This window comes from Paracoccus niistensis (assembly GCF_042432925.1).
Lineage (GTDB): Bacteria > Pseudomonadota > Alphaproteobacteria > Rhodobacterales > Rhodobacteraceae > Paracoccus > Paracoccus niistensis.
Genome location: NZ_JBHLWE010000038.1, coordinates 165,997 through 278,686, shown reverse-complemented (window position 1 = coordinate 278,686; position 112,690 = coordinate 165,997). Strand labels below are relative to the sequence as shown.

The window sequence follows — 112,690 nt, the reverse complement described above, 5'->3', positions numbered from 1 at the left end:
GTTCCGCTTGTCCATCTCAACGAAACCGGGGGCGGCATCACCCAGAAAGAACTGGCCGGCCTTGTCGGCGTCGATGGCTCCAGCCTCGTGCGCGTTCTGGATATCCTGGAACGCGAAGGGCTGATCGAGCGGCGCCGGGATGAAAGCGACGGCCGGGCGCGCCTGATCCATCTCACGCCCCAGGGCGAGCGCCGCGTCGGCCTGATCCGCGAGGAGTTGGCACGCGCCGAAGAGGCAGTCCTGTGCGATCTTTCGGACGAAGATATCGCTCGGATGCTGGACTGCCTGGACAGGATCGATCACCGCATGACTGCCCTTGCCGCGGAGGACAAGGCGGGGACGTCCGATGAGGTCTGACCGATTGGGCAGCAGGTTGGACACGGCTCGGGCTAGGCGCCGCGATGCCGCGCGCCAACTTCTGCATCCTGACCAGCTGCGGGACAGCGCGGCGCTGGCGCGGCAGCCCTCGCTGCGCAACTCGGCGCTGGCAGGACTGCAGGCCGCGATCACCTCGGCGATCGCCCTGCCGCTGTTCCATCTCTCGCCCTGGTCGCATCTGATCGGCTTTGCCTCGCTGGGGGCGCTGGTGGCGCTGTTCGGGCGCTTTGCGCCTGCCCGCAGGCGGAACCGGATCGTGCTTCTGTGCGGCATCTGGCAGGTGCTTGCGGTGCTGGTCATGTCGGGCGCGGCCTGGATGGGCGCCCCTGTCGCCCTGCAACTGCTGCTGCTGGCGGTCTCCTGCGGGGTTTTCCTGTTCGTGGCGGTCACGGGCGGGTTCGGCGCGCCGGGTCCGCTGATCTTCGTCTTCGCCGCCGGCGCCTCGATGTCCGCCGGAGGACTGACGGGCCCGGAGGTGGTCGAGCGGGTCCTGGCGACGGCCATCGTCGCGGCCCTGGCCCTGCTGGTCTGCGCCGTGACCGAGGCCTTCCGCCATCATCCGGCACCGGACCGCCCCCTTCCTGCCGAGCCGGTCCGTCCCCTGAGCCACCGCCTGGCCGCAGCCGCCCGCAGCAGCGTCGGCGCGGGGATCGCCGTCTTCCTCAGCCATGTCCTCGGGGCCGATCATCCGGCCTGGGCAGCGATGGGTGCCCTGGCGGTGATGCAGGGGGCGCATCTGCACATCACCATGAACCGCGCACTGCAGCGTATGGCGGGAACGGTTGTCGGCGCGCTGCTGGCCTGGGTGCTGCTGGTGCAGGATCCTTCCGTCTGGACCCTGATCGCGGCCCTGATCCTGCTTCAGGTTGCCACCGAGATGGTGATCGGCATCAACTATGCCTTCGGCCAGATCCTCGTCACGCCCATGGCGCTGCTGATGACCCATCTGGCCGCGCCCCAGGCGGCCGGCCCTGCGATGGCCCCCGAGCGTGTCCTGGACACTCTTCTGGGCGCAGGCGCGGGCATCGTGATCGCGGTCCTGCTGTCCACGATGGACGACCGTCGGCACCTGGCAGAGCTGCGGAAGGAAGCAGCAGACACATAGCCCCGGCCCGGGGCGCACGGCAGCGCAGGATCGCAAGGGGGCCAGAACGGCCGGGGTTTTCCCCTTTTGCTGAATCCGGCAATGATGGGGCAGGGGGTTCTGGCAGCGGGTCGAGGAAACATGAACCGACCGGGCTGCGACCGGATGTTTCTTGCAGTGACAGAGGCGTGCAGCTTCACCGGCGGCGCGCAGATGCTCGGCACCAGCTCAGGCCAGCATCGAAGCTGGCCTCGCGCCTCAAGGCGGAACCGGGCATCCGGCTGCTGAACCGCACCACGCGAGCGGTTTTCCACTCGTCAGGCCAAAGCGATAAGCTCTTTCGCAGTTGCCTTGCGCCTGCGGTGAACGGCAGCGGCGACCCATGAATAGCGGACGGAGTGTCCGCTGACCGATCCCCTTGTCCCTTGTAGACACGCTGAGTCCGGGCTGCGCATAGCAAGTTGTGCGCCAGTCTTGATTTTCGAACAGCGCGCATGTTCGTACGTGGTCGGTATTGCCTTCGCCCTTGCTGCAGTACACGGCGGATCGAGCCGTTCGGAGTCCAGGTGAGTAACAACTCGGCGTTCCAGCCACTGCCGCCGAGAAGATATAGGGCACCGGCATTCCGCAAATGAAGCACGGCTTCAAAGTGAGGCGGCTCGGTGGGCCCGGTCACCATAAGCGCGACGAGCAGCATGGACCCGCGACAGTTATCCGCAGGTTCGCGCAGGATCGGCTGGAATATCACCGCAAGCTGAACAACTGGGAAACCATCGGACAGGGCTGGACGCACCGCACGAACAGGGTCGAGCAGGCCGTGCTCGAGATGGTTCAGCAAACCCGTCCGGTTGCTTGGGCTGCCGCTTCCATCGGGAAGTTCCTGCGATACTGCGCGGGGGTGATGCCGCGCTCGGCCTTCAGCACGCGGGTCAGGTGCGGGGCGTCGCAGAAGCCGCAGGCGAGTGCGATCTCGGTCGTGGAGTCCCTTGTGCTGCGCAGGCGCAGCAGGGCGCGCTCGATCCGCAGTTCGGCGTAGATCTTCAGGGGCGACTGCCGCAGGTCGGACAGGAAGTGCCGTTCCAGCGTGCGGCGCCCGACGCCAAGCTCGCGGGCGAGGTCCTCGATGGGCTTCGGGGCCTCGATGTTCTGCTGCATCTTCAGCACCGCGCGCTTGACCAGCGGGTCGGTGGCGCGCTGGACCGGAAGCTGAGCGGGCTGGGGACGCTCGCCGCTCAGCGCCTCCTCGATCATCATGATGTTGAGGCTTTTCGTGGCCGCCGACCTGCCGATGTGGCGCTGGACCAGATGGGCGGCCAGATGCGCCGCCCCCTGCCCGCCCGAGCAGGTCAGGCGGTCGCGGTCCACGACGAAGATCTGGTCGGCCACCGGCGTCTCGTCCTCGAAGCGGTCGATGAAGTCTTGGTGGTGGAACCAGCTGACGCAGGCACGATAGCCCTTCAGCAATCCCGCCTGCTGCAGGATGAAGACGCCCGTGCACAGGCCCACCAGCGCCGTGCCCGATGCCGCCGCCGACCGGAGATAGTCCATCATCCCGTCACTCAGCGCCACGTCGTCTCCGATCAGGCCACCGACAACGACGAGATAATCGAACCGCCCTGCATGGCGCAGGCGGGTGTCGGGCTGGACGCGCACACCGCAGCTCGACCGTATCGGCGCCATGTCGTCCGACAGCACCGCCCAGTCGCAGAGGATCGGGCGCGACTTGTCGGCCTCGTCCGCCGCAAGCCGCAGCACGTCCACGAAATTGGCGAAGGCGGACAGGGTGAAGCGGTCGGCCAGGATGAAGCCGACCCTCAGGCGCTTGCGCGGCGGGGACAGGGGCTGGGCCATGGCGCGATCCTTCAAGCGGGATGGCGCGAATCTACCGCCGCGCGGGGGGCCTGCAAAGTAGCTTTGCGGCCAGTCCTTCCGAGCCGGTGAGACCATGGCGCGCTTCAACGCTTTATCTCTTCTGAAACACAGCCTGACCGGCCACAAGAACTGGCCCGAGCAATGGCCCGAGGCCCAGCCCAAGGCCGAATACGACGTGGTGATCGTCGGCGCCGGCGGGCACGGTCTGGGGGCGGCCTATTACCTCGCCAAGCAGCACGGCATCACCAATGTCGCGGTGATCGACAAGGGCTGGCTGGGCGGCGGCAACACGGGGCGGAACACGACGATCATCCGCTCGAACTATCTTTATGACGAAAGCGCCCGGCTTTACAACCATTCGGTCGATTTGTGGGAAAACCTCAGCCAGGAGCTGAACTACAACGTCATGTATTCCAAGCGCGGCGTGCTGATGCTGGCGCACACGGTCCATGACGTCCAAAGCTTCAAGCGCCACATCCATTCGAACCGGCTGAACGGCGTCGACAACCGCTGGCTGACGGCCGAGGAATGCAAGGAATACTGCCCGCCGCTGAACATCTCGCGCAATGCCCGCTATCCAGTAGTGGGCGGCGCGCTGCAGGAACGCGCAGGGACTGCCCGGCATGACGCGGTGGCCTGGGGCTATGCGCGGGCAGCGGCGGCGCGGGGGGTGGACATCATCCAGAACTGCCCGGTGACGGCGATCCGGCGCGGCCCCGACGGCCGCGTGATCGGGGTCGAGACGGCCAAGGGTTTCATCCGCGCCAGGAAGGTCGCCGTGTCGGCTGCCGGCCACACCTCGGTGGTGATGGAAACGGCGGGCGTGCGGCTGCCGCTGGAAAGCTTCCCGCTGCAGGCGCTGGTTTCCGAGCCGGTGAAGCCGATCTTCCCCTGCGTGGTCATGTCGAACGCGGTCCATGCCTATATCAGCCAGTCCGACAAGGGCGAGCTGGTGATCGGCTCGGGCACCGACCAGTACACCTCCTATTCGCAGCGCGGCGGGCTGCCGCTGATCGAGCACACCATCGCCGCCATTACCGAGATCTTCCCGATCTTCAACCGAATGCGCATGCTGCGGAAATGGGGCGGCATCGTGGACGTGACGCCCGACCGCTCGCCCATCATCGCCAAGACCCCGGTTCCGGGACTTTATGTGAACTGCGGCTGGGGCACCGGCGGCTTCAAGGCCACGCCCGGCTCGGCCCATGTCTTCGCCTGGACCATCGCCAAGGACGAGCCGCACCGCATCAACGCGCCCTTCACCATCGAACGCTTCCGCACCGGCCGGCTGATCGACGAGGCCGCCGCCGCCGCCGTGGCCCACTGAGAGAGCCGCCCATGCTGCTGATCCACTGCCCCTATTGCGACGAGACCCTGCCCGAGGTCGAGTTCACCTATGCCGGTCAGGCCCATGTCGTCCGCGCCGCCGACCCCTCCTCGCAGACCGACGAAGAATGGGAGAACTTCCTGTTCATCCGTTCCAACCCCAAGGGGCCGCATTACGAACGCTGGCGGCACCTGCATGGCTGCGGGCGCTTCTTCAACGCAGTGCGGGATACGGTCAGCGACCGCTTCCTGACGACCTACAAGGCGGGCGCCCCGCGCCCCGAGCTTTCCGCGTTGCTGGGGGACCGCACATGAAATCCTGTCGCGTTCCCGGCCGCGGCCGGGTGGATGCCTCGCGCCCCGTCTCGTTCACCTTCGACGGCCGCCGTTACCAGGGCCTGGCGGGCGACACGGTCGCATCCGCGTTGCTGGCCAGCGGCGTCCACCTGATGGGCCGGTCCTTCAAGTATCACCGCCCGCGCGGACCCGTCAGCGCCGGGTCCGAGGAACCGAACGCCTTGGTCGGCACCCGCCGCGGTCCGGGCCGGTTCGAGCCGAACACCCGCGCCACCGTTCAGGAAATCTGGGAGGGTCTGGAGGTCACCTCGCAGAACAAGTTCCCGAGCCTCCGGTTCGACCTGGGCGCGGTGAACGACGCGGCCTACATGCTGTTCTCGGCCGGGTTCTACTACAAGACCTTCATGTGGCCGCGCGGCTTCTGGGACAAGGTCTATGAGCCCTTCATCCGCCGCGCCGCGGGCCTGGGCGTGTCCCCGACCGAGGAGGACCCGGACAGCTACGCCTCGCGCCACCTGCATTGCGACGTGCTGATTGTCGGCGGTGGTCCAGCCGGTCTCGCCGCTGCCCGTGCGGCGGCCGTCGAGGGCCTGCGCGTCGTGCTGGTGGACGAGAACGCCGAGGCCGGAGGCACGCTGCTGTCCGAGCCGCAGGTCCGCATCGACGGCCGCGCCGCCTGGGACTGGCTGGGGGATGAACTCGCGGCGCTGAAGGGCTTGGGCGTGCGGATCATGACCCGAACCACGGCCATCGGCTATTACCACCAGAACATGGTCGGCCTTGTCGAGAAGCTGACCGACCACCTGCCCAGCCTGCCCGCCGACACCCCGCGCGAACGCCTGTTGCGGGTGCGCGCCCGGTGGGTCGTGCTGGCGCAGGGGGCGATCGAGAAGCCGCTTGTCTTCAACGGCAACGACCGGCCCGGCGTGATGCTGGCCGGGGCCGCGCAGACCTATCTCAACCGCTATGGCGTCCGCGTCGGCGACCGTCCGGTTGTGCTGACCAGTCACGACAGCGCCTGGTATGCCGCCTTCGACCTGCAGGGTGCGGGCGCGCGGGTGCAGGCCATCGTGGACACGAGGGCCTCGGTCCGTGAGGATCTGCTGCATGAGGCCCGCGCGCTGGGCATCCCGGTGAAGCTGGGCCATACGGTCACGGCGACGGCAGGCCGGCTGCGGGTCAAGTCGCTGCGGGTGAACCCCGTGCAGGGTGGGCAGGTCGGCGCCCCCGTCACCATCCCCTGCGATGCAGTGCTGATGTCGGGCGGCTGGTCGCCCTCGCTGCATCTCTTCTCGCATACGCAGGGCAAGCTCGCCTGGGACGAGGCGCAGACCACCTTCCTGCCCGCCGAGACGCGCGAGGACTGCGTGATCGCGGGCGCGGGCCGGGGCCTCTGGGGCGTGCAGGCGGCGCTTGAGGATGGCGCGGCGCGCGGCCGCGAGGTCGCGGCGGCGCTGGGCCGGCACAGCAAAGCGCAGACCCCTCGCGTCGAGGAGGACCGCACCGGCACCGGCGTCACCCAGATCGAACTGCCGACCGACCTGAACGCCGGCCGCGCCAAGGCCTTCGTCGATTACCAGAACGACGTGACCGCGAAGGACCTGCGGCTGGCCGTGCGCGAGGGGATGCATTCCATCGAGCACGTCAAGCGCTACACCACCAACGGCATGGCGACGGATCAGGGGAAGCTGTCGAACATCAACGGCCTGAACATCGCCGCCGACGCCTTGGGCCGCCGCCAGCCCCAAGTCGGGCTGACGACCTTCCGCCCGCCCTATACGCCGACCACCTTTGGCGCGCTGGCCAACTATCACCGCGGCAACCATTTCGAGCTGACCCGCAAGACCCCCATCGACGCTTGGGCCGAGGCACAGGGCGCGGCCTTTGAGCCGGTCGGCCAGTGGCGCCGCGCCTGGTATTTCCCGCGTTCGGGCGAGGACATGGAGGCCGCCGTCCGCCGCGAATGCGCCGCCGTCCGCGGCAGCCTCGGCATCTTCGACGCCTCGACGCTGGGCAAGATCGAGGTCGTGGGCCCGGACGCCGTCACCTTCATGGAACGGATGTACACCAACCCCTGGGCCAAGCTGGGGATCGGGCGCTGCCGCTATGGCCTGCTGCTGGGCGACGATGGCTTCATCCGCGACGACGGGGTGATCGGGCGGCTCGCCGCCGACCGCTTCCACGTGACCACCACCACGGGCGGCGCCGCGCGGGTGCTGAACATGATGGAGGACTACCTCCAGACCGAATGGCCGGACCTGAACGTCTGGCTCACCTCGACCACCGAGCAGTGGTCCACCGTCGCGCTGAACGGCCCCAACGCCGCGAAGCTGCTGGCCCCGCTGGTCGAGGGTGTGGAACTGACGGAAGAAGCCTTCCCGCACATGTCCTGCGCCGAATGCACGGTCGCGGGCCTGCCCGCGCGGCTGTTCCGCGTCAGCTTCACCGGCGAGATCGGCTTCGAGGTCAACGTGCCCTCGCCCATGGCGATGCAGCTCTGGGAACGTCTGTGGCAGGAAGGCCAGCGCTACGGCATCACCGCCTACGGCACTGAAGCGATGCACGTTTTGCGCGCTGAAAAGGGCTATATCATCGTCGGCCAGGACACCGATGGGACGGTCACGCCCTATGACGCCGGGATGGGCTGGGCGGTCGGCAAGTCCAAGCCGGACTTCGTCGGGAAGCGGGGCCTCGCGCGCCCTGACCTGGTGGCGAAGAACCGCAGGCATCTCGTGGGCCTTCTGACCGACGACGGCTCGCGGCTGGAGGAAGGGGCGCAGATCGTCTTCGACCCCAAGCAGCCAGTGCCCATGACCATGGTGGGGCATGTCACCTCCTCCTACCACTCCGAGGCGGTAGGCCGTCCCGTCGCGCTGGCGCTGGTCGAGGGCGGGCAGGACCGCATGGGCCAGACGGTCCACATCCCCATGCCCGACCGCACCATTGCCGCCACGATCACCGGCACGGTCTTCGTGGACCCCGAGAACACCCGCCTGAAGATCGAGGCATAAGCCAGATGAACAAGCTCGTTTCCTCATTCACGGCAGCCCCCCTCGCGCAGGGCGCGGTGGCGCGGGTCAGCCTTGCTGCGCCGGTCGGGCGGCTTGTCCTGCGGGCACGCGGCGACCTTGCGGCGCTGAACGCGGTGCTGGGGCTCGCGCTGCCTGCCACCATCGGCCAGCGCGCCGCGGCGGCGGGGCTGGAGGTCCTGTGCCTCGGCCCAGACGAATGGATGCTGCACCTGCCCCCCGATCAGGTCGGCGTTGTGCAGGCCTCCTGCGCCGCGCTGATGGCACGCCATCCCCACAGCCTCGTCGATGTTTCGGGGCGCGAGGTCACACTGGTGGTGGACGGCCCCCGTGCGGCCGAGCTGCTGACCATCGGCTGCGCCCGCGACATCGAGGCGATCCCGGTGGGCCAGGGCCGCCGCACCGCCTTCGACAATGTCACCGTGATCCTGTGGCGCGACGAGCCTGCCCTGTTCAGGCTGGACGTGTGGAACAGCTTTGCCCCGCATGTCACGGGCCTTCTTGAAACCGGCTGCCGCGAACTTGCCGCCGAAGCCATCTGAGAGTTGGAGGAGTCCGACATCCGGCTGCGGTCATCGGGGAAGCCGTCGTAGCCATGACCTTGTCCGAGACGCCAGGCACATCGGCGCGCCTCTGCGCGCTCAACGGATCGGTTGCCTGTCGCAGGTTTCTTCACGCAGGAACATTCTTGCGGAAGGCTTGGAAAGGCAGGGCCGCACGGCCTGCCTTTCCATGAAGGGAACTGGGTCAGAACCAGCCCTGCGCGCTGCCTTGCGCGGCCGGATCGGACCAGCGGCTGGTCCGCCTTGCAGAGCCGCCGTCCGGCCTGCAGGACGGAGCTTCAGCCCGCGACAAGCACCTGGCGGCTTTCGGAATGGCGCTGCGCAAGACGTCTTGCCCGGCTGCCCGGCACCAGCACGCGGGCGGGCTCCATCACCTCCAGCCCGCCGCAGATGTCGGGAAACAGCGTCAGGATCTCGTCACGTGCGGCGGGTGAAACTGCGGCGAGCGCCTGCGCCCCGGCATACATCGACTCGGTCAGCGCGCCGTTCGACAGCACGACCTGGTGCGAACCGCACAGGAAATGCACGTAATCGACCGCCTCCGCCTCGACCTGCTCGATTCCGTCGATGGACAGCAACTGCTTCGCCGCGACCAGCACCTCGGCCGCCCCGAACATCCGCAGCGCGATCTTCGACTTCAGAAGGATGCGGTGCTGCGGCGAAACCAGCAGATCCCGCGTCGGGGTTCCGTTGCCCAGCGCGCCCGCCGCGATGCGGATCGGCCGCAGCTGCGGGGCGCGCGTGAGGGCCTGCGCGTCCAGCCGGGTTTCACCGATCCAGCGGATCGGCTGGTGCCCGGCATCCAGCGTCCACACCAGGTCGCCCGCCCGCAGGGTCTCGATGGCGCGCGGACCCTTGTCGGTTTCGATGATCGTGCCGCGGGTGAAGCAGGCCACCGCCGCGCTCAGGTCGATATCATCGATATACGCCTGACCACCGTTTCCACCCGTGCGCCCGGCAAGGACGAAGTCCCAGTTCGTCTGGTCGGCTTCGGCCCATTCGTTGTCGGGGATCGTTGCAGCAACCGAAATGTCGGGACCCCAGGAGGCGTTCACGTTACCGTCGCGATCGACGCTGATGGAGAACGGCTGCGGTTCCTGCTCCACGCCGACCGTCCCCAGCGGGGCCGTTGCAAGCGGCGCACCGTTCCACAGGATCTGCAGATAGTTGCCCGGATCACCCGGCCACTGATAGGGCACCACCCGCACCGACAGGCCGACCGGCGCACCCTGTTGGTAGAAGCCGGGGTCCGAGACCGCCGTCTGGTCCGTCAGGTTGAACGACACGCCGTCGGGTTGAAAGTTGCCGTAACCGTTGTAGTCACTCCGGTTGATGTCCAGCTGCATCGTGACATTGAATGCGGTGATGCGTTCGCCTTCGCCGATATCGGCGTTAAGCTCCAGCCGCGCGCTGTCCCCATTTTCCGAGAAGAAAACATACTCGTTGTCCGCATCTCCGGAAGCGGGCGAGTCCGTCAGGCCGACGAGCCCTCCGGTTGTCGCGTCCGTGGCCTCACCAAGGCCCGTGTCGAAACTGTTCGTGTAATCGAAAACTCGCGGCGCCATTTCAGCTCAACCTGCATGAAGTTAATCAACCCTGAGTTGATATATTTCGCTGGAGCGGCGAGCCAGTACTATCTCTGGACAAGACTGATGATAAAAATCATGTGGAAATTGGCTGCGCACGGGATCAGTGTGGTCATGGTAACCGAGCGGGGCCCTGTCGCGTGACGACCTCGCCATTGCCGCATCCTGACTGGCTGGTGGGACAGGCAAGGGGGGGTCAGGCGCCCTCTGACGCCACGACAACGCGGGTGCCGCCCTCCTCGCAGACCCTGCCTAGCCCTTGCGGCAGCGGGCGGTCGATGAAGACGGCATCCAGTTCCCGCAGCGACACAACCCGGATCGGGGCCTTCTGCGCCAGCTTCGCCGAATCCGTCACCAGCCAGCGTTCGCGCGCCTGCCGTAGGATCGCGCGGCTCACCCGCACCTCGGCCAGATCGAAGTCGAGGATGTCGCCGTCCTCGTCCAGCGCCGAGCAGCCGATGATGGCGAAATCGGTCTTGAAGTTCGCCATGAACTCGCTGGTCAGATCGCCCACAAGGCCGCCATCCGTGCGGCGCAGCAGTCCGCCCGCCACCAGCACCTCGCAGCTGTCGTTGGCGGCAAGGATGTTGGCCACGTTCATGTTGTTGGTCACGACCGTCAGGTTGCGGTGGCGCAGCAGGGCGCGGGCCACGGCCTCGGTCGTGGTGCCGATGTTCAGGATCACCGAGCTGTTGTCGGGGATCTGCGCGGCGCAGGCGCGGCCGATGGCGGCCTTGGCCTCCTCGTTCATGCGCCGGCGTTCCTCATAGGCGATGTTGCTGGCGCCGCTGCGCAGGATCGCGCCGCCGTGGACGCGGTCCAGCACGCCCTGCTCGGCCAGCTCGCCCAAGTCGCGGCGGATCGTCTGGGGCGTGACCCCCAGCCCGGCCGACAGTTCCTCGACGCTGGCGCGGCCCGAGGCGCGCACGAGTTCAAGAATCTGCATCTGCCTGATGTTCATGTTTCCAGAAGAACGCGCAGCGGCTATCTGTCAAGCGAAAGAAATTGCGCGCAAACGAACATCCACGTTGACAGAACATACGCGCGGATGTTCGACTTGCCCTTGCGAGAGAGGAACAACCATGTCGGCAGAAACGGATCTGTTCGTCATCGGTGGCGGGATCAACGGCACGGGGATCGCCCGGGATGCCGCGGGGCGGGGGCTTTCGGTCCGGCTGGCGGAACAGGGCGACCTTGCGGGAGCGACCAGCAGCGCCTCGACCAAGCTGTTCCACGGCGGCCTGCGCTATCTGGAATTCCTTGAATTGCGCCTGGTGCGCGAGTCCCTGCGCGAACGCGAGGTGCTGCTGCGCGCCATGCCGCATATCTCCTGGCCCATGCGCTTCGTCCTGCCGCTGGACCCGAAGATGCGCTTTGCGGGCAAGACGCCGGTGTCACGGCTGCTGTCGGTCGCGATGCCCTGGGCACGGGGGCACCGGCCCAACCTCGTGATCCGCGCGGGTCTGTTCCTGTACGACCACCTCGGCGCGCGGGAGATCCTGCCGGGCACCAGTTCCCTGGATCTGCGCAACACGCCCGAAGGCGCGCCACTGCAGGACCGGCTGACACGGGCTTATGAGTATTCCGACGCCTGGGTGGACGATGCCCGGCTTGTGGTCCTGAACGCCCGCGACGCGGCGGCGCGCGGGGCCGACATCATGGTCGGCGCAAAGGTGACCGAAGCGCGGCGCGAGGGCGAGGGCTGGACCGTCCGGCTTGCCGACGGTCGCAGCTTCCGCGCGAAGGTGCTGGTGAATGCGGCGGGCCCCTGGGTGGGGCAGGTCATCCGCGACGTGGCGCATCTGCCTTCGACCGAGTCCGTGCGGCTTGTGCGGGGCAGCCATATCGTCACGCGCAAGCTGTTCGACCACCCCAAGTCCTATTTCCTGCAAGGCCAGGACGGGCGGATCGTCTTCGCGATTCCCTACGAGAACGACTTCACCCTGATCGGCACGACCGACATGGACCACAAGGGCCCGCCGGGCGACGCCGTCTGCACGCCCGAGGAAGTCGATTACCTCTGCCGCTTCGTCTCGGGCTACTTCAAGCAACCCGTGACGTCCGCCGACGTGGTGCGGACCTTCTCGGGCGTCCGGCCGCTTTACGACGACGGTGCCTCCTCGGCCACGGCCGCGACGCGCGACTACGTGCTGTCGCTGGACGACAAGGGGGCGGCCTGCCTGCATGTCTTCGGCGGCAAGATCACGACCTATCGCCGGCTGGCCGAGGCCGCGCTGGCAAAGCTGTCGTCGCACCTGCCCGGCGCGACCGGTGCCTGGACGGCGGGCGCCCCCCTGCCCGGCGGCGACTTCCCCGTGGACGGCGCGGGGGCGCTGGCGGACGCCTTGCGACGCGACCATCCCTTCCTGACGCCCGGCTGGGCGAACCGGCTGGTGCGCGCCTACGGGACCGAGGCGGCAGCGGTCCTTAGCGGCGCCAGGACCGCTGCCGACCTGGGACGCGATTTCGGCGCGACGTTGACCGAATCCGAGCTGCGCTGGATGATCGAGCGCGAATGGGCGCGCGATGCCGAAAGCGTTTTGTGGCGGCGGTCCAAGCTGGGCCTGCGGCTGACGCCCGAGCAGGCGGCGGCCGTCGAGGACTACATCGCCAGCGAAAGGGCCGCCGCATGACGCTGGAGCTTCGGGGCGTCGCCAAGGAGGTCGGGGGGCAGGTCTGGATTCACCCCACCGACCTGACGCTGGCTCCCGGCAGCATGAACGTCCTGCTGGGGCCGACGCTGTCGGGAAAGACCACGCTGATGCGGCTGATGGCGGGCTTGGACCAGCCCAGCGCCGGGCGGATCTTCTGGCAGGGCCGGGACGTGACCGGGCAGCGGGTGCAGGACCGGGGCGTGGCGATGGTCTATCAGCAGTTCATCAACTATCCCTCGATGACGGTCTACGACAACATCGCCTCGCCCCTGCGGCTGCAGCGGGTGGCGCGGGCCGAGATCGACGCCCGCGTGCGCCAGACGGCCGAGATGATGCGCCTGACCCCGATGCTGGACCGCCGCCCGCTGGAGCTGTCAGGCGGCCAGCAGCAGCGCACGGCGCTGGCCCGCGCACTGGTCAAGGGCGCGGGGCTGGTGCTGCTGGACGAGCCGCTGGCGAACCTCGACTACAAGCTGCGCGAGGAACTGCGCGCCGAAATCCCCCGCATCTTCGAGGCCTCGGGCGCGATCTTCGTCTATGCCACGACCGAGCCCGAAGAGGCGCTGCTTCTGGGCGGCCATACCGCGACTTTGTGGGAAGGCCGGGTAACGCAGTTCGGCCCGACCCCGCAGGTCTATCGCGCCCCACAGGACGCCGTGACCGCGCGGGTGTTCAGCGACCCGCCGATGAACTTCAAGCGCATCGAGGTGCGGGGCGGCGAGGCCCTGCTGGACGGCGCCCGCTGGCCCGTCGATGTCCCCGACGGCCGCTATGCCGCAGGCTTCCGCGCGCCCCACCTGACGCTGGAGCAGTCTCCCCGTGCCGTGCCCCTGTCCGCCCGGCTGGACGCGACCGAGATCACTGGGGCCGAAACCTACCTGCACCTGCTGCATGGCGAGGACCGCTGGGTCGGCCTCGTACCGGGTGTCCGCAGGCTGCCGACCGGCGCGCCGCTGACCGTCTGGCTGGACCCGGCTCATGTCTATCTGTTCGACGAAGGCGGCCGGCTTGCCTGCGCCGCCCCCTATGCGCGGGCGGCGTGAATGGCGCGGATCACCCTGGACAACCTGGCCCACAGCTACAGCCCGGCGCCGAAGGGCGATGCGGACTGGGCGCTGAAGCCCATGTCGCTGACCTGGCGAGACGGCGGCGCCTATGCGCTGTTGGGATCGTCCGGCTGCGGCAAGACCACGCTGCTGAACATCATCTCGGGGCTGCTGCGGCCCTCGCGCGGACGCGTCCTGTTCGGGGACCGCGACGTGACGGACCTGCCCACGGCGGGGCGCAACATCGCGCAGGTGTTCCAGTTCCCGGTCGTCTACGACACCATGACCGTGCGCCAGAACCTCGCCTTCCCGCTGAAGAACCGAGGCCTTCCCGCCGCCCAGATCGCCGCACGGGTGGAGGCCGTCGCCCGCATGATCGGGATGAGCGACACGCTGGACCGCCGCGCCCGCGGCCTGACGGCGGATGCCAAGCAGAAGATCAGCCTCGGCCGCGGCATGGTCCGGCAGGACGTGAACGCGATCCTCTTCGACGAGCCGCTGACCGTGATCGACCCGCAGATGAAGTGGGAGCTTCGCACACAGCTCAAGGCCCTGCACCGAGAGTTCGGCCACACGATGATCTATGTCACCCATGACCAGACCGAGGCGCTGACCTTCGCCGACGAGGTCGTCGTCATGTCCGAGGGCCGTGTCGTGCAGGCGGGCACCCCGCATTCACTGTTCGACGCCCCGGCGCATACCTTCGTCGGCTACTTCATCGGCTCGCCCGGCATGAACCTGCTGGACGCAGAGGTCCGGGGCACGTCCGCCCGCGTCGCGGGGACCACTCTCCAACTGGACCGCGCCTATGCCCCGTGGAAGGGCCGGGTGCAGATCGGCATCCGCCCCGACGCCGTGCGTCCCGCCACCGAGGGCCTGCCCTTCCGCTTGGTCCGGGTCGAGGACGTGGGCCACCACCGCATCCTGCGTGGCGAGGTCGCGGGCGCGCCCTTCAACCTCGTCGTTCCCGAGGATGAGCCGATCCCCGCCGGTTTCGACCGCGTGGCGCTGGACCCGGCGCGGATCGGCGTCTTTGTCGACGACTGGCGCATCGAGCCGCTGGAAAGGGCCGCGTGATGGACAAGCCCGTCAACAATCGCGCCTGGCTGCTGGTCCTGCCCGTGCTGGTGCTGGTCGCCTTTTCCGCCGTGATCCCGCTGATGACGGTGGTGAACTACTCGGTGCAGGATACCTTCGGGAACAACCAGTTCTTCTGGAACGGCCTCGGCTGGTTCCAGGAGGTGCTGGAAAGCGACCGCATCCACGCCGCCCTCGGCCGCCAGCTTCTGTTCTCGGCCATCATCCTGGCGATCGAGATTCCCTTAGGCATCTTCATCGCGCTGAACATGCCCAAGCGCGGCTTCTGGGCCAGCCTCGTGCTGGTGCTGATGGCGCTGCCGCTTCTGATCCCGTGGAACGTGGTGGGCACGATCTGGCAGGTCTTCGGGCGCGTGGACATCGGGCTGCTGGGGCACACGCTGGCGGCGCTGGGGATCGACTACAACTACGTCAACGACCCCTTGGACGCCTGGGCCACGATCATCGTCATGGACGTGTGGCACTGGACGTCGCTGGTCGCGCTCCTCTGCTACGCAGGCCTGCAGTCCATCCCCGACGCCTATTACCAGGCCGCCCGCATCGACCAGGCGAGCCGCTGGGGCGTCTTCCGCTTCATCGAGCTGCCGAAGATGAGCGGCGTGCTGCTGATCGCGGTCCTGCTGCGCTTCATGGACAGCTTCATGATCTATACCGAGCCTTTCGTCGTCACTGGCGGCGGTCCCGGGAACGCCACCACCTTCCTGTCCATCGACCTCGTGAAGATGGCGATCGGGCAGTTCGACCTCGGGCCCGCGGCGGCCTTCAGCCTGATCTACTTCCTCGTGATCCTGCTGATCTCATGGGTGTTCTACACCGTCATGACCGCGCAGAGGGACCTGCCATGACGTCCCGCCGCGCCTCGCTCGGGTCGGCGGTCGTGATGACCCTTTACCTTCTGTTCCTGCTGGTGCCGATCTACTGGCTGGTGAACATGAGCCTGAAGACAAATGCCGAGATCACCGGCACCTTCAGCCTCTGGCCGCAGAATCCCACGCTGCGGAACTTCCGCGTGATCCTGACGGACCCGAGCTGGTACATGGGCTACGTCAACAGCCTGATCTATGTGGTGATGAACACGGCGCTGTCCTTGGCCGTGGCGCTGCCCGCCGCCTACGCCTTCAGCCGCTATCGCTTCCTCGGCGACAAGCACCTGTTCTTCTGGCTGCTGACGAACCGCATGGCACCGCCCGCGGTCTTCGCCCTGCCCTTCTTCCAGCTTTATTCGGCGGTGGGCCTGTTCGACACCCACATCGCCGTGGCTCTGGCGCATTGCCTGTTCAACGTGCCGCTGGCGGTCTGGATCCTCGAAGGCTTCATGTCCGGCGTCCCGCGCGAGATCGACGAGACCGCCTATATCGACGGCTACTCCTTCCCGCGCTTCTTCACCCGCATCTTCATGCCCCTGATCGCCAGCGGAATCGGCGTCGCGGCCTTCTTCTGCTTCATGTTCTCATGGGTCGAACTGCTGCTGTCGCGCACCCTGACCAGCGTCAACGCCAAGCCCATCGCGGCGACGATGACCCGCACGGTCAGCGCCTCAGGCCTCGACTGGGGCGTGCTGGCCGCAGCGGGGGTGCTGACGATCCTGCCCGGCGCCTTGGTGATCTGGTTCGTGCGGAACTACATCGCCAAGGGTTTTGCTCTGGGGAGGGTGTGATGCAGCGCCGCTCGGCCACCGTGGGCTTTGCCGCCGCAGCCCTTCTGATGCTGGGGCTGCTCGGCTGGCTCGTCAGCCTCGTCCCCGTCGATGACGGCGCGCGGGAATGGACCGGCAGCCTCAATCCCGGCGGCTGGATGGCCTGGACCCTCCCGACCGCCCTCTTCTTCTGGGTGATCGCGGCCTTGCTGCTGGCCTTCACCTGGGCTGCCATCCGCTTCCCCGAGACGCCCCGCCGCGGCGCCTTCGGCATCTGGACCACCCGGGGCGACCGGCTGTTCATCAGCCTGCTCGGCTCGGCCTTCATCAACCTCGCCTGGCTGGGCCTTGGAGGAGCGCCCGCCTGGGGAGGATTACTCGCGTCACTGATCTACGCCGCGGCGGTGTTCCGCTGGGTGTGAAAGCCGGGCCACCAAGGCCCTTCCTGGGGAGGAAGACGACATGAAACTGCAACTGACGACCGCCATGGCGCTGGTGCTGATGGCGACCGGCGCGCAGGCGGGGATGGAGGAGGCGAAGGCCTTCCTCGACGCCGAGATCGGCGACATGTCCAGCCTCGACCGCGCCGCGCAAGAGGCCGAGATGCAATGGTTCATCGACGCCGCCCAGCCCTTCGCGGGGATGGAGATCAAGGTGGTGTCGGAAACCATCACCACCCATGAATATGAATCCAAGGTGCTCGCCCCCGCCTTTACCGCGATCACCGGCATCAAGCTGACCCATGACCTGATCGGCGAGGGCGATGTCGTCGAGAAGCTGCAGACGCAGATGCAGTCGGGCGAGAACATCTATGACGCCTATGTCAACGACAGCGACCTGATCGGCACCCACTGGCGCTATCAGCAGGCGCGGAACCTGACCGACTGGATGGCGAATGCCGGAAAGGACGTCACCAACCCGAACCTCGACATCGATGACTTCATCGGCAAGTCCTTCACCACCGCGCCGGACGGGAACCTGTATCAGCTGCCCGACCAGCAGTTCGCCAACCTTTACTGGTTCCGCAAGGACTGGTTCGACGACGAGACCAACAAGGCCGAGTTCAAGGCGAAATACGGCTATGACCTGGGCGTCCCCGTCACCTGGTCGGCCTATGAGGACATCGCCGAGTTCTTCACCGGGCGCGAGATCGACGGGAAGAAGGTCTATGGCCACATGGACTATGGCAAGAAGGACCCCAGCCTTGGCTGGCGCTTCACCGACGCCTGGCTGTCCATGGCCGGGAACGGCGACAAGGGCATCCCGAACGGCCTGCCCGTGGACGAATGGGGCATCCGCGTCGATGAGAACAGCCGCCCCGTGGGCAGCTGCGTCGCACGCGGGGGCGACACCAACGGCCCTGCCTCGGTCTATGCGATCCAGAAATACCTCGACTGGATGAAGGCCTATGCGCCGCCCGCGGCCCAGGGGATGACCTTCAGCGAAAGCGGTCCCGTCCCGAGCCAGGGCGAGGTCGCCCAGCAGATGTTCACCTACACCGCCTTCACCGCCGATTTCGTCAAGGAAGGCTTGCCGGTCGTGAACGAGGACGGCACGCCGAAATGGCGCTTTGCCCCCTCGCCCCATGGCGCCTACTGGCAGGAGGGAATGAAGCTGGGCTATCAGGACGCGGGGTCCTGGACGCTGCTGAAATCGACGCCCGACGACCGCGCCAAGGCGGCATGGCTTTACGCGCAGTTCGTGACCTCGAAGACAGTGGACGTGAAGAAAAGCCATGTCGGCCTGACCTTCATCCGCCAGTCCACCATCGACCACCAGTCCTTCACCGACCGCGCCCCCAAGCTGGGCGGGCTGATCGAGTTCTACCGCTCGCCCGCCCGCCTGCAGTGGTCGCCGACCGGGACCAACGTGCCGGACTATCCGAAGCTCGCGCAGCTGTGGTGGCAGGCCATCGGCGACGCGGCCTCGGGCGCCAAGACCCCGCAGGAGGCAATGGACAGCCTGTGCGCCGAACAGGAGAAGGTGATGGAGCGGCTGGAGCGCGCCGGCGTCCAGGGCGACATCGGGCCGAAGCTGGCCGAGGAACACGACCTCGCCTGGTGGAACAACTACGCCAAGGAAAACGGCAGCATCGCGCCCCAGCTGAAGCTGGAAAACGAGGACCCGCAGCCGGAAACCATCAGCTATGACGAGCTGGTGAAAAGCTGGCAGCAGTGACACCCATCAGGGAACCCGGCCTTTCCGGGTTCCCCTTCTGCACGGAGACGCCATGCCGATCCTCGCTCTTGACCAGGGTACGACCTCGTCCCGTGCGGTGGTCTTTTCCGACGACCTGACGCCGCTGGCATCAAGCCAGCATGAATTTCCTCAACATTTTCCCCATTCCGGCTGGGTAGAGCACGACCACGAGGACCTGTGGAGTTCCACCGCCGCCACCGCCCGCGCCGCCATCGAGAAGGCGGGCGCGCCACAAATCGCCGCCATCGGCATCACCAACCAGCGAGAGACGACGGTGGTCTGGGACCGCCGCACGGGCCGGGCGATCCACAACGCCATCGTCTGGCAGGACCGCCGCACCGCCGACACCTGCGCGCGGCTGAAGGAGGCCGGGCACGAGCCCGCCGTGACCGAGGCGACCGGGCTGCTGCTCGATCCCTATTTCAGCGCGACCAAGGTGGCCTGGATCCTCGATCACGTGGACGGCGCGCGCGAGGCCGCCGCGCAGGGGCATCTGGCCTTCGGCACCGTGGACAGCTTCCTGATCTGGCGGCTGACGAATGGCCGCGCCCATGTGACGGACGCAACAAACGCCTCGCGCACGATGCTTTACGATATCCGCCGTGGTGCGTGGTCCGACGAGCTGTGCGAGCTGTTCGGCGTCCCCCGCGCCATGCTGCCCGAGGTCCGCGACAGCGCCGCCGAGTTCGGCCTGACGCGCCCCGACCTGTTCGGCCGCGAGATCCCGATCCTGGGCGTCGCGGGCGACCAGCAGGCGGCGACCGTGGGCCAGGCCTGCTTCCGGCCGGGCATGATCAAGGCCACCTATGGCACCGGCTGCTTTGCGCTGCTGAACACGGGCGACACGGCGGTGCAGTCGCGGAACCGGCTGCTGACGACCATCGCCTATCAGCTGGACGGCACGCCGACCTATGCGCTGGAAGGCTCGATCTTCGTCGCCGGGGCGGTGGTGCAATGGCTGCGCGACGGGCTGCGCCTGATCCGCAGCGCGCCCGAGGTGGCGGGCCTCGCCGCCCGCGCCGACCGCAGCCAGCAGGTCATCATGGTGCCGGCCTTCACCGGCCTTGGCGCGCCCTGGTGGGAGCCCGAGGCGAGGGGCGCGGTCTTCGGCCTGACGCGGGCGACCGGCCCGGCGGAACTGGCGCTGGCGGCGCTGGAAAGCGTGGCCTTCCAGACCCGCGACCTGACCGACGCCATGCGCCGCGACTGGCCCTCCCTGGGCGAGTCCGTCCTGCGCGTGGACGGCGGCATGACGGCCTCGGACGCGGCAATGCAGGCGCTGGCCGACATCCTGGGCGCGCCTGTGGACCGCCCCACTGACCCCGAGACCACCGTGCGCGGCGCCGCCTGGCTTGCCGCCTACCGCGCGGGGTTGACGGACGGCCCTGATGCGGCCCTGACGAATTGGCAGCGCGAGGCGCGGTTCGAGCCGCAACTGGACCCCGCCACCCGCGAGGCCCGCCACGCCCGCTGGACCCGAGCCGTCCGGGCGGTGATCTCGATGCATCGGGAGCCCTAGCCCCGATTCCAGAAGAAGCGACCGGCGTCCCGAAGCCGCGCTGGACGGGCGAACGCAAGGCAGAGGGCGTCTCGTCTGCTTTCGTTTGAACCACCTGCCAGACCCCGGCGTTTCGGCTGCGCAGTCCCCCAGCCCCCCGGTGCCCACGTGATCCTCCCGCCCCTGCCGTCCGGCACCGAACCGCCCCAGCCTCAGCAGACCGATGTGGTGCGGGTAGCTGCGGGGCTGGTGATCGCCACCATCGTCGTCGCGGCCCTTTACTTCGGGCAGGTGGTGCTGATCCCACTGGCCGTCGCCTTTCTCATCAGCTTCGTGCTGGGGCCGCTGGTGCACTGGCTGGTGCGGCACGGGCTGTCGCGCATCCTTGCCGTGGCGCTGGCGATGGGGCTGGTGCTGGCAGTGCTGGGCGGGCTCGGCACGCTTGTCGCGGTGCAGGTGCAGTCGCTCAGCGCGCAGCTGCCGACCTATCAGACCACCATTCGCACCAAGATCAAGGAACTCGGCGCCCGGATGGAAGGACCGGGCCTTCTGGAAGGCGCGCTGCAGACCGTGGACACCGTCCAGAAGGAGGTCGCCGAGGTCGTCGGCGAAGGCGAGGAGAACGAGGTCCCGCCCCAGCGCGTGCGCGTCATCCCCGAGCCGGTCTCGCCCTTCAAGACGGCGATGCTGTGGTTTGCGCCGCTGTTGTCGCCCATCGCCACGGCGGGCATCGTGCTGGTCTTCGTTGTGCTGATCCTGCTGGACCAGGGCGATCTGAGGGACAGGCTTCTGAGAATACTCGGGGGCAACATCTACCGGTCCACCGACGCGCTGGAAGAGGCAAGCAAGCGCATCTCGAAATACCTGCTGATGCAGCTTGTGGTGAACGTCACCTATGCGATCCCGATGGCGCTGGGGCTCTGGCTGATCGGCGTGCCGGGCTTCATCCTTTGGGGGACGCTGGCGGCGGTCATGCGCTTCATTCCCTATGTCGGGCCGATCCTGTCGGCGGTGTTCCCGCTCAGCCTGGCCTTCGCGGTGGATCCGGGCTGGGACATGGTGCTGATGACGGCCGCGCTGATCCTGGTGCTGGAACTGGTGTCCAACAACATCATCGAGCCGCTGCTTTACGGGACCAGCACCGGCCTGTCGGTGTTGTCCCTGATCGCGGCCGCGACCTTCTGGACGGCGATCTGGGGGCCGATCGGGCTGGTGCTGTCTACCCCCCTGACCGTCTGCCTGCTGGTGGTGGGCCGCTATATCCCGCAGCTGTCGATCCTTGAAACGCTGCTCGGGTCCAGCCCCGCGCTCAGTCGCCAGACACGCATCTACCAGCGCCTCATCGCCAACGATCCCGACGACGCCATCGATATCGCCGAGGACGCCATCGCGGAAGACTCCGTCTCCGAGTTCTACAACGACGAAGGGATGGAAGTGCTGCGGCAGGCCAGCATCGACTATATCAACAACGCCCGCCCCGAGCATCGTCTGCGCATCGCCAACGGCATGGACGAACTGCTGGAGGAGATCCGCGACGCCCATCCCGCCAAGCCGCCCGAAGGCGCGCGCCCCCGCGTCGCCTGCATCGCCGGCAAGTGGGAGATCGACCGCCAGGCCTGCGAGATGCTGGCCCACAGCCTGCAGCTGGACGGCGTGCCCACCGTGGTGCGGGTCGCCGGCACCGTCACCTCGCGCTATGTCGCGGGGCTGGAGCTGGAAGGCGTGCAGGTCGTGCTGCTGAGCTTCTTCAGCCGAGAGCCGGACGCCGCCGCCCGCAATCTCACGCGCCGCATCCGGGCGCGCTGGCCACGGGCCAAGGTGGTGCTGGGCCTGTGGGGCGTGGCGCCTGATGCGCTGGACGACCGGCGGCGCGAGGCGCTTGGGGCGGATGCCATCGTTGCCTCGATCAAGGAGGCGGTGGGCCGCATCTCGCTGCTGGTGCGCGACGCGGAAGGCGCGGCGGTCGAGGTCGTCCAGGACCCGCAGGCGGCCGCGGTCCGCGACGAGACGCTTAAGAGCGTGCGGCTTGAGGATCCCGAACTTCGCGAGGATCTCAACGACTACGCCATCCGCGCCGCCGACGTGTTCGACGTCAGGACGGCCGCGATCCTGGCCATCGAGGGCGCGCGGGAACTGGTGATCGGCGCCAGCCGTGACCTGCCCGGCAGGCGCACGGACGACGGGCGCGACCTGATCGTTCTGCCACAGGACTCGCCCTTGGCCGCGCAGGTCCTGAGTGATGCCCGGCCAATGACGGTGTCCGACATCGAGCGCGATCCCGTGCTGTCGGAAAACGCCGTCCTGCACAAATGGTCGGCCCGCGCGCTGGCGGCCGCTCCTGTGCGCCAGGGGGACGGCGTGGTGCTGGGGGCGCTTTGCCTGATCCACGACGAGGCGCGCGAGTTTGACGAGGAAGAACTTCGTCTGCTTGAAACGCTGGCCGCCGAGGTGGCAGAGCGGCTGACCGGCGAGGAAGCGGCCCCGGTCCCCGAACCCGAGGCGGCCTCCGCCTCTGCGACGGTCGGCCAGCAGGTCCCCGAGTGACGCCGCACGTGCTTTCGTGCATTCCATTTTCTGAAGGAGAGGTCCCCTCATGCAGAAGAAACCCCGCATCCTGATCATTGCCACCTCGGCGGCCACCATGACCGGCAGCGACAAGCCGACCGGCCTGTGGCTCGAGGAGCTGACGACCCCTTATTATGCCTTCCTTGATGCGGGCGCCGAGGTCACGCTGGCCTCGATCGCGGGGGGCAAGATCCCGGTCGATCCGAACAGCGTGAAGCCGCGCGGTGAAAACGACCCCTCGGTCGAGCGCGCGCTGAATGACAGGGTCTTCCAGACCCTGATCGGCGACACGCTGCGCTTTGACACGCTGGACACCATGAGCTTCGACGCCATCATGCTGCCGGGCGGTCATGGCACGATGTTCGACTATCCCGAAAGCGCCGAACTAGCGCAGCTGGTCGCGGATTTCGACGCCGCCGGCAAGGTCGTCGCTGCCGTCTGCCACGGCCCCGCCGGGCTGGTCAGCGCCCGCCGCGCCGATGGCACGCCCGTGGTCGCCGGCCGCCGCGTGGCCGCCTTCACCGACAGCGAGGAGCAGGCGGTCGGCCTTGCCGATGCCGTCCCCTTCCTGCTGACCACCCGGCTGAAGAAACTGGGCGCCAGGATCGAGGCCGGCCCGGACTTCGAGCCCTTCGCCATCCGCGACGGCAATCTCGTGACCGGCCAGAATCCCGCCTCGGCCGAGCCGATCGCCGCGCTGGTCTTCGAGGCCCTTGAAGAGGCAAAGGTCGCCTGATGCAACCGGGGGTCGGCTCGGCAGCGCCGGCCCCGAACGCAGGCGCGCCGACCTGCACCGGGTTTCGCTCAGCTCGCCGCTCTGCCGACCCGAAGGTCCTGTCAGTCGCTCTGGGAAACAGGCACGCACCTGAACCGCACGGCCTGCAACTCAGCCGGGTCCCGACATCCGCAGGCGCTCGACGCATTCCTCCAGCCTGACGGGGGTGAAAGCCACCGCATCGGCACTGACGTTCCCGCGCCGCGCGGCCGACAGGAACTCGGGATCATGCGTATGGGCGTGCAGGTGGACGGCGCCCTGCCACCAGCCGTCCCATTCCTCGATCGGGTAGTGGAACAGGACGACCCCTGTCCGGTTCACCCTGATCCTCAGATAGGGAACACCCCAGTCCTTGCGGTCGTGGTTTCCCCGGATCCTCACAAGCGTGCCGTTCAGCTGCTGTTCGTAATGTTCGGCGGGCGGGCCCCGGAAGGCGAAGTCGCCGAGGTGATAAACCCTGTCGCGCGGGCCGACGGTGCGGTTCCAGTTCTCGATCATCGCCCGGTCCATCTCTTCGACCGAGGCAAAGGGGCGGCTGCAGAGCTTGAGGATGTTGGCATGGCCGAAATGCGTGCAGCCGATCACCCAGTCCGTCATCCCTCAGCCCCTGAAATTGCCCGTGTCACGCAATCCTGCGCAGTGGCTCATCGCGGCTTGCCTGCGCCCAGGCTTCCAGATCCGGCAGAGACAGGCTTGCCGCCATCCGCGCCGCCGCAATCGCCTTGGCATCCGCCCGATCAAGGGCGACATCGCCCCGCAGCGGGAAGGCGGGATCGGCGTCGATGCGCGTGTAACGCTCGCCCAGAAGCCCCTTCATCAGCCGGCTCGTCACCTCGGCCTGCGCCCCGATCATCGTGCGGAAGATGCGGTTCCCCCGCAGCCAGTCGAGGACACCCATGTCGGGATCACCCGGCTCTCCCATCGGCGGACAGGCGTTCATGGACCCCAGCGACAGCATGGAAATCTCGTCGGCCCTAGCGCCGCTGCGCAGCGCCAGTTCCATCGCCAGCAGGTCCGGGGCATTGGCGAAGATGGCGCCATCGGCGTGCAACTGACCGTTGATCGGAACGGCCGGGAACATGGTGGGCGCCGCCGCGCTGGCCATCACCACGTCGTGCAGCTTCGTCTCGGGCGCCGTCTGGTTGCTGAAGACGACCGCCGCCCCATCGTGCAGCCGGGTGGCAGTGACGGCCAGGGGCACCTCCAGTTCGCCAAGGGTCACCTCGCCCGCGATCTCCTTCACCAGTGCTGCCAGCGGTCCCGCCATGTAGCGCGACCGCCCCCACATCCGCCACAGGTCGCGCGGCCCGGCGATGCTGCGTCGGCGGAAGGCCTCGGCCCCGCGCTGCTCGAAACCCGCACGCAGCTCGGCCATGGGCATGCCCCTCGCCCCTGCAGCCGCGACGATCGCCCCGGCCGAGGTGCCACAGAACAGGTCGAAGCTGTCCTTCACCGGACCCGTGAGCTTTTCCAGCTCCTCCAGCAAAAGCACGTTGTAGAGCGCCTGGAAACCACCTCCGCTGATCGACAGGATCTTCATGGAAAAGCACCTCCTTCCAGACAAGATATCAGTGTCTTCGGGGGTTCCTCCAAGATGTCCTTCCGACACCCGGACCAACGGCAGCGACCGTTCAGGGCAGGCCCGCGCCCGAGATCCCGCAGGCGGCGACCAGTGCCGTCACCCGCGCCTTGCTGCGCTGCTTCGGTGAATCGGGAAAGCGGGCGCATCTTCCCGAGACTGTGCTCAGACAAGGACGCCAGTCAGGATGTTTCGGGATTTTGTGAATTGGTCGGAGCGAGAGGATTCGAACCTCCGACCCCCTGCTCCCGAAGCAGGTGCGCTACCAGGCTGCGCTACGCTCCGACCGTGACGGGGCAGGTATCGCGGGGCGCGCGGGATTGCAAGGGGAAATCAACGTCGCAGCAGGCGGCGGAAGCCGCCGATGCTGGGCGAGGGCAGCCCCTCGCCCTGTGCCTCGGCCTGCAGGACGGGACGATGGGCCGCGGGCGCCCGTGCCTCGCGCCACAGGATGTAAAGCCCCGAGCCCATGATGACCGTGATCCCCAGCAGGGTGGCGCGGTCGGGCAGTTCGGAAAACAGCAGCCAGCCGTAAAGCGTCGCCCACAGGATCTGGCTGTATTGCATGGGCGCGACCACGGCGGCCTCGGCCGCGCGATAGGCGCGCACATTCAGCACCGCCCCGATCAGGCCGAACAGCGCCACCAGCCCGGCAAGGCCAAGATCAGCACCGGGCATGGGTTGATAGACGAAGGGCAGCGCCAGCGCGCAGATGCCGAGGTTCAGCAGGACCGGCCAGATGACAAGGACCAGCGTGCGCTCGGACCCTCCCAGGCGGCGTGCGATGACCGCTGACAGCGCCCCACAGAGGGCCGTGACGATCGCGCAGAGATGGCCGACGCCAAGCTGCGCCTGCCCTGGCCGCAGCACGATCAGCACACCCATCAGGCCCAGCAGCACCGCCGCCAGCCGGTGCGGGCCGATCCGCTCGCCCAGCATGGGCACGGACAGCAGCGTGATCAGCAGCGGCATGGTGAAGAGGATCGCATAGACCTGCGTCAGCGGCAGCAGCGCAAAGGCCGTCATCGCGCTGAGCACGTTCAGCGTCATGCAGAGCGTCCGCAGCCCGACCCAGCCCGGATGCCGGGGGACAAGGCTGACCTGCGGTCGCCGGGCCGCAACCACCGCCAAGACCGGCAGGGACAGAAGCGCCACGAAGAAGGCGGTCTGCAGGGGCGAATAGCTCGCCCCCAGCAGTTTGATGACGGCGTCGTGGGTCGCATAGGCGCCCATCGCGCCAAGGCCCAGCGCGGCGCCCGCCAGGTTGCCGCGCATGGGGATCAGCCTGCCGACAGGGCCGCGACGATCCGGTCGCCCATCTCGGCGGTGCCGATCGGCGTGCCGCCTTCCGGGCCCATCAGGTCGGCGGTGCGGGCGCCCTGGGCCAGCACGCGCTCGACGGCGGCTTCCAGTTCGTCGGCCGCGGCGCCCTCGTTGTAGGAATAGCGCAGCGCCATGGCGAAGGAGAGGATGCAGGCGATGGGGTTGGCCTTGCCCTGCCCCGCGATGTCGGGGGCGGAACCGTGGACCGGTTCATACATCGCCTTCGGCCGGCCGTTCGCCGCAGGCACGCCCAGCGAGGCCGAGGGCAGCATCCCCAGCGAACCGGTCAGCATCGCCGCCGCGTCCGACAGGATGTCGCCGAACAGGTTGTCGGTCACGATCACGTCGAACTGCGAGGGGCGGCGGACCAGCTGCATGGCGCCGTTGTCGGCATACATGTGGGTCAGCTCGACCTCGGGATATTCGTTGTCATGGACCCACTGGACCTCCTCGCGCCAGAGGACACCGGATTCCATGACATTGGCCTTTTCCATCGAGCAGAGGCGGTTCTTGCGCTTCTTGGCCAGCTCGAAGGCCGCGCGGGCCACGCGCCGGATCTCTCCGCTGGTGTAGCGCTGGGTGTTGATCCCGACGCGGCCACCCTCGTTTTCGGGGTTGTTGCCGTCGGAATGGATGCCGCGCGGTTCGCCGAAATAGACGCCCGAGGTCAGCTCGCGCACGATCAGGATGTCGAGGCCGGACACGACCTCGCGCTTGAGCGACGAGAAATCCGCCAGTGCGTCGAAGCACTGGGCGGGGCGCAGGTTGGCGAACAGGTCCATTTCCTTGCGCAGCCGCAGCAGGGCGCGTTCCGGCTTCACGCTGAAGTCGAGGTTGTCATAGGCCGGGCCGCCCACGGCCCCCAGCAGCACCGCGTCCACTGACTGGGCCTTGGCCATCGTCTCGTCGGTGATGGGCGTGCCATGCACGTCATAGGCCGCGCCGCCGACCAGGTCTTCCGACACGTCGAAGCGCATCCCGCGGTTCGACTGGAACCAGTCGATGACCTTGCGCACCTCGGCCATGACTTCGGGGCCGATGCCGTCGCCCGGCAGGATCAGAAGGGAGTAGCTGTCGCTCATCTTGCGCCTTTGGTGTTCGAGGATGCGGGTCGCGTCCCGCCTAGCCCTGCCCCGCGCGGGGGTCAAGTTCACGGCCATTTGGGTTGCTCCCGCGCCCCGCGTCCTGTGGGTAGGGGCATGACCCATCAAGGGGAGACGGATGATGAAACCCATGCTTGCTGCCGCCCTGCTGGCGCTTGCCACGACCGGAGCAGCCCTTGCCGACGGCGGCATGACGGTGCCCCTGCCCGACACCTCGGGGCTTTCGGCCGACGAGGCACGGGCGCTGATCACGGAACTGGCGCAGGTGAACGTCATCACCTCGAACTGTCCGGCCTATCCCGTATCGGACGCGGAATGGACGCTGATCGCGGGCACAGGCGACAAGCTGGCGGCGCAACTGGGGCTGGACGCCTCGGCCTATGACAAGCAGTTCTACGGTCCTGCCTTCCAGTTGCTGGACGATCCCGGCGCCTGCGACCGGATCGGACCGCGGGCACAGCCGCTGATCGCGCGGCTCAAGGCGATGGGCGGGGGGACGACGCCGCTGTCGCGGTCCCAGTAACGGGCAGATCGAGGTCGACCCAGACCAGCCGGTGCCGCGAGGCAGTCGCGACCGTGTCGGCCAGCGGCTGCCCCGGCGCGGGCCACAGCACGCCCGAGCCCGTCACGCTCAGGTCCGGCGAGGGCAGCACCACGTCCACGCGCAGGTTCCCCGGCCCGTCCGCATCGGGCCAGTCGGCCGTGTCGCCCTTCTGCACGGCATTCGCACCATCCTGCGGCGCCAAGGCAGCCCCTTCGCTTTTCGGCTGCGGGTCCTGAACGCGGGCCAGCAGCGCGGCCATGCCCTCGCGCCGTCCCTCGCCGTCCACGGGGTCGAGGTTGGTGTCGCCCATCACGACGAAGCGGTCGGGCGGCAGGCGCGTCAGCCAGAACACCGCCTCGTCATGGTTGCGGCGCCCGTTGCGGTCTTCGGGACCGTCGAAGACGGGCGGGGTCGCGGACCAGGCCAGCAGCGTCAGTGTCGTGCCGCCGACATTCACCGGCACCTCCCAATGCGCGGTCGAGGACAGGCGCTGCACCTCGGCCACCTCGAGGGGCACCGGAGGCATCAGGTGGCCCGGCAGGTCGCGCCACAGCATCGCCGAGTGATCCGTGACCTCGCCCAGGGGCAGCCGCGACAGCAGCGCCATGCCCCCCTGCCCCGAGAACAGCCCGAAGCCCTGCGCGTCGTCGCCCGTGCCCGTCCGCCCGTCGCCGTCGAGATCGAGGCCCGTCGCCATCCCGCTGTTCGGGCGGCTGGCATGGCGGTGGGGATAGCCCGCGCCCGCAGCCTCCAGCAGATCGGCAAAGGCGGATAGCGCCGCCCCGTCATGGTCCCAGTCGAAGCCGGTCAGCAGCAGCACATCCGCATCCGCCGCCGCGATCACCTGCACGGCCGCGGCGACCTGTTCATCCTTGCCCGACTGGATATCGCGAAGCAGAAGCCCAGGCCCGTCGCGCGACAGGTCGGGGCTGTAGGTGGCAATGCGGATGGGTTCCGCCAGCACCGGCCCAAAGGCCAGCGCCAGCGCGAGGGTCAGCGCCCTCAGACCCAAGGCTGGGACTGGGCGATTCGCGCCTCGAAGGCCTCGATGGCGGCGGCCTTCTCCATCGTCAGGCCGATGTCGTCGAGCCCGTTCAGCAGGCAATGCTTGCGGTGCGGGTCCATCTCGAAGTGATAGGCCGTTCCGTCCGCGCCCGTCACCGTCTGGGATTCAAGATCCACGGTCAGCCGCGCGTTGGCGCCGTTCTCGGCGTCCTTCATCAGGGCCTCGACGGCGTCGGGCGGCAGGATGATGGGCAGGATGCCGTTCTTGAAGCAGTTGTTGTAGAAGATGTCCGCAAAGCTGGTCGAGATCACGCAGCGGATGCCATAGTCGAGCAGCGCCCAGGGCGCGTGTTCCCGCGACGAGCCGCAGCCGAAGTTGTCGCCCGCCACGATGATCTGCGCATCCCGGTACGCGGGCTTGTTCAGCACGAAGTCCGGGTTCTCGGTCCCGTCGGGGAAATAGCGCATCTCGTCGAACAGGTTCTTCCCCAGTCCCGAACGATGGATCGTCTTCAGGAACTGCTTGGGGATGATCATGTCGGTGTCGATGTTGACCAGCGGCATGGGCGCGGCGATGCCGGTCAGGGTGGTGAACTTGTCCATGTTTGTCCTCGTCTCCCCTCAGGCATCCACCGGCGCGGCCATCAGCTCGCGCACGTCGGTCAGGTGGCCCGTTACGGCCGCCGCCGCCGCCATCACCGGCGACATCAGGTGCGTGCGGCCGCCCCGGCCCATCCGGCCCTCGAAGTTGCGGTTCGAGGTCGCGGCGCAGCGTTCGCCCGGCGCCAGCTGATCGGGGTTCATGCCCAGACACATGGAACAGCCCGCAAGCCGCCATTCGAAGCCCGCGTCGGTGAAGACCTTGTCCAGCCCCTCTTCCTCGGCCTGCATCCGCACGAGGCCCGAGCCGGGAACGACCATCCCCCGCACACCCGGCGCGAGATGCTTGCCGCGCAGGACCTCGGCGGCGGCGCGCAGGTCCTCGATCCGACCGTTGGTGCAACTACCGATGAAGACCGCGTCAACCTTGATGTCGGTCAGTTTCATGCCGGGCTTGAGACCCATGTAGTCCAGCGAACGACGCGCGGCCTCGACCTTGCCGCCCTCGAAGTGCTCGGGCGCCGGGACGGTCGCGCCGATGGGCAGCACGTCCTCGGGCGAGGTGCCCCAGGTCACGACCGGCTCGATGTCCTCGCCCCGGATCGTCACGACCTTGTCCCAATGCGCGCCCTCATCCGAGAACAGCGTCTTCCACCAGGCGAGCGCGGCTTCCCATGCGGCGCCCTTCGGCGCGTGGGGACGGCCCTTGACGTAGTCGAAGGTCTTCTCGTCCGGCGCGATCAGGCCGGCGCGGGCGCCGCCCTCGATCGCCATGTTGCAGACGGTCATGCGGCCTTCCATGGACAGGCTGCGGATCGCCTCGCCGCAGTATTCGATGACATAGCCGGTGCCACCCGCCGTGCCGGTGTGGCCGATGATCGACAGGGTGATGTCCTTGGCCGTCACACCGGGGCGCAGCTTGCCGGTGATCTCGACCTTCATGTTCTTCGATTTCTTCTGGATCAGCGTCTGGGTGGCGAGCACATGCTCGACCTCGGAGGTGCCGATCCCGTGCGCCAGCGCGCCAAAGGCCCCGTGCGTCGCAGTATGGCTGTCGCCGCAGACGACGGTCATGCCGGGCAGGGTCCAGCCCTGTTCCGGCCCGACGATATGGACGATGCCCTGACGGATGTCGTTCATCGGATAGTAGTTCACGCCGAAGTCGCGGGCGTTCTTGTCAAGCTCGGCGACTTGGATGCGGCCTTCCGGGTTCTCGATCCCCGCCACGCGGTCGGGCGTGGTCGGCACGTTGTGGTCCGGGACGGCGATGGTCTGGTCGGGGCGGCGCACCTTGCGGCCCGACATCCGCAGCCCCTCGAAGGCCTGGGGACTGGTCACCTCGTGGACGAGGTGGCGGTCGATATACAGCAGGCAGGTGCCGTCGGGCTGGCGGTCGACGACATGGGCGTCGAAGATCTTGTCGTAAAGCGTGCGGGGGCCGCTATGGGTCGGATTGCCGGTCATGGCTGTCTCTTTCGGAAGGGATGGCGATCAAGGAAAAGCAGGCGCGCGAGGGCGCCGGGCGAGCCCGCTTCACAGTCGCGCGGTCACCGTCCGGGTCAGGCCGTAGAACCGGCCGGGCAGACGGGCACGGTCATGGATGTCGAAAAAACGCATCATGCGCGGGAAGATATTCGTTCCTCCACCCCGGATCAAGCGACTTGGGGCCCTTAACCGGACCTTAGGACCCTTGTGCCACCGTAAGCACACAGGTTCAGAGAGGTGGAGCGGAATGATGTCGCGGATGCGGATGTTTCTTCTGGCAGCGGCGGGCGTGGCGGCGCTGGCAGGCTGCTTTCCGACCGAGATCACGGGAACGCGGCAGGACGGCAGCCGGATCGCGCTGATGTTCTATCCCGGCGGCAACCGGTTGCAGGACCTGGTGATCATCGAGGGGCGCAACCACTTCGGGCAGGGACAATACCAGATGGACGACCCTCTGGCCGACGTGGGCTTCCGGTTCGAGGACGGGACCCGCGTGCAAGCCGAATGCACGCTGCAAGGGCAGGACATCATGGGCGATCCGGAATGTCAGGAGTACACTGTCTACCGCTCGGACTTCCCGCAGATCCCCGAAGGCACGCGCTTCCCGCGGCCCGAGATGTTCTAGGGCCCTGCGTGGCCGCGCGGGCAGGCTGGCGCGTCCCTGCGTCCTTCGCCAGAAATCTGCACCCCCGAACATTGAGCGGAACGGATTCCGTGCTACATTGAAGACATCCCGGCGCCGGGGAAGATCGGCGCGCTGACCGGAGGAAGTCCCCTGTCCACCACCGTCCCGTCGGCCGAAGTGCCGGCCGCGACCACCGCGGAAAGCAGCGACCAGTTGCTTGCCCGCATCCTCGCCTCGCTCGATGACGACAAGGCCGAGGACATAGTCACCATCGACCTGCGCGGACGATCCGCCATGGCCGACCACATGGTCATCGCCTCGGGCCGCAGCTCGCGCCAGGTGGCGTCCATCGCCCAGAAGCTGGTTGACCGCCTCAAGATCGAATGCGGGCGCATCGCCCGGATCGAGGGCAAGGACACCGGCGACTGGGTGCTGATCGACACTGATGACGTCATCGTCCATGTCTTCCGTCCCGAGGTGCGCGAGTTCTACCAGCTCGAGAAGATGTGGATGCCCGCCGATGCGCTGGCCAGCCTGCGGGGCGGCGCTGTCCCTGACGCCACCCAGTCGCTGACGCAGTAAGTCCGCGATGCTTCGGGTCCGCATCGCCGCGGTCGGGCGGCTGGCCGCGCGTGCGCCCGAAGCGGCGCTGATCCAGGACTATCTCGGCCGGTTCGCCCAGACCGGCCGCGCGCTCGGCCTCGGTCCCGCCGAAGTGACCGAGGTCGAGGATCGCAGGGGCGGCGGCAAGCCCGCCGAGGCCGCCCTTCTGTCCCGCCAGATCCCCGAGGGTGCAGCGATCATCGCGCTGGACGAACGCGGGCGTCTGCTGTCCTCGCCCGATTTCGCTTCGGCCCTTGCCCGTTTCCGCGACGACGGCCGACCCGACGCCGTGTTCCTGATCGGGGGCGCGGACGGGCTGGACCCCGCCTTGCGCGACCGCGCCGACCTGACCCTTTCCTTCGGCGCGATGGTCTGGCCGCACATGCTGGCCCGCACCATGCTGTCCGAACAGCTTTACCGCGCCGCGACGATCCTTGCGGGCTCGCCCTATCACCGGGTCTGACGGAACCCGTCCGCCCTCCCGGGCGCTTCACCCGGCCCACCAGGTCAGGAGCAAGCCCATGTCGCGCCTCGCCGCGCCCGTCGCCTATTCGCCCGACGTCGAGACCGTCCAGCCCGACGAGGCCCAGACCACCCGCAAGATCGTCGAGCAGATGACCTATATCATCAACCGCACGCACGAGGCGGGCGGTCATGCCGTGCGCTCGGCCCATGCGAAAAGCCACGCGATCCTGAACGGCACCCTGACGGTCCACGAGGGCCTGCCGCCGGAACTGGCGCAGGGCATCTTCGCCGCGCCGCGCAGCTTCGACGCGCTGGTGCGGATCTCGACCATCCCCGGCGACGTGCTGCGCGACAGCGTGTCCCTGCCCCGCGGCATCGCGGTCAAGCTGTTCGACGCGGAAGGCGAGCGCCTGCCGGGATCCGAGGCCGACACCACCCAGGATTTCCTGATGGCGAGCAGCCCGGTCTTTCAGGCGCCCGACACCAGGGCCTTCCTGCGCAGCCTCAGGCCGGTCGCGCTGACAACCGAGCGGGCGGAATGGGCCAAGGTGGTGCTGTCCACCATCCTGCGCCCTGTCGAGCGCGCGATCGAGGCCGTTGGGCTGCAAAGCGCCATGCTCAGCGCGCTGGGCGGCTACAAGCCCACGAACCCCTTGGGGGAAAGCTACTACACCCAGGTTCCGCTGCGCTTTGGCGAGCATATCGCCAAGCTGCGGCTGGTCCCGGCTTCGGACAGTTTCAAGGCGCTGGAGGATGACCGCATCGACCTCGACGACCCCGACGCGATCCGCGAAGCCGTGATCGAGGCGCTGGCCGCGCAGGGCGGCGCCTGGACGCTGGAGGTTCAGTTGTGCCGCGACCTCGAGCGGATGCCCATCGAGGATGCCTCGGTCGAGTGGAGCGAGGAGGATTCGCCCTTCCAGCCCGTCGCCACCCTCAGCGTCCTGGCGCAGCAGGCCTGGAGCGACGAGCGTTCCGCCATCGTGGACGAAAGCATCGCCTTCCGCCCCTGGAACGGGATCGAGGCGCACCGCCCGCTGGGCAACATCATGCGCGCCCGCCGCCACGTCTACCCGATCACCGCCAGCCACCGCAGCGCGCTGACCGGCTGCCCCATCCACGAGCCGAAGACGGCGCCGCGGCTGGACGGCTGAGGTTCAGAGTTCCTCGAAGGCGTCGATGGCCTCGATGGCCTCCTCGGCGGTCTCGACAAAGGTGAACAGCCCCAGGTCCTCGGGGCTGATCGTCCCCGCCTCGGCCAGCGCCTGCCAGTCGATGATCCGGTTCCAGAACTCGGTCCCGAACAGCAGGAAGGGGACCGGCTTCATCCGGCCCGTCTGGATCAGGGTCAGCGCCTCGAACATCTCGTCCAGCGTGCCGAAGCCGCCGGGGAAGATCGTGATCGCCCGCGCCCGCATCAGGAAATGCATCTTGCGGATGGCAAAGTAATGGAAGTTGAAGGCGAGTTCCGGCGTCACGTACAGGTTCGGCGCCTGCTCGTGCGGCAGGACGATCCCCAACCCGATGGACTGGCCCCCCGCTTCATAGGCGCCCTTGTTCCCCGCCTCCATCACGCCCGGTCCGCCGCCGGTGCAGATCACCCATTCGCGTCCCTTTGTGGCGATCGAGCGCCTGGTGATCAGCGCCGCAAAGCGCTCGGCCTCGGTGTAATAGCTCGACAGCGCCGCCAGCGTCGGCGTCCGGGCGCGGGCCGCGTGTTCCGGCGCGGGGATGCGGGCGCCGCCGAACATCACCACGGTCGAGGTGACGCCCCGCTCGTCCATGATCATCTCGGGCTTCAGCAGTTCCAGCTGCAGCCGCACCGGGCGCAGTTCCTCGCGCAGCAGGAATTCCGTGTCGCTGAAGGCCAGCCGATAGGACGGCGAGCGCGTCTGGGGCGTGCTGGGGTCATGCGCCGCGACGATCGCGTCCTGTTGGCTGTGGCGCAGGGTATGGCTGCGTTCGTCGTCGGGTGGCGTCATTCAAACCTCGAAGCTGGCCACCGGCGTTGCACGGTGCTGACCCCCCGCTTATAGCCCCACGGCAAGGATTTCCACCCGACCGCCAGAAAGGGCCACCATGTCGAACGCCGCGCTTGAAACCGCCATCGAGGCTGCCTGGGACGCCCGCGACAGCATCACCCCCGCGACGAAGGGCGAAACCCGCGACGCCATCGAGGCGACGCTGGAAGCGCTGGACCGGGGCGAGTTGCGCGTGGCCGAGAAGCACGGGAGCGACTGGCACGTGAACCAGTGGGCGAAGAAGGCCGTGCTGCTGGGCTTCCGCCTGAAGGACATGGAGCTGCATTCCGGCGGCCCGCAGGGCGGCAGCTGGTGGGACAAGGTGGACGGCAAGTTCAAGGACTGGAACGCCGCCCGCTGGCGCGAGGCGGGCTTCCGCGCCGTCCCGAACTGCGTCGTCCGCCGCTCGGCCTTTATCGCCAAGGGCGTGGTGCTGATGCCCTCCTTCGTGAACCTCGGCGCCTATGTGGACGAGGGCACGATGGTTGACACCTGGGCCACGGTCGGGTCCTGCGCGCAGATCGGCAAGCGCGTCCACCTGTCGGGCGGCGTCGGCATCGGCGGCGTGCTGGAGCCCATGCAGGCCGGCCCCACCATCATCGAGGACGACTGCTTCATCGGCGCTCGGTCCGAGGTCGTCGAGGGCGTGATCGTGCGCGAAGGCTCGGTCCTCGGCATGGGCGTCTTCATCGGCCAGTCCACCAAGATCGTGGACCGCGAGACCGGCGAGGTCATGTATGGCGAGGTTCCTGCGGGTTCGGTCGTCGTCGCAGGCTCGATGCCCTCGAAGAACGGCGTCCATCTTTACTGCGCGGTGATCGTCAAGCGGGTCGATGCGAAGACCCGGTCCAAGACCTCGATCAACGAGCTTCTGCGCGACTGATCGCTTGCGGGGGCCGATGGCAACGTCCGGCGGCCCCGCCCCCTCGTCTCGCGCTTGTCTCCGGGCTGCAGGGCCTTGGCGCCCAGGGCGTGCCGAAGGCACCCTGCGGTCCACCGGGAGGCTCATCCCGGCAGCAAGACGGCATCCTTGCTGTCCACGCAGAAGATGCGGCTGCCGGACAGGGCCGCCCCCGAGCGCAATCCGCGGTCTCACAAGAGAACTCCGCTTTTCCCGGAACAGCCCCGCCCGGACACGCGTTCGACCGCGTCCCGGCACGCGGGCCTTCCCAGGCCGGGTCTTTGCCGCATAGGCTGCCCCAAGGGAGCCCCGACGAGGAGAACCGGAATTGCGCAAGATCACGTCCATCGCCCTTGCCGTTCTGGCGGGCCTCGCCTCGCCCGCCGCGGCGCGCGACATCGTTGTGTCGTCCAAGATCGACACCGAGGGCGGGCTTCTGGGCAACGTCATCCTGCTGGCGCTGGAACATGCCGGGATGCCGGTCGAAAACCGCCTGCAACTGGGCGGCACGCCCATCGTGCGCGACGCGATCGCCTCGGGGCAGATCGACATCTATCCCGAATACACCGGCAACGCCGCCTTCTTCCACAACGAGGCTGACAGTCCCGTCTGGAAGGACGCCGCGCAGTCCTATGCCCGCGCGGCGGAACTGGACCGGAAGGGCAACCTGATCTGGCTTGACCCCGCGCCCGCCAACAACACCTGGGCCATCGCGGTCCGCAAGGATCTGGCCGAGCAGAACAACCTGCGCACCATGTCCGACTTTGGCGCCTGGGTCGCCGGGGGCGGCGAGGTCAAGCTCGCGGCCTCGACCGAGTTCGTGACCTCGCCTGCGGCCCTGCCCGCCTTCCAGGCGACCTACGGCTTCCAGCTTTCGCCCGCGCAACTGGTGCAGCTGTCGGGCGGCGACACGGCCGCGACCATCGCGGCGGCGGCGCAGCAGACCTCGGGCGTGAACGCGGCCATGGTCTATGGCACCGACGGCGGCATCGAGCCTGCCGGGCTGGTGGTGATGGAGGACGACAAGGCCGTGCAGCCCTTCTACCAGCCGGCGCCGGTCATCCGGGCCGAGGTGCTGGAGGAGTATCCGAAAATCCCCGAGGTGCTGAACCCGATCTTCGCGGGCTTCGACCTGACCACGCTGCAGGAGCTGAACGCCCGCATCCAGGTGGGCGGCGAACCCGCGGCGGCGGTGGCCGAGGACTACCTGACCAGCAAGGGCCTGATCGAGTGACCCCCTGCCCGCCCGGCAGCGGATGAACCCGGCTGCCGTCGGAACGCGGCCCGGCGTAAGTCGTCCGGGGCTTCTGTTCGCGACCCTCGGGCTGGTGGGCCTTGCCCTGCCATTCGTCCAGTTCCGCGCAAACCGCATCGTCGCCGGAGAGGGGCTGAGCCTGCCCGACGCGCTCGGCCCCTGGGGCTGGCTCGTTGCGGCGGCGCTGGTGGGGGCGCTTGCCCTGGCGGTTCCGGCCCGCTGTCCGGCGCGTGCGGGGCTTGCGCTGGCCCTGGCCGGGCTGCTGGCGGTGATCCTGTCCGCCGGGGCCGCCGCCGGCGCGCTGGTGCCAGAGGGCGACCGCATCGCGCGCGTCTCGCTGGGCGCGGGCTTCTGGCTGCTGCTCGCGGCTTTCGCGCTGGCCCTGGGCGATGCCCTGTCGCGGCTGGCGCTCCGGCCCCTCTGGCGCTGGGCGCTGCTTGCGGGAGCGGTCGCGGCAGGCGCGCTGATACTCGGAACGGGGCTCATGGATGACCTGTCGGTCATGCGGGAATACGCCGCGCGGCGCGAAACCTTCTGGCGCGAGGCGCAGGGGCATCTGGCGCTTGCCTTCGGTTCACTGGGAGCAGCGTTGGCCCTGGGGCTGCCGCTGGGCATCCTGATCCACGAGGCGCCCCGCCTGCGGGGGGCGGTGCTGGGCGTCCTGAACGTTGTCCAGACGATCCCGTCGCTGGCGCTGTTCGGGATCATGATCCCCCTGTTCGGCTGGATCGCGGCAAGTGTGCCGGGGGCGGCGGCAGCGGGGATCGCCGGGATCGGCGCCTTCCCGGCGCTGGTGGCGCTGTTCCTGTATTCGCTGCTGCCGGTCGTCTCGAACCTGCTGGCCGGACTGGGAAGCGTTCCCCAAGGCGTCCGCGAGGCCGCGGCGGGCCTTGGCATGACGCGCGCGCAGACCTTGGCACAGGTGATGATCCCGCTGACGCTGCCCGTCCTGCTGGCGGCGGTCCGCATCGTGCTGGTCCAGAACATCGGCCTTGCCGTCATCGCCGGGCTGATCGGCGGCGGCGGCTTCGGCAGTTTCGTGTTTCAAGGGCTGAACCAGACGGCCATGGACCTCGTGCTGCTGGGCGCGCTGCCGACCATCGCGCTGGCCTTGGTGTCGCGTATCGCGCTGGACCTGGCTCTGGAGGGGCTCGACCCGCGAAAGGCCCGCGCATGATCGAGATCGAGCACCTGACGAAGCGCTATGGCCCGGTTGCCGCCGTGGATGACGTCAGCCTGACGGTCGAACGGGGGCAGATCGCGGCGCTGGTCGGCACCTCGGGGTCGGGCAAGACGACGCTGTTGCGGATGATCAACCGGCTGGTGGAACCCACCTCGGGCCGCGTGCGGATCGACGGAACCGACACCGCCGCGCTGCCCCCGCATCTCCTGCGCCGCCGGATCGGTTATGCGATCCAGGGGCACGGGCTGTTCCCCCACCGCACGGTGGCGCAGAACATCGGCACGGTGCCGCGCCTTCTGGGCTGGGACCGCGCCCGTATCGCCGCGCGCGTGGACGAGTTGCTGGAGCTGTTTCAGCTTCCCCCCGCCGAGTTCCGCGACCGGATGCCCCACCAGCTTTCGGGCGGCCAGCAGCAGCGCGTGGGCGTGGCGCGCGCCCTGGCCGCCCGGCCGGACCTCTTGCTGATGGACGAGCCCTTCGGCGCACTCGACCCCGTGATCCGCGCCCGGGCCCAGGCGGACCTGCGCCGCATCCAGCGCGAGCTTGGCACCACGCTGGTCATCGTCACCCATGACATGACCGAGGCGATCAGCCTGGGCGACCGCATCGCCGTGATGGAACAGGGCCGCCTGCTGCAATACGCCCCCCCGCGCGAGATCCTGACCACGCCCGCCACGCCCTTCGTGGCCCGCCTGATCGGCACGGACGAGCGGCCCTTCCACCTGCTGTCCTTAGCCTGCGTGGCCGACTTGGTCCGGCCCGGCGACGCCGAGGGGCCCCCGGTCGCCCCCGATGCCTCGCTGCGGGACGCGCTGGCGCTGTGCCTGTGGAGCGGGCGTACGGCGCTGCCTGTCGAGGGCGGCGGATTGGTGACGCTGGAGGCCCTGCGCCGGGCGGCCGAGGGGCGTTCCCCATGACCGGGCGCCTTGCGTTGCTGGCGGCGGCGGTTCTGCTGCTGGCCTTTCTTCTGTCGCCCGAAAGCTACGCGCCCCTGCTGCGGCCCCTGACGCGGAACGGCGCGCCGCCGGTCTATACGCAGACGAGCCTTCTGTCGCTGACGCTGTCGCACTTGGGGATGGTGGCGGGGGCGGTGCTGGCGGCCTCGGTGCTGGCGGTGGGCTTGGGGGTGCTGGTCACGCGGCCCTTCGGACGGGACTTCCTTCCGCTGGCGCGCACGGTGGCCTCGGTCGGGCAGACCTTTCCGCCCGTGGCAGTGCTGGCGCTGGCCGTCCCGGTGATGGGGTTCGGCACCGGCCCAACGCTGCTGGCGCTGCTCCTTTACGGCCTTCTGCCGATCTTCGAGAACACGCTGGCGGGCCTGACCAACCTGCCCCCGCAGGTGATCGAGGCCGCGCGCGGCATGGGCATGACCCCCGCCCAGCGGTTGTGGCAGGTGGAACTGCCGCTTGCGCTGCCGGTGATCCTGTCGGGCGTGCGGCTGTCCGCCGTCATCGCGCTGTCCACCGCCACCATCGGGTCCACCGTCGCCGCACGCACGCTGGGCGAGGTCATCATCGCGGGGCTCTTGTCCTCGAACACTGCCTTTGTCGTGCAGGGCGGGGTCGTGGTGGGCATCCTCGCGCTGCTGATCCACGCGGGCTTCCGCTGGATGGAGGACCGGGCGGCGGGCTGGACCCGCGCCCGGCCCTGAGGGCCGGGTGGCCGAAAGACCGCCCCGGCTTGGCGGCTGGGGCGCGGTTCTCCGCCCTCACATCTCCTTGGCGCGGGCGCGCAGCATGAACTTCTGGATCTTGCCGGTGGGCGTCTTGGGCAACTCGCCGAACACCACCTTCCGGGGGCATTTGTAATGCGCGAGGTTGTCGCGGCAGAATGCGATGATCTCGGCCTCGTCGGCCGTGGTGCCATCGCGCAGCTCGATGAAGGCGCAGGGGGTCTCGCCCCATTTCTCGTCCGGTTTCGCCACCACCGCCGCGACCATCACCGCCGGGTGACGATACAGCACGTCCTCGACCTCGATCGACGAGATGTTCTCGCCGCCCGAAATGATGATGTCCTTGGACCGGTCCTTCAGTTCCACATAGCCGTCCGGGTGCATCACGCCCAAGTCGCCCGACGCGAACCAGCCCCCGCGGAAGGCCTTCTCGGTGGAACTGGGGTTCTTCAGGTAGCCCTTCATGACGTTGTTGCCGCGCATGAAGACCTCGCCCATGGTGGTGCCGTCGGCGGGCACGGGCGCAAGCGTGTCGGGGTCGGCCACCATCATCTCGGACAGCGCGATGTTGGGGACGCCCTGGCGCACCTTCAGCCGGGCGCGCTCGCCTTGGTTGCGGCTGTCCCACTCGCCCTTCCAGGCGCAGACCACCGAGGGGCCGTAGGTCTCGGTCAGGCCGTAGACATGGGTCACCTCGACGCCCATGCCCTCCATCGCCTCGATCACCTTGGCGGGGGGCGGGGCGCCGGCAGTCATTACCTTCACCTCGTGGTTGAAGTCCTTGAGGTGATCGGGGGCGCTGGCCAGCATGTTCAGCACGATGGGGGCGCCGCAGAAATGCGTCACCTTCTCGTCCCGGATCAGCTGGAAGATCGGCTCGGCACGGACCGCGCGCAGGCAGACGGCGACCCCCGCGTTGGCCGCAATGGTCCAGGGAAAGCACCAGCCGTTGCAGTGGAACATGGGCAGCGTCCACAGATAGCGCGCATGGTGCCCCATCCCCCAGGTGACGATGTTGGACAGCGCGTTCAGCGCCGCACCCCGGTGGTGATAAACGACGCCCTTGGGATCGCCCGTCGTCCCCGAGGTATAGTTCAGCGCGATGGCGTCCCATTCGTCATCGGGCATCACCCAGGCGAAACCCGGATCGCCCTCGGCCAGAAGCTCGTCATAGGTCAGCCGGCCGATGCGCTGGCCGCCCTCGAAGCTGGGATCGAGGATGTCCACGACCAGCAGATCCGGCGCATGGGCGATGCGGACGGCGCGTTCCACGACATCCGAGAACTCGGGGTCCACGATCAGGACCTTGGCCTCGCCGTGCTTGAGGATGAAGGCGATGCCCTCGGCATCCAGCCGCGTGTTGATCGCGTTCAGCACCGCGCCTGCCATGGGGACGCCGAAATGCGCCTCGAACATCTCGGGGATGTTGGCCGCGACCACCGCCACCGTGTCGCCCTTGCCGATGCCGCGGCCCGCCAGGGCGCTCGCCAGGCGGCGGGTGCGGTCATAGGTCTCGGCCCAGGTTCGGCGGACGCCGTTGTAGGACACGGCGGGGTAATCGGGGTAGATCGCCGCCGTGCGCTGGATGAACGACAGGGGCGACAGCGGAACATGGTTGGCCGGATTCCGGTCCAGCGCGTAATCGAAGATCGTGTGTTCCACCATGTCATGCCCCCTTGCGCGGCCTTCGGCCTGCCTACCCCGAGGCGCGTTGTTTGCCGCGCCCATTTCAGCGCGGGATTGAGCAGCCTGAACGCGGCGTAAGCAAGGGGCCACTTTGGCGTGAGTACCTGACAAATCCTCTCAAGGGTCTTGCTCCGGCCCGCAAAAAAGGCAAAAGAGTGCGATCCCCAGCGAGGCGTGGCCTGCTTCCAAAAGGCGGCTGTCCATGCACTGCGGCCCCCGCCGCGGGTCCCGTCACGTCACGGGCGCGCACTCATTTTCAAGGCAGAGCGTGCCCTGTAAGGATGCGCGCCAACCAAGGAAGAAAGGATAATTATGTCGGATCATTCCGATAAGCCGAAGTTCCCCTCGACCATGTCCACGGGCGCGCCCGCCGTCAGCGACCGCTTCAGCCTGAGCGTCGGCGCCGATGGCCCCATCGTGCTGAGCGACGTGCATTTCCTTGAGCAGATGGCCCATTTCAACCGGGAAAAGACCATCGAGCGCCAGCCCCACGCCAAGGGCTCGGGCGCCTTCGGCGTCTTCGAGACGACCGAGGACGTGTCGCGCTTCACCAAGGCCGCGCTGTTCCAGAAGGGCGCGCAGACCGAGATGCTGGCCCGCTTTTCCACCGTGGCCGGCGAGCAGGGCAGCCCCGACACCTGGCGCGACGTCCGCGGCTTCTCGCTGAAGTTCTACACTTCCGAGGGCAACTATGACCTCGTCGGGAACAACACGCCGATCTTCTTCGTGCGCGACCCGATGAAGTTCCCGCACTTCATCCGCAGCCAGAAGCGCCTGCCCGACAGCGGTCTGCGCGACAACCACATGCAGTGGGACTTCTGGACGCTGAACCCCGAAAGCGCGCACCAGGTCACCTACCTGATGGGCCCGCGCGGCCTGCCGCGCACCTGGCGGCACATGAACGGCTACGGCTCGCACACCTACATGTGGGTGAACGAGGACGGCGACCGCTTCTGGGTGAAGTACCACTTCCACACCAATCAGGGCATGAAGTTCTTCACGGACGAGGAAGCCTCGCTCATGTCCGGCCGTGACGCCGACTTCCACCGCCGCGACCTGTTCGACGCCATCGCCAAGGGCGACTTCCCGTCGTGGGAGATGTCGGTCCAGGTCATGCCTTATGAGGACGCCCGGACCTACCGCATCAACCCCTTCGACCTGACCAAGGTCTGGCCGCACGGGGACTATCCGCTGATCAAGGTCGGCCGGATGACGCTGAACCGGAACCCGGAAAACTTCCACGCCCAGATCGAGCAGGCCGCCTTCTCGCCGGGCAACACCGTTCCGGGCATCGGCCTGTCGCCCGACAAGATGCTGCAGGGCCGCGCCTTTGCCTATAACGACGCGCAGCGGAACCGCATCGGCGCGAACTTCCACCAGTTGCCGGTGAACCGGCCGAAGGTGCCGGTGAACACCTACATGTTCGGCGGCCCGATGGAATACCTGCACACCGGCTCGGCCCCCGTCTATGCCCCGAACAGCGCGAACCGCCCCTGGTCGGACGAGCAGGGCCGCGTGGACAACGGCTGGCAGGCCGATGGCGACATGGTCCGCAGCGCCTATACGCTGCGCGAGGGCGACGACGACTTCAGCCAGCCCGGCACCATGGTGCGCGAGGTCTTCAGCGAGGCCGAGCGTGAGGCCCTGGTCAACACCGTCGCGGGCAGCCTGTCGGGCGGCGTGCGCGAGCCGGTCCTCAGCCGCGCCTTCGACTACTGGAAGTCGATCGATGCCGGCATCGGCGCCCGGATCGAGGAAAAGGTCCGCGCCGGCGCCGCGCCCCAACCCGCCGAGGGCATGGGCGAAGGCTGACGCTGTCCCAAGGGGCGCGGACCTTCGGGTCCGCATCCTGCCAGGGGTCCGGTTTGCGACCGACCCTGCCGAAACGAATGACAAGGCCCCGCCGGGATGGTCGCGGCGGGGCCTTCGTCTGCGACGATGCCTCGTCTGACCCTTCACCAGACCAGCCGGGGCGCATGAGGAATGACGCCGGGCGTATCGTCCCCGATCTCAGGCCTGATGGCCGGGCCAGCCGCAGGGCCAGCGGCCGCGGTGCGGGTCGCCCCAGTCGGGCATGTCGAGCCAGGGATACCAGCAGATCCCCGCGACCGGCACGCCCGAGCGTTCCACCTCGGCCCGCACATGGGCCAGCCAGCCCCAGCGGTCGTGGATATGGGGAAAGCGCCGGTGCGCCGCGTGCAGCCCGTCGTGCCAGCCGGTCTCGGTGATCATCACCGGCAGCCGCCAGCGGTCGGCCACGACACGCAGGACATGGTGCAGCGGCTCGATGGCATGGTGGGGATAGTAGTTGATGCCCACCATCTCGATCAGCCCGCTGGCGACCAGCTGGTCGGTGGCGCGGAAGACCTCGGGATGCAGGTGATGGAAGGGGTCGCAGGTCGCGAAGCGCGGCCGATCCGGCAGCATCGCCACCGTGGTCATCATCCGCAGCGCCGCCTTGACCGCGCGCGAGCGGATGATGCCCGACACCCGGCGACCGACCGAGGGCTCGTTGACGGCGATGGCCCAGGAATTCGGCGGCAGCGCCATGGCGCAGGCCAGCGCGTGCTGCGCCGGACGCGGCGGCAGGTCGAAATGCGCGAAGTCCCAGATCACCGGGAAGCCGTCCGGCACGGCACGGACACGTTCCACGACATCGTGGCGCCAGGACAGGCCGTCGCGCGCGCCCGACGCGCCCTCGGCCACGGCCGTGGCATAATGGTGCTGCATCCGGCCGTCGGGCAGGTGGCCGGTCGAGTGAAGCAGGTCGTGGCCGTTCCAGTGCAGGCGGCCGCATTCGAAGCCGGCCAGCAGCGGCGGCCCCGAGACCTCCTGCGCGGCCCAGGTCATGTGTGCGGTGGATCCATCCATGGTGCGGGAACATAGTGCGAACCGAGCGCGGAACAACTGCGCCAGCCGCAGCCCTGCCATGCAGGCTTGCACCGGGAACGATCCGGGCTCAACGCTGTTGCCAAGGCAAAGAAGGAAACCGCCGCATGACATCCCGCCTGTTCAGCCCGCTGACCGTGGGCAAGCTCAAGCTGTCCAACCGCATCGTCATCGCGCCGATGTGCACCTATTCGGCGCAGGACGGCTGCATGACCGACTGGCACCTGATCCACCTGGGCCACCTTGCCCTGTCCGGCGCGGGGCTGCTGACGATCGAGGCCACGGCGGTCGAGCCCGAAGGCCGCATCACCTATGGCGACGTGGGTCTTTGGTCCGACGAGACCGAGCAGGCCATGGCGCGAACGCTGGAAAGCGTGCGGCGCTGGTCCGACATGCCCATCGCGATCCAGCTGGCCCATGCCGGGCGCAAGGCCTCGACCGACCTGCCGTGGAAGGGCGGCCGCCAGATCGCGCCCGATCACGCGAACGGCTGGCAGACCGTGTCGGCCAGCCCGGCGCCCTTTGCCGATGGAGAGAACCCGCCCACCGCGCTGGACCGCGCGGGGATCGAGCGGGTCCGTACCGCCTTTGGCGACGCCGCGCGCCGGGCAGGACGGCTGGGCATCGAGGCGGTGCAGATTCACGCCGCCCACGGCTACCTGCTGCACCAGTTCCTGTCGCCCTTGTCGAACCGGCGCACGGACAACTACGGCGGCAGCCCTGAAAACCGGATGCGCCTGACGCTGGAGGTCTTCGACGCGGTGCGCGAGGCCTTTCCGGCGGACCGCCCCGTCTCGGTGCGCGTGTCGGGCACGGACTGGGTCGAGGGCGGCTGGGACATCGATCAGACCGTCGCACTGGCGCAGGCTTTGGAAGCGCGGGGCTGCGACGCGATCCATGTGTCCAGCGGCGGGCTGAACCCGCGCCAGCAGATCCCCGTCGGTCCCAGCTACCAGGTGCCGCTGGCCCGCGCGGTCAAGCAGGCGGTGAAGATGCCGGTCGTCGCCGTGGGTCTGATCACCGACTACGAACAGGCCGAGGCGATCATCGGCACGGGCGACGCGGACATGATCGGGCTGGCACGCACGATCCTGTACGATCCCCGCTGGCCCTGGCACGCCGCCGCCCACCTGGGGGCAAGGGTCCGTGCACCCGAGCAGTACCTGCGCTCGCAGCCGCGCCAGTACCGCTCGCTGTTTGATCTGGAAGGAAGCGCGGAAAGTTGACCCTGTCCGCCTGCCCCGGAACTCCGGGGCAGGCGGACTTGCGCCAATGGCAGCCGGCCGGAGGTGTTCCGGAAAATCGTCCGCAGGAATGGCAAGGCGGTCGACCCGGACGGAAGAAACTTCCGCGCCTTGTGGCAAATGCGGAAAGTTCAGGGGATTTGCCGCGACGGCAGGCACGGCGTTCCGTTCTGCCATCAGGGCATGGTGAATGGCGTCCTTTTCGCCCCTTGCCGCGCCTGCGGCCATTGAAGCCTGTGGTCAGTCCCGATACCTCACCGCCCATGAACACTGCCCCGTCCCAAGCCGCCATCACCTTCCGCGAGGTCAGCAAGACCTGGCCCCAGCGCGGGGGCCCGGTCGCCGCGCTGGACCGCGTCAGCCTGGACGTGCAGGCGGGCGGGATCACCGGCGTCATCGGCCGCTCGGGGGCGGGCAAGTCCACGCTGCTGCGGCTGGTCAACGGGCTGGAACGCGCCTCGTCCGGCCGGGTCGAGGTCCTGGGCCGCGACGTCACCACCGCGACCGCGCGCGAGCTGCGGACCCTGCGCCGCGACGTCGGCATGATCTTCCAGCACTTCAACCTGCTCGCGAACCGCACCGTGCGCGGCAACGTGGCCCTGCCGCTGGAGATCGCGGGCATCGCACGCCCCGAGATCGACCGCCGTGTTGCCCGCCTGATCGACCTTGTGGGCCTCGGCGCGCTGGCCGACCGCTATCCGGCGCAGCTTTCGGGCGGGCAGAAGCAGCGCGTCGGCATCGCCCGGGCGCTTGCCACCGAGCCCAAGGTCCTGCTGTCGGACGAGGCGACCAGCGCGCTCGACCCCGAAACGACGCAGGCGGTCCTCGCGCTTCTGCGCGACATCAACCGCGAGCTTGGCCTGACGATCCTGCTGATCACCCACGAGATGGCCGTGGTCCGCGACATCTGCCACCATGTCGCGGTGATGGAAGCCGGCCGCATCGTCGAGACCGGCGAGACCTACGACATCTTCGCCAACCCGCAGGACCCCGTCACCCGCAGCTTCCTGTCGGGCGTGACCGGGACGGTGCTGCCCGGCTTCATCGCCCGGCGGATCGTGCCCGGCGGCGACGGGCCTGCCATCCTGCGGATCACCTTCGCCGGCGACAGCGCCACCCATCCGGTGCTGTCGCGCCTTGGCGCGGAACTCGGCATCGACGCCAGCATCCTCGGCGGCTCCATCGAGGAGATCGACGGCCGCCCCTTCGGCAACCTGACCGTGCAGGTGCCCGCCGAGGCGCTGCCTCGCGCGCAGGAATACCTGCACGCCCATGACCTGCGGACGGAGGTGCTGGGCCATGTCGGCTAACCTGATCCCCATCCTCTGGGAAGCGACGCTGCAGACGATCTACATGGTCGTCGTCTCGGGCCTGATCGGCACGGTGCTGGGCCTGCCGCTGGGCGTGTTCCTGGCGACCTCGAAACGCGGCGAGCTGCTGTCGGCGCCCCTTACCAACAGCGTACTGGGGCTGGTGGTGAACGCGCTGCGGTCGATCCCCTTCATCATCCTCGTGGTGGCGATCATCCCCTTCACCCGCATGATCGCGGGCACGTCCATCGGCACCACGGCGGCCATCGTGCCGCTGACGCTGGCCGCAGCCCCCTTCATCGCCCGTATCGTCGAAACCGCGGTCCGCGAGGTCGAGGGCGGGCTGATCGAGGCCGCCCGCGCCATGGGCGCCACCCCCGGCCAGATCATCTCCAAGGTGCTGCTGCCCGAGGCGCTGCCCGGCATCGTGCTGGGCCTCACCCTCGCCATTGTCAGCCTGATCGGCTACTCGGCCATGGTCGGCGCGGTCGGCGGCGAGGGCCTGGGCGACCTCGGCATCCGCTACGGCTACCAGCGCTTCATGCCGGACGTGATGCTGGCGGTGGTCGTGATCCTGATCGTTCTGGTGCAGGCGGTGCAGTCCTTCGGCGAATGGATCGCCCGCAGGCTGGACCACCGCGCCGCCAAGGACCGTGGACTTTAATCTCAAGGAGCAACCCATGCTGCGACTGATCGCTGCCGCGCTGGCGCTGAGCGCCGGAATGGCCGCCGCCGAGGACATCAAGGTCGGCGTCACCCCCGGCGAGCACGCCGAGATCATGGAACAGATCGTTCCGCTGGCCGCTGCGAAAGGCCTGAACATCGACGTGGTCGAGTTCTCGGACTATGTCGTGCCGAACACGGCGCTGGCCGACGGCGACCTCCACGCCAACAGCTTCCAGCACGTCCCCTTCCTGGAAAACCAGATCAAGGACCGGGGCTTTGACCTGGTAGTCGTCGCCAAGACCATCACCACCCCCATGGGCGTCTATTCCAGCAAGCTGAAGTCGCTGGACGAACTGCCCGAGGGCGCCAATGTCGCCATCCCGAACGACCCGACCAACGGCGGCCGCGCGCTGCTGGTGCTGGCCGACGAGGGCGTGATCAAGGTGAACCCCGACGCGGGCCTGGTGCCGACGGTGCTGGACATCACCGAGAACCCGAAGAACCTGAAGTTCCGCGAGCTTGACGCGGCCCAGCTGCCCCGTGCGCTGGAAGACGCCGATGCGGCCGTCATCAACACGAACTTCGCGCTGGCCGCCGGGATCAGCCCGCGCGAGGATTCCATTGCGATGGAAAAGGCCGACAGCCCCTATGCGAACGTGATCGCCGTCCGCAAGGGCGACGAGGAGCAGCCTTGGGTCAAGACTCTGGTCGAGGTCTATCACTCGCCCGAGATCAAGGAATACATCGAGACGAAATACGAAGGGGCGGTCATCCCCGCCTGGTGATTGCCCCACGGCCCGCCACCCTGGCGGGCGGTCTGCCTTCAAGGGGGCATCCCTGCGATGCCCCTTTTCCTTTGGTCCGGTGGCCTTGCGCGGGCGCAGGTGCCGGTGCATGACGCCGCAGGCTCCCTGCCCGTCCCGGTGCGCTGGAAACAGGCGCGAGGACGCAGGCGGGGACGGCGCCGCACCCAGGATGGACCAGAAGAATGAGCTATTTTCCCCGTTGGCCGGTGACGCGCAATGCGGTCGTCCTGCCGGATGAGCGACTGCCCTGGGGGACCGCGATCCCCATGGGGGTGCAGCACCTGGTGGCGATGTCGGGCTCGACCATCCTTGCGCCGCTGCTGATGGGCTTCGACCCGAACCTCGCGATCCTGTTCTCCGGCATCGGGACGCTGATCTTCTTTCTCTGCACCGGGGGGCGGGTGCCCAGCTACCTCGGCTCGTCCTTTGCCTTCATCGCGGTGGTGATCGCGGCCAGCGGATATGCGGGCAGCGGCCCGAACCTCAACATCGGTCCGGCCCTTGGCGGGATCATCGCGGCAGGCGCGCTTTATACACTGATCGGCCTGCTGGTCATGGCGACCGGCACGGGCTGGATCGAGCGCCTGATGCCCCCTGCCGTGACCGGCGCCATCGGGGCGGCTATCGGCCTGAACCTCGCATCGGTCGGCGTGCAGGGCATTCAGGGGACGGGGGCGCATACGGGCGTCGCGCTGCTGACGCTGCTGTCGGTCGCGCTGTTTTCCACCTATGGGCGGCTCGCGCTGCGGCGCGTCTCGATCCTGCTGGGGATCGCGGTCGGCTATCTGGCGGTGCTGGTGCTGGGCAACGGCCTCGGGCTTCTGCCCGCCATCGACTTCACGGAACTGGCGGCTGCGCCATGGTTCGGAACTCCCGCCTTCCACAGCCCGACCTTCGAACCCTCGGCCATGATGCTGATCGCCCCGGTCGCGTTGATCCTGGTGGCCGAGAACTTGGGCCACATCAAGGCCATCGGTGGCATGACCGGGCAGAACATGGACCCCTATATCGGACGCGGCTTCATCGGCGACGGCATCGCCACGATGGTGTCGGGCGCGGGCGGCGGCACGGGCGTCACGACCTATGTGGAAAACATGGGCGTCATGGCCGTGACCAAGGTGTTTTCCACGCTGGTCTTCGTCATCGCGGCCTTCATCGCCATCGCCTTGGGCTTCTCGCCCAAGTTCGGCGCCTTGCTGCGCACCATCCCGGCGCCGGTGCTGGGCGGCTTGGGCGTGGCGGTCTTCGGCCTGATCGCGGCGGCGATGATCCGGCTGTGGGTGGACAACAAGGTCGATTTCTCGGACCCGCGGAACCTGTTCACGGTCGGTGTGACGCTGATCTTCGGGTCGGGCGACTTCTCGTTCTCGGTCGGCGGCTTTGCCATCGGCGGGATCGGCACGGCCACGCTGGCGGCACTGATCCTGTACCAGATCCTGGGGATCGGGCGGCGGGCCTGAGCGGCCCGTCCCCTGCGCATCAAAGCGACACGGTGGCCTTGTCGTCCTTGTAGTCCTGCTTGGGGTCCACCCCCAGCAGCGACTTGATCCCGGCGACAAGGCTCGACCCGTCCAGCCAGATCTCGGCGCGCTCCGCGTCAAAGCGCAGCAGCCGCAGCTTGGGGTCGTCCTTGCCCTCCTCGTACCAGGCGGCGACCTGCGGGTTCCACAGCCTGTCGATCATGGCCCGGTCCTGCGAGAGGCTGAGGCTGCCCTGCATCGAGGCGTAAAGCTCGCCCTTGTCCGCGAAGGTGGCGATGGCCCGGCGGCCCTGGTTCAGCGCCTCGACGATGTGGTTCTCGCTCGAGGTGAAGAACCACAGGGGCGAGCGTTCCTCGTCGATCTGGACAATCATCGGGCGGGCAAAGCCGTCCTCGATCCCGTCCACGCCCAGCATCATCACGCGTTCGGCGGCGAGCGACTTCCAGAAGCGGGCCTCGATCTTGGCGTCGTCGGTCATCGTGCATTCTCCTGCTGGGGATCAAGGGCGATCTGGGTATGCTGGACGACGGTCCAGTCGTCATGCGCGCGGCGGCGGTAGACCGAGGTGCAGGCGGCCGAAAACCGCGTGTCGCCCTTGGCCACGGCCACCTGATAGGCGATGGCGATCAGCCCCTCCTGCGAGCGGCGCACGTCCTGCCGCGAAAAGGAAACCTGCTCCCAGGCGGGGGTGTGACTGACAGCCTCCACGGCGTCATTGCCGGTGAACAGCCAGGGCTCCTGGCTCAGCGCCATCACGCAGTCGGGATCGACCCGCTCATGATAACGTTCCTCGCTGGCGCGCCACAGGCTTTCCTCGAACTTCCATACGCGTTCGTCGTCCATCGCCATTTCTCCGGATGCACTGCTTCCAGACAACTGCGCCGAAGGCCAGGCGTTCCGTGACGATCGCGCCATGCCGCACGCCAAGCGAAAGGGCCCGCCGCATTGCTGCGACGGGCCGGTGGCTTCACGAACCCAAGGTTCTCAGAAGAAGCCGAGCTTCGACGGCGAGTAGCTGACCAGCATGTTCTTGGTCTGCTGGTAGTGGTCCAGCATCATCTTGTGCGTTTCGCGCCCGATGCCCGACTGCTTGTAGCCGCCGAAGGCCGCGTGCGCCGGATAGGCGTGGTAGTTGTTCACCCATACCCGGCCCGCCTTGATGCCGCGGCCCATGCGATAGCAGGTGTTCGCGTCACGGCTCCACACGCCCGCGCCGAGGCCGTAGAGCGTGTCGTTCGCGATCTCCAGCGCCTCGGCCTCGTCCTTGAAGGTCGTGACCGACACCACGGGGCCGAAGATCTCCTCCTGGAAGATCCGCATCTTGTTGTTGCCGGAGAAGATCGTCGGCTTGATGTAGTAGCCCGAGGAGAGTTCCCCCCCGAGGTCTGCCACGTCACCCCCGGTCAGCACCTCGGCGCCCTCGCCCCGGCCGATGTCGAAGTAGGACCGGATCTTGTCGTGCTGTTCCTTCGACGCCTGCGCCCCGATCATGGTGTCGTTTGCGCGCGGGTCGCCCTGCTTGATCGCCTCGACACGCTTCACGGCCTTTTCCATGAACCGCTCGTAGATCGACTCCTGAACCAGCGCGCGCGACGGGCAGGTGCAGACCTCGCCCTGGTTCAGCGCGAACATGGCGAAGCCTTCCAGCGCCTTGTCGAAGAAATCGTCATCCTCGCGCGCGACATCGGCGAAGAAGACGTTCGGGGACTTGCCGCCCAGTTCCAGCGTCACCGGGATCAGGTTCTCGGCGGCATATTGCATGATCAGCCGGCCAGTCGAGGTTTCGCCGGTGAAGGCGATCTTGGCGATGCGCTTGGACGAGGCCAGCGGCTTGCCGGCTTCCAGCCCGAAGCCGTTGACGACGTTCAGCACACCCGGCGGCAGCAGGTCGGCGATCAGGTCCATCAGCACCATGATGCTGCCCGGCGTCTGTTCGGCGGGCTTCAGCACCACGCAGTTCCCTGCGGCCAGCGCCGGCGCCAGCTTCCACGAGGCCATCGTGATCGGGAAGTTCCACGGGATGATCTGGCCCACCACGCCCAGCGGCTCGTGGAAGTGATAGGCGACGGTGTTGTCGTCGATCTGGGACAGCGAGCCTTCCTGCGCGCGCAGCACGCCCGCGAAGTAGCGGAAGTGGTCGATCGACAGCGGGATGTCGGCGGCCATCGTCTCGCGGATCGGCTTGCCGTTGTCCCAGGTCTCGGCGGTGGCGAGCAGTTCGAGGTTCGCCTCCATCCGGTCGGCGATGTTCAGCAGGACCCGCGAGCGTTCCTGCGGGCTGGTGCGGCCCCAAGCATCGGCGGCGGCATGGGCAGCGTCCAGCGCGAGGTTGATGTCGGTTTCGTCCGACCGCGCGATCTCGCTCATCTTCGCGCCGGTGATCGGCGTGGTGTTGTCGAAGTAGCGGCCCGCGTTCGGCGCAACCCACTTGCCGCCGATGAAGTTGTCATAACGCGCCGCGAAGGGCATGGCGCTGACGCCCTTGAATTCATGCGTCTGGTCGTTGGGCATGGTGTCTCCTCCCCAGGAATGCCGCCCGGCTCCTCGTTTCCGGACGGCCATATCGTGCGAAGCCGCACGCTGTCGGTCAACTCACGGGACGGATATCGCCCCGCCCGACTGTCTCACTTCCGAGACGCGCCCTGAACGGGCGCGATCCCCAGCCGGCTCATCCGCCGGTACAGCGTGGCGCGGCCCACGCCCAAGGCGCGGGCGGCCGCGGTGACGTTCCCGTCCGCGCGGGAAAGCGCCTGGACCACGGCGGCACGCTCGGCGCGGCCGAAGCCGCCGTCGCGATCCAGCGACTCGGCCAGAAGGTCCGACAGCGGGCGCGGCTTCAGCGCACCGGTCTTCGGCAGTCCCAGCGCGCGGCGGGCGGCGCGGGTCGCGCCGATGGCGAGGTCATCGCCGTCCACGGCGACCAATGCCTCGACCCCCTCGCCCGCCACCACGATGCGCGCGTCGGGAAAGGCCGCGCGGAACCAGGCGGCCTCGATGGCGCGGGCGGACTGGGCGACCATGGCGGCGATCAGGGTGTTCATCGCCTCGGTTGCGTCGGCCCGGGCGCTGGACACGTCCAGCGCCGCGATGATCTGGCCCTCGGGGCCGTGGATCGGGGCGTCGATGCAGCTCATCCCCGTGTTGGCGGACAGGAAATGCTGGTCACGGTGGATGATGACCCCGCGCCCTTCCGCCAGGCAGGTGCCGACGCCGTTCGTGCCCTGCGCGGCCTCGGACCAGTCGGCCCCGGGGGCCAGCGCCCAGGCGTCGAAGACGGGCGCATCGGCGGCCGAGGCGCGGCGGTCCAGAAGGATACCGTCCGCATCCGTCAGCAGCACCGCGCAGCCCGATCCGCTGACGATGCGGCAAAGCTCGTCCACCGGCTGCGCTGCGACCGACAGGAAGTGTTCCATCGCCTCGCGCCGGGCGGCCAGTTCCGCCGCCGTCAGCCTGCGCGCGCGGATGGGTTGCGCCGGGTCCAGCCCATGCCGCAGCGCCGAGCGCCGCCAGCTTGCCGTCAGCGGCGTCAGGTCATTGGACGCGTGGGTCCGCTCGATCACGCGGTCGGCGTGAGGGCGTGTCTCCATGATTCGACCTCTCCCTGCGCGCAGTATAGGCGTGCCCGGGAACGTGGCGTCACGGAAAAAACGGGGTCAGGCGGGACGGCGCCGGACCGTCAGGCGCAGCGTCGTCACGGCGGCGAAGATCGCCACGGCGGCGCAGACGATGGTGGGGCCGGTGGGCGTGTCCAGCCGGAAGGCCGCGCCCAATCCAAGCAGCCCTGCGGCCGATCCGATCAGCGCGGTCGCGGCGACCATCGCCTCAGGCGAGCGCGCCAGCGGCCGGGCGGCGGCGGCGGGGATGATCAGCATGGCGCTGACCAGCAGCGCGCCGACGACGCGGATGCCGGCTGCGACGACCAGGGCCAGCGCGATGTTCAGCACCCACTGCTCGGCGCGCGGGCGGATGCCGTCGGCCACCGCCATCTCGGGCGACAGGGTGGACAGCAGCAGCGCGGACCAGCGCCAAGCGATCAGCGCGGCGACCAGCCCCGCCCCGCCCCAGATCAGGCCGAGGTCCACTGCCGACACCGACAGGATGTCCCCGAACAGATAGGCGGAAAGGTCCGTCCGCACACCCTGCACGAAGCTGACCGCCACCATCCCGGCCGCCAGCGCCCCGTGCGACAGCACCCCGAGCATCGTGTCCACTGACTGCCGCCCGGCCAGCCCCGCCACGACCGCGGCCATCACCAGGGCCACGACGATCACTGCCGGAAACAGTGGCAGAACCAAGGCCAGCGACAGCGCCACCCCCAGCAGGGCGGCGTGCGCGGTGGCGTCACCGTAATAGGCCATGCGCCGCCAGACGACGAAGCAGCCCAAGGGCGCGCAGGCCAGCGCAAGGCCGATCGCGCCCAGGGCCGCGCGCAGCATGAAGTCGTCCAGCATCAGGCCGCGTCCTCGTGGGTGTGGCCCGCGCAGGGCTGGCCGTCGTCATGGCTATGGGTGTGATGGTGGCGATAAAGCGCCAGCGCCCCGCCCGCCCCCCCGAACAGCCCGAGGTAGGCTGGGGACAGCGAGACGCTCTCGGGCGTGCCTTCGCAGCAGATATGGCCGTTCAGGCAGATGACGTGGTCCGAGGCGCGCATCACCACCTGCAGGTCATGGCTGACCATCAGCACGGCGCAGCCGGTGTCGCGGTTCACCTGCTCGATCCGTTCATAGAAGGACGCCACCCCTGGCTGGTCCAGCCCGGCAGTGCCCTCGTCGAGGATCAGCAGGTCCGGATCGTTCAGCAGCGCGCGGGCCAGAAGCGCCCGCTGCATCTGCCCGCCGGACAGCGCGGCCAGCGGGCGGGCCTGCAACCCCGCCAGCCCCGCCCGCTCCAGCGCGGAGGCGACCACGGCCGCATCGCGGCGGCGCGGCAGGTTCATGAAGCCGGCAAGGGTCATGGGCATGGTCGGGTCGATCGCCAGCCGCTGCGGCACATAGCTGAGCCGCAGCCCCGGCGCCCGCGTGATCCGGCCCGCCGTGGGCGGGACTGCGCCGATGATCGTGCGCATCAGCGTGGTCTTGCCGGACCCGTTCGGCCCCACGACCGTCACGATCTCGCCCCGCCGGATCGACAGGTCGATGCCCGACAGGATGGACTGGCCACCAAGGGCAACCGATACGCCCGCAAGCGTCACCAGCGGTGCGCCCCCGCCTGTCACGCGGCGGCCCGGCATTCGGCGCAAAGCCCCTCGGCCTCGCGGACGGCACTTTCGATCGAGAAGCCCGCGCCCTCGGCCGCGCGCCTGAGCTGCCCGCCCGCGGGCTCGGCCGGCGTCTCGATCACGCGGCGGCACTGGCGGCAGATCAGGAAGGCCGGCGCATGGCCGGGCGTGTCCTCGGTGCAGGCGACAAAGGCGTTCAGCGTCTCGATCCGGTGGGCAAAGCCCGCGCGGATCAGGAAGTCCAGCGCCCGATAGACAACCGGGGGCTGGCTGCCCAAGCCCTCGGCGCGCAGCCGGTCCAGGATCTCGTAGGCGCCAAGGGCACGGTGCCCTTCCAGCAGGATCTGCAGGACGCGGCGGCGCACCGGTGTCATCTGCAGGCCATCCTCGGCGCAGGTCGCATCGACATGGGCCAAGGCCTTGGCGATGCAATGGGCGTGGTCATGCATGGCCGCCCCTCTCATTGTTGACGCTTAATACGTTATACTATAACGATGCCGCTTGATCCAGAGCGGAGCCGAAGAATTGTTGCGATCCCTTCTTGCCGTGGCCTTGGCTTCCGTCGTCCTGCCCGCCTGGGCCGAGCCGCCCCGCGTCGTGACCGACATCGCCGCCGTCCATTCGCTGGTGTCGCGGGTGATGGAGGGCGTGGGAGAGCCCGAGCTGCTGATCCCAGCGGGCGCCTCGCCGCATTTCTATGCGTTGAAGCCATCGGACGCCCGCAAGCTGCGGGACGCGCAGATCGTCATCAAGATCGGGCCGCAACTGTCACCTTGGATGGACCGCCCGCTGACCTCGCTGGCGCAGGGGGCGCAGCGGCTGCGGCTGCTGGAACAGCCCGGCACGATCACCCTGGCCGCCCGCACCGGCGCGACCTTCGAGCCGCACGAGCACCATGGCGACCATCACCCCGGCACCGGCGAGGAGGACCACGATCATGATCATGATCACGGCCATGCGGCGATCGATCCCCATGCCTGGCTTGATCCCGAGAACGGCAAGATCTGGCTGCCCCTGATCGCCAAGGCCCTGTCCGACCTCGACCCCGAACACGCGGCCGACTACAGCGCCAATGCCACGGCGGGGGCGGCCGAGATCGACTGGGCCATGGCCGACACGCGCGCCGCGCTGGCCTCGGTGCAGGACCTGCGCTTCATCGTCTTCCACGACGCCTACCAGTATTTCGAACACCGCTTCGGCCTGAACGCCGCGGGGGCCATCGCGCTCAGCGACGCCTCGCCGCCCGGTCCTGCCCGGATCGCCGAACTGCGCGAGCGGGTCGAGGCGCTGGACGTCACCTGCGCGCTGACCGAGCCGCAGTTCGACCTCGACCTGGTGCGCACGGTCTTCGACAGCCATGACATCAAGACGGCCGTGGTCGATCCGGCGGGCTCGGCGCTTCCCCTTGGGCCGGACATGTATCCCGAACTGATCCGGTCTGTCGGCGCTGCACTGACGTCCTGCAACTAGCCTTCGGCCAGGAAGCGGGTCACCGCGGGACGCAGGTTGGTCGTGCCGCGCGCCCGTTCGGCATCGATCAGCGCGTGCAGCGCCCGCAGGTCGGTGCGGCGCAGCAGCGCCTTGACCGGCCCGATCGAGGCCGGCCGCATCGAAAGGGTCTTCAGCCCCAGGGCGGCCATCACGGTCGCCTCGATCGGCCGGCCCGCGTCCTCGCCGCAGAAGCTGAGCGGCACGTCCAGCGCGGCGCAGCGGTTCACGATCATCTCGACCAGGTTCAGGAAGGGCACCGACAGCGTGTCATAGCGCTTGCGAACCCGTTCGTTTTCCCGGTCGGCGGCGAAGAAGAACTGCTTGAGGTCGTTGCCGCCGATGGAAATGAAATCGCATTGGCGGAAGAAGGCGTCGGGCGCGAAGGCGAGCGACGGCGTTTCCAGCATGGCGCCGATGCGCAGGCTGGTCGGCGGGACATGGCCCAGCGCCGCTTCGCGTTCCAGCTGCGCCAGCAGCATGGCGCGGCCTTCGTAATATTCGTCGCAATCCGCGATGAAGGGGAACATGACATGCAGGTCGCGCCCCTCGGCCGCGCGGATCAGGGCCTGCAGCTGCATCTGCAACACGCCGCGCTTTTCCAGCCCCACGCGGATCGCGCGCCAGCCCATCGCCGGGTTCGGCTCGTCGATGCGCTTCATGTAGGGCAGGACCTTGTCCGAGCCGATGTCCAGCGTGCGGAAGATCACGGGCTTGCCGCGCGCGTTGTCCATGACACGGCGATACAGCGCCGCAAGCTCGCTGCGCTTGGGCACGCGGGTGCGGATCAGGAACTGCAGCTCGGTGCGGAAAAGCCCCACCCCTTCAGCGCCCGAGCCTTCGAGGCTGGGCAGGTCGGCCATCAGCCCCGCGTTCATCAGCAGCCGGACGGTGGTGCCGCAGGTGGCAGTGGCAGGCAGGTCGCGCAGGCCCGCGTAACGCTTCTGCGCCTCGGCCTGCATGGCAATCTTGTCGCGGAAGGCGGCGGCGACGGTGTCCTCGGGGCGCAGGTGGACGACGCCCGTGTCGCCATCAACCAGGATCGGGTCGCCGTTCAACGCCTCGGCCGTGATGCGCGCGGCATGGATCACCAGCGGGATCGACAGCGAGCGCGCGACGATCGCCGCATGGCTGCCGACCGAGCCTTCCTCCAGCACGACGCCGCGCAGGCCCCGCCCGTATTCCAGCAGTTCGGCCGGGCCGATGTTGCGGGCGACCAGGATCGGGTTCGGGGGCATGGCAAGGCCGGTATCCTGCCCCTGCCCCGTCAGGATGCGCAGCAGGCGGTTCGACAGGTCGTCCAGGTCGTGCAGGCGGTCGCGCAGATAAGGGTCGGCCGTGGCCTCCAGCTTGGCGCGGGCGTGGGACTGTTCCTTTTCCACCGCGGCCTCGGCGGACAGCCCGAGGTCGATGTCCTCCTCCATCCGGCGCAGCCAGCTGCGCGAGCGGGTGAACATCCGGTAGGTTTCCAGCACGCCCTCGCCGTCGCCCCCCGTGAGATCGGCGGCGGTGACCATCTCGTCCACGGTCTGGCGCAGCATGGCGACCGCCTCGCCCAGGCGCGCGCGTTCCTTTTCGGGGTCGTCGGCCACGGGGTTGGTGATGACGACGCGCGGCTCGTGCAGCCAGACCTGCCCCTCGGCCGCGCCCTCCTGCCCCGTCACGCCGCGAAAGACGGCCGGCAGGCGGTGCGCCGAAAGCTGGGCGTCGTTGCTCAGGAAGGCCCCGAGTTCGGCCATTTCGGCCAGCACCATCGCCACGACCTCAAGTCCGTAGATCTCGTCCTCGGAATACCGGCGCGCATCACGGGACTGGACGACCAGCACCCCGAGCTTTTCCCCGACCCTCTGGATCGGCACGCCCAGGAACGAAGGGAAGATCTCCTCGCCCGTTTCGGGCATGTAGCGGAAGCCGGGTTCCGAGGGCGCGTTCGCCGTGTTGATCGCGCGTCCGGTGCGGGCCACGCGGCCGACCAGCCCTTCGCCCAGCCGCAGCCGGGTCTGGTGCACGGCCTGCCGGTGCAGCCCCTCTGTCGCACAAAGCTCCAGCGTGTCGGGGTCGCGGAACAGGTAGATCGAGCAGACCTGCGTTCCCATCGAATCCGCGATGTGATGGGTAATGCTGTCCAGCCGCGCCTGCCCGTCGCCGGGGGCAGCCAGCGTGTCCCGCAGCCGCTTCAGCAGCTTCCGCGATTCGCTGTCCGTCCGCTCGGGCATGGGTGGCGCGTTCCTTTCCGCGATCACGAGCGTGCCGTGACCGACGCGCGTCAATCAGGCCTTTTCCAGCTCGAAGGCATCATGCAGTGCCTGCACGGCCAGTTCCATATACTTGCGGTCGATCAGCACCGAAATCTTGATCTCGCTGGTTGAGATGACCTTGATGTTGACGTTCTCGTCGGCAAGTGCCCGGAACATGCGCGCGGCGACGCCTGCATGCGACCGCATCCCGATCCCCACGACCGAGACCTTGGCCACGTCCGTGTCCACCGCCAGATCGTCATAGGCGATCTTGCCGTTGGCGCGGGCTTGTTCCATCGCCTTGCGGGCGCGTTCCACCTGGTTGACCGGCACCGAGAAGGTCATGTCGGTCACGGCGCCGGGGTGATCCTCGTAGTCGCGTTCCGAGATGTTCTGGACAATCATGTCCACGTTGACGCCCGCCTCGGCCAGCGGCTCGAAGATGGCGGCCGAGATGCCGGGACGGTCCTCGACCGTGACCAGCGTGATCTTGGCCTCGTCGCGCGAATAGGCGACGCCGGAAACAACCTTGGATTCCATGATTTCATCCTCAGCACAGACCAGCGTGCCGCTGGTTTCGTCGGTATCCTCGAAGGACGACAGCACCCGCAGGCGCACGTTGAAGCGCATCGCCAGCTCGACCGAGCGCGTCTGCAGCACCTTGGCGCCCAACGAGGCCAGTTCCAGCATCTCCTCGAAGGCGATGCGGTCGAGCTTGCGCGCCTTGTCGCTGATGCGGGGGTCGGTCGTGTAGACGCCGTCCACGTCGGTATAGATGTCGCAGCGTTCCGCCCCGAAGGCGGCGGCGAAGGCGACCGCCGTGGTGTCCGAGCCGCCGCGGCCCAGCGTGGTGATGCGCCCGTCCGGGCCGATCCCCTGGAAGCCCGCGACCACCGCGACCTTCATGCCTTCGGCGAATTTCTGATCGATGTTGGCGCGCGGGATCGACACGAACCGGGCCGCGCCGTGCTGGTCGGTGGTGTTGATCGGCACCTGCCAGCCCTGCCAGCTGCGCGCGGGCACGCCCATTTCCTGCAGCCGCAGCGCCATGAGCCCGGCGGTCACGTTCTCGCCCGAGGCGACGACCGCGTCGTATTCCCGCGCGTCATACAGGCGCGAGGTGCCCTCGACCCAGCCCACGAGCTCGTTGGTCTTGCCCGACATGGCGCTGACGATGACGATGACGTCATAGCCCCGCTCGACCTCGCGCTGCACCTTTCGGGCGGCATTCGCGATGCGGTCGAGGTCGGCCACCGAGGTGCCGCCGAATTTCATCACCAGAAGCGGCATCCAGATAGCCCCCCAGTCAGCAGGATCGAACGGCAGGCTCTTAGGGCGGCACCCGCGCAAGGGCAAGGGCGGCAGAGGCACAACCCGCCGCAAGGTCACTCGCCATGACGGGTCATGCAACTTTGCAGGGAACCTTTTTCTTGCTAAACTACTTTAACGGGTTTGAAGCCCGACGATTCAGCCGCCTCGGCGGTTAGCAGTCTGTATGTTGTTGGTGTCCCGCGGATCGCCTGACGTTCCGCATCGGTTCGCGTTCCTGTTCGTCGCCTGCAGCCAAGATGCGGACGGAATGCGACATGTGCCTTGTATCGATAATGCCGACTCCCTGCCCACGCCGGCTTCCTGCCTTGGCGTGCACGCGAGCGCGCGCGATATGGCCAGATCTGACCCGTTCGCAGGATCATTGCAGAACGGAGTGAGATACAGATGGCAAGCGTTACCTATCCGGGCTTGTACCTCGGTCGGCTGACCGAGATGGATACCAACGAGCAGGTCGCAGGTGCCGAGACCTACGCACCGCTGGTGGGCAGAGCCTTCGGCACGTCTTCAGTACCACTTTATACCACCAGTACGCGCATCACGCTGAACGACGACAACAACGATGGCTCGGTGGGCTTCGACCACAACGGCTCGACCGAAACCATCAGGTATACTCTTGGTGACACGACCCAGGCCCATCGGCTGGACATCGGCGTGCTGGTTCAGAATGTCACCGTCATCCAGAGGGTGGATGCCACGACCACCCGGGCGATTACGGCCCAGATCAGGCTTGTCCAGGACACAAGCGGAAACGTCTTCATGCTTCCGCCCCGGACCACGAGCACGGGAACCGGTGAGCAGCAGCTTTCCGAGCTCCCTATTGTCAGTGTCCAGTTGCCGGCGCTTACAACCGGAGCCACGTCGAACTATTCGTCGAGCTTCTCTAGCTTGTCGGCTTCCCGCACAAACCTTGCGGGCTTCCGTGACGGTTACGTGGACGGCACTGACGCCAACGACAGCATCGTTGCAGGATCCTACACCGGCGACATTGACGGCGACCGCGTCGACAACAACGACGCGATCCTGCCTGGCGCGGCCGGCAACGACGACTTCATCCGCGCCGGTCTCGGCAACGACACCGTCTGGGGGGGCGCCGGGGCCGACTCGATCCGCGGCGGCGACGGCGACGACTCGCTTTACGGCTACACCAGCGCAACGGTGGACGATGGCGCGAACGACTCGCTGGATGGCGGTGCGGGCAACGACCAGCTCTTCGGCGGCGGCGGCAACGACCTGCTGATCGGCGGCACCGGGCTGGACACGCTGAATGGCGGCACGGGCGCCGACACCATCTATGGCGACGACACCCTGGGCACCGACCCACTGGGCGGGGCGGATTCGATCGACGCGGGCATCGGGAACGACTCGGTCGTCGCGGGCTTCGGCAACGATACGGTGATCGGGGGACTGGGGGCCGACACCATCCAGGGCGGCGCGGGCGATGACCGGATCTTCGGCGACGATACCCTTGGCACCGACAGCCTGGGCGGTGCCGACAGCATCGACGCGGGCACCGGCAACGACTCGGTCGTCGCAGGCGCGGGCAATGACACCGTAACCGGCGGGCTGGGGGCCGATACCGTCCAGGGCGGCGCGGGTGCGGACGTGATCTACGGCGACGACAGCCTCGGCACCGAGACGCAGGGCGGTGCGGACCTGCTGTCGGGCGGAGAGGGCAATGACACGATCCTCGGCGGCTTCGGCAACGACACGCTGCAGGGCGACGCGGGCGACGACTCGCTGGTCGGCGGCGAGGGCAGCGACTCGCTCGTCGGGGGACTCGGCGCGGATACGCTGGTCGGCGGCAACGGCGACGACTTCCTGAACGGCGGCGAGGGCAGCGACCTGCTGTTCGGCGGCGCGGGCCGCGACACATTCGTCGCGGGTGCAGGCGACTCGATCGAGGACTTCAACACCGGCAGCGACCTGCTGAGCCGCGATTTCGTCGATCTCTCGACCTATTACAACGCCGCCAACCTGGCGCTGTGGAACCAGGCCAACCCGAGCCAGCAGTTCAACAACCCGCTGGCCTGGCTGCGCGCCGACCAGGCCGACGGGCGGCTGACCATGCTGGGCGGCCAGAACGGCCTGCCCACGCTGGACCTGGCGATCCGGAACAGCGGCACGGCAGTCGCGGGCGTGGCGCTGGATGCGACGAACACGGGCGTGCTGTGCTTCGGCGCCGACGCGCTGATCGAGACGGAAGCCGGCCCCGTCCCGGCGGGCGAGTTGTCCGTGGGCGATCTGGTGCGCACCCGCGATGCGGGCCTGCAGCCCCTCCGCTGGGTGGGCCGCCGCGTCATGACCCGGGCCGAGTTCGAGGCCGCACCCCACCTGCGCCCCATCCGCATCCGCGCGGGCGCGCTGGGGGCGGGCACGCCTTCGGCCGACCTGATCGTGTCGCCCCAGCACCGGGTCCTGGTCCGTTCGAAGATCGCGCAGAAGATGTTCGGCACGAACGAGGTGCTGGTCGCCGCCAAGCAGCTTCTGCTGGTGGACGGCATCGACATCGCGCAGGACCTGGAAGGCGTGACCTATGTCCACTTCCTGTTCGACGACCACCAGGTTGTCTGGTCGAACGGCGCGGAAACTGAATCGCTGCATCCCGGCCGGACCGCGCTGGACATGGCAGGCGAGGCCGCGCGCGAGGAAATCCTGGCGCTCTTCCCCGAACTGCGCGACGGCAGCTTCACGCGCCCGTCGGTTCGCGTGCTGGCCTCGGGGCGGATGGGCCGCAAGCTGGCAATGCGCCATGCGCAGAACCGCAGGCCTCTGGTCGCCTGACCCAGCCCTGCCCTGCCGATGACACCGAAAAGACCGGCTCCGCCGGTCTTTTTCCTGTGTCGGGCGTCAGCTCAGCTTGCGGGTGGCGCGGAACGGCAGGGGGGCCACGGGGATGCCGTCCTCAAGAAGCTGGCGGGCCTCGTCGGGGCGGGCCTCGCCGTGGATCAGGCGCTCGGGGATCTTGCCCTCGTGCATCGCCCGCGCTGTCGTCACGAAGCTTTCGCCGACGTAATCCGAGTTCTCCTCGACATGGCGGCGCAACTCGCGCAGCGCCTGTTCCAGCGCCGAGCCGGGATTGTCGAGAGGGCGCGCGCTGTCATCCCGCGGGATCGCGGGGGCCATGGGGGCCTTGGCGACCTCGTTGCTGCCGCAGATCGAACAGCTCACCTGCCCCTCGGCACTCAGCGTGTCGAAACCCGCGGCCGAGCGGAACCAGCCGTCAAAGTCATGTCCCTTGTTGCAGCGCAGCGCGTAACGGATCATTCCGGTCATCCCTCCAGCCGGCTGGATATAAGCATTCTCCAAGCCCGGCGAAAGCCGGGTCACGCGGGCGTGGCCAGGGCCAGCAGGCGCGTCACCAGCGGGGCGGGATCGGGCGCGGCCCGGTCCAGTGCGGCGCGTGCCGCCTGCCCCATCGCCCGGCGGGCGGGCGGGTCGGCAAGGATTGCGCCGAGGGTCTCGGCCAGCGTCTCCGCCTCTACCGGGCGCGCCGCGCCCCCGGCATCAAGCGCCGCGTAGTCGGACTGGAAGTTCGCGACATGGGATCCGTGCAGAAGGGCGCAACGCCAGGCGGCGGGCTCCCACGGCGTATGGCCGCCCCTGTCCACCAGAGAGCCCCCGGTGAGGCAGGTGCCTGCCGCCGCATAGGCCTCGGCGAGGACGCCCAGGCGGTCGATCAGCAGGACGGGCGGTGCGCCTGCCCCGGCAAGGGCTCGGTCGCCCAGGCGCTCCACCGGGAAGCCCTGTGCAGCGATCAGGCGCGAAACCTCGTCGGCGCGCCGGGGATGGCGGGGCGCGAGGATCAGCCGCAGGTCCGGAAAGCGCGCGCGCAGCGCGGCATGGGCGGCAAGGATCGGCGCCTCCTCGCCTTCGTGGGTCGAGGCGGCCAGCCAGATGCCATCGCGCGCCGGCGACTCCTCCGGCGGCCGGATCGCGGCGGGGCCGAGCAGCTTGAGGTTCAGCCTCGGCGCGAGCGCCCGTTCCGGCAGGCCCAGGGCGCGCAGATGCGCCTCGGTCCCCTCGTCCTGCGCCGAGAGCAGGCCGAGACCGGCGAGGACCGGCCCGATCAGCCCCCGCGCCCTGCCCCAGCGAGCCGCCGAGCGCGCCGACATCCGTGCCCCGATCACCGCCTGCGCGATTCCACGGCGGCGCGCCTGCGCGGCACGGTTGGGCCAGATCTCGTTCTCGACGGTCAGCATCAGCGCGGGCCGCGCGGCGTCAAGAAAGCGGCCCAAGGCCCCCGGAACGTCCAGCGGCGCAAGGCGGGCAGGCAGGCCCCAGCCCTGCGCCACGGCGCGGCCGGTGTCCGTGTTCGCCGTCACCAGCACCGGGCGTTCGGCGGCCAGCGTCTCGATCACCGGACGCGCCGAGTTCAGCTCGCCCACGCTCGCCCCGTGGACCCAGATGCCGCCCGGAATGGCCGGTGGTGGGTCGTCCAGCACCATCCTCTGGCGCAACGCCGCGCCCGCCAACGGCGAGGTCGCGCGCAGGGCCGCGTCGGCAAGCGTGGTGGCGGCGCGATAGATCATCGGGACTCCCTCGAAGCGCGGGTGATGCCTTTCACACCGTCTCGTCGTCGATCAGCACCACGAGACGACCGCGAGAGCAACGCTCGACCCGCGCCTTGACGCCATAAACCTTGGCCAGCATGTCGGGGGTGACGACGTCGATCACGCCCACCGTCGGTACGGCAGACGCCGCAAGCAGGCTGATGCGCAGCAGCGACCAGCGCCGCAGCCGGGCAACATCCACGCCGCAGCTGCGCGCCTGTTCCTTGCCCAACCGCAACGCGGTCAGCTGGCATGCGGCCTTCAGCGAGAACGGCGCAATGACGGCCAGCACCACGGCCAGCACGGTGACGCTGGGCCAGCTTGCCCCCGCCACGCTGCCCATTGTCCAGAACGCCAGCTGCTGCAGCGCGTCCGCCGAGGCGACGAACTGCAGCAGCGACAGGAATGCCCCGGCGGTGAAGTTCAGCGCGATGCCGCAGAGGATCAGCACCTCGGGGCCGCTTCCCTTCAGCCGCCCCATCGGTTGCAGCAGCGCCAACGCGCTCAGCGAGAAAAAGGAAGGCGTTGGCCGACACGCTCCAGACCGCAGGCAGGCCGGGCAGGCTGAGGACCGGCGGCTGCGAGAAGAAATGGACGTAAGCCAATGGGACGCCCGCGGCCTCGACCTGCTCGCGTGCGCGTTTCATGCCGGGATCGCCCGCGTCCATCAGCAACAGGACGCGCGGCAAAGTCGTCCGGCCACAACTCGCGAGGCATGTCAGTCGAGAAGTCGTCCGTCCGAAGCCTCCGGCCTGCAACGGATCCGCAGGGGCGACTGAATTCCGGCAACGAGTCTCGTCAACTTTCTGCCAGCCCTTTGGACCTGCGCCACAATTTGCATTATGGTCCCCGCAGGCCGGCAACCGCAGGAGCACAGATGACCGACACGCGACAGGCGATCCAGACACCCGTGCGGGGCCGGGCTGCCGGTCCCCTGCCCTTCCGCGACACGCATGCGGTTTATGGCCGGATGAGCCGCGTCCTTCACTGGACCATCGCGGTGCTGATCCTCTACCAGTTCGTCGGCATGGGCCTGCGGCTGATCTTCGACAAGCAGCCCTGGCTTTCGCCCTTTGTCGCCTATCACCAGCCGGTGGGCACGATCCTGTTCCTGCTGATCGTGGTCCGCGCCCTGTGGGCGCTGTCGAACCGGACCAATCGCCCCGCTCATGGCCACCATTTCTGGGGCCGCGCGGCCTCGCTGGGCCATGCGGTGCTGTATGTCGTCATGCTGGCGGTGCCCACGATCGCGCTGATCCGGGCTTATGGCAACAACCGGGAGTTCGCGCCCTTCGGCTTCACGATCTTCCCCGCGCAGGAGCCGCCGATCGGCTGGATGGTCAACCTGGGCGGCCTGCTGCATGGCGAACTGGGCTGGCTGCTGTCGATCCTGATCGCAGGGCACATCATCATGGTCGGCGTCCACGAAGCCATGTGGCGCGACGGCACGCTGGCGCGGATGCTGGGGCGCAAGGGCCGGGCGGGCTGACCGCCCGGCCCTTTCAGGTGATCGCGCCGACCTGCCAGGGCACGAACTCGTTGTCGCCATAGTCGAACTGCTCGGACACCGTCTTCTCGCCCGAGGCGACGGCGAGGATCAGGTCGAAGATGCGCTGTCCCGCGGCCTCGATGGTGTCGGTGCCGCGGGCAATGTCGCCGCAGTTGATGTCCATGTCCTCGCGCATGTGTTCGAACATCGCGGTGTTGGTGGCGATCTTGATGGTGGGCGCGGGCTTCCAGCCGGATACCGAGCCGCGCCCGGTGGTGAAGCAGACGACATTGCAGCCGCCCGCCACCTGCCCCGTCACGGCGGCCGGGTCGTAGCCGGGCGTGTCCATGAAGGTGAAGCCCTGCGCCGTCACGGGTTCGGCATATTCATAGACCGCGTTCAGCGGCATGGACCCGCCCTTGGCGACCGCGCCCAAGGACTTTTCCAGGATCGTCGTCAGCCCGCCTTCCTTGTTCCCGAAGGAGGGATTGTTGTTCAGTTCCGCCCCGTTGCGCGAGGTGTAGTCGCGCCACCAGTCGATCCGGTCCAGCAGCTTCTGGGCGACCTCGGGCGATTTCGCGCGCCGCGTCAGCAGATGCTCGGCGCCATAGATCTCGGGCGTTTCCGACAGGACGGTGGTCGCGCCGTGCCGCACCAGCAGGTCCGAGGCGTAGCCCAGCGCCGGGTTCGCGGTGATGCCCGAATAGCCGTCCGAGCCGCCGCATTCGAGCGCAACCTTGAGGTGGCGCAGCGACTGTGGGCTGCGCCGGGCCGCATTCACCTGCGGCAGCATCTGGCGGATCATGTCGCAGGCGGCGTCGATGGTCTTCCGCGTCCCGCCAAGCTGCTGGATCGTCATGGTCCGGAAGCGGTCGCTTTCCTCCAGCTTGTAATGCTCCATGATGGGGCGGATCTGGTTCACCTCGCAGCCCAGCCCGATCATCAGGATGCCACCGAAGTTCGGATGCGTGGCATAGCCCTTGATGACGCGGGTCAGGTATTCGTAGCCCTCGCCCTTGGTGCCGATGGCGCAGCCGCTGCCGTGGGTCAGCGCGACCACGCCGTCCACGTTGTCGAAGCCCTGAAGCCCGCCCTGCCGGTTGAAGTGCTCGGCGATGTAGCGCGACACGGTGGCCGAGCAGTTCACGGTCGAGATCACGCCGATGTAGTTGCGCGTCCCCACGCCGCCCAGACCCCGGTCATAGCCCATGAAGCTCGCCCGCTCGGCCTCGGGCAGAAGGCCGGGATCTCGGTTTTCCACGCAGAAGGCATGGTCGGGGTGGCTGTCGACCATCGCGAGGTTCTGCAGGTGGACGTGCTCGCCCGGCGCGATGGGTCGAGAGGCCAGGCCGATCACCTGCCCGAACTTGCGCACCTCCTCGCCCTTGGCAATGGCGCGAAGCGCGATCTTGTGGCCGCGCGGGATCGGCTCGACCGCGACGGGGCCCTCCGGGCCGGCAGCCTCGCCCGCCTTCAGGCTGCGAAGGGCGACGGCCACGCTGTCGGCGGGGTTCAGGAGGATGGCGGGGTTTTCGTCAGGCGACATGGTGGGTCCGGGGCTTGGCTGCGGCGCCGAAGCGGATCACGCCTCGGCCCCCGCCGTCAAGGCCGACCCTGATCACAGCTCCAGCGAGTTCCGCTCGAGGTAGCCCTGCAGGAAGGCCGCGAGCCGCCTGTCGCCGGGATTCTGGAAGATCTCGGCGGGCGCACCCTCGGCCACCAGCTCGCCCCGTTCCATGAAGACCACGCGGTCGGCGACATGGGCGGCAAAGCCCATCTCGTGCGTGACGACGACCATCGTCATGCCCTCGGCCGCAAGCTGCTTCATCACGCCCAGCACCTCGCCCACAAGCTCGGGGTCCAGCGCCGAGGTCGGCTCGTCGAACAGCATGATGCGCGGCTGCATGGCAACGGCGCGCGCGATGGCCACGCGCTGCTGCTGGCCGCCCGACAGGCGGCTGGGGTGGTTCCCGGTCTTGTCGCCCAAGCCCACCTTGGCCAGCGCCTCGGCCGCGATCTCGTGCGCGCGGGCGCGGGGGATGCCTTTCACCCGCTCCAGTCCCTCGGCCACGTTCTGCAGCGCGGTCATGTGCGGCCACAGGTTGAACTGCTGGAAGACCATGCCGATGTCGCGGCGCATCTCGCGCAAGGCGCGCCCGCCCATCCGCCTGCCGCCGACGCTTTCGTAGCCGATCAGCCGGTCGTCGATCCAGATGCCGCCGCGGTCATATTCCTCAAGGAAGTTGATGCAGCGCAGCAGGGTGGACTTGCCCGAGCCCGAGGGCCCGATCAGGCAGGTCACCTTGCCCGGCGGGATCACCAGGCTCACGTCCTTGAGCGCCTGGAACTCACCGTAGAACTTGCAGACGTTCTCCAGCCGGGCCGAGGCGGGGTTGACCGTTCCGGTCAGCGAAGGGGCAAGGGTCACGGCTTCAGCTCCGGTCCAGCAGGTAATGGGTGGCGCGGCGTTCCAGCCGGCGCCCGATGCGCGAGATCGTCTCGACGAAGACCCAGAAGAACAGCGCCAGCACCAGGGTCGATTCCGCGAAGGCGAAGGTTTCGGCCATCATGGTCTGGGTTTCGAACATGATCTCGGGGACGGTGATCATCGACAGGATCACGGTTTCCTTGGTCAGGATGATCGAGAAGTTGACCAGCGCCGGCAGCGCCGAGACCAGCATGACGGGGATCATGATCCGCCGCAGGATGGTCGCGGGAGCAAAGCCCATGGCACGCGCGGCCTCGATCTGGCCCACCGGGACGGCGTTCAGGCCCGCGCGGAAGATCTCGGCGAAATAGGGACTGCCGTAGATCGTCAGGCCCAGAAGGCCCGCCGGCATCGCATCCAGCCGCAACCCCAGCATGGGCGCGCCGTAATAAAGAACAAACAGCTGCACGAGGAAGGGCGTGCCGCGGATGAATTCGACATAGGCGCGCAGGATCCACTGGAGCGGACGGGCCGACACGCCGCGATGGACCAGCGCCAGCACGAAGCCCAAGCCCATGGCGCAGGCCGTGCCCACGATCCAGCAGAAGATCGTGACGCTCAGGCCCCGCAGCAACGCCGGGCCGTATTCGCGGAAAAGGTCGAACTCCATCACCAGGCGAGCCTCCGTTCCAGGTTGCGGCCAAGGGCTGCGATGACGAGGTTGATCGCCAGGTACAGGAAGGCGGCGGTCAGGTAGATCTCCAGCGGGCGGTAGGTGGCCGAGGCGATGGCCTGGCTCATCCGGGTGATTTCCACGATGCCCACGACCGTCACCAGCGAGGACGCCTTGACCAGAAGGATCAGCTCGTTGACCAGCGCGGGCATCGAGATCTTCAGCGCCTGCGGCAGAAGGATCCGGGTCCAGATGTCGCGGGGCGCAAGGCCCACGGCCATGGCGGCCTCGGCCTGCCCCCGGGGAATGGCGTTCAGCGCGCCGCGCAGGATCTCGCTGATATAGGCGGCGGCGCAGAGGCCCACGGTGAAGATCGCGGCGGCCAGCGCAGGGACGTTCACGCCCACCAGCGGCAGAAGGTAGAAGGCCAGCAGAAGCTGGATCAGCAGGGGCACGCCCCGGAAGAAGCTGACATAAACGCCCGCGAAGGCGCGCGCGGACGGGGCGCGCGACACGGCGGCCACGCAGATCAGGGCGCCGAAGATCAGCCCCAGAAAGCAGCCCGCGCCCGAGATCAGCAGCGTGTAGCGGGCCGAGGCGGCCAGCACGGGCAGGTTGTCGATGATAGTCTGGAACGAGAACATTCAGCGCCCTTCGGGAGATGCGGGCGGGCCGCGCAAGGGCCCGCCCACGGGGGATCACATCGCAGGCATTTCCTTGGGCAGCGCGGTCGCGGTGCCGAACCATTTTTCCTGCATGGCGGCAAGGCGCCCGTCGTCCTGAATCTTGACCAAGGCGGCGTTCATGGCCTCGATCAGCGACTCCGAACCCTCCTTGCGGGTCACCCAGGCGAAGTACTTGGGCTCGCCGAAGGGCGGCTGAACGGTCTCGAAGACGTCGGGGCGGGTCTTGGCCAGATAGGCGAGGTTCGGAGCCGAGCCCGCGACCGCGTCCAGGCGGCCGGCGGCCAGGTCGGCATAGGCTTCATCCGGTGAGCCGTAGCCACGGATGGTGAAGCCGCCCAGCGTCTCGGAATAGGCCTCGAGCTGCTTCTCCTGCGCGGTGCCCTTCTGGATGCCGACGGTCTTGCCCTTGATGTCCTCGGGCTTGGTCAGGCCGCCGCCCTTGCGCTGCACCAGCGCCACGGTCGCGTCGCTGATCGGCAGGGTGAAGGCGTAACGCTCCATCCGCTCGGGCGTGATGGTGACGGGCGCGTTCACGAAGTCGAACTTGCTGACCTCCAGGCCCGGCAGGATCGAGGCCCAAGGCAGGTCCTGGTATTCTGGGGTCACGCCCAGTTCCTTGGCGACCTCGTCGAACAGCTCCTTGTTGAAGCCGGCATACTGGCCGTTTTCCAGCATGTCGAAGGGGGCATAGTGCATCTCGGTCGCGGTGGTGATCTTGCCCGCCGCCTTGATGTCCTCCAGCATGTCGGCCAGCGCGCCGGTCGCGGTCAGCGCAAGCGCCGTCGCCCCGAACAGGGCCGCGCGCAGGGTGGTGCGAAGTGTCATCTTTCTCTCCTGTCGTGGCCTTGGGTGATCCGTGCGGCTCGGCCGTGTCCGGACGGTTTGTCGTGGCGCGCGTCACCGTGACGGTGATGCGGGCCGGATCGCAAGTCACAAGATGCCGCGCCGGAACTGGTCCTTGTCATGACCGGGCGTCCTGCCTGTTTTCCGGGCAGTCGAGGACCACTGCAAGAGGCCTGCCCCGATCCACCCTGCCCTGCACCGGACCCGCGCCCTCGGCCAGCAGCGCGTCGCCCGGCGCAAGGTCGAAGCCCGCGGCCGACACGGCGCCCCGGGCGACCAGCGCGACCGTTCCGTCCGGCAGGCCGTCGCCCAGCGAAAGCTCGACCATCCGGTGCGAGAAGGCCCCGCGCCGGGTCATGATGTTCAGGTCCAGCACCGGCCCCGCATCCAGCCCTGCGTGAACCGGCGCCTCGCCCGGAAAGGACAGGGGCGGGCTGTCCGCCGCCAGGACGACCTCGGCCCCGCCGAAGGACAAGCGCATCGGCCCGCCCTCCAGCACGGCCAGGGTGCGGTCGATGCCGGGGAAGGCCGAAAAGGGGCCATCCGCCGCCACCTCGGCCATCGACAGCCGCGCGTCGAAGCCGGACAGGTCCGCGCCGTCCGGCCAGATGGCCAACTCATGCGTGACGCCGCCGCCGTTCTTCCAGCGGGTGGCCCTGCCCTCGCCCCGGCGCACGAGCCTCACTTGAGGATGCCCGGCAGGTTCAGCCCGTGCTCGCGCGCGCAGTCGAGCGCGATGTCATAGCCCGCGTCGGCATGGCGCATGACGCCCGTGGCCGGGTCGTTCCACAGCACGCGCTCGATCCGCCGGTCGGCATCGGCGGTCCCGTCGCAGCAGATGACCATACCCGAGTGCTGGCTGAAGCCCATGCCCACGCCGCCGCCGTGGTGCAGCGACACCCAGGTCGCGCCCGAGGCGGTGTTCAGAAGCGCGTTCAGCAGCGGCCAGTCCGACACGGCGTCCGAGCCGTCCTTCATCGCCTCGGTCTCGCGGTTGGGGCTTGCCACGGACCCCGAGTCGAGGTGGTCGCGGCCGATCACCACCGGCGCCTTCAGCTCTCCGTTCCGCACCATCTCGTTGATGGCAAGGCCCGCGCGGTGGCGGTCGCCGAGGCCGATCCACATGATGCGCGCGGGCAGGCCCTGGAAGGCGATGCGGTCGCGCGCCATGTCCAGCCAGCGGTGCAGGTGCTCGTTCTCGGGGAACAGCTCCTTCATCTTCGCGTCGGTCTTGTAGATGTCCTCGGGGTCGCCCGACAGCGCGGCCCAGCGGAAGGGGCCGACGCCGCGGCAGAACAGCGGGCGGATATAGGCGGGCACGAAGCCGGGGAAGGCGAAGGCGTTTTCCAGCCCCTCCTCCAGCGCCACCTGGCGGATGTTGTTGCCGTAGTCGAGCGTGGGCACGCCCGCGTTCCAGAAATCGACCATGGCCGCGACGTGGTCCTTCATGGACGCGCGGGCGGCGGCCTCGACCGCCTTGGGGTCGGTTTCCTGCTTCGCGCGCCATTCCGCGACGGTCCAGCCTTTCGGCAGGTAGCCGTGCAGCGGGTCATGCGCGCTGGTCTGGTCGGTCACGATGTCGGGGCGCGGACGGCCCGCCTTCATGCGGCGGACGAGTTCCGGGAAGACCTCGGCGGCGTTGCCGATGAGCGCCACGGACTTGGCCTCGCCCTTGGCGGTCCAGTCCGCGATCATGGCCAGCGCCTCGTCCAGCGAATGGGCCTTGGCGTCGCAATAGCGGGTGCGGATGCGGAAGTCGGCCCGCGTCTCGTCGCATTCCACGGCAAGGCAGCAGGCCCCGGCCATCACGGCGGCCAAGGGCTGCGCGCCGCCCATGCCGCCCAGGCCCGCCGTCAGGATCCACTTGCCCTTCAGATCGCCGCCGTAATGCTGGCGGCCCGCCTCGGCAAAGGTCTCGTAGGTGCCCTGAACGATGCCCTGCGTGCCGATGTAGATCCAGGACCCGGCGGTCATCTGGCCGTACATGGCCAGACCCTTCTTGTCCAACTCGTTGAAATGGTCCCAGTTCGCCCAGTGCGGCACCAGGTTCGAGTTGGCGATCAGCACGCGCGGCGCGTCCTTGTGGGTGCGGAAGACGCCCACGGGCTTGCCCGACTGGACCAGCAGCGTCTCGTCCTCGTTCAGCTTGCGCAGGGATTCGACGATCCGGTCGAAGTCGTCCCAGGTGCGCGCCGCCCGCCCGATGCCGCCATAAACGACCAGTTCGTGCGGGTTCTCGGCCACGTCGGGATGCAGGTTGTTCATCAGCATCCGCAGCGGCGCCTCGGTTAGCCAGCTTTTCGCGGAAATCTCGGTGCCGGTCGGGGGGAAGACGTCGCGGATGTTGTGACGGGGGTTGTTCATGTCCGGTCCTTTCAGGAAAGCAGCTGGCCCGCGATGATGTTGCGCTGGATCTCGGACGAGCCCTCGTAGATCCGCATGATCCGCAGGTCGCGGGCGTATCGCTCCAGCGGGAAGTCCCTGGTGTAGCCGTAGCCACCGTGGATCTGGATGGCGGTGTCGGCGATGCGACCCGCGGCCTCGCTGGCGAACAGCTTGGCGCGGCTGGCCGCGGCGGTGAACCGCTGGCCCGCGTGGCGCTGGCGGGCGGCCTCGTGGCCCAGAAGCTCGGCGGCGTTCAACTCGGTCGCCATGTCGGCCAGCATCCACTGGATGCCCTGGCGACGGCCCAGCGGCTCGCCCCCGATGATGCGCGACTTCGCCCATTCGACCGAGGCCACCAGCGCCGCGCGGGCGATGCCCACAGCCATGGCCGCGACCTCGACCCGGCCGTTGTCCAGCACCTTCATCGCGGTGCGGAAACCCGAGCCCAAGGGCCCCACGCGGTTCGCGTCCGGGACGAGGCAGTCGAAGTCCAGTTCCCACACATGGCCGCCGCGCAGGCCGGTGGTCTGTTCCACCCGGCCCGGCACCAGACCGGGCGTGCCCTTTTCCACCACGAAGGCGGAAATGCCGCGATGCGCTGCCTGGGGGTCGGTCACGCAATAGACCACGATGAAATCGGCCACGCCGCCATTCGAGATGAAGCACTTGCGGCCCTTGATCCGCCAGCCGTCGCCCTCGCGCACCGCGCGGGTGCGCATGTCGGCGGGATCGGACCCGGCGTTGGGTTCCGTCAGCGCAAAGGCGCCCAGCATCCGTCCCTCGGCAGCGCTGGGTAGGATATGGGCGCGCAGGGCGGCGTCGGCGCCGATCAGGATGGAATCCGTTGCCAGGTAATGCGCCGTCAGCGCCGACACGGTCGAGCCGCAGCCGCCCGCGACCGCCGCCACCGCCTCGAACAGGGCATGGGCCGAGATGTCCGCCCCGCCCCATGCCTCGGGCAGGTTCGCGCCCATCATGCCGGTTCCGGCCAGCGCGGCCAGTTGCGCGTGGACAAAGGCGCCGGTCTCGTCCGTATCGGCTGCGCGGGGGGCAAGCTCCTCGGCGGCGAAGCGCGTCATCATGTCGAGGAAGGCGTTCTCCTCGGGGGTCATCAGGTGGGCGAAGTCAGGCAAGCGTCGTCTCCTGCACGATGCCGGCCTCGATCAGACCGGCAATCTGGTCGGTGGTCAGGCCCAGGCGTTCGAGCACGGCGCGGGAATCGCCGCCCAAGGCAGGGGCGCCACGGGGGGCCAACGGCTTCTCGGCCCCGAAGCGGACGGGCTGGCCCACGACCGGGGACCGGCCCAGCCGGTGGTGCGGCAGTTCGGACACCAGCGCCCGCGCCTGGGCGTGGGGCGAGGAAAGCTGCTCGGCCAGCGTCTGGATCGGCGCGGCGGGGATGCCGGCCGCCGACAGCGCACCCACGACCTCGGCCGTGGGGCGGATGGCGGTCCAGTCCTCGATCATGGCGCGCAGGGCAGGCTCATGCGCGGTGCGATCCTCGTCGCTGGCAAAGCGGGGGTCGTCCGCCGCCTCGGGTGCGCCGATCAGCCCGGCCAGGGCGCGGAACTGGCGCGCGCCGAGGACGGCGATGATCGCGTGGCCGTCATCCGTGCGGAAGGCGCCGAATGGGGTGGACAGTGGATGGCGGTTGCCCACGCGTTCCACGCTGCGGCCGGCGTAAAGATGCAGCGCGTGGCTGGTCGGCAGCATGGCCACAAGGCAGTCCAGCATGGCCACGTCCAGCGTCGTTCCCTGCCCCGTGCGCGCGCTGCCGATCACCGCCGACAGGATGGCGATCACGGCGTAAAGGCCTGCGGCGATGTCGCCCAGCGCCTCGCCCACCTTCAGGGGTTGGCCGCCGTCCTCGCCGGTCGCGTCCATCCAGCCGGACATGGCCTGCACGACGATGTCATAGGCGGGCAGTTCCGCCGAAGGCCCCGACTGGCCGAAGCCCGAGATCGAGCAGACCACGAGCCGCGGGTTCCCCTGCCGCAGGCGCTCGGCGCCCAAACCCAGCCGCTCGGCCACGCCGGGGCGGAAGTTCTCCACCACCACGTCACAGGTGCCCGCGATGCGGCGGGCCAGCGCCTGCCCGTCCGGCGACTTGAGGTCGATGACGACCGACTTCTTGCCCCGGTTGGTCAGCGCGAACAGGGCCGATTCGCCGTTCCGGAACGGGCCGATATGGCGGTAATCGTCGCCCTGCGGCGGTTCCAGCTTGATGACCTCGGCGCCCAGGTCGGCCAGGATCGCGGTGGCGAAGGGCCCCGCCAGCACCCGCGTCAGGTCGAGGATGCGCAGTCCGTCCAGCGGCTTCATGGCGCCAGCTCCGGCGCGAGGGCTTCCAGCCGGGCGAGGATTTCGCCTAGCGGCTTGCGCATCGCGGCGGCCTTGGCGGGGTCGAGGTCGAAGGGCGGGGCCTCGGTCGCCAGATGGGTGGACTGCGCCAGTTCCATCTGGATCGCGTGGACGCCGTCCTGCGGCCGGCCATAGTGGCGCGTCGTCCAGCCGCCCCGGAAGCGGCCGTTCACCACCCAAGGGCGGCCGGTCGCGGCGGCGACCTCCTGCGCGGCGGCCTCGATGGCCGCGGCGCAGGACGTGCCATTGGCGGTGCCGATGTTGAAGTCGGGCAGCACGCCCTCGAACAGGAAGGGGATCACCGAGCGGATCGAGTGGCAGTCATACAGGATCGCCACGCCGTGCTTCGCCCGCACCCGCTCGATCTCGGCGGAAAGCGCCGCGTGATAGGGCGCGTGAAAGCGCGCGAGCCGGTCGGCCACATCCTCGGGCGTGGGCGGCTCGGTCCAGATCGGCTGGCCGTCGAAATCGGTGACCGGGACCAGTCCGGTGGTGTTCTGGCCGGGATAAAGGCTCTCGTCCTCGGGTCCCCGGTTCGCGTCGATGACATAGCGGTGGAAACTCGCCCGCACCGTTGTCGCACCGGGCAGGAGGTCCGCGTAAAGCCGATGGATGTGCCAGTCGGTGTCGGCCAGCGTTCGGCCGCGCTCGTTCAGCCGGAAAAGGATGTCGTCCGGCAGCCATGTGCCGGTGTGAGGCAGGCCCAGGATCACGGAGTTGTCGCCCCGGACGACCTCGACAGGATCGGGCGCGGCGCTCATGAGGCGATCTCCACGCCGGCGGCAGCGGCCAGGGTGCCGTTTTCGACCAGGTCCTGCGCGGCCAGCAGGTCGGGGGCGAGATAACGGTCCTCGCCCATCGCGGGCACGCGGGCGCGCAGGGCCGCCATCACGCGCGTGAGGGCCGCAGAGGTAGTCAGCGGCGCGCGGAACTCGATCCCCTGGGCCGCGGCGATCGCCTCGACACCGAGGATCACGGCCAGGTTGCGCGTCATCAGCCCCAGCCGCCGGGCGCCGTGGGCGGCCATGCTGACGTGATCCTCCTGGTTGGCCGAGGTGGGCGTCGAATCCACCGAGCAGGGGTTGGCGAGATGCTTGTTCTCGCTCATCAGCGCGGCGGTGGTGACCTCGGCGATCATCAGCCCGCTGTTCAGCCCCGGCGCCGGGGTCAGGAACGGAGGCAGGTTGAAGTTCAGCGCGGGGTCCACCATCAGCGCGATCCGGCGCTGCGCGATGGACCCGATCTCGGCCACGGCCAGCGCGATCTGGTCGGCGGCGAAGGCCACGGGTTCCGCATGGAAGTTGCCGCCCGAGACGATCGAGCCGTCCGACAGCACCAGCGGGTTGTCGGTGACCGCGTTCGCCTCGATCAACAGCGTGCGGGCGGCAAAGCGCAGCACGTCCAGGGCCGCGCCCGTCACCTGCGGTTGGCAGCGGATGCAGTAAGGGTCCTGCACGCGGGTGTCGCCCTCGCGGTGGCTTTCGCGGATGGCGCTGCCCTCCAGCAGGGCGCGGATGGCGGCGGCGACCTCGATCTGGCCTTGGTGGCCACGCAGCGTGTGGATCTCGGCCCGCGTCGGCGCGGTCGAGCCCATGATGGCGTCGGTGGACATCGCGGCCGTCACGACCGCCGCCCGCGCGCAGGCCATGGCGCGGAACAGGCCGATCAGCCCCAGCGCGGTCGAGAACTGCGTCCCGTTGATCAGCGCGAGCCCTTCCTTGGCACCCAGCGTCACGGGGGCCAGCCCCGCCCGCGCCAGCGCCTCGGCGCCGGGCAGGCGTTCGCCGCCGACAAAGGCCTCGCCATGGCCGATCATCACGGCGGCCATGTGCGCCAAGGGCGCCAGATCGCCCGAGGCGCCGACGCTGCCCTGTTCCGGGATCACCGGGGTCACGCCGCGCGCCAGCATCGCCTCGATCAGTTCGACGATGACCGGGCGCACGCCCGAGGCGCCGCGTCCCAGCGACAGCAGCTTCAGCGCCATCATCAGCCGCACGGCAGGTGCATCCAGCGCAGGTCCCACGCCGCAGCAATGCGACAGGATCAGGTTCCTTTGCAGCGTCGCGGTGTCCTCGGGGGCGATACGGACCGAGGCGAGCTTGCCGAAGCCGGTGTTCACGCCATAGACCGCCGCGTCGCCCGCAGCCGCCGCCTCGATGCGGGCGGCCGAGGCCACGATGCCGGGGCGGGCCGCGTCGTCCAGGCGGACCGCCAGCCCCTCGCGCCAGATGGTTTCCAGCTGCGCCAGCGTGGCGGCGCCGGGGGTCAGGATCAGCATGGCTTGCCCTCGAAATAACGGCGGTGAAGCGGATTGAAGCCGATCCGGTAGGTCAGTTCGGCCGGATGGTCGACGTTCCAGACGGCGAGGTCGGCGCGCAGGCCGGGTTCCAGCCGCCCGCAGTCGGTCAGCCCCAAGGCGCAGGCGGCATTGGCGGTCACGCCGCGCAGGCATTCCTCGGGCGTCAGGCGGAAGAACGTCGCGCCCATGTTCATGGTCAGCAGCAGCGAGGTCAGCGGCGAGGTGCCGGGATTGCAGTCGGTCGCCAGCGCCATGGTGGTGCCCGCCTCGCGGAAGGCGGCGATCGGCGGGGCCTGCCTTTCGCGCAGGGTGTAGAAGGCGCCGGGCAGCAGGGTCGCGACGGTGCCCGCCTGCGCCAGCGCGGCAGCGTCGGCTTCGTCGGCATATTCGACGTGATCGGCCGACAGGCCGCCGCGCTCGGCCACCAGCCGGCTGCCACCCAGGTGCGAGAGCTGCTCGGCATGCAACTTGACGGGCAGGCCAAGCTCGGCGGCGACATCGAACAGCCGCGCCATCTGCGCGACGGAAAAGGCGATCCCCTCGCAGAAGCCGTCCACGGCATCGACCAGCCCCTCGGCATGGGCCTGCCGCAGGCCAGGGATGGCGACCTCGTCCAGATAGGCGTCGGCGCGGTCCTTGTATTCGGGCGGCACCGCGTGGGCGGCGAGCCAGCTTGTAACGATCCGCACCGGGCGCTCGGCGGCCAGACGTCGCGCGGCGCGCAGCATCTTCAGTTCGTCCGCGACCGTCAGGCCGTAGCCGGACTTGACCTCGACTGTCGCCGCCCCCTCGGCCAGCAGCGCGTCGAGGCGCGGCAGGGCGCTGGCGACCAGCTCGTCCTCGGACGCGGCGCGGGTGGCGGTCACGGTCGACAGGATGCCGCCGCCGGCGCGCGCGATCTCCTCGTAGCTTGCGCCCTGCAGGCGCATCTCGAACTCGCGCGCGCGGTCGCCGCCGAAGACCAGATGCGTGTGGCAGTCGATCAGGGCGGGCGTGACCAGGCGGCCGCCCATGTCCTCGCCCTCGGCATCCCCCTGCCCCAGGGCGGCAATGCGCCCGTTTTCGATCCGCAGCCAGCCCTTGTCGATGACGCCGTACCCCTCGCCGGTCAGCGTCACGAAGCGGGCGTTGGCAAGAGTGAGCGTCGTCATGGCGGGTCCGATTCGATCTTGATGAGGCGTTTTATGTCTGCACATAATCCGCCTGTCAACGAGGGAGATTCGCGCCATGCAGACCATCCATGCCGATCAGGCGCTCCTGCCCACGGGCTGGGCAGAGGACGTCACGGTGGCGCTGGATGAGGCAGGACGCATTGCTTCGGTTGAAACCGGCGGGACGGGCGATACGTGCGTGGGCATCCTGCTGCCAGCGCCTGCGAACCTGCACAGCCATGCCTTCCAACGGGCGATGGCCGGGCTGACGGAACGGCGCGGGCCGGACCCTCGGGACAGCTTCTGGACCTGGCGGCGGCTGATGTATCGCTTCCTCGACCAGCTGACGCCCGACGATATCGAGGCCATCGCCGCTTTCGTGCAGGTCGAGATGCTGGAAGCGGGCTATGCCACGAATGTCGAGTTCCACTATCTGCACCACGACACCGGCGGGCGGGCCTATGCCGATCCAGCCGAGATGTCGGGCCGCATCGCGGCGGCGGCCGAGGACACCGGCATCGGCCTGACGCTGCTTCCGGTGCTGTACCAGTGGGGCGGGCTGGACCACCGGGCGCTGGTGTCCGGTCAGGACCGCTTCGGCACCACGCCCGAGGCCTTCGCCCGGCTGGTCGAAGGTGCGCGCGCCCATGTGGCGCGGCTCGGCCCCGACAGCCGGGTTGGCGTCGCACCCCACAGCCTGCGCGCGGTGGATGCCGATGGGCTTTCCGCCGCGCAGGCGCTGGCGGGCGACAGCCCGATCCACATGCACCTGGCCGAGCAGACCGCCGAGGTGGACGAGGTCCTGGCCGCCACCGGTCGCCGCCCGGTCGAATGGCTGCTGGAGAACGCCCCCCTGGACCCGCGCTGGTGCCTGATCCACGCGACCCAGATGACGCCCGAAGAGACCGTGGCCCTTGCCCGCACCGGCGCGGTGGCGGGGCTCTGCCCGATCACCGAAAGCAGTCTGGGCGACGGCATCTTCGACGGGGTGCGCTGGACGGAGGCGGGCGGCGCCTTCGGCGTGGGCTCGGACAGCAACATCCGCATCTCGCTGTCCGAGGAGCTGCGGACGCTGGACTATTCGCAGCGCCTGCGCGACCGGAGCCGCGCGGCGCTGGCGAGGGCCGAGGCCTCGACCGGCCGGGTGCTGTTCGAGGGCGCCGTGAAGGGCGGCGCGCAGGCGGCCGGACGCGGACCTGCCGGCATCGCGCCCGGCGCCTGGGGCGACCTTCTGGCGCTGGACGGGCTGGGCGTGGACGCCATCGGGCGAAGAGGCGACACGCTGCTGGACAGCTGGATCTTTGCCCGCGATGATCGGGCCGTCACGCAGGTCTGGTCGGCCGGACGCCATGTCGTCCGGGACGGCCGCCATATCCGGCGCGACACGGTCGAGGCGGCTTATGCGCGGGTGATGCGGAAGCTGAGGCATGATCTCTGATCCCGCCCCGCCCGGCGCGGTCCCGCCCTCCGAGGGCAGCCCCGGCACACTGGGCTGGCAAGGCATCCGCGACGTGATGATGGACCGCATCCGCGCGCGTCATTACGCCCCCGGCGCCCTGATCCCGAACGAGGCCGACCTTGCCGCCGAATTCGGCTGCGCCCGCGCCACCGTGAACCGCGCGCTGCGGGAACTGGCCGACGCGGGATTCCTCGACCGCCGCCGCAAGGCCGGCACACGGGTCATCGCCGAGCCTCGCCGCAAGGCCACGCTGGAGATCCCGCTGATCCGCGCCGCGATCGAGGCCTTGGGCGCGGCCTATTCCTTCCGCCTGCTGACGCGCGAGATCGCCCCGCCCCCGCCCGAGGTCCGCATGGCCCTGCGGCTGGAGGATGACGGGCCGCTGCTGCATGTCGTCACGCTGCACCTGGCCGACGCCGTCCCGCACATGGTCGAGGACCGCTGGGTCGTGCTGGCCACCGTGCCGGCGATCGAGGCTGCCGACCTGACGCGCGACAACCCGAACGAATGGCTGGTGCGCAACGCGCCTTATTCCGAGGGCACGATGCGCTGCGGGGCCGCTCTGGCGGGCGCGATGGCCAGTCATCTGGGCTGCACCGCGCGAGAGGCGGTCCTTGTGGTGGAACGCGCAACCTGGCTGGACGGCGCGCCGATCACCTTGGCGCGCCAGCATTACGCGCCGGCCTATGGACTGACGCTGGCCCTGTAAGGCCTCACACCGGTTCGCCCAGGCCTCAGTACTTCGCGGCGATCCTGAAATCGATGCTGCGCGGCTCGCCGTAGAAGTTGAACACCGAGGTGCTGCCGACGCGCTCGTAGTATGTCCTGTCAAGGACGTTGTTGACGCTCAGCGTCGCCGTTACCCGCTCGGTCAGGTTGTAGGACGCCCTGAGGTCCACGACGGCATAGCCGGGCGCCTCGATCGTCGTGGCGCTGCCCGAAAGGGAGTGGGCAATGTTCCGGAAGCCCGAAAAGGCGCGGATGCCGCCGCCCAGGCTCAGCTTGTCCCAGCCCGGCTGGTCGAAGCTGTACTTCGTCCAGACCTGCAGCATGTGCTGGGGCGTGTAGAACTCGGACCCGGCCGCGGTCTCGGTGTTGTCGTAGTCGGTGTCGCTGTAGGTGTAGCCCGCCGAAAGCTCCCAGTTGGGCGCAAGGTTGCCGGTCGCCTCAAGCTCGACGCCCTGAACGGTCGCCTCGCCCTGCGCCAGGACATAGCCGGGGTTCGACAGGTCCGACACGGCGCGGTTCTCGTCACGCAGGTGGAACAGCGCGGCCGTCGCCTTCAGGCCGGGCCGCAGTTCCGCCTTGTAGCCCAGTTCGATCTGCTGGCCGGTGCGGGGGTCCAGCAGGTTGCCGGACACGTCGGTCGTGGTCTGCGGCTGGAAGATCTCGGTATAGCTCGCGTAAACCGAACTGGTGTCGCCGAGGTCGTAGATCAGGCCCAGGTAAGGCGTGACCTCGCCCTTCTCCTCGGCCTCGCTGACGGTCCGGGCGCCGGTGGCCAGCACCGTGGTGGTCGCGGTCGCGTCATACCACGACAACCGCCCGCCCGCGACCACGGTGAACCGGTCGGTCGGCTTGACGCGCCACTGGGCGTAAAGCCCGTACTGCTCGGTCTCGCCCTCGGTCCTGTTCGTGAAGCCAGTGTCGGGCAGCTCGACATCCGCGTTCCAGTCGTCCAGGTCGAAAACGCCCGCGATACGGCCGCGCGCCTCGTCCAGTTCGGTATCATGGCGCCGCCAGTCCATGCCGACGATCAGGTTCGTCTCGCGGCCCGCCAAGGTGATGGGCTTGCTGAAATGGGCATCCAATGACACAGCCTCCTGGTCATAGCTGCGGTGCAGCCATGACAGGGCGCTGACGGTGTTGTCCTGGGCGGCGGGGCCGGCCGCGTTGGCATAAAGGAACCCGACGTTCGCCTTCGAGTAAAGAGCCGAGAACTTGAGATGCCCGCCGTCCTGAAGCCGGTGCTCGACCTCGGCGATATAGTCGGTGATGTCGTTCTCGAAACGGTTCCAGTCCTCCCCGGTGAAGGTGGACCGGTCGAGGTCCAGCAGGTTGCCCTCGGTATCCGTCGGCAGACCACTGGACGGGGCGATGTCGCGCCCGCGATAATTCAGTGCAAAGCTCACCGTGGTCTCGGGCGTCACGTCCATGGCAAGGGCGGTGTAAAAGACACCGACCTCGTTACCGACGTTGTCGATCCAGGAATCGCGCTTGCCCCGCGCGCCCACGATGCGCCAGCGCACGCTGCCGCTGTCGTTCAGCGGGCCGGTCACGTCGGCCTCGATCCGGCGGTTGTCCCAGGTCCCGACCGAGGCGCTGAGGGTCGTGCCGAACACGTCCTGCGGCTGCTTCAGGCCCATGTTGATGGCGCCTGCGGGCTCTCCGGGACCACCGAACAGGCCAAAGGGTCCGCGCAGGATCTCGATGTGGTCGACGGCCGCCATGTCGGGCTGGGTGCCGTAGATGCTGGACAGCGGCGTCAACAGGCCGTTGACGTAAAGCGAGTCGAACTCGAACCCCCGCGAATACAGTGAGGACCGCCCTTCGTCGTTCGACAGGACGTAGATGCCGGGGGTTTCCCGCAGCACCGTGTCCAGCGAGGTATAGCCGCCTTCTTCCAGCCGCTTGTGCGTGACAACCGTGGTGGATTGCGGCATCTCGCGGAAGGACCGGGTGTCCTTGTCGCCCATGCTGATGAAGTCGGTCGTGTAGCTGCCGGTGCCCTCGGTGTCATAGATCGAGCGCAGGGTAACGGTGCCCTGCGTGATCGTTTCCGCAGCCTCCTGCGCCGCCAGCGGGACGGCGGACAAGGGAATGGCGACCGTCGCAAGAAGAATAAGCCGCAGTCTGGTCATGTCGCGGCATCCGTTCGCAGGCTTGTTTATCCTTGGATATTTATCAGGATTACGCCTGCACAACAAGGCGGCGCGCTGGGGCGGCAGGCGGCTGTTGATGCGGGGATACGCGCCCTCAGCCGAAGGAAAGACCCCGATCCCAGGGCGGCACGCCGGCGCAGCGTTCCGCGATCCAGTCCACGAAGGCCCGCAGCCGGGCAGGCGGGCGGCGATTGCTGGGATAGACCACGTAGACGCCGTCCAGCTCGACCGGCGAATGGTCCAGCGTCAGCGGCACGAGCAAGCCCGCGCGCAGGTCGTCGCCTAGGATGAAGCTGGGCTCGTAGACCAGCCCCTGCCCTGCGCGGGCCGCCACCAGCAGCGCGTCGCCGTTGTTGGCCTGCAGGTTGCCCTGGACCGTCACCTGCGCTGCGCGGTCTGCCCCGAAGGCCCAGGTGCGCCCGGCCAGCGCGTGCGACAGCGTGTAATGCAGGCAGTTGTGCCGCGTCAGGTCCTGAACTGTCCGTGGCGCTCCATGCGCGGCGAGGTAGGACGGCGCCGCTGCCAGAACCATTCGGCAGGGAGCCAGCTTGCGGGCGATCAGGTCGCCCTGGGTCAGCCGCCCGATGCGGACGGCGGTGTCCCAGCCCTCCTCGACCAGATCGACGATGCGGTCGTTCAGTCCCAGGTCGAGATGCAAGGCCGAGTGCTGCGCCGAGAACTCCGGCAGCATCGGCGCCAGCACCCGCACGCCGAAGGACACGGGCGCGTTGATGCGCAGCGTGCCGCTGACCTCGATGCGCTCGGCAGCGGCAGCGGCGTCGGCTTCCTCCAGCTCCTCGAGGATGCGATCGGCGCTGTCGAGATAGCGCCGCCCCGCCTCGGTCAGGGTAATCCGGCGGGTGGTGCGATGGACCAGCTTGACGCCCAGCCGCTCCTCGAGCGCCGCCAGATGGCGTGTCGCCATGGTCTGCGACATCCCCAACACACGCGCCGCTGCCGACAGACTGCCCTGCGCCGCGATCTGCGAAAAGACCTGCAGTCCGGTGAAACGGTCCAGCATGATCTATTCCTCTGAGTGTGAGCTGTGATGACAACTCACCGGATTATCAAACTTCCTGCAAGGGCGCATATTGATCCCAACAGGACAAGGAGTTCATTATGCTTGACGCCAAGCGCCGCTCGCGCCCCGAGGGCACGCCCCCCCGCCCCGGCATCACCTCGGCTGGCTCGTCCCTGCGGATCGGCCGGGTCGCCCTGACCGTCCGCGACCTCGACCGGGTCAGCCGCTTCTATCAGGACATCATCGGTCTGAAGCTGATCGACAGTGAGGCGCAGGGCCACCGCCTTGGCGCCGGCAGCACCGTGCTGCTGGAGTTGCGCCACGATCCGCAGGCCCGGCTGGCCGACCGCCGCCAGGCAGGGCTGTTCCACACCGCCTTCCTCGTGCCCGACCGCAGCGCGCTGGCCGACTGGCTGATCCATGCGGCAAGCCGGCACGCGGCCTTGGACGGCGCCTCGGATCACCTCGTCAGCGAGGCGCTGTATCTGACCGACCCCGAGGGCAACGGCATCGAGATCTATCACGACCGCCCCAGCGAGGACTGGACGATCACGCCCGACGGCAGCGTCGCCATGGCGACGCTGCCGCTGGACCTGAACGAGCTTGCGGCGGCCCGCAGCGGCAAGCCCTTCGAGGGGATGCGCGACGACACCATCGTCGGCCATGTTCACCTGCAGGTGGGCGAGCTTGATGCCGCCGAGGACTTCTGGGCCAGCCGGATGGGGATGGGCCTGATGACCCGCTATCCCGGCGCGCATTTCTTCGGCGCGGACGGCTATCACCACCACATCGGCGCCAACATCTGGAACAGCCGCGGCGCGGGTCCCCGTCCCGAAGGCACCACGGGGCTGGCCGAGATCGAACTGCTGGCGAGGCCCGAGGCCGTGGCGGGGATCGCCGGCCGGCTGGGCGCGACGCCCGCCGACACACTGGAAACGCGCGACCCCTGGGGCACGCGCCTGACGATCCGCACCGCCTGACCCCCTCACGACACATCATCACACCAAGAAAGGACTCTCCCATGCTGTCCACCTGGTCGCCCCGCGCCCTTGCCGCCCAGCGGATCATGGCGGGCCTGCTGTTCCTGGAACACGGTCTCATCAAGATGATCGGCTTTCCGGGCCCCGGCCCCGAGACGCTGCCGCCCATGATCCTGACCGCCGGCCTGATCGAGACCTTCGGCGGGCTGCTGATTGTGCTGGGCCTCTTCACCCGGCCCGCCGCCTTCCTGTCCTCGGGCCTGATGGCCGCGGCGTATTTCATCGGCCACGCGGGCGGAGGCTTCTGGCCCAGCGCGAATGGCGGCGAGGCCGCGATCCTCTACTGCTTCGTCTTTCTCTACATCTTCGTCGCGGGTCCGGGCGCCTGGGCGCTGGACAACCGCCGCGGCGGGGCCGCCGGCGTCGCCACCCACGCCTGACACCCGCGGCGCGCCCTTGCCCCCGTCCCGGCGATACGGGAATCTCGGGGGCATGAGCGCGCCGCGACTGCACCCCGAATTCTTCATCCGCCTGTTCCTGGACGGTTCCGTCATGCTGGGCCCCGGCAAGGCGGCGCTGCTGGAAGGCATCGCCCGCACCGGCTCGATCTCGGCCGCAGGGCGCGATCTGGGGATGAGCTACAAGCGCGCCTGGACCTTGGTCGAGGATCTGAACACCATGTTCCGCGAGCCCCTGGTCGAAAGCGCCCGTGGCGGGCCGGGCGGCGGCGGAGCCACGCTGACCGACGCCGGCCGACAGGTCCTGACGCTTTACCGAGAGATCGAGGCCGCTTCGGCGGCCGTCAATGCGGAACGGCTGGCCGCGCTGAAGTCGATGCGTCCGGCCGGAAATAACGGTTGAGCCTTTTCGCAGCTTGGTTATGTTCAGACGAACATATCCACCGAGGCCGCCATGCCCCGCCTGTCCCTCGCCCTTGCCGCCGCCCTTCTCCTGCCCCTGCCCGCTGTCGCCGAGGAGGTGGTCGTCTTCGCCGCCGTCTCGCTGAAGACGGCGCTGGACCCGATCGCGCAATCCTTCCAGCAGGCCACCGGGAACAGCGTGACGATCAGCTATGCCGGGTCGAACGCGCTGGCGCAGCAGATCCTGCAGGGGGCGCCGGCGGACATCTTCATCTCGGCCTCGCCCGAATGGATGGACGAGGTCGAGAAAGGCGGCGAGGTGGCCGGGGGCGCCCGCACCGACCTGCTGGGAAATACGCTGGTGCTGGTGGCCCATGATCCGGATGCCCCGCAACTGACGCCCGCGCCGGGCTTCGACCTGAAGGGCGCACTGGGGGGCGGCAGGCTCGCCATGGCGCTGGTCGATTCCGTGCCCGCCGGGCAATACGGGAAAGAGGCGCTGGTGTCCCTCGGCGTCTGGGATCAGGTTCTCCCCTCGGTTGCGCAGGCAGACAACGTCCGCGCGGCGCTGGCGCTGGTCGCGACCGGAGAGGCGCCCTTGGGCATCGTCTATGCCACCGACGCGAGCGCCGAGCCCCGGGTCCATGTCGTCGGCACCTTCCCGGCGGACAGCCACGCCCCGATCACCTACCCCGCCGCCCTGCTGAAGAACGGCACCGACGCCGCCGACCGTGCCTTCTTCGATGCGCTGGGCGCGCCCGAGGCCGAGGCCGTCTTCCGGGCCCAAGGCTTCACCATCCCGGACTGAGGGCAACTTGGCCGCTTGGCTTTCCCCTGCCGAGTGGGACGCGCTGCGGCTGTCGCTGCGGGTGTCCTTCTGGGCGACGCTGGTCAGCCTGCCTTTCGGCCTGCTGACAGCCCATGCCTTGGCGCGCTGGCGCTTTCCGGGGCACGGGCTGCTGAACGGGCTGGTGCACCTGCCGCTGGTGCTGCCGCCGGTGGTCACGGGCTATCTGCTGTTGCTGACCTTCGGGCGGCGCGGCTGGGTGGGCCAGTGGCTCGACCAGTGGTTCGGGATCGTAATCGCCTTCCGCTGGACCGGGGCCGTCTTGGCCGCCGCCATCATGGCCTTCCCGCTGATGGTCCGCGCGATCCGCCTGTCCATCGAGGCCGTGGACCCCCGGCTGGAACAGGCGGCGGGGACTCTGGGCGCCTCGCGCGCGTGGGTCTGGGCCACCGTCACCCTGCCCCTGATCCTGCCCGGCGTGATCGCGGGCGCGGTGCTCGCCTTCGCCAAGGCGATGGGAGAGTTCGGGGCCACCATCACCTTCGTGTCGAACATCCCCGGCCAGACGCAGACCCTGCCCTCGGCCATCTACAGCTTCCTGCAGGTGCCGGGAGGCGAGGCTTCGGCTGCGCGGCTGGTCGTCATCTCGGTCATCGTCGCCATGTCGGCGCTGGTGGCCTCGGAGTGGCTCGCCCGTCGGGCCACGCGGCGAGTGCAGGGGCGATGAGCCTGTCCGTCGCGCTGCGCCACCACTTCGGAGGTTTCACGCTGGACGTGAGCTTTGACGCGCCGCCCGGAGTCACGGTGCTGTTCGGACATTCCGGTTCCGGCAAGTCCACGGTGCTGAACGCGGTGGCGGGGTTGCTGCGTCCCGAGGCAGGGCGGATCGCGGTGGACGGGACGGCGCTGACCGATACGGCGCGCCGCATCCACCTGCCCCCGCACCGCCGACGGCTGGGCGTGATCTTCCAGGACGGGCGGCTGTTCCCGCACCTGACCGTGCGGCAGAACCTGCGCTATGGCCGCTGGTTCTCGCTTCGAGGCATGCGGCGCACCTCGGAAGGCGCGGTGATCGAAATGCTGGGCATCGGCGCGCTTCTGGACCGCGCGCCCGCGACGCTGTCGGGGGGCGAACGCCAGCGCGTCGCCATCGGCCGGGCACTTCTGGCCGAGCCGCGCCTGATCCTTGCCGACGAGCCGCTGTCGGCGCTGGACGACGACCGCAAGGCCGAGATCCTGCCCTATCTGGAACGCCTGCGCGACGACTGGCGGGTGCCGATGCTGTATGTCAGCCACTCGCCCGTCGAGGTAGCCCGCATCGCCACCACCGTCGTGATGCTGGATGCGGGCCGCATCACCCGCATGGGACCGGCGGCCGAGGTGCTGTCTGACCCGGCCGCCGCCGGGCCGGGCCGAGAGGCGGGCGCGGTGATCGAGGCCACCGTCACCACACATCACCTCGACGGCGTGACGGAACTGCGCGCGGGCGGGCTGCCCCTGTTCCTGCCGACGCTGTCCGCCCCACCCGGCGCGCGGCTGCGGCTGCGGATCGCGGCGGCGGACGTGATGCTGGCGCGGGGCCGCCCCGAGGGGCTGTCGGCGCTGAACATCCTGCCGGGGATCGTCGAGTCCGTGACCGATCGCGGCGGCGCGGTGCTGGTCCGACTGTCCACCGGCGCGGGGCCGATTCTGTCGCGGATCACCCGGCGCTCTGCCCTTCAGCTTGGCATTGCGCCCGGCGAGGCGGTGACGGCGGTCGTGAAATCCGTGGCCCACGAGGCGGCGGACGTGGGCCGCGCGCCTTGGGCAGCGGCCCGCCCGCCGGGTGAGGGTCAGCCGTTTCCGATGCGATAATAGTCGCGGAACCAGTCCACATACTGCCTCACGCCGTCGGGCACCTCGGTCTGGGGGGCATAGCCCGACAGTGCGCGCAGAAGGGTCGTGTCGGCCCAGGTGGCGGGCACGTCGCCGGGCTGCATGGGCAGCATCTGCCGTTCCGCCGGACGGCCCGCTGCGTTCTCGATCGCGGCGATGAAGTCCAGCAGCGGCACGGGCGCCCCGTTGCCGATGTTGACCACCCGGAAGGGCGCGACCGGGGACAGGCTGTCGAAATCGCCCGCGGGCTTGTCCCCCGGCACCGCGTCGATCAGCAGCCGGATCGCCCGCACGAGGTCCAGCACGAAGGTGAAGTCGCGCTTCATGTCGCCGTGGTTGAAGACCTTGATCGGCCGGCCTTCAAAGATGGCGCTGGTGAACAGATAGGGCGCCATGTCGGGCCGCCCCCAGGGACCGTAGACCGTGAAGAAGCGGAACATCGTCACCGGCAACCCGAAGAGATGGGCATAGGAATGCGCCATCGCCTCGTTCGACTTCTTGGTGGCCGCGTAGAAGGACATCTGCGTGTCCGCCTTGTCGGTTTCCCGGTAAGGCATTTTTGTGTTCGCGCCATAGGCGCTGCTGGTCGAGGCCAGCAGCATGTGCCTGGGCGGATGGGCGCGCGCGGCTTCCAGCAGCTCGAAGGTGCCCAGCAGGTTCGCCTGCACATAGGCGCGCGGGTTCTGGATCGAATAGCGCACGCCCGCCTGGGCCGCGAGATGGACCACCGCCTCGGGACGTTCCTCGGCGAAGAGGTCCGTCAGCAATCCGGGATCTTCCACGGACCCGCGCACTGGACGGTAGTTCGGATTGTCGAGCAGCTGCGCTTCGCGCGCCGCCTTCAGCGCGGGGTCGTAGTAGTCGTTGTGGTTGTCCAGTCCCACGACCCGCCAACCCTCGTCCAGCATGACCCGGCTCAGGTGGAAGCCGATGAAACCGGCCGCGCCGGTAACGAGGATGGTGCGCATGGGGCTCAGTCCTGTCCGAAGAGGTCGCGGGTGTAGACTTTGTCCGCCACGTCGCTCAGGTCGGGCGTCAGGCGGTTGGCGATGATCAGGTCGGCTTCGGCCTTGAACTGATCGAGGTCGCGGATCACGGGCGAGTTGTAGAACAGTTCGTCCTGCAGCACGGGCTCGTAGACGATGACCGGAATGCCCTTGGCCTTGATCCGCTTCATGATGCCCTGGACCGAGCTGTCGCGGAAGTTGTCCGAACCCGCCTTCATCACCAGCCGGTGCACGCCCACGACCTTGGGCTGGCGCGCCACGATCTGGTCGGCAATCACGTCCTTGCGGGTGCGGTTCGATTCCACAACCGCCGCGATCAGGTTCTGCGGCACGGTGGCGTAGTTGGCCAAAAGCTGCTTGGTGTCCTTGGGCAGGCAGTAGCCGCCATAGCCGAAGCTGGGATTGTTGTAATGGCAGCCGATGCGGGGATCGAGGCACATGCCGTCGATGATCTGGCGCGCGTCGAGGCCGTTGGTCAGCGCATAGCTGTCCAGCTCGTTGAAGAAGGCCACGCGCATGGCCAGAAAGGTGTTCGAGAACAGCTTGACCGCCTCGGCCTCGGTCGAGCCGGTGAACAGCACCGGCACGTCGGGGTCCAGGGACCCCGCCGCCAGCAGCTCGGCAAAGCGCCGCGCCTCGGGCGTCGTGTCGCCCACGACGATGCGCGAAGGGTGCAGGTTGTCGTGCAGCGCACGGCCTTCGCGCAGGAACTCGGGCGAGAAGAGGATCCGGTCCGTGCCATGCTCGGCTCGCATCCGTTCGGTGAAGCCCACCGGAATGGTCGATTTCACGACCACGGTGGCCTCGGGCGCAAGCTTGCGGGCCTGGGCGATCACACCCTCGACCGTCGAGGTGTCGAAGCGGTTGGTGCGGGTGTCGTAATTCGTCGGCGTGGCGATGATGACGTAGTCGGCGCCTTCCAGCGCCCGGGCGGCGTCGGTCGTCGCGGTCAGGTTCAGGTCGCGGTTCTTCAGGAAATCGGTGATGTCGGCATCCTCGATGGGCGAGACGCCTGCCTTCACCTGGTCCACGCGGCCGGTGTTGACGTCCAGCGCCACCACCTCGTCCCTTTGCGCCAGCAGGACGGCAAGGGAAAGGCCCACGTATCCCAGGCCGACAACAGCGATCTTCATGGTCTGCTTCCTAAGCTGCAATTCACCATTCTCTTAGCAGAAACTTGCGTATAATCCATGCCCTATCGGTCCGAGCCCGCTCGCCGGACACAAAGTCCGGACCCTTGCCATGCGATTGATGATCACCTCCATGCGCGACGAGGCGCCCTTCATTCTGGAATGGGTCGCCTATCACCGCCTGATCGGATTTACCGATTTCCTGATCTATTCAAATGACTGCGCGGACGGGACGGACGCCCTGCTGGACCGGCTGGCCGAGCTCGGGATCGTCACCCACGTCCCCAATCCCCGCCGCGGCCGAAAGACGATCCAGTGGCAGGCCCTGTCGCGGGCCAGGAACCACAAGCTGGCACGGCGGGCCGAATGGATCATGGTCGCCGACGTGGACGAGTTTCTGGTGATTCACGCAGGCGCGGGGACGCTGGACGACCTGTTCGGGACAGCGCCCCAGGCGCAGGGATTCGCCATCCCCTGGCGGATGTTCGGCAGTTCCGGCCGGGTCCGGTTCGAGCCCGAGCCGGTGACCGGGCAGTTCACGCGCGCCGCCCCCGACGACATGATCTGGCCTTGGAGGGCCGCCCAGTTCAAGAGCCTGTTCCGCAACGACCCGCGCCTGACGCGGCTGGGCGTCCACCGCCCCCAGACCGACGACAAGGACGAGGTGCTGGAGGGCTGGGTGGACGGCAGCGGCCGCCCTTACCGGCTGGACAGGTCCGCCGTGGCCCAGACCGACCCACGCCGTTATGCGGTGGCGCAGGTCAACCACTACTCGGTCGGCTCGGCCGAGAACTTCATGGTCAAGGCAGAACGGGGGCGGCCGAACCGGATGCACCTGCCGATCGACCTGGGCTACTGGGTCGAGCGGAACTTCAACGAGATCGAGGACCGCCGCATCCTGCGCCATGCCCCGGCCCTTCGGGACGCCATGGACGCGCTGCTTGCCGATCCCGAGCTTGCTCGACTGCACCGGGCGGGCATCGCCTGGCGCCGGGACCGGATCGCCGCGCTGCTGGCCGACCGGGACAGCCTCATGCGCTTCTCGTGGCTGGTCCAGTCGCCCACCACCCCGGTGCTGCCGATGGAAACGCAGATCCTGCTTTCGAAAATGTTGCACAACAGCCTGTTGTCGGAAGGGCGCAGTTGATCCGTCTTTGCGCGCAGGGGTGGAGTGGCGCGCAACCTCGGGTTAAACAGGCGCCTGACCTGTCCAGCGAGAGATTCCCATGCAACTCGATCGACGCCCGGTAGCCTCGCTGTGGATCGGCGACCGGCTGCATTACCTCAACCAGCTCTGCCTCAAGTCGCATCTGCTGCACGGGCATCCGGTGACGCTGTACTGCACCGGCAAGGTGGACAATGCGCCCGAGGGCGTGGAGATCCGCCCGGCGTCCGAGATCATGGACCTGGACATGCAGCTGGTCGAGGATACCTCGGCCTCGTTCCTGTCCAACGTGTTCCGCTACAAGATGATCCGGAAGACCGGGGCGCTGTGGATCGACTGCGACGCCTTCTGCCACAAGCCCTTCCCCGAGGACTGGGATTATGTCTTCGCGGGCCACGGAATGCGCGGCGCGCTGAACTGCGGCGTCGTCGGGCTGCCGCGCGAAGGCCGTCTGATGGACCTGCTGCTGGATTATTACGACAATCTGCCCGCCTATCCGGCCTGGTGGAACAAGAAGCAGCGCAAGCAGATGGACAAGCTGACCGAAAAGGGCGGGCTGTCCCATGCCGCGGCGATCTACAAGACCGAGCGCACCGCCTTCGGCCCGCAGGCCTTCACCTGGTTCGCCCAGCAGACCGGCGACATCGAGAAGGCCATGACGCCCGACGTGCTGTATCCGGTGCCCTTCCAGTTGAACGACGTGTTCTTCGACCCTCACGGCCGGGTCGAGGGGCATTTCACCGACAGGACCGTCTCGGTCCATCTCTACACCAACGGCACAAAGCCCTGGTGGCGGAAGAACCCGCCGCTTGCGAATTCCTATGTCGCGCGCATGTGCGAGCAGGTCGGCATCGACCCTGCGGCGGCGCTGGAGGAATAAGGGCTGGCCCGGGCCTCTCCGGGTCATGACGGCGAACAAGGGAGAGCCCCGGTGAAGCTTGTCTTTTCGGCGATGAAGGACGAAGGCCCCGACGTTCTCGAGTGGGTCTGCTACCAGCGCGCCGTCGGCTTCGACGAGGTGCTAGTCTACACGAACGACTGCACGGACGGCTCGGACGACCTGCTGGACGCGCTGCAGGCGGCGGGGCTTGTCCACCACCGCCGTCACAGTGTGCTGGGGCAGGATCTCGCGCCGCAGGACGCGGCCGCCCGCCTGATGATCGACGATCCAGTCTATCGCCGGGCAACCTGGGCGCTCTGGGCTGATGCGGACGAGTTCCTGCTGCCCCTGACGGTCCCCGACGTGCCCGCGCTTGTGACCGCGCTCGAGGATCGCGCCGCCGATGCCATGGCCTTGCCCTGGCGGAACTTCGGCAGTTCGGGCCATGTGGATGTCCCCGAGGGGCTGGTCATCGAAAACTTCAGCAAATCCTCGGCCGAGCTGACGCGGATGGAACGCACATTCAAGTGCCTGTTCCGCACCTCCAACCAGATCGAGCAGTTGTTCGCGCACCGCCCTATCTGGTTCGCCGGGGCCAAGGTCCGCATGGTCGCGCAGGACCTGAGCCCGCTGCCCGACGAGGCCGCAGGCCGGATCAAGGAAAACGGCCGCCCGGACGAGCTGCTGCCGCGCGAGATCAAGAAGCGGCCGCGCGTCGCCCAGATCAACCACTACCCGGTCAAGTCCTTGCGGCAGTTCCTGCTGAAGCGGACGCGGCGGTCGGGCCTGGGCAACAAGGGACGCTTCGCGGACGGCTATCTCAACCGCTTCGACATCAACGAGGCCGAGCGCACCGAGATCCACCGCTTCGCCCCTGCCGTGCGCGCGATGATGACCGAAGCGCTCGCAGGCCCCGCGGTGCGGGAGGCCCACAGCGCGGCCGTCCGGCTGCGGGATGAGCGCGTGGCCCGCACCGATCCCGCGCAGATCTCGCGCGAGGGCTGAGGGACAAGGGAAATGGAAGGCCCGAGGTGAAGCTGAAGAAGCACGAAAGCCGCCATGGCACCGTCATGGCCGTGTCCATGATGAAGGATGAGGCGCCGTTCCTGCTGGAATGGTTCGCCCATCACCTTGCCGTGGGCTTCACCGACATCCTCGTCTATACCAACGACTGCACCGACGGCACGGTCGAGATGCTGCAGCGGCTGGAGGAACTGGGCCTTGGCTATCATCGCCCCAACGTCATCCCCCAAGGGGTGAAGCCTCAGCCCTCGGCCCTGAACCATGCCCAGAACGAGCCGCTGGTGCAGGACGCCGACTGGGTGATGGTCTTTGACGCCGACGAGTTCCTGTCGATCAACCACCCCTCGGGCCACTTGGACGGGATGCTGGACGACGCGGTGGCAAAGGACGCGAACGGCATCGTCGTGACCTGGCGCATCTTCGGCTCGAACGGGGTGGTGGACTGGTCGCGTGCCCCGGTGACGGAACAGTACACCCGCGCCGCGCCGCCCGACTGGAACAAGGGATGGGGCGTCAAGACGCTGTTCAAGTTCGACCCCGAGTACTGGAAACTCGGCATCCACCGGCCCGCCATCAGGAACAAGCACCTCGAGGACGGCTTCCCCGACACGGTGCGCTGGCTCAACGGCTCGGGCAGGCCGATGGAGGATTACTTCCGCTTCCACGGCTGGCGCTCGATCACGCGCACGATCGGCTATGACTGGGCGCAGATGAACCATTACGCCGTCAAGTCGGTGGACAGCTACGCCCTGCGCAAGTTCCGCGGCAACGTGAACAACAAGGCCGACAAGTACAACGCCGACTACTGGGCGCTGCAGGACCGCAACGAGGTGCCCGATACCCGCATCCTGCGCCACGCCCCCGCCCGCGCGGCAATCATGGCGGAACTGCTGACCGACCCCGTCCTGCGCGAGTTGCACGAGGCCGCACTGGCCCGCGTCGAGGCGCGTCTGGCCGAATACCGCCAGTCCGACGCCTACCGCGCCCTGCGCGACGGCCTGATCGAGGCGGGCCGTATCCCGATCTCCAGCGTCGAGGCCAAGCCCCCCAAGACCCGCGACCCCATCCGCATCGCCGAACTGATGGGCCGGGTCAGGCGCCCGAAGGACGGCGTCGAGGAGCGTGCGGCGCCTTCGCCGGCGCCCTCCCCCGGCCCTTATGTCATCCCGGTGGACCTTTCCGCCGAGCCTGCGGGCGAGATCGAGTGGGTGGAAAACCACGGCGTGCTGCTGCCGGGAGATTTCCGCATCTTCTCGACCGATGCGGTCAAGGCGGTTCTGTCCGGCAAGTTCGACCGCCGCAACGCCCGCAACCTGCCGGGCCAGGTGGCCGGAACGGCGCGGCTTCTGGACCTGGGCGGGGGCTTGGGCTTTCCCGCGATGGTCGCCCTGCGCAACCACCCCCGGCTCGTCGTCATGCTGCAGGAGGAACGTCCCGGCCTTGCCGCCGCCGCGCGGATGATCCACCGCCGGAACGGATTCGAGGACGGCACGCGCCTCAAGCTCGTGGACGGCCCGCTGCGCCTGTCGTCGGACGGTGCCGCCGAGGCGTCGGGCCTCGCCGCCTGCCTGCGCGACTTCCGCCCCGACACGCTGCGCCTGTCCCACCCCGAGGCAGTCCCGCCCGACCTTCTGGCCGCCATGCCTCTGGAGTCGGTCAGGCGGGTGATCGTCGTAACCGAGGACGAAGCCAAGGGCCGGCGACAGGACTATGGCCGCGTGCTTGCGGCGCAGGGTCTGGTCGAGAGTTCGACCTCTGGCGAAAATGGTGCTTCGCTGTTCCTGAAGCAGGACAGGGCAGAGCCGTTCACCCCATCTTAAGCCTTCTGGACATTACATTCTCTGGCCGCCGGCCAAGTTCTCATTTCAAGGAGCAGGACAGTGAGTCCGTCATTGACGTTCATCTATATCGCGGAACCTTCTCAACTGGACATCATGGCCTGCGTCCTTTTGGCCTCGATCCGCAAACATTTCCCTGCCTCGGTTAAGGTTCTGGGCTACTGCCCGGAGCACAAGATGCACCAGGTGCATCCAGCGGTGCTGAAGGCGCATGAAATGCTTGGTGCTGAAATCCGCCCCATGAAGGTCGAGGGCATGTGGGATACACCCTACGTCCATGGAAACAAGATCCTGGCTGCCTTACAGCCCCGCGACACTGATTTCACGGCTTTCCTGGACACGGACATCATGTTCCTGCAGCCCAACGATCCGGGCAATCTGATCAGGTCGGGCCATGTGTCATGTTCGGCCGCAGCATGGATGGGATGGACGGGTCAGTCGATCTGGGACCGGATCTACAAGGTATTCGACATGCCGATTCCCGAAGAACGGATCGGGCTGATGCGCAATCGCGGCAGGGTCATCCCTTATTTCAGCTCGGGCCTCGTGGTCTTCCCGGAAGGCGAAAGTCCAGGCGGCCGCTTCGGCAATGTCTGGTATGAAACGGCTCTCATCTTGGACCGCGAACCCGACATTCCCAAGCGCAGGCCGTATCTGGACCAGTTGTCACTTCCCATTGCCATTCAACGGGCGGGGCTGAAATGGAACGTCCTTCCGGAAGAGCAGCATTTCATCATGGGGGGGCGACAGTCCGGCCAACCCCTGCCGGCTGACAAGCACATCTACACGATCCACTACCGCACCAACGATATTCTGAAGGCTGCCGGTCAATATCCGACACGACAGAAACTGGTACAGGAACTTTACGGCGTTCGCTTCATCAGACGGTTGACGGACCGGAAGGGCACCGCAGTTTCCGAAAGTGAAAACACGAGGAGTCAATAAGGCGGCTCCCATAACACGCTTCATTGCGCGCGTCGCACCCCTTTCCTACCCGTCGGTCAGCACTACGCGCCTTGGACCTGCGTTGATGATATCCGCTTCCGTCAGGGCGGCCGCGCCCGGCATCGTCACCGTGAGATCGCCCCAGACCAGCGTCGTCTCGTCGCCTGAGCCGCGCAGTTCCAGGGTGGGCGCGCGGTTGGGCGTCTGCAGCAGCGACAGGTCCAGCTTGTCCTCGCCGGGGGTGAAATCGGCGAAGGTGATGCGTCCGCGCAGGGGCGGCAGGAAGCGATCCGATCCGGGTCCTCCGGTCAGGGCCGTGCCGTCGCCGGTGGCGGTCAGGACGTCGTCGCCCTCGCCCCCGTCCAGAACGCCCGCGCCTTCCAGGTGGTCGTTGCCCGCGCCGCCTGCCAGACTGTTCGCCCCTTCGGGGTCGATCAGCACGTCGTCGCCTTCGCCGCCGTCCAGATGGTCGTCGCCCTGTCCACCGAAGAGCCAGTCGCCGCCCGCGCCGCCCTCGAGGCTGTCCCCGCCCTTGCCGCCGTAAAGCAGATCTGTCAGCTCGCCGCCGCTCACCCGGTCATCTCCTGCCAGCGCATAGATCAGCCCGTGCGGGTTCGAGACGCCCTCGACGACGTGGTCCGTTTCTTCACCGCGCGAAGGTTCGACCGTCAGCACCTCGTCCCCTGCCCCGCCCCAATGCTCGGCCGCGCCCTCGGGGGCCTGCGTCTCGTCCCGGACCCATCCCCAATGGGCGAAGGCAGCGGATTCGATCTCGACCGTGTATCCGTCCTTGCTGCCGTTCCAGCGCAGCATCTGCGAGGCGCGCCCGATCGGCGGCCACCAGGTCCAGCCGATGCCGTTGTCGGCGAACCAAGGCAGCTTGCGGGCCATGTTGTAGCTTTGCGCCGCCTTGGCGCTCCCCGCGGGGTCCAGCGAGCCCGCCTCGGTGTAAAGCTGGGATTCGGTCACCATGATGTCGTCGCCCGGCTGCGTCAGCGTGCCGATGCGGCGGCAGATCTGGTCGCGGAACATGCCGCCGTCGGGATCGGGGGTCTTGGCCACCACCCAGCCGGGATACATATGCGCCGACCAGACCAGTCGGTCGCCCGCAGCCTTGCGGATCAGGTCGTGATCCAGATGCTCGAACTGCGCCGAGGCGCGCAATCCGCCCACGAACAGGCGCTTGCCGCCCCAGTCGAGCGACCCGATCAGGTCGGCCATATGGCGGCTGTAAAGCGCGCCAGCCTCGGGCTTGTTGCCATAGGCCATGGGCTCGTTGATCAGTTCCCACCCGACCACGGCATCCAGGATCGGGGCGTTCTCGGGACGGTGGAACCAGTCCAGCATCCGTTGCCAGTCCGCCTGCACCTGGTTGATCTTCCACTCGCCCGAGACCTGCGCCAGCGCATCCGGCGGTCCCAGCTCAACGGACTGAGGACGCTTGAGCCCGCCCGCAAGGTCGCCGTCCGAGTTCTGGATGACAAGCCCCAAGCCCGCGCGGGAGGCGGTCAGGGCGAAGTCCCGCCATTCCTCGGTCATCCCGGCGTTGTCCACGCTTTCGGCGTTGAAATCGAGGCGCACCACGTTCACCTCGGGAAAGCTTTCCCGCAGCACGGTGACGAAGCGTTCCGCCCCGCCGCCAACCTGCAGGTGGACACCGACGTCCGAGCGCCAGCTGACCATGGATTCCAGACCGGCCGGCCGATCCCTGCCCTTCTTCGGCTGGTCTATCGTCAGCAGCCGGCCGTCGGGTAGACGCGCCGGTTCCCGCGTGACCGGGTCCAGCAGCAGGGCGATGCTGCCGCCATCCTTCAATTCCTCGGCCAGCGCGGCGTCCTGATCCGACAAGCGCCGGGCCGCGCGGGCGTTCAGGTTCGACACGAGGAAACCGCGCAGCGCCTCGTCTACGCCGTTTCCGTCGCGGGTCTGCAAGGCAGCAGGGTCGCTGACGACGACCTTGTATTCCGTTGCCATCGAGACGGCGTTCCAGCCCGCCATCCGAGACTGGAACTCAAGCGCGTCGCAATCCATCGCAGGTCCTTTCGTGAGGCAGAGGGTCAGGCGCCCCCGCCCTCGACTTGTGCCAGAAGGTCGAGGCCGGGCGGACAGTCGGTGACAACAAGACAGGAGGTCGCGGCAAAGATCATCACCTCGCCCCCCTCGAGCACGCGTTGTTGAACCGGCGCGGGCCAGTCCTTCAGGACATAGCGCTGCGCCTTGTCCCAGCCGGTCAGGGCCACGGTGGCACCGCGTTCCAAGGTGAAGCGCTTGGCGCCGGGTCCCGTGACGATGCGGTTCGGACCGGGCCCGAGCGTGACGCGGTGGGTTCCCGTCCCCAGTTCGATCCTGTTGCGACCGGGGCCGGCATCGATTTCGGCCCCGCCGTCCGAGACGCGGATGTCGTCGTTGCCGGGTCCGGCCATGACCAGCCCCCGCTCGCCCCGCAGATGGATCACGTCGTCGCCCGACCCTCCGTGCAAACTGTCCTGGCCCGGACCGCCGATCAGCGTGTCGTTGCCCGATCCGCCATGCAGCAGGTTGCGGTCCTTCGGGCGCTTGGAGGTCGCGACCAGCAGGTCGTCCCCGCCCAAGCCATGGAAGGTCGAGCCGCCGTATTTCTGCCCGATCATCACGTCGTCGCCGTTTGAGCCCACGACATGGACCGAGACCCGCTCCGAGCTTTCGAAACGGAAAGGGCTGTCGGGATGGCCGACGATCCGCAGCGCCCTGCCATCCCGCGACTCGGCGCCCTCTTCCCGGGCCACGACCGTGGCGACCCGCAACTCGTGCATGTGAGGCGGCATCTGCAGGACGAAGTCATTGGGCCCGCCCAGGTACCACAGCGTGTTGTGCCCGCTGTCCGGATCGGCGCGCAGCTTGGCGCTGTCGGCACCATAGGCCCAGTAATGCGTGTCCCGCGCGCCTCCGGCCAGCACGATCGAGCCGTCCACGGCCATCATCGCGTTGACTCCGTTTGCCGGGTTCTCGGCCCCCGACAGGTCCAGCCCCAGTTCGGCCGCGTTCCGCACCAGTTCGTTCCGCAGGCGGTCCATCGGGGCGCTGTCGGCAAGGTTCGTCGTCTCGCCGGGGTCCTCGACGAGATCGTAGACGTGCTCCTCGCCATTGGGATAGCGGAAATAGCGCAGATGGCGCAGGTCAGGCGCGGTGGGCCGCACCGACAGCGTGCCGAAGACCGAGGTCACGGGCGACTTCGTTTCGTCGAACTGCCCGAAGCTTTCGTCGATCAGCGGCAGAAGGCTCTGCCCCGAGGGCCAGTCGGGACGGCGCGGCAGCCCGGCCAGGTCCATGATCGTCATCGGCAGGTTGTGCAGCGAGATGGGTAGGTCAACGACGCGGCCCTTCTCCATCCGGGGGCTCCAGATCCCCAAGGGCACATGGGCCGCGCTGTCCCACTGGCTCATCTTGTGGAAGCTGTCGTGGTTGCCGAGGTTGAAGCCGTTGTCCGACAGGAAGACCACCGTGGTCCGGTCGCCCAGGGGCGAGGCCGCCAGCGCGTCGAGGAAGCGGCCGATCTCGTGGTCCACATGGCTGCAGGCGGCGAAGTAGGCGCGCACGACCTGCCGCCAGCCTTCATCCCCCGCCTTTTCCGGCGTCCAGCTTCCGTTGACGATATAGGCCAACTCATAGACCGCCATGCCGGGCTGCGGCCCGTGGAAGTCCTCGGGCGCGGCGACCGAGGGCCAGGTGATCTCGGCCGGGTCGTACATCTGGTAGAAGCGGTCGGGGCATTGCAGCTTGAAGTGGGGATGCTTGAAGCCGAGCTGGATCAGGTGCCGCCGGTCCGGGTCGGCGCGGTTCAGGTGATCGATCGCGTTCTGCGCGACCCAGTAGTCATAGAACTTGTTGTCCTGCGAGCCGTCATCGTCCGGATGGTTGACCCCGGCGACGCCCGGCCCCTTGCCGTCAAGGTAGTCCCTGACCTTCTTGCGGCCGCCCTTGTCGCTGGCCTCCGGGTCCTCGTGAAACAGGATGCGCCGGTAGTCCTCGGGCATCGGCTGGTAATGCGCGTCGGTCTTGCCGGTGGTGAAGTTGTAGAACCCGGCGCGTCGCAGGTCATAGGCCCAGGCCTTTTCCGGCGGCATCACGTCGCGCCAGACGCGGTTCAGATCAACCACGCCCGAGCGGTAGGGCGAGATCCCCGTCGCGACCTCGGCGCGGCAGGGCGCACAAAGCGGGATGGTCGCATAGGTGTTGGCGAAGCGCACGCCCGCGCCCAGCAGCATGTCGATGTTGGGTGTCTGGATGGTCACACCAAAGGCGTTCCGCCAGGTGAAGACGTCGATCATGTCGTCCACCCAGATCACGCAGATGTTGTCCTCGCGGATGCTGTCGCGGGTGAATGCCATTGCTCAAACCTCCCACTGGCGGAAGCCGTCCAGCGCGTCCCGCAGCGCCGCGGCCTCCGCGTCGGACAGGATGTCGAGGCCGGGCCACAGCCAGACCCCGGCGATACGTCCCGCGCCCAGCGTCTTGCGCATGCCTCGCCGCAGGCTGCGGTGCCCGACCAGCAGATGCGCAGCGCCCGGTGGGACGCGCAGCCCCTGCGCGCTCGCTTGGCCGCCGTCCTGCCCTAAGGTCAGGCGACCATCGGCGCAGGCCAGCACGGTCAGGCGCCAGGGCCCCTGCCCGCGCGGCAGGGTGGCCGAGGCGGTGCCGTCGTCGTCGCGGAAGACCAGCCCCTCCTCGGTGTCGGACAGGTGCAGCGGGTTGCCGCCGCGTTCCGGTCGCACGGCCAGCAGCGCCAGCGCGGGCGCGTCGGCGGCCCAGAGGATCGCGGCCGACCAGCGGCTGGGGTCCGGCACGGCATCGGGCAGGCGGAAGCCCCGGTTCTCGCCCGTGGTCAGGTGCAGCGCGGGGCGGGTGCGATGGGGGGCAAAGACCGGTGTCTCGGCCACGGGAAGCGCGATCGCAGCGGAGCCGGTGGCGGCGGGCCAGCCTTCAGGCTGTCCGTCTGCGGCACGCAGCCAGATCCCGCCCGCTTCGCGGGTCAGACGAGACAGGCGGCGGGTTTCGCCGTCGGTCAGGGCGGCTTCGGGGACAGAAAAGGGCAGCGTCAGCATGGGCGTCACCGGATCACGAGGCTGCCGGGCAAGGCCCAGCGGCGCAGCGTTCTGCCGCCCCGGTCCAGCGCCCATTCGTCCCGCAGCGCGCCGCAGGCTGCAGGATGCGCCGTGCCCCGGCCGCGCGCCGGACCGCCCACGGCATAGTCCAGCCGCGGCTCGGCCCCACCCTCGGGTTCCAGCGGGCCATCGAGGTGGATCAGGACGCTTTGCGGATCGTCCGGAGCGATCTCGACGCCCGCGATGCCGGCGGTTGTCCCGGCCAGCGCAAAACCCGCGCCGGGACCCGCGCCGAAGGGATCGGCGGGATCGATCACCAGCGGCCGATCGGCCTTGAAGACGGCGCGGACCGTGCGGCCCTCGCGCTCGGCCAGGCACAGCAGCGGGCAGGTCCAGGGCTGGCGGCGCAGCAGGCTGTCGAGCGCAGCAGCCTCGAGCGCGGCGCGCTCGGCCATCGCCTCGGGCGTGGGCTGGCCCAGGTCGTCCTGCGCGAACATGTAGGAGGGCGCGACGGGTGTCACGTCATGCAGGCCGGGGCGCAGGAACAGGCGATGCTGGCCCTCGATCGCGGCGCGGTTACGTTCCGGATCATGCGCCCACCAGGGGCCGCAATCGGCCACCATCAGGAAGCGGGGCTGTCCGAGGTCGCGCGAAGGGATGCGCGCGGCGATCAGGTCCAGCCAGCCCAGCGCCTCGGCATGGAAGCCGGCCGCGTCGGTCGGGGCCTGATCGTGGCCGATCTCAATCCCCACGGCCAGCAGCCGCGCGGGCTTCTCCAGCGCCGAGGCCAGCTTCGCCAGCCGGCGCAACTGGTCCTCGGCCGCGCCGACCGAGGGGTGGTCGGCCGGGGGCAGCGGGCCGGGCGGCAGAAGGACCGGCAGGGCCACGATCAGCGGCAGGGCGCGATGGGCCTGATGCCGCAGTGCCAGCAGCGCGTCGGCCAGCAGGGTGTCCGCGCCCCGGTTGCGCCAGCCGTGGACCAGATGGTCGGGCTCGCCCTCGTCGGGGACATGGCAGGCCACCACGTGATGCGGGAAGTCCGGCGTGCCGCCGAAGGTCGTCATCCGCCGCCCTGCGCCCAGCGACAGAAGGCCCAGCACCGGCCCCGGCGTTTCGGCGATGATGCCGCCGCCCGAGGCATGGCGGCGATAGCGGCGCGCGCCCTGCGGGCCGGGGCGATAGGCCAGGAAGTGCAGCCACTCGCCCTCGCGTTGCAGGTCCCAGGCGTCGATGTCGCCCAGCAGAGCCGCGTCCAGCCGTTCGGGCGCGGCCGAGGGGGGCTGCGCGGGGACGGGGTCGGGGGCTGCAGCGGGCAGGCCGATGCGTCGGGCGATGTCGCGGATCACGCGGTCGGACAGGCGCAGGACAAGGCCGGTGTCGTCGGCCTCGATCACCGGGCCGTTCTCGGCCGCGATCAGCGTCTGGTTGTGGTCGGGCTCGCGCGTCATGCGAAATCCATGCGGCAAATGCACGGAAAAGGGAAGGGTCGCGGGTTCCTGCGCTGGACTGTGCAACCCCCTGCCTTGCGGCTAGAATCGCGCCGCCCGACCTTTGAAGGAGACTGCCCGATGCTGAAGCCCGTTCTGGTCGTCCTGACCCTTGCCCAAGGCGGCGATGCCACGCACCTGGCCCTGACCTCGGCCGAGACGATGCAGGACTGCGCGACCAAGGCGCAAGCCGTGCAGAAGGTGCTGGAAGGCGCGGGCCACACCGTGCTGGCCGCCCGCTGCACGGACACGGACCTGGAGTTCACGCCCTACGGCCATGGCGGCGACAGCGCCGAGCGCCCCCATGCCTGGCGCGTCACCCTGCCCAAAACCGGCGCGCTGATCGAGCCTCTGGCCGAGGGTGAGGGCTGCACCCCCGCCCCGGACGGCACGCCGGCCGTCCATTGCGCCCGGTCGGCGCAGGGCGTGGTCGAGTAAGCCCCCTGCCTCAGTCGGTCTGGACGGGGGACTCGGTGTCCTCGCCCTGGGCCTGCTCGATGGCGCGCCAGCGGGCGACGTTGGCGTTGTGCTCTTCCAGCGTACGGGCAAAGGCGTGCCCGCCGCTGCCGTCGGCCACGAAATACAGGAAGTCGCTGTCCTCGGGGTTCAGCGCCGCCTGGATCGCCGCGCGGCCGGGGTTGGCGATGGGCGTCGGCGGCAGCCCGTCGATCTGGTAGGTGTTGTAGGGCGTGCGCCGCTGCAGCTCTGACCGGCGCAGGCCCCGGTCCAGCACCTCGCGCCCGTTCGTCACCCCATAGATCACGGTCGGGTCGGTCTGAAGCCGCATCCCCTCACGCAACCGGTTGACGAAGACGGCGGCGACGCGGGCCCGCTCCTCGGGGACGCCGGTTTCCTTTTCGACGATCGAGGCCATGGTCAGCGCGTCCTCCGGCGTCTGGTAGGGCAGTCCGAAGGGACGACCCTCCCAGGCAGCGGCCAGAATCCCGTCCTGCGCCACCCGCATCCGGTCGATCAGCTCGCGCCGGCTGCCGCCCCGGTTGACCTCGTAGGTGTCGGGGGCGAGCGTCCCTTCGGGCGGCACCGGACCAACGGAGCCTTCCAGGAAAGGCGCCTGCCTGACGGCCTCGACCACCTGCCAGACGGTCGTGCCCTCGGCCACGGCCACGCGCAGCCGCGCGCCGGGCTTGGCGACGGCCTGCACGATCGCCTCGGGCGCCTCGCCCGCGGAAGGATCGTGACGGATGCGGTCCTCGTAGCGGCCGTTTTCGGGATTCAGGTCGCGCAGGACCAAGGCGTTGTCACGCACACCCACGCGGAAGATGACCTCGGTCCCGCAGGTGGACGGCCCGCCCGCCGTGATCGTGTCCACCACCTCGGCCATGCTGGCGCGGGGCGGAACGAGGTAGCTGCCGAACTTGAGCTGCCCCGCCTTGCCCGCGTAATCCGCGCCGGTCCGCAGGATATAGGGCGAGGTGATGACGCCCTGCGCCTCGAGCTGCTTGCTGACCTCGTTCAGACGCGCACCCTGCGGGATTTCCACGCATTGGGCGAGCGCGCTGGGACCGGGGGCGTTATACTGGTTGCGCCCCCAGGCGACCGCGACCGCCACCGCCACCAGAAGGACGATCAGCAGCGTCAGGAAGTTCGAGGCGATAGCCCGCCACATCAGCCCCGGACCTTGCCCACGACCAGGCTGGCATTGGTGCCGCCGAAGCCGAAGCTGTTGGACAGCGCCACGTCGATCTTGCGCCGGACGGCGGCGTTGGCGGCCAGGTCGATGGGCGTCTCTCGCGCGGGTTCGTCCAGGTTGATCGTCGGGGGCGCGACCTGATCGCGGATCGCAAGGATGCAGAAGATCGCCTCGACTGCGCCCGCGGCCCCGAGCAGGTGCCCGATGGACGACTTGGTCGAGGACATCGTGACATTGCCCGCGTGATCGCCCAGCAGGCGCTCGACCGCGCCCAGCTCGATCACGTCGGCCATGGTCGAGGTCCCATGCGCATTGATGTAGTCGATGGCCGAGGCCTCCAGCCCCGCCCGCTTCAGCGCCGCCGCCATCGACCGGAAGCCGCCGTCGCCGTCCTCGGACGGTGCGGTGATGTGATAGGCGTCGCCTGACAAGCCATAGCCCAGCACCTCGGCGTAGATCTTCGCGCCGCGCGTCTTGGCGTGCTCGTATTCTTCAAGCACCAGGACGCCCGCGCCCTCACCCATGACGAATCCGTCGCGGTCGGCGTCCCAGGGGCGGCTGGCCGCCTTGGGGTCGTTGTCGCGCTTGGTGGACAGCGCCTTGCAGGCGTTGAAGCCCGCGATGCCGATTTCCGAGATGGGCGACTCGGCCCCGCCCGCGACCATCACGTCGGCGTCGCCCACGGCGATCAGCCGGGCCGCGTCCCCGATGGCGTGCGCCCCGGTGGAACAGGCCGTCACGACGGCATGGTTCGGCCCCTTGAAGCCGAAGCGGATCGAGACCTGCCCTGAAACGAGGTTGATCAGCGAGCCGGGGATGAAGAAGGGCGACACCCGCTTGGGGCCGCGTTCCTTGATCAGGACCGCCGTCTCGGCAATGGTGGTCAATCCCCCGATGCCCGAGCCGATCATGACGCCCGTGCGCTCGCGCTGCTCGTCGGTTTCGGGCGCCCAGCCCGAGTCCTTCACCGCCTGCTCGGCCGCAGCCATGCCGTACAGGATGAAGTCGTCCACCTTGCGGCGGTCCTTGGCGTCCATCCAGTCGTCGGGGTTGAAGCTGCCTTCCGAGCCGTCGCCGAAGGGGATCTCGCAGGCGTATTTCGTCACCACGTTCGAGGCGTCGAAGCGCGTGATCGGACCGGCCCCCGACTGCCCGTCCAGCAGCCGCGACCAGGTTTCCTCGACCCCGCACGCCAGCGGCGTGACCATCCCAAGCCCGGTGACGACGACCCTGCGCATCGATGTTCCTTCCCAACGGTTGAACGGTCGCTCAATACACGCGCCCCTTGTGCCGCGCAACGCAAGCCGCAGGCAGCCGGGCGTCCTTTCGCCAATCCATCGCCGAGCTTGCGTTTTTCGGAACTTTGCCCCCGTTGCCTTGTTGAACGCGCGTCAATCCGGCCTATTCTGCGCAGCCATGCGGGGCCGGCCCGCCGATCAACCGAACGACCGAAGGCCCGTCTTCGCGTCCGACAAGGGAGCCGCACGATGAGCACCGAAATCCAGGCCCGGGCCGAGGCCGCCTTGCCGGAACTGCAGGCCGTCACCTCGGTCGTCCTGCCCGAACCGGCCGGAGAAGTCGTCCCGCTGGACCGCGCCGATACTCCCGTGGCCGAGGAGATCCGCCGCCGCATGGACGAGATCGACCTGAAGGACACGGCCTCGATCGTGCATTTCGGATCGCGCGCCCAGGCAGGCCTGCAGGAAATCAGCCAGGCGATGCTGGCCGACGTCAAGAACAAGGACATCGGCCCGGCGGGCGACTCCTTGCGCGAGATCGTCTCCACCATCCGCGGCTTCTCCGTGTCGGAACTGGACGTCCGGCGCGAACGCAGCTGGTGGGAAAAGCTGCTGGGCCGCGCCGCGCCCTTCGCCAAGTTCGTCGCGAACTATGAACAGGTGCAGGGACAGATCGACAAGATCACGGCCGATCTGGAACAGCACCAGCATACGCTGCTGAAGGACATCAAGTCGCTGGACGTGCTGTACGAACGCACGCTCGACTTCTACGACGAGCTGGCGCTGTATATCGCCGCGGGCGAAGGAAAGCTGCGCGAACTGGACAGCAGCATCATCCCCGCCAAGGAAGCCGAGGTGCAGGGCTCGGCCAATGACGGCGACATCATCGAGGCGCAGGAGCTGCGCGACCTGCGCGCCATGCGCGACGACCTGGAACGCCGGGTCCATGACCTCAAGCTGACGCGGCAGGTGACGATGCAGTCGCTGCCCTCGATCCGGCTGGTGCAGGAAAACGACAAGTCGCTGGTGACCAAGATCAGCTCGACCCTGGTGAACACCGTGCCGCTGTGGGAAACGCAGCTTGCGCAGGCGGTGACGATCCAGCGGTCGTCGCAGGCCGCCGCCGCCGTGAAGCAGGCGACCGACCTGACCAACGACCTGCTGACGGCGAATGCAAAGAACCTGCGCGACGCCAACGCCCGTATCCGTACCGAAATGGAGCGTGGTGTCTTCGACATCGAATCGGTCCGCACCGCCAATGCCGAACTGATCGCCACCATCGAGGACTCGCTTCGCATCGCCGACGAGGGCAAGGCCCGCCGCGCCGCTGCCGAGATGGACCTGCAGAAGATGGAGGCCGAACTGCGCCAGACGCTGTCCGCTTCGCGTGCGCGCGCCCAGGCCCCCGTGTCGATGGGCGCCGCGACTGTCACCCCCGGGGCCTGAGGGCCCCTTGCCCAAGACCGGACCCTTGCCGTGACCGACCGTCTCCGCGCCGCTTGCGCCGCCCCTTCCTGGGGGCGGCGTCTGTCCATTCCAGCCCTGCTGGCGCTTGCCGCCTGCTCGGCCCAACCGACGGTTCCCACGGTGCCGCCGCCCGCGCCCGCCGCGCGTCCTGACGTGGTCCCGGCCCCTTCGCCACGGCCCGAAACGCTGCAGGAACGCCTGCGCCGCGAACGCGCCGAAGCTGCGCAGGCTGCCGCTGCGACCGCTCCCGGCCCGGCCAGCGCCACGATGGCGCAGTACCTGTCCGGCGTGCAGGACAGCCTGCTGTCGCGCGGCCTGCTGCGCGGCGATTCCGGCGAGACGCCCGGCGCCGACCGCCTGGCCGAGGACTTCATCCAGATCGCGCTGCGGGACGAATATGTCATGCAGGGCGGCCGTCTCGTCCCGCAGGCCCATGCCGCGCCCCTGCGCCGCTGGGAACGCCCCGTGCGCATCTCGGTAGTCTTTGGCGACTCGGTTCCGCCCGCGACCCGCACCCGCGACCGCGGGCTGGCCGCGGATTTCGCCGACCGCCTGCAGCGCGTGACCGGTCACCCGGTCGGCCTGAGCGGCGACGGCGGCAACTTCGTCGTCATGATCGTGAGCGAGGACGAGCGCCGCAGCATCGGCCCCCGCCTGGCCGCTGCCATCCCCGGAATCCCCTCTGCCGATGTCAGCGCGATCGAACGGCTCGCGCCCCAGAACTACTGCACGGTCTTCGCCTATTCCCCCGGCGCGGGCGCGGCCTATTCCAACGCGATCGCCGTGATCCGGGCCGAACTGCCCGACCGCCTGCGCCTCAGCTGCATCCACGAGGAACTGGCCCAGGGCATGGGTCTTGCCAATGACAGCCCCGACGCGCGACCCTCGATCTTCAACGACAATGAGGAGTTCGCCTTTCTCACCGCGCATGACGAGCGCCTGCTGAAAATGCTCTACGACCCCCGCCTGCGCCCCGGCATGACCGAGGCCGAGGCCCGCCCCGTCGTCGCCCGCATCGCGGCTGAGTTGGCGGGCGGCCCGGAACCCGCGCCCTTGCCCGGGGCTTGATGCGGCAAGCTCAAGGAGGAAACCATGGTCCTCGACTTCCTGACCGGCGAGTTCATCGACGTCATCGAATGGGTGGACGACACCCGCGACACGATGGTCTGGCGCTATGAAACCCGCGGCCGCGCGATCAAGTACGGCGCCAAGCTGACCGTGCGCGAAGGCCAGGCCGCCGTCTTCGTCCACGAGGGCCAGCTGGCCGACACCTTCGGCCCCGGCCTCTACATGCTGGAAACCAACAACATGCCGGTGCTGACGCGGCTGCAGCACTGGCACCACGGCTTCCGCAGCCCGTTCAAGTCGGAAATCTACTTCGTCAACACGACGCGCTTCAACAACCTGAAATGGGGCACCCGCAACCCCATCATCGCGCGGGACCCGGAATTCGGCCCCGTCCGCATCCGCGCCTTCGGCACCTATTCGATGCGCGTGACCGACCCCGCCCGCTTCATGTCGGAAGTCGTGGGCACGGACGGAGAGTTCACCGCCGACGAGATCAGCTACCAGCTCCGCAACGTGATCGTGCAGGAATTCTCGCGCGTGATCGCCTCGTCCGGCATCCCGGTCCTCGACATGGCCGCGAACACGCAGGACCTGGGCAAGATCGTCGCCACCGCCATCGAGCCGACGGTCGCCCAGTACGGCCTGACCACGCCCGAGTTCTACATCGAGAACATCAGCCTGCCCGACGAGGTCGAGCGGATGCTCGACAAGCGCACCTCGATGGGGATCGTGGGCGACCTCAGCCGCTTCGGCCATTACGCGCAGGCGGAATCGATGCTGAACGCCTCGACCCGCGACGGCGGCATGGGGGCGGGCATCGGCGCCGGAATGGGCGCGGCCCTCGGCATGGGCATGGCCGGGGGCGTGCTCCGGGGTCCTTGGGGCCCCGCCTCGCCGCAGCCGCCGCAGGTTCCCGCGCAACAGCCCAACATGATCGCACCGCCGCCGATCCTGTCCGAAATGGTCTGGCACGTCGCGCTGGATGGCCAGCCCAGTGGCCCCTATGGCAAGGCCGACCTCGGCCGCCTGATGAACGAGGGCCGCTTCACCCGCGACACGCTGGTCTGGACGCCTGGCCAGGACGGCTGGAAGGAGGCAGACGAGGTTCCCGCCCTCGCCCAGCTGTTCACCATGCTGCCCCCGCCCCTGCCGCAGAAATAGCCCCGCTCTTTCTTCATCGCCCAAATATCCCGGGGGTCCGGGGGCAGGCCCCCGGTCCGACGGCTCCACCAGGCGGGACGCCCGATGCCCACACCGCAGATCGAACACCGCTATCCCTGTGAAAGCTGCGGCGGCAGCCTGCAGTTCGCGCCGGGTCAGGATGCGCTGGTCTGCCCCTATTGTGGCCACCTGCAACGCATCTCGCCCGGGGCTGCCAGCGCCCCCGCCCGCCAACCGGAAGAGCGCGATCTTCTCTTGCGCGACCCGGCCACCGGCCGCGCGATCCAGTGGGACGCGGGCCACAAGTCGCCCCAGCTGGAAGAAATCCCGCTGGAACGTGGCCTGCGCCTCGACGACCGCAGCGACCTGACCGAAACCGTCCGGACCCTGTCCTGCCCGAATTGCGGCGCGAAGATCGAGCGCGGCACCGACACCCATGCGGGCACCTGCCCCTTCTGCGCAACGCCCGTCGTCACCGACACCGGCACCACGCGCCTCATCAAGCCTCAGGGCGTCCTGCCCTTCGTCCTGACCGAGGCCCAGGCGCGGGATGCGCTGGACGCCTGGCTCAAGGGCCTGTGGTTCGCGCCGGGCGGCCTTCAGCAATACGCCCGCAAGTCGCGGCGGATGCAGGGCGTCTATTCGCCCTTCTGGACCTTCGACGCCAACACCCGCACCGCCTATCGCGGAATGCGGGGCGACCATTACTACGAAACCGTCTATGTCATGCAGGAGGTCAACGGCCGGATGCAGCGCGTGGCCCAGCAGGTCCTGCGCACCCGCTGGACCCTGGCCGCGGGTCGAGTCGCCCGGTCCTTCAACGACGTCCTCGTGCTCGCCTCGACCTCGCTGCCCCGCCGCTATACGGATGCGCTGGCCCCCTGGGATCTGTCGCATCTTGCGGCCTACGACCCGCGCTACCTGTCGGGCTTCCAGGCCGAGGGCTATACGGTTCCCCTTGCCGACGGCCATGCCATTGCCCGGCAGGAGATGGCGGGCGTGATCGCCATGGACGTGCGCCGCGACATCGGGGGCGACGTGCAGCAGATCCAGGCCATGGACACGGCGCACAGCAACGAGACCTTCAAGCACATCCTGCTGCCGGTCTGGCTCGCGGCCTACAAGTACAACGGGAAAAGCTATCGCTTCGTCGTCAACGGCCAGTCGGGCCGGGTGCAGGGCGACCGCCCCTGGTCGGTCTGGAAGATCGCCATAGCTGTCATCCTGGCGCTGATCGCGGCGGCAATCCTGCTTGTGGCGTCGGAAGGCGGCAACATCCGCATCGGGGCGGTCGGAACGCCAACCCTCCAGTCACCGGTCCTGGGCGCTTCCTTCCACGATCCGCCCGCTGTGATCCTTGCGAGCCCGGATGCGCGGCCGCTTTTCCTGCCGACGCCGCCGACGTATCACGCCTGAAGGCAGCACCAGGGAAAGGCCGATGATCCTCTGCGCGGGCGAAGCATTGATCGACCTGGTCCCGGAGCCGGGCGGCAGCCTCAGGCCGCTTGCCGGCGGCGCCGTCTACAACACCGCCGTTGCGCTGGGCCGCCTCGGCACAAGCGCGGCCTTCCTCTGGCCCCTGTCCCGCGACGGCTTCTCCGACCTGCTGCTTCGGCCTCTGGCCGAGGCCGGCGTGGACACCTCCGCCTGCCCCCGAACCGACCGGCCGACGACCCTTGCCGTCGTCAGCCTTGCGGGCGGAGAGGCCCGCTATTTCTTCTATGACGAGGGTTCGGCAGGCCGGATGTTCGTCACGGACGACCTGCCGCCCCTGCCGTCCGGCTTGCAGGCGCTGTTCATCGGCGGCATCAGCCTCGTCCCGGACCCTTGCGGCGCGACCGTCGAAACGCTGGCCGCCCACGCCGCAGCCCAAGGCATTCCGGTCATGCTCGACCCGAATGTGCGGCCCTTCTTTGTCGCCGACGAAGCCGCCTATCGCGCCCGGCTCGACCGGCTGCTGGGCCTCGCCGCCATCGTCAAGCTGTCGGCTGACGACTGCGCCTGGCTCTGGCCCGGGGCGGACCGCGAAACAATCGTCCGCGATCTCACCTCCAAGGGCGCCCGCCTTGTCCTGCTGACCAGCGGCGCAGAGGGCGCCCTCGCCCTCACCCCGCGCCACCGCATCGAGGCTCCCGCTGTCCAAGTCACCGTGGCCGATACCATCGGCGCAGGCGACACCTTCAACGCTGGCCTGCTCGATGCGCTCTCCCGCGCAGGCGCCCTGAACCGGCTGGACGACCTCGACGAACAAACCCTCGCCGCCGCGCTGGCCTTCGCCACCCGCGCCGCAGCCGTCACCGTCTCACGCCCCGGCGCAGACCCACCCTGGCGCCATGAACTCGCCTGAGCTTCTTCTTTGCCCAAATATCCCGGGGGAGCCGCAAGGCGGCGGGGGCAGAGCCCCCTGAACGCATGGTGCGGGGGCGCAAGCCCCCTCCGCTTCAGCCCTCCAGAGCCGCCGCCGCGCGGTCCAGCCGGGCCACGGCATCGCCA

Annotated in this window: 102 protein-coding genes and 1 tRNA gene (2 of these 103 running past the window's edge); 54 read left to right on the top strand and 49 right to left on the bottom strand. The window is 68.5% G+C overall.

Annotation, left to right across the window (positions count from 1 at the left end):
- Together ACFFII_RS12840 and ACFFII_RS12835 are read left to right on the top strand one after the other, a co-directional pair.
- Positions 1–357, top strand: the 3' portion of a protein-coding gene (locus tag ACFFII_RS12840) for a MarR family winged helix-turn-helix transcriptional regulator (RefSeq protein ID WP_377699269.1). 123 nt of this gene lie to the left of the window's left edge; only the last 357 of its 480 coding nucleotides appear in the window; its start codon lies beyond the left edge, outside the window; it ends in the stop codon at positions 355–357.
- Complete coding sequence (locus ACFFII_RS12835; RefSeq protein ID WP_377699268.1) at positions 347–1,483, top strand: FUSC family protein; 1,137 nt, start codon at positions 347–349, stop codon at positions 1,481–1,483. The genes ACFFII_RS12840 and ACFFII_RS12835 overlap by 11 nt, the downstream gene beginning before the upstream one ends.
- Positions 1,484–2,293: 810 nt before the next feature.
- On the opposite strand, the gene ACFFII_RS12830 is transcribed toward ACFFII_RS12835, so the two are convergent.
- The gene (locus ACFFII_RS12830; protein ID WP_377699267.1) at positions 2,294–3,313 is read right to left on the bottom strand and encodes a GlxA family transcriptional regulator; all 1,020 of its coding nucleotides are present in this window, start codon (positions 3,311–3,313) and stop codon (positions 2,294–2,296) included.
- A 94-nt stretch (positions 3,314–3,407) separates the two neighbouring features.
- Between ACFFII_RS12830 and ACFFII_RS12825 the strand changes: the two genes are divergently transcribed.
- The 4 genes from ACFFII_RS12825 to ACFFII_RS12810 are packed head-to-tail and all read left to right on the top strand — an operon-like array spanning position 3,408 to position 8,528.
- On the top strand, positions 3,408–4,661 hold the full coding sequence (locus ACFFII_RS12825; RefSeq protein ID WP_377699266.1) for a sarcosine oxidase subunit beta family protein: 1,254 nt from the start codon (positions 3,408–3,410) through the stop codon (positions 4,659–4,661).
- 11 nt (positions 4,662–4,672) lie between these two features.
- Positions 4,673–4,975, top strand: a complete 303-nt coding sequence (locus ACFFII_RS12820; RefSeq protein WP_377699265.1) for a sarcosine oxidase subunit delta — start codon at positions 4,673–4,675, stop codon at positions 4,973–4,975.
- Positions 4,972–7,968, top strand: a complete 2,997-nt coding sequence (locus ACFFII_RS12815; RefSeq protein ID WP_377699264.1) for a sarcosine oxidase subunit alpha — start codon at positions 4,972–4,974, stop codon at positions 7,966–7,968. Before ACFFII_RS12820 ends, ACFFII_RS12815 begins: the two co-directional genes overlap by 4 nt.
- 5 nt (positions 7,969–7,973) lie before the next feature.
- A complete protein-coding gene (locus tag ACFFII_RS12810) occupies positions 7,974–8,528 on the top strand; it encodes a sarcosine oxidase subunit gamma (RefSeq protein ID WP_377699263.1) in 555 nt (184 codons plus the stop codon).
- Positions 8,529–8,827: 299 nt separating this feature from the next.
- Here ACFFII_RS12810 and ACFFII_RS12805 read toward each other — a convergent pair whose 3' ends face one another.
- On the bottom strand, positions 8,828–10,114 hold the full coding sequence (locus ACFFII_RS12805; protein WP_377699262.1) for a Hint domain-containing protein: 1,287 nt from the start codon (positions 10,112–10,114) through the stop codon (positions 8,828–8,830).
- A 217-nt stretch (positions 10,115–10,331) separates the two neighbouring features.
- A complete protein-coding gene (locus ACFFII_RS12800; protein ID WP_090756733.1) occupies positions 10,332–11,096 on the bottom strand; it encodes a DeoR/GlpR family DNA-binding transcription regulator in 765 nt (254 codons plus the stop codon).
- A 121-nt stretch (positions 11,097–11,217) separates the two neighbouring features.
- Here ACFFII_RS12800 and glpD point away from each other — a divergent pair, with 121 nt between their 5' ends.
- The 10 genes from glpD (at position 11,218) to ACFFII_RS12750 (ending at position 23,567) form a co-directional block, all read left to right on the top strand.
- Entirely contained in the window at positions 11,218–12,768 is a 1,551-nt protein-coding gene (gene glpD / locus ACFFII_RS12795; protein ID WP_377699261.1) for a glycerol-3-phosphate dehydrogenase, read from the top strand.
- Positions 12,765–13,832: an ABC transporter ATP-binding protein gene (locus ACFFII_RS12790; RefSeq protein WP_377699260.1), complete on the top strand. Its 1,068-nt coding sequence runs from the start codon at positions 12,765–12,767 to the stop codon at positions 13,830–13,832. The genes glpD and ACFFII_RS12790 overlap by 4 nt, the downstream gene beginning before the upstream one ends.
- A complete protein-coding gene (locus tag ACFFII_RS12785; protein WP_377699259.1) occupies positions 13,833–14,912 on the top strand; it encodes an ABC transporter ATP-binding protein in 1,080 nt (359 codons plus the stop codon).
- On the top strand, positions 14,912–15,778 hold the full coding sequence (locus ACFFII_RS12780; RefSeq protein WP_377699258.1) for a carbohydrate ABC transporter permease: 867 nt from the start codon (positions 14,912–14,914) through the stop codon (positions 15,776–15,778). Before ACFFII_RS12785 ends, ACFFII_RS12780 begins: the two co-directional genes overlap by 1 nt.
- Positions 15,775–16,590, top strand: a complete 816-nt coding sequence (locus ACFFII_RS12775) for a carbohydrate ABC transporter permease (protein WP_377699257.1) — start codon at positions 15,775–15,777, stop codon at positions 16,588–16,590. The genes ACFFII_RS12780 and ACFFII_RS12775 overlap by 4 nt, the downstream gene beginning before the upstream one ends.
- Positions 16,590–16,991 (top strand): DUF2160 domain-containing protein, encoded by a 402-nt coding sequence (locus ACFFII_RS12770; RefSeq protein ID WP_377699256.1) that lies wholly within the window; start codon positions 16,590–16,592, stop codon positions 16,989–16,991. The genes ACFFII_RS12775 and ACFFII_RS12770 overlap by 1 nt, the downstream gene beginning before the upstream one ends.
- 40 nt (positions 16,992–17,031) lie before the next feature.
- A complete protein-coding gene (locus ACFFII_RS12765; protein WP_377699255.1) occupies positions 17,032–18,747 on the top strand; it encodes an ABC transporter substrate-binding protein in 1,716 nt (571 codons plus the stop codon).
- Positions 18,748–18,799: 52 nt separating this feature from the next.
- Complete coding sequence (glpK, locus tag ACFFII_RS12760; RefSeq protein ID WP_377699254.1) at positions 18,800–20,287, top strand: glycerol kinase GlpK; 1,488 nt, start codon at positions 18,800–18,802, stop codon at positions 20,285–20,287.
- A gap of 147 nt (positions 20,288–20,434) precedes the next feature.
- Positions 20,435–22,810: an AI-2E family transporter gene (locus ACFFII_RS12755; protein ID WP_377699253.1), complete on the top strand. Its 2,376-nt coding sequence runs from the start codon at positions 20,435–20,437 to the stop codon at positions 22,808–22,810.
- Positions 22,811–22,859: 49 nt separating this feature from the next.
- Entirely contained in the window at positions 22,860–23,567 is a 708-nt protein-coding gene (locus tag ACFFII_RS12750) for a type 1 glutamine amidotransferase domain-containing protein (RefSeq protein ID WP_377699252.1), read from the top strand.
- A 150-nt stretch (positions 23,568–23,717) separates the two neighbouring features.
- On the opposite strand, the gene ACFFII_RS12745 is transcribed toward ACFFII_RS12750, so the two are convergent.
- The 5 genes from ACFFII_RS12745 to leuB all read right to left on the bottom strand — a co-directional run bounded on the left by ACFFII_RS12745 (position 23,718) and on the right by leuB (position 27,590).
- Positions 23,718–24,203: a hypothetical protein gene (locus ACFFII_RS12745; protein WP_377699251.1), complete on the bottom strand. Its 486-nt coding sequence runs from the start codon at positions 24,201–24,203 to the stop codon at positions 23,718–23,720.
- Positions 24,204–24,228: 25 nt separating this feature from the next.
- Positions 24,229–25,146 carry a CBASS cGAMP-activated phospholipase gene (locus tag ACFFII_RS12740; protein ID WP_377699250.1) on the bottom strand — a complete coding sequence of 306 codons (918 nt, stop codon included), beginning with the start codon at positions 25,144–25,146 and terminating at the stop codon, positions 24,229–24,231.
- 247 nt (positions 25,147–25,393) lie between these two features.
- Positions 25,394–25,470 (bottom strand) — tRNA-Pro (locus ACFFII_RS12735).
- Positions 25,471–25,518: 48 nt separating this feature from the next.
- Positions 25,519–26,460: a DMT family transporter gene (locus ACFFII_RS12730; RefSeq protein ID WP_377699249.1), complete on the bottom strand. Its 942-nt coding sequence runs from the start codon at positions 26,458–26,460 to the stop codon at positions 25,519–25,521.
- A 5-nt stretch (positions 26,461–26,465) separates the two neighbouring features.
- Complete coding sequence (gene leuB, locus ACFFII_RS12725; RefSeq protein WP_377699248.1) at positions 26,466–27,590, bottom strand: 3-isopropylmalate dehydrogenase; 1,125 nt, start codon at positions 27,588–27,590, stop codon at positions 26,466–26,468.
- Positions 27,591–27,729: 139 nt separating this feature from the next.
- Between leuB and ACFFII_RS12720 the strand changes: the two genes are divergently transcribed.
- Positions 27,730–28,134 carry a hypothetical protein gene (locus ACFFII_RS12720; RefSeq protein ID WP_377699247.1) on the top strand — a complete coding sequence of 135 codons (405 nt, stop codon included), beginning with the start codon at positions 27,730–27,732 and terminating at the stop codon, positions 28,132–28,134.
- Here the strand turns inward: ACFFII_RS12720 and ACFFII_RS12715 are convergent.
- Genes ACFFII_RS12715 through leuC form a run of 3 tightly spaced genes read right to left on the bottom strand, consistent with a single transcriptional unit; the run spans position 28,088 to position 31,224 of the window.
- The gene (locus tag ACFFII_RS12715) at positions 28,088–29,167 is read right to left on the bottom strand and encodes an endonuclease/exonuclease/phosphatase family protein (RefSeq protein ID WP_377699246.1); all 1,080 of its coding nucleotides are present in this window, start codon (positions 29,165–29,167) and stop codon (positions 28,088–28,090) included. The two genes, ACFFII_RS12720 and ACFFII_RS12715, sit on opposite strands and share 47 nt — an antisense overlap.
- Complete coding sequence (gene leuD, locus ACFFII_RS12710) at positions 29,158–29,763, bottom strand: 3-isopropylmalate dehydratase small subunit (RefSeq protein WP_377699245.1); 606 nt, start codon at positions 29,761–29,763, stop codon at positions 29,158–29,160. The genes ACFFII_RS12715 and leuD overlap by 10 nt, the downstream gene beginning before the upstream one ends.
- Before the next feature lie 18 nt (positions 29,764–29,781).
- Positions 29,782–31,224, bottom strand: a complete 1,443-nt coding sequence (leuC, locus tag ACFFII_RS12705; protein ID WP_377699244.1) for a 3-isopropylmalate dehydratase large subunit — start codon at positions 31,222–31,224, stop codon at positions 29,782–29,784.
- Between the two features lie 280 nt (positions 31,225–31,504).
- Here leuC and ACFFII_RS12700 point away from each other — a divergent pair, with 280 nt between their 5' ends.
- The 4 genes from ACFFII_RS12700 to ACFFII_RS12685 all read left to right on the top strand — a co-directional run bounded on the left by ACFFII_RS12700 (position 31,505) and on the right by ACFFII_RS12685 (position 34,092).
- Complete coding sequence (locus ACFFII_RS12700) at positions 31,505–31,870, top strand: hypothetical protein (protein WP_377699243.1); 366 nt, start codon at positions 31,505–31,507, stop codon at positions 31,868–31,870.
- A 177-nt stretch (positions 31,871–32,047) separates the two neighbouring features.
- On the top strand, positions 32,048–32,452 hold the full coding sequence (gene rsfS, locus ACFFII_RS12695) for a ribosome silencing factor (RefSeq protein ID WP_377699242.1): 405 nt from the start codon (positions 32,048–32,050) through the stop codon (positions 32,450–32,452).
- A 7-nt stretch (positions 32,453–32,459) separates the two neighbouring features.
- Positions 32,460–32,936: a 23S rRNA (pseudouridine(1915)-N(3))-methyltransferase RlmH gene (rlmH, locus tag ACFFII_RS12690; protein WP_377699241.1), complete on the top strand. Its 477-nt coding sequence runs from the start codon at positions 32,460–32,462 to the stop codon at positions 32,934–32,936.
- 58 nt (positions 32,937–32,994) lie between these two features.
- Positions 32,995–34,092, top strand: a complete 1,098-nt coding sequence (locus ACFFII_RS12685; protein WP_377699240.1) for a catalase family protein — start codon at positions 32,995–32,997, stop codon at positions 34,090–34,092.
- 3 nt (positions 34,093–34,095) lie between these two features.
- Here ACFFII_RS12685 and ACFFII_RS12680 read toward each other — a convergent pair whose 3' ends face one another.
- Complete coding sequence (locus ACFFII_RS12680) at positions 34,096–34,920, bottom strand: LOG family protein (RefSeq protein ID WP_377699239.1); 825 nt, start codon at positions 34,918–34,920, stop codon at positions 34,096–34,098.
- A 97-nt stretch (positions 34,921–35,017) separates the two neighbouring features.
- Between ACFFII_RS12680 and dapD the strand changes: the two genes are divergently transcribed.
- From dapD to ACFFII_RS12655, 5 genes are all read left to right on the top strand, one after another.
- A complete protein-coding gene (gene dapD, locus ACFFII_RS12675; RefSeq protein ID WP_377699238.1) occupies positions 35,018–35,842 on the top strand; it encodes a 2,3,4,5-tetrahydropyridine-2,6-dicarboxylate N-succinyltransferase in 825 nt (274 codons plus the stop codon).
- 355 nt (positions 35,843–36,197) lie between these two features.
- Positions 36,198–37,094: a glycine betaine ABC transporter substrate-binding protein OsmF gene (osmF, locus tag ACFFII_RS12670; RefSeq protein ID WP_377699286.1), complete on the top strand. Its 897-nt coding sequence runs from the start codon at positions 36,198–36,200 to the stop codon at positions 37,092–37,094.
- A 22-nt stretch (positions 37,095–37,116) separates the two neighbouring features.
- Positions 37,117–38,292 (top strand): ABC transporter permease, encoded by a 1,176-nt coding sequence (locus ACFFII_RS12665; RefSeq protein ID WP_377699237.1) that lies wholly within the window; start codon positions 37,117–37,119, stop codon positions 38,290–38,292.
- On the top strand, positions 38,289–39,215 hold the full coding sequence (locus tag ACFFII_RS12660) for an ABC transporter ATP-binding protein (protein WP_377699236.1): 927 nt from the start codon (positions 38,289–38,291) through the stop codon (positions 39,213–39,215). Before ACFFII_RS12665 ends, ACFFII_RS12660 begins: the two co-directional genes overlap by 4 nt.
- A complete protein-coding gene (locus ACFFII_RS12655) occupies positions 39,212–39,949 on the top strand; it encodes an ABC transporter permease (RefSeq protein WP_377699235.1) in 738 nt (245 codons plus the stop codon). The genes ACFFII_RS12660 and ACFFII_RS12655 overlap by 4 nt, the downstream gene beginning before the upstream one ends.
- Before the next feature lie 57 nt (positions 39,950–40,006).
- On the opposite strand, the gene ACFFII_RS12650 is transcribed toward ACFFII_RS12655, so the two are convergent.
- Positions 40,007–41,635 carry an acyl-CoA synthetase gene (locus ACFFII_RS12650; RefSeq protein WP_377699234.1) on the bottom strand — a complete coding sequence of 543 codons (1,629 nt, stop codon included), beginning with the start codon at positions 41,633–41,635 and terminating at the stop codon, positions 40,007–40,009.
- 333 nt (positions 41,636–41,968) lie between these two features.
- On the opposite strand from ACFFII_RS12650, the gene ACFFII_RS12645 reads away from it, so the two are divergent.
- Positions 41,969–43,468, top strand: a complete 1,500-nt coding sequence (locus tag ACFFII_RS12645) for a catalase (RefSeq protein ID WP_377699233.1) — start codon at positions 41,969–41,971, stop codon at positions 43,466–43,468.
- A gap of 198 nt (positions 43,469–43,666) precedes the next feature.
- Here ACFFII_RS12645 and ACFFII_RS12640 read toward each other — a convergent pair whose 3' ends face one another.
- On the bottom strand, positions 43,667–44,527 hold the full coding sequence (locus ACFFII_RS12640) for a hypothetical protein (protein ID WP_377699232.1): 861 nt from the start codon (positions 44,525–44,527) through the stop codon (positions 43,667–43,669).
- A 125-nt stretch (positions 44,528–44,652) separates the two neighbouring features.
- On the opposite strand from ACFFII_RS12640, the gene ACFFII_RS12635 reads away from it, so the two are divergent.
- The 5 genes from ACFFII_RS12635 (at position 44,653) to ACFFII_RS12615 (ending at position 50,031) form a co-directional block, all read left to right on the top strand.
- On the top strand, positions 44,653–45,771 hold the full coding sequence (locus tag ACFFII_RS12635; protein WP_377699231.1) for an NADH:flavin oxidoreductase/NADH oxidase: 1,119 nt from the start codon (positions 44,653–44,655) through the stop codon (positions 45,769–45,771).
- A 281-nt stretch (positions 45,772–46,052) separates the two neighbouring features.
- Positions 46,053–47,099, top strand: a complete 1,047-nt coding sequence (locus tag ACFFII_RS12630) for a methionine ABC transporter ATP-binding protein (protein ID WP_377699230.1) — start codon at positions 46,053–46,055, stop codon at positions 47,097–47,099.
- Positions 47,089–47,763, top strand: a complete 675-nt coding sequence (locus ACFFII_RS12625; protein WP_377699229.1) for a methionine ABC transporter permease — start codon at positions 47,089–47,091, stop codon at positions 47,761–47,763. Before ACFFII_RS12630 ends, ACFFII_RS12625 begins: the two co-directional genes overlap by 11 nt.
- Positions 47,764–47,779: 16 nt before the next feature.
- A complete protein-coding gene (locus tag ACFFII_RS12620; protein ID WP_377699228.1) occupies positions 47,780–48,550 on the top strand; it encodes a MetQ/NlpA family ABC transporter substrate-binding protein in 771 nt (256 codons plus the stop codon).
- Positions 48,551–48,753: 203 nt separating this feature from the next.
- Positions 48,754–50,031 (top strand): solute carrier family 23 protein, encoded by a 1,278-nt coding sequence (locus ACFFII_RS12615; protein WP_377699227.1) that lies wholly within the window; start codon positions 48,754–48,756, stop codon positions 50,029–50,031.
- 19 nt (positions 50,032–50,050) lie between these two features.
- Here the strand turns inward: ACFFII_RS12615 and ACFFII_RS12610 are convergent, their stop codons facing one another.
- The 7 genes from ACFFII_RS12610 to ACFFII_RS12580 all read right to left on the bottom strand — a co-directional run bounded on the left by ACFFII_RS12610 (position 50,051) and on the right by ACFFII_RS12580 (position 55,719).
- Positions 50,051–50,530 carry a pyridoxamine 5'-phosphate oxidase family protein gene (locus tag ACFFII_RS12610; RefSeq protein WP_377699226.1) on the bottom strand — a complete coding sequence of 160 codons (480 nt, stop codon included), beginning with the start codon at positions 50,528–50,530 and terminating at the stop codon, positions 50,051–50,053.
- Complete coding sequence (locus ACFFII_RS12605) at positions 50,527–50,895, bottom strand: hypothetical protein (protein ID WP_377699225.1); 369 nt, start codon at positions 50,893–50,895, stop codon at positions 50,527–50,529. Before ACFFII_RS12605 ends, ACFFII_RS12610 begins: the two co-directional genes overlap by 4 nt.
- A 141-nt stretch (positions 50,896–51,036) precedes the next feature.
- Positions 51,037–52,563 (bottom strand): aldehyde dehydrogenase, encoded by a 1,527-nt coding sequence (gene adh, locus ACFFII_RS12600; RefSeq protein ID WP_377699224.1) that lies wholly within the window; start codon positions 52,561–52,563, stop codon positions 51,037–51,039.
- A 113-nt stretch (positions 52,564–52,676) separates the two neighbouring features.
- On the bottom strand, positions 52,677–53,639 hold the full coding sequence (locus ACFFII_RS12595) for a GAF domain-containing protein (protein WP_377699223.1): 963 nt from the start codon (positions 53,637–53,639) through the stop codon (positions 52,677–52,679).
- A gap of 66 nt (positions 53,640–53,705) precedes the next feature.
- The gene (locus ACFFII_RS12590) at positions 53,706–54,503 is read right to left on the bottom strand and encodes a metal ABC transporter permease (protein WP_377699222.1); all 798 of its coding nucleotides are present in this window, start codon (positions 54,501–54,503) and stop codon (positions 53,706–53,708) included.
- Entirely contained in the window at positions 54,503–55,282 is a 780-nt protein-coding gene (locus ACFFII_RS12585) for a metal ABC transporter ATP-binding protein (RefSeq protein WP_377699221.1), read from the bottom strand. Before ACFFII_RS12585 ends, ACFFII_RS12590 begins: the two co-directional genes overlap by 1 nt.
- On the bottom strand, positions 55,264–55,719 hold the full coding sequence (locus tag ACFFII_RS12580; RefSeq protein WP_377699220.1) for a transcriptional repressor: 456 nt from the start codon (positions 55,717–55,719) through the stop codon (positions 55,264–55,266). Before ACFFII_RS12580 ends, ACFFII_RS12585 begins: the two co-directional genes overlap by 19 nt.
- A 52-nt stretch (positions 55,720–55,771) precedes the next feature.
- On the opposite strand from ACFFII_RS12580, the gene ACFFII_RS12575 reads away from it, so the two are divergent.
- Positions 55,772–56,740: a zinc ABC transporter substrate-binding protein gene (locus ACFFII_RS12575; protein WP_377699219.1), complete on the top strand. Its 969-nt coding sequence runs from the start codon at positions 55,772–55,774 to the stop codon at positions 56,738–56,740.
- On the opposite strand, the gene ptsP is transcribed toward ACFFII_RS12575, so the two are convergent.
- Positions 56,737–58,974: a phosphoenolpyruvate--protein phosphotransferase gene (gene ptsP / locus ACFFII_RS12570; RefSeq protein WP_377699218.1), complete on the bottom strand. Its 2,238-nt coding sequence runs from the start codon at positions 58,972–58,974 to the stop codon at positions 56,737–56,739. The two genes, ACFFII_RS12575 and ptsP, sit on opposite strands and share 4 nt — an antisense overlap.
- Positions 58,975–59,028: 54 nt before the next feature.
- Positions 59,029–60,285 carry an aspartate kinase gene (locus ACFFII_RS12565; protein ID WP_090756653.1) on the bottom strand — a complete coding sequence of 419 codons (1,257 nt, stop codon included), beginning with the start codon at positions 60,283–60,285 and terminating at the stop codon, positions 59,029–59,031.
- Between the two features lie 426 nt (positions 60,286–60,711).
- Here ACFFII_RS12565 and ACFFII_RS12560 point away from each other — a divergent pair, with 426 nt between their 5' ends.
- On the top strand, positions 60,712–63,108 hold the full coding sequence (locus tag ACFFII_RS12560; protein WP_377699217.1) for a Hint domain-containing protein: 2,397 nt from the start codon (positions 60,712–60,714) through the stop codon (positions 63,106–63,108).
- A gap of 66 nt (positions 63,109–63,174) precedes the next feature.
- Here ACFFII_RS12560 and ACFFII_RS12555 read toward each other — a convergent pair whose 3' ends face one another.
- Genes ACFFII_RS12555 through ACFFII_RS12545 form a run of 3 tightly spaced genes read right to left on the bottom strand, consistent with a single transcriptional unit; the run spans position 63,175 to position 65,376 of the window.
- Positions 63,175–63,591 carry a DUF1178 family protein gene (locus tag ACFFII_RS12555; RefSeq protein WP_090756649.1) on the bottom strand — a complete coding sequence of 139 codons (417 nt, stop codon included), beginning with the start codon at positions 63,589–63,591 and terminating at the stop codon, positions 63,175–63,177.
- A gap of 59 nt (positions 63,592–63,650) precedes the next feature.
- Positions 63,651–64,856, bottom strand: coding sequence for a 3-deoxy-D-manno-octulosonic acid transferase (locus tag ACFFII_RS12550; protein ID WP_377699216.1), 1,206 nt, complete (start codon positions 64,854–64,856; stop codon positions 63,651–63,653).
- A gap of 31 nt (positions 64,857–64,887) precedes the next feature.
- A complete protein-coding gene (locus tag ACFFII_RS12545) occupies positions 64,888–65,376 on the bottom strand; it encodes an iron chelate uptake ABC transporter family permease subunit (protein WP_377699215.1) in 489 nt (162 codons plus the stop codon).
- A 378-nt stretch (positions 65,377–65,754) separates the two neighbouring features.
- Between ACFFII_RS12545 and ACFFII_RS12540 the strand changes: the two genes are divergently transcribed.
- Complete coding sequence (locus tag ACFFII_RS12540) at positions 65,755–66,366, top strand: cytochrome b (RefSeq protein ID WP_377699214.1); 612 nt, start codon at positions 65,755–65,757, stop codon at positions 66,364–66,366.
- Between the two features lie 13 nt (positions 66,367–66,379).
- Here the strand turns inward: ACFFII_RS12540 and ACFFII_RS12535 are convergent, their stop codons facing one another.
- The 12 genes from ACFFII_RS12535 to hutI all read right to left on the bottom strand — a co-directional run bounded on the left by ACFFII_RS12535 (position 66,380) and on the right by hutI (position 79,192).
- Positions 66,380–67,912, bottom strand: coding sequence for a D-arabinonate dehydratase (locus ACFFII_RS12535; RefSeq protein ID WP_377699213.1), 1,533 nt, complete (start codon positions 67,910–67,912; stop codon positions 66,380–66,382).
- A gap of 72 nt (positions 67,913–67,984) precedes the next feature.
- Positions 67,985–68,794, bottom strand: coding sequence for an amino acid ABC transporter ATP-binding protein (locus ACFFII_RS12530; RefSeq protein WP_377699212.1), 810 nt, complete (start codon positions 68,792–68,794; stop codon positions 67,985–67,987).
- Positions 68,795–68,798: 4 nt separating this feature from the next.
- Positions 68,799–69,464, bottom strand: coding sequence for an amino acid ABC transporter permease (locus ACFFII_RS12525; RefSeq protein ID WP_377699211.1), 666 nt, complete (start codon positions 69,462–69,464; stop codon positions 68,799–68,801).
- Positions 69,464–70,111 (bottom strand): amino acid ABC transporter permease, encoded by a 648-nt coding sequence (locus tag ACFFII_RS12520; RefSeq protein WP_377699210.1) that lies wholly within the window; start codon positions 70,109–70,111, stop codon positions 69,464–69,466. Before ACFFII_RS12520 ends, ACFFII_RS12525 begins: the two co-directional genes overlap by 1 nt.
- 54 nt (positions 70,112–70,165) lie before the next feature.
- Positions 70,166–70,978, bottom strand: coding sequence for a transporter substrate-binding domain-containing protein (locus tag ACFFII_RS12515; RefSeq protein ID WP_377699209.1), 813 nt, complete (start codon positions 70,976–70,978; stop codon positions 70,166–70,168).
- Positions 70,979–71,114: 136 nt separating this feature from the next.
- Positions 71,115–71,681, bottom strand: coding sequence for a HutD/Ves family protein (locus ACFFII_RS12510; RefSeq protein WP_377699208.1), 567 nt, complete (start codon positions 71,679–71,681; stop codon positions 71,115–71,117).
- On the bottom strand, positions 71,678–73,360 hold the full coding sequence (hutU, locus tag ACFFII_RS12505; protein ID WP_377699207.1) for a urocanate hydratase: 1,683 nt from the start codon (positions 73,358–73,360) through the stop codon (positions 71,678–71,680). The genes ACFFII_RS12510 and hutU overlap by 4 nt, the downstream gene beginning before the upstream one ends.
- A gap of 11 nt (positions 73,361–73,371) precedes the next feature.
- Positions 73,372–74,514 carry an acyl-CoA dehydrogenase family protein gene (locus ACFFII_RS12500; protein ID WP_377699206.1) on the bottom strand — a complete coding sequence of 381 codons (1,143 nt, stop codon included), beginning with the start codon at positions 74,512–74,514 and terminating at the stop codon, positions 73,372–73,374.
- Complete coding sequence (locus tag ACFFII_RS12495; protein WP_377699205.1) at positions 74,507–75,703, bottom strand: CaiB/BaiF CoA transferase family protein; 1,197 nt, start codon at positions 75,701–75,703, stop codon at positions 74,507–74,509. Before ACFFII_RS12495 ends, ACFFII_RS12500 begins: the two co-directional genes overlap by 8 nt.
- Entirely contained in the window at positions 75,700–76,503 is an 804-nt protein-coding gene (gene hutG / locus ACFFII_RS12490; protein ID WP_377699204.1) for an N-formylglutamate deformylase, read from the bottom strand. Before hutG ends, ACFFII_RS12495 begins: the two co-directional genes overlap by 4 nt.
- Positions 76,500–78,020 carry a histidine ammonia-lyase gene (gene hutH, locus ACFFII_RS12485; protein ID WP_377699203.1) on the bottom strand — a complete coding sequence of 507 codons (1,521 nt, stop codon included), beginning with the start codon at positions 78,018–78,020 and terminating at the stop codon, positions 76,500–76,502. The genes hutG and hutH overlap by 4 nt, the downstream gene beginning before the upstream one ends.
- Entirely contained in the window at positions 78,014–79,192 is a 1,179-nt protein-coding gene (gene hutI, locus ACFFII_RS12480) for an imidazolonepropionase (RefSeq protein ID WP_377699202.1), read from the bottom strand. Before hutI ends, hutH begins: the two co-directional genes overlap by 7 nt.
- Positions 79,193–79,268: 76 nt before the next feature.
- On the opposite strand from hutI, the gene ACFFII_RS12475 reads away from it, so the two are divergent.
- Together ACFFII_RS12475 and hutC are read left to right on the top strand one after the other, a co-directional pair.
- Positions 79,269–80,630 carry a formimidoylglutamate deiminase gene (locus tag ACFFII_RS12475; protein WP_377699201.1) on the top strand — a complete coding sequence of 454 codons (1,362 nt, stop codon included), beginning with the start codon at positions 79,269–79,271 and terminating at the stop codon, positions 80,628–80,630.
- Positions 80,620–81,360 carry a histidine utilization transcriptional repressor HutC gene (hutC, locus tag ACFFII_RS12470; protein WP_377699200.1) on the top strand — a complete coding sequence of 247 codons (741 nt, stop codon included), beginning with the start codon at positions 80,620–80,622 and terminating at the stop codon, positions 81,358–81,360. Before ACFFII_RS12475 ends, hutC begins: the two co-directional genes overlap by 11 nt.
- Before the next feature lie 25 nt (positions 81,361–81,385).
- Here hutC and ACFFII_RS12465 read toward each other — a convergent pair whose 3' ends face one another.
- Together ACFFII_RS12465 and ACFFII_RS12460 are read right to left on the bottom strand one after the other, a co-directional pair.
- Complete coding sequence (locus tag ACFFII_RS12465) at positions 81,386–83,512, bottom strand: TonB-dependent siderophore receptor (RefSeq protein WP_377699199.1); 2,127 nt, start codon at positions 83,510–83,512, stop codon at positions 81,386–81,388.
- A gap of 115 nt (positions 83,513–83,627) precedes the next feature.
- Positions 83,628–84,554, bottom strand: a complete 927-nt coding sequence (locus tag ACFFII_RS12460) for a LysR family transcriptional regulator (protein ID WP_377699198.1) — start codon at positions 84,552–84,554, stop codon at positions 83,628–83,630.
- Positions 84,555–84,652: 98 nt separating this feature from the next.
- On the opposite strand from ACFFII_RS12460, the gene ACFFII_RS12455 reads away from it, so the two are divergent.
- The 6 genes from ACFFII_RS12455 to modC are packed head-to-tail and all read left to right on the top strand — an operon-like array spanning position 84,653 to position 89,035.
- Positions 84,653–85,534 carry a VOC family protein gene (locus ACFFII_RS12455; protein ID WP_377699197.1) on the top strand — a complete coding sequence of 294 codons (882 nt, stop codon included), beginning with the start codon at positions 84,653–84,655 and terminating at the stop codon, positions 85,532–85,534.
- A 41-nt stretch (positions 85,535–85,575) separates the two neighbouring features.
- The gene (locus tag ACFFII_RS12450) at positions 85,576–85,974 is read left to right on the top strand and encodes a DoxX family protein (RefSeq protein WP_377699196.1); all 399 of its coding nucleotides are present in this window, start codon (positions 85,576–85,578) and stop codon (positions 85,972–85,974) included.
- 52 nt (positions 85,975–86,026) lie between these two features.
- Positions 86,027–86,395, top strand: coding sequence for a winged helix-turn-helix domain-containing protein (locus tag ACFFII_RS12445; RefSeq protein WP_377699195.1), 369 nt, complete (start codon positions 86,027–86,029; stop codon positions 86,393–86,395).
- A gap of 51 nt (positions 86,396–86,446) precedes the next feature.
- Positions 86,447–87,202, top strand: a complete 756-nt coding sequence (gene modA / locus ACFFII_RS12440) for a molybdate ABC transporter substrate-binding protein (protein WP_377699194.1) — start codon at positions 86,447–86,449, stop codon at positions 87,200–87,202.
- A 7-nt stretch (positions 87,203–87,209) separates the two neighbouring features.
- Positions 87,210–87,908: a molybdate ABC transporter permease subunit gene (modB, locus tag ACFFII_RS12435; RefSeq protein WP_377699193.1), complete on the top strand. Its 699-nt coding sequence runs from the start codon at positions 87,210–87,212 to the stop codon at positions 87,906–87,908.
- Positions 87,905–89,035 carry a molybdenum ABC transporter ATP-binding protein gene (gene modC / locus ACFFII_RS12430; protein WP_377699192.1) on the top strand — a complete coding sequence of 377 codons (1,131 nt, stop codon included), beginning with the start codon at positions 87,905–87,907 and terminating at the stop codon, positions 89,033–89,035. The genes modB and modC overlap by 4 nt, the downstream gene beginning before the upstream one ends.
- Here the strand turns inward: modC and ACFFII_RS12425 are convergent.
- Complete coding sequence (locus ACFFII_RS12425) at positions 89,014–90,024, bottom strand: NAD-dependent epimerase/dehydratase family protein (RefSeq protein WP_377699191.1); 1,011 nt, start codon at positions 90,022–90,024, stop codon at positions 89,014–89,016. The two genes, modC and ACFFII_RS12425, sit on opposite strands and share 22 nt — an antisense overlap.
- Before the next feature lie 5 nt (positions 90,025–90,029).
- Positions 90,030–91,196, bottom strand: coding sequence for a nucleotide sugar dehydrogenase (locus tag ACFFII_RS12420; RefSeq protein ID WP_377699190.1), 1,167 nt, complete (start codon positions 91,194–91,196; stop codon positions 90,030–90,032).
- Positions 91,197–91,305: 109 nt separating this feature from the next.
- Between ACFFII_RS12420 and ACFFII_RS12415 the strand changes: the two genes are divergently transcribed.
- The 5 genes from ACFFII_RS12415 to ACFFII_RS12395 all read left to right on the top strand — a co-directional run bounded on the left by ACFFII_RS12415 (position 91,306) and on the right by ACFFII_RS12395 (position 97,044).
- The gene (locus ACFFII_RS12415) at positions 91,306–92,340 is read left to right on the top strand and encodes a glycosyltransferase family 2 protein (protein WP_377699189.1); all 1,035 of its coding nucleotides are present in this window, start codon (positions 91,306–91,308) and stop codon (positions 92,338–92,340) included.
- Positions 92,341–92,419: 79 nt separating this feature from the next.
- Complete coding sequence (locus ACFFII_RS12410; protein WP_377699188.1) at positions 92,420–93,238, top strand: hypothetical protein; 819 nt, start codon at positions 92,420–92,422, stop codon at positions 93,236–93,238.
- A gap of 51 nt (positions 93,239–93,289) precedes the next feature.
- Complete coding sequence (locus ACFFII_RS12405; protein WP_377699187.1) at positions 93,290–94,243, top strand: glycosyltransferase family 2 protein; 954 nt, start codon at positions 93,290–93,292, stop codon at positions 94,241–94,243.
- Between the two features lie 26 nt (positions 94,244–94,269).
- Entirely contained in the window at positions 94,270–96,081 is a 1,812-nt protein-coding gene (locus ACFFII_RS12400; protein ID WP_377699186.1) for a glycosyltransferase family 2 protein, read from the top strand.
- A gap of 72 nt (positions 96,082–96,153) precedes the next feature.
- On the top strand, positions 96,154–97,044 hold the full coding sequence (locus ACFFII_RS12395; protein ID WP_377699185.1) for a GT-B fold glycosyltransferase domain-containing protein: 891 nt from the start codon (positions 96,154–96,156) through the stop codon (positions 97,042–97,044).
- A 45-nt stretch (positions 97,045–97,089) separates the two neighbouring features.
- Here ACFFII_RS12395 and ACFFII_RS12390 read toward each other — a convergent pair whose 3' ends face one another.
- From ACFFII_RS12390 to ACFFII_RS12375, 4 genes are read right to left on the bottom strand one after another with little or no spacing between them, the layout of a single operon-like run.
- Positions 97,090–99,075, bottom strand: a complete 1,986-nt coding sequence (locus tag ACFFII_RS12390; RefSeq protein WP_377699184.1) for a hypothetical protein — start codon at positions 99,073–99,075, stop codon at positions 97,090–97,092.
- Between the two features lie 26 nt (positions 99,076–99,101).
- Positions 99,102–101,411 carry a sulfatase-like hydrolase/transferase gene (locus ACFFII_RS12385; protein WP_377699183.1) on the bottom strand — a complete coding sequence of 770 codons (2,310 nt, stop codon included), beginning with the start codon at positions 101,409–101,411 and terminating at the stop codon, positions 99,102–99,104.
- Between the two features lie 3 nt (positions 101,412–101,414).
- Positions 101,415–102,125 (bottom strand): hypothetical protein, encoded by a 711-nt coding sequence (locus tag ACFFII_RS12380; protein ID WP_377699182.1) that lies wholly within the window; start codon positions 102,123–102,125, stop codon positions 101,415–101,417.
- A gap of 5 nt (positions 102,126–102,130) precedes the next feature.
- On the bottom strand, positions 102,131–103,573 hold the full coding sequence (locus ACFFII_RS12375) for a hypothetical protein (RefSeq protein WP_377699181.1): 1,443 nt from the start codon (positions 103,571–103,573) through the stop codon (positions 102,131–102,133).
- 120 nt (positions 103,574–103,693) lie between these two features.
- Between ACFFII_RS12375 and ACFFII_RS12370 the strand changes: the two genes are divergently transcribed.
- A complete protein-coding gene (locus ACFFII_RS12370) occupies positions 103,694–104,050 on the top strand; it encodes a hypothetical protein (RefSeq protein ID WP_377699180.1) in 357 nt (118 codons plus the stop codon).
- 10 nt (positions 104,051–104,060) lie between these two features.
- Here ACFFII_RS12370 and mltG read toward each other — a convergent pair whose 3' ends face one another.
- Together mltG and fabF are read right to left on the bottom strand one after the other, a co-directional pair.
- Positions 104,061–105,239, bottom strand: coding sequence for an endolytic transglycosylase MltG (gene mltG / locus ACFFII_RS12365; RefSeq protein ID WP_377699179.1), 1,179 nt, complete (start codon positions 105,237–105,239; stop codon positions 104,061–104,063).
- Positions 105,239–106,501, bottom strand: a complete 1,263-nt coding sequence (fabF, locus tag ACFFII_RS12360) for a beta-ketoacyl-ACP synthase II (RefSeq protein ID WP_377699178.1) — start codon at positions 106,499–106,501, stop codon at positions 105,239–105,241. The genes mltG and fabF overlap by 1 nt, the downstream gene beginning before the upstream one ends.
- Positions 106,502–106,750: 249 nt before the next feature.
- Between fabF and ACFFII_RS12355 the strand changes: the two genes are divergently transcribed.
- The 5 genes from ACFFII_RS12355 (at position 106,751) to ACFFII_RS12335 (ending at position 112,544) form a co-directional block, all read left to right on the top strand.
- A complete protein-coding gene (locus ACFFII_RS12355; protein WP_377699177.1) occupies positions 106,751–107,947 on the top strand; it encodes a toxic anion resistance protein in 1,197 nt (398 codons plus the stop codon).
- A gap of 81 nt (positions 107,948–108,028) precedes the next feature.
- On the top strand, positions 108,029–109,036 hold the full coding sequence (locus tag ACFFII_RS12350) for a DUF2927 domain-containing protein (RefSeq protein WP_377699285.1): 1,008 nt from the start codon (positions 108,029–108,031) through the stop codon (positions 109,034–109,036).
- A 24-nt stretch (positions 109,037–109,060) separates the two neighbouring features.
- Positions 109,061–110,197: an SPFH domain-containing protein gene (locus ACFFII_RS12345; protein WP_377699176.1), complete on the top strand. Its 1,137-nt coding sequence runs from the start codon at positions 109,061–109,063 to the stop codon at positions 110,195–110,197.
- An 84-nt stretch (positions 110,198–110,281) separates the two neighbouring features.
- Entirely contained in the window at positions 110,282–111,613 is a 1,332-nt protein-coding gene (locus ACFFII_RS12340) for a TFIIB-type zinc ribbon-containing protein (RefSeq protein WP_377699175.1), read from the top strand.
- A gap of 22 nt (positions 111,614–111,635) precedes the next feature.
- Positions 111,636–112,544, top strand: coding sequence for a carbohydrate kinase family protein (locus ACFFII_RS12335; RefSeq protein WP_377699174.1), 909 nt, complete (start codon positions 111,636–111,638; stop codon positions 112,542–112,544).
- A 94-nt stretch (positions 112,545–112,638) separates the two neighbouring features.
- Here the strand turns inward: ACFFII_RS12335 and ACFFII_RS12330 are convergent, their stop codons facing one another.
- On the bottom strand, positions 112,639–112,690 hold the 3' end of the coding sequence (locus ACFFII_RS12330) for an aspartate aminotransferase family protein (RefSeq protein ID WP_377699173.1). The gene runs 1,121 nt beyond the window's last position; 52 of the gene's 1,173 nt are visible here — the last part of the coding sequence; its start codon lies beyond the right edge, outside the window — the gene reads right to left on this strand; it ends in the stop codon at positions 112,639–112,641.

Bases quoted from the DNA above. Each gene is read 5' to 3' on its own strand.
- ACFFII_RS12835 (WP_377699268.1), top strand. From the start codon at position 347: ATGAGGTCTGACCGATTGGGCAGCAGGTTGGACACGGCTCGGGCTAGG.
- ACFFII_RS12830 (WP_377699267.1), bottom strand. From the start codon at position 3,313: ATGGCCCAGCCCCTGTCCCCGCCGCGCAAGCGCCTGAGGGTCGGCTTC.
- ACFFII_RS12825 (WP_377699266.1), top strand. From the start codon at position 3,408: ATGGCGCGCTTCAACGCTTTATCTCTTCTGAAACACAGCCTGACCGGC.
- ACFFII_RS12820 (WP_377699265.1), top strand. From the start codon at position 4,673: ATGCTGCTGATCCACTGCCCCTATTGCGACGAGACCCTGCCCGAGGTC.
- ACFFII_RS12815 (WP_377699264.1), top strand. From the start codon at position 4,972: ATGAAATCCTGTCGCGTTCCCGGCCGCGGCCGGGTGGATGCCTCGCGC.
- ACFFII_RS12810 (WP_377699263.1), top strand. From the start codon at position 7,974: ATGAACAAGCTCGTTTCCTCATTCACGGCAGCCCCCCTCGCGCAGGGC.
- ACFFII_RS12805 (WP_377699262.1), bottom strand. From the start codon at position 10,114: ATGGCGCCGCGAGTTTTCGATTACACGAACAGTTTCGACACGGGCCTT.
- ACFFII_RS12800 (WP_090756733.1), bottom strand. From the start codon at position 11,096: ATGAACATCAGGCAGATGCAGATTCTTGAACTCGTGCGCGCCTCGGGC.
- glpD (WP_377699261.1), top strand. From the start codon at position 11,218: ATGTCGGCAGAAACGGATCTGTTCGTCATCGGTGGCGGGATCAACGGC.
- ACFFII_RS12790 (WP_377699260.1), top strand. From the start codon at position 12,765: ATGACGCTGGAGCTTCGGGGCGTCGCCAAGGAGGTCGGGGGGCAGGTC.
- ACFFII_RS12785 (WP_377699259.1), top strand. From the start codon at position 13,833: ATGGCGCGGATCACCCTGGACAACCTGGCCCACAGCTACAGCCCGGCG.
- ACFFII_RS12780 (WP_377699258.1), top strand. From the start codon at position 14,912: ATGGACAAGCCCGTCAACAATCGCGCCTGGCTGCTGGTCCTGCCCGTG.
- ACFFII_RS12775 (WP_377699257.1), top strand. From the start codon at position 15,775: ATGACGTCCCGCCGCGCCTCGCTCGGGTCGGCGGTCGTGATGACCCTT.
- ACFFII_RS12770 (WP_377699256.1), top strand. From the start codon at position 16,590: ATGCAGCGCCGCTCGGCCACCGTGGGCTTTGCCGCCGCAGCCCTTCTG.
- ACFFII_RS12765 (WP_377699255.1), top strand. From the start codon at position 17,032: ATGAAACTGCAACTGACGACCGCCATGGCGCTGGTGCTGATGGCGACC.
- glpK (WP_377699254.1), top strand. From the start codon at position 18,800: ATGCCGATCCTCGCTCTTGACCAGGGTACGACCTCGTCCCGTGCGGTG.
- ACFFII_RS12750 (WP_377699252.1), top strand. From the start codon at position 22,860: ATGCAGAAGAAACCCCGCATCCTGATCATTGCCACCTCGGCGGCCACC.
- ACFFII_RS12745 (WP_377699251.1), bottom strand. From the start codon at position 24,203: ATGACGGACTGGGTGATCGGCTGCACGCATTTCGGCCATGCCAACATC.
- ACFFII_RS12740 (WP_377699250.1), bottom strand. From the start codon at position 25,146: ATGAAGATCCTGTCGATCAGCGGAGGTGGTTTCCAGGCGCTCTACAAC.
- ACFFII_RS12730 (WP_377699249.1), bottom strand. From the start codon at position 26,460: ATGCGCGGCAACCTGGCGGGCGCCGCGCTGGGCCTTGGCGCGATGGGC.
- leuB (WP_377699248.1), bottom strand. From the start codon at position 27,590: ATGAGCGACAGCTACTCCCTTCTGATCCTGCCGGGCGACGGCATCGGC.
- ACFFII_RS12720 (WP_377699247.1), top strand. From the start codon at position 27,730: ATGATGAAACCCATGCTTGCTGCCGCCCTGCTGGCGCTTGCCACGACC.
- leuD (WP_377699245.1), bottom strand. From the start codon at position 29,763: ATGGACAAGTTCACCACCCTGACCGGCATCGCCGCGCCCATGCCGCTG.
- leuC (WP_377699244.1), bottom strand. From the start codon at position 31,224: ATGACCGGCAATCCGACCCATAGCGGCCCCCGCACGCTTTACGACAAG.
- ACFFII_RS12700 (WP_377699243.1), top strand. From the start codon at position 31,505: ATGCGGATGTTTCTTCTGGCAGCGGCGGGCGTGGCGGCGCTGGCAGGC.
- rlmH (WP_377699241.1), top strand. From the start codon at position 32,460: ATGCTTCGGGTCCGCATCGCCGCGGTCGGGCGGCTGGCCGCGCGTGCG.
- ACFFII_RS12685 (WP_377699240.1), top strand. From the start codon at position 32,995: ATGTCGCGCCTCGCCGCGCCCGTCGCCTATTCGCCCGACGTCGAGACC.
- ACFFII_RS12680 (WP_377699239.1), bottom strand. From the start codon at position 34,920: ATGACGCCACCCGACGACGAACGCAGCCATACCCTGCGCCACAGCCAA.
- dapD (WP_377699238.1), top strand. From the start codon at position 35,018: ATGTCGAACGCCGCGCTTGAAACCGCCATCGAGGCTGCCTGGGACGCC.
- ACFFII_RS12665 (WP_377699237.1), top strand. From the start codon at position 37,117: ATGAACCCGGCTGCCGTCGGAACGCGGCCCGGCGTAAGTCGTCCGGGG.
- ACFFII_RS12660 (WP_377699236.1), top strand. From the start codon at position 38,289: ATGATCGAGATCGAGCACCTGACGAAGCGCTATGGCCCGGTTGCCGCC.
- ACFFII_RS12655 (WP_377699235.1), top strand. From the start codon at position 39,212: ATGACCGGGCGCCTTGCGTTGCTGGCGGCGGCGGTTCTGCTGCTGGCC.
- ACFFII_RS12650 (WP_377699234.1), bottom strand. From the start codon at position 41,635: ATGGTGGAACACACGATCTTCGATTACGCGCTGGACCGGAATCCGGCC.
- ACFFII_RS12645 (WP_377699233.1), top strand. From the start codon at position 41,969: ATGTCGGATCATTCCGATAAGCCGAAGTTCCCCTCGACCATGTCCACG.
- ACFFII_RS12640 (WP_377699232.1), bottom strand. From the start codon at position 44,527: ATGGATGGATCCACCGCACACATGACCTGGGCCGCGCAGGAGGTCTCG.
- ACFFII_RS12635 (WP_377699231.1), top strand. From the start codon at position 44,653: ATGACATCCCGCCTGTTCAGCCCGCTGACCGTGGGCAAGCTCAAGCTG.
- ACFFII_RS12630 (WP_377699230.1), top strand. From the start codon at position 46,053: ATGAACACTGCCCCGTCCCAAGCCGCCATCACCTTCCGCGAGGTCAGC.
- ACFFII_RS12625 (WP_377699229.1), top strand. From the start codon at position 47,089: ATGTCGGCTAACCTGATCCCCATCCTCTGGGAAGCGACGCTGCAGACG.
- ACFFII_RS12620 (WP_377699228.1), top strand. From the start codon at position 47,780: ATGCTGCGACTGATCGCTGCCGCGCTGGCGCTGAGCGCCGGAATGGCC.
- ACFFII_RS12615 (WP_377699227.1), top strand. From the start codon at position 48,754: ATGAGCTATTTTCCCCGTTGGCCGGTGACGCGCAATGCGGTCGTCCTG.
- ACFFII_RS12610 (WP_377699226.1), bottom strand. From the start codon at position 50,530: ATGACCGACGACGCCAAGATCGAGGCCCGCTTCTGGAAGTCGCTCGCC.
- ACFFII_RS12605 (WP_377699225.1), bottom strand. From the start codon at position 50,895: ATGGACGACGAACGCGTATGGAAGTTCGAGGAAAGCCTGTGGCGCGCC.
- adh (WP_377699224.1), bottom strand. From the start codon at position 52,563: ATGCCCAACGACCAGACGCATGAATTCAAGGGCGTCAGCGCCATGCCC.
- ACFFII_RS12595 (WP_377699223.1), bottom strand. From the start codon at position 53,639: ATGGAGACACGCCCTCACGCCGACCGCGTGATCGAGCGGACCCACGCG.
- ACFFII_RS12590 (WP_377699222.1), bottom strand. From the start codon at position 54,503: ATGCTGGACGACTTCATGCTGCGCGCGGCCCTGGGCGCGATCGGCCTT.
- ACFFII_RS12585 (WP_377699221.1), bottom strand. From the start codon at position 55,282: ATGCCGGGCCGCCGCGTGACAGGCGGGGGCGCACCGCTGGTGACGCTT.
- ACFFII_RS12580 (WP_377699220.1), bottom strand. From the start codon at position 55,719: ATGCATGACCACGCCCATTGCATCGCCAAGGCCTTGGCCCATGTCGAT.
- ptsP (WP_377699218.1), bottom strand. From the start codon at position 58,974: ATGCCCGAGCGGACGGACAGCGAATCGCGGAAGCTGCTGAAGCGGCTG.
- ACFFII_RS12565 (WP_090756653.1), bottom strand. From the start codon at position 60,285: ATGCCGCTTCTGGTGATGAAATTCGGCGGCACCTCGGTGGCCGACCTC.
- ACFFII_RS12560 (WP_377699217.1), top strand. From the start codon at position 60,712: ATGGCAAGCGTTACCTATCCGGGCTTGTACCTCGGTCGGCTGACCGAG.
- ACFFII_RS12555 (WP_090756649.1), bottom strand. From the start codon at position 63,591: ATGATCCGTTACGCGCTGCGCTGCAACAAGGGACATGACTTTGACGGC.
- ACFFII_RS12550 (WP_377699216.1), bottom strand. From the start codon at position 64,856: ATGATCTATCGCGCCGCCACCACGCTTGCCGACGCGGCCCTGCGCGCG.
- ACFFII_RS12540 (WP_377699214.1), top strand. From the start codon at position 65,755: ATGACCGACACGCGACAGGCGATCCAGACACCCGTGCGGGGCCGGGCT.
- ACFFII_RS12535 (WP_377699213.1), bottom strand. From the start codon at position 67,912: ATGTCGCCTGACGAAAACCCCGCCATCCTCCTGAACCCCGCCGACAGC.
- ACFFII_RS12525 (WP_377699211.1), bottom strand. From the start codon at position 69,464: ATGGAGTTCGACCTTTTCCGCGAATACGGCCCGGCGTTGCTGCGGGGC.
- ACFFII_RS12520 (WP_377699210.1), bottom strand. From the start codon at position 70,111: ATGTTCTCGTTCCAGACTATCATCGACAACCTGCCCGTGCTGGCCGCC.
- ACFFII_RS12515 (WP_377699209.1), bottom strand. From the start codon at position 70,978: ATGACACTTCGCACCACCCTGCGCGCGGCCCTGTTCGGGGCGACGGCG.
- hutU (WP_377699207.1), bottom strand. From the start codon at position 73,360: ATGAACAACCCCCGTCACAACATCCGCGACGTCTTCCCCCCGACCGGC.
- ACFFII_RS12495 (WP_377699205.1), bottom strand. From the start codon at position 75,703: ATGAAGCCGCTGGACGGACTGCGCATCCTCGACCTGACGCGGGTGCTG.
- hutG (WP_377699204.1), bottom strand. From the start codon at position 76,503: ATGAGCGCCGCGCCCGATCCTGTCGAGGTCGTCCGGGGCGACAACTCC.
- hutH (WP_377699203.1), bottom strand. From the start codon at position 78,020: ATGCTGATCCTGACCCCCGGCGCCGCCACGCTGGCGCAGCTGGAAACC.
- hutI (WP_377699202.1), bottom strand. From the start codon at position 79,192: ATGACGACGCTCACTCTTGCCAACGCCCGCTTCGTGACGCTGACCGGC.
- ACFFII_RS12475 (WP_377699201.1), top strand. From the start codon at position 79,269: ATGCAGACCATCCATGCCGATCAGGCGCTCCTGCCCACGGGCTGGGCA.
- hutC (WP_377699200.1), top strand. From the start codon at position 80,620: ATGATCTCTGATCCCGCCCCGCCCGGCGCGGTCCCGCCCTCCGAGGGC.
- ACFFII_RS12465 (WP_377699199.1), bottom strand. From the start codon at position 83,512: ATGACCAGACTGCGGCTTATTCTTCTTGCGACGGTCGCCATTCCCTTG.
- ACFFII_RS12460 (WP_377699198.1), bottom strand. From the start codon at position 84,554: ATGCTGGACCGTTTCACCGGACTGCAGGTCTTTTCGCAGATCGCGGCG.
- ACFFII_RS12455 (WP_377699197.1), top strand. From the start codon at position 84,653: ATGCTTGACGCCAAGCGCCGCTCGCGCCCCGAGGGCACGCCCCCCCGC.
- ACFFII_RS12450 (WP_377699196.1), top strand. From the start codon at position 85,576: ATGCTGTCCACCTGGTCGCCCCGCGCCCTTGCCGCCCAGCGGATCATG.
- ACFFII_RS12445 (WP_377699195.1), top strand. From the start codon at position 86,027: ATGAGCGCGCCGCGACTGCACCCCGAATTCTTCATCCGCCTGTTCCTG.
- modA (WP_377699194.1), top strand. From the start codon at position 86,447: ATGCCCCGCCTGTCCCTCGCCCTTGCCGCCGCCCTTCTCCTGCCCCTG.
- modC (WP_377699192.1), top strand. From the start codon at position 87,905: ATGAGCCTGTCCGTCGCGCTGCGCCACCACTTCGGAGGTTTCACGCTG.
- ACFFII_RS12425 (WP_377699191.1), bottom strand. From the start codon at position 90,024: ATGCGCACCATCCTCGTTACCGGCGCGGCCGGTTTCATCGGCTTCCAC.
- ACFFII_RS12420 (WP_377699190.1), bottom strand. From the start codon at position 91,196: ATGAAGATCGCTGTTGTCGGCCTGGGATACGTGGGCCTTTCCCTTGCC.
- ACFFII_RS12415 (WP_377699189.1), top strand. From the start codon at position 91,306: ATGCGATTGATGATCACCTCCATGCGCGACGAGGCGCCCTTCATTCTG.
- ACFFII_RS12410 (WP_377699188.1), top strand. From the start codon at position 92,420: ATGCAACTCGATCGACGCCCGGTAGCCTCGCTGTGGATCGGCGACCGG.
- ACFFII_RS12390 (WP_377699184.1), bottom strand. From the start codon at position 99,075: ATGGATTGCGACGCGCTTGAGTTCCAGTCTCGGATGGCGGGCTGGAAC.
- ACFFII_RS12385 (WP_377699183.1), bottom strand. From the start codon at position 101,411: ATGGCATTCACCCGCGACAGCATCCGCGAGGACAACATCTGCGTGATC.
- ACFFII_RS12380 (WP_377699182.1), bottom strand. From the start codon at position 102,125: ATGCTGACGCTGCCCTTTTCTGTCCCCGAAGCCGCCCTGACCGACGGC.
- ACFFII_RS12375 (WP_377699181.1), bottom strand. From the start codon at position 103,573: ATGACGCGCGAGCCCGACCACAACCAGACGCTGATCGCGGCCGAGAAC.
- ACFFII_RS12370 (WP_377699180.1), top strand. From the start codon at position 103,694: ATGCTGAAGCCCGTTCTGGTCGTCCTGACCCTTGCCCAAGGCGGCGAT.
- mltG (WP_377699179.1), bottom strand. From the start codon at position 105,239: ATGTGGCGGGCTATCGCCTCGAACTTCCTGACGCTGCTGATCGTCCTT.
- fabF (WP_377699178.1), bottom strand. From the start codon at position 106,501: ATGCGCAGGGTCGTCGTCACCGGGCTTGGGATGGTCACGCCGCTGGCG.
- ACFFII_RS12355 (WP_377699177.1), top strand. From the start codon at position 106,751: ATGAGCACCGAAATCCAGGCCCGGGCCGAGGCCGCCTTGCCGGAACTG.
- ACFFII_RS12345 (WP_377699176.1), top strand. From the start codon at position 109,061: ATGGTCCTCGACTTCCTGACCGGCGAGTTCATCGACGTCATCGAATGG.
- ACFFII_RS12340 (WP_377699175.1), top strand. From the start codon at position 110,282: ATGCCCACACCGCAGATCGAACACCGCTATCCCTGTGAAAGCTGCGGC.
- ACFFII_RS12335 (WP_377699174.1), top strand. From the start codon at position 111,636: ATGATCCTCTGCGCGGGCGAAGCATTGATCGACCTGGTCCCGGAGCCG.